We start from the raw sequence: 100,344 nt of genomic DNA, 5'->3' as shown, positions 1-100,344 counted from the left end.
GTGGGAAGTGGTCCGGGCCACAGGGGTGGGGCTGTGAGGCCGCGCACATGGTCGACGGTGGGTGACGGTGTCTCTGCCGGGGGTGGTGGAAAGGGTGGCGGGTCACCTGCCTCCGGGTGGCCCGCACCACAGCCCTCACCCGCCGTGCCCCGTGCAGGCACCGGGAGTGCTCGGCATAGCCTCGGGCCATGAGCAACGAGAGCGATGAGCGGTGGGACGCGGAGGCCTTCGACGAGGTGGGGCGGGGGGCCGGGGAGCCGGGGGCGGCGGTCGCGCCCACCGGGTTCGAGCTGGGGACGGACGGCCCCAGGATGGTCCTGGCCGGGCTGGACGGATCGGACTCCGCCTGGCGGGCCACCGCCTACGCGGCCGGTCTGGCCCGGCGGCAGCACGCCACCCTGGCGGTCGCGTACATCCAGCCGGTGCTCGGTGCGGCCACCGCGCTCGCGGGCGCGGCGGTGGAGGAGACCACCCGGGAGATCGCCGACGAGCTGCTCGACGCCCTGCGCGAGGCCGAGCACCGGCTGCGCGACGTCTGGAGGCTGGACTGGCGCTTCCTGACCGTCCGGGGCGACCCGTTCACGGGTCTGGCGCGGTTGGCGGACGAGCTGCGGGCGGACGCGGTGGTGGTCGGGGCCTCCGAGCAGGCCGGTCACCGGGTGATCGGCTCGGTCGCGGTGCGGCTGGTGAAGGCGGGGCGCTGGCCGGTCACGGTGGTGCCGTAGGGGAAGGGCGCGCGGACGAGGGGGCGACGAGGGCCGCGGTCCCGGGCGGATGCCGGGGCCGCGGCCCTGTGCGGTGCGAGGGGGGTCAGAGCACGGAGACGCCGTTGCCGCAGATGTTGATCGGGATGCTGATCGGGATCTGGATCTGGTTTCCGGAGAGCACGCCGGGGGAGCCCGCCACGACGCCGCTGGCGTAGGCGCCGCCGGTGTTGATACAGGTGGTTCCCCCGCCCCCGCCGCCCCCGCCGAGGAAGGCCGAGGAGGGCGGCGCGGCTTGGGCGGGGGCGCTGTGCGCGGAGTCGTCGCAGCCGCCGGCGAGGGCGGGGCCGGCGGAGATGACGGCCAGCGCGGCGCTCAGGCCCGCGGCGAGCAGGTACTTCCTGGTGTTGGTCATGGGGAAGGAATAGCCAGCCGACACGCCGATGACCACATGATCCGACCGTGCGATCACCCGAGCGCAGTCGGAACCCCACCCCGATGCAGCAGCCGCCGAGCCCGGCCGGCCCACCTGCCTTGCCCGCTCTCGCGCCACCTGCCCGCTCTCGCGCCACCTGCTCGCTCTCGCGCCACCTGCTCGCTCTCGCGCCACCTGTCCGTCCGACACCGCGGTCCTGCTCCGGTCCCGGGCACCGGGACGGGGCACGACCGGGACACCCGCCCCGTGTTTCCGGGACATCGGCCGCCCGATGCTCGACGGACGGCCGCGGCAGGGGCCCGCGGCCACCCGGCCACGGCACGAACGGGAGACCCGCATGTACGCGCACTGGGGCACCTTCACCAAGAACGACAACCTCGGCAGCTGTCTCGGTCTGGCCCAGACCGCCCTCGAACGCCAGGGCTTCCAGGTCTGGGACCTCGCCGGGGACGGCGACTACCAGGTGATCGGCGGCAACGGCAACGTGATCGCCACCGTCGTCTGCGTCCCGCAGGGCCGGAACGTCTGGCTGACCGTCAGCGCCTACTCCACCGACTCGACGCTCGCCGAGCGCACCCGCAACGACGTGCGCTCGTACATCGTCAACTCCGTCCGCATCGACTAGGCGTCGGCGGGGTCGTACGGACCTCCCGGGCGCGGCCGTCCCGCGCCCGGGAGGTCCGCCGTGCCCGGGAGGCCGGCGGGGAGGAGCCCGCTGCCGCCCCTCACGGCCCGTCCCGTCCCGTTCCCTCCGCCAGCGCGTCCCGCAGCGCCGCTCGGGAGGTGATGCCGAGCTTGGGGAACAGCCGGTACAGGTGGGAACCGACGGTGCGCGGGGACAGCCGGACCACGGCGCCGATCTCCTTGTTCGTCAGTCCGCCCGCCGCCAGCTCCCCGATCCGGCGCTCCTGCCAGGTCAGCGTGGCCAGGCGCGCGGCGCCCGGGCCCGGGCCGGGTTCGGGCGCGGGCACGCCCGAGGCGCGGAGTTCGGCCCGGGCCCGTCCGGCCCAGCCGGCGGCGCCGAGCCGCTCGAAGGACTCGGCGGCGAGCGTCAGCGGGTGCCGCGCCGCCCGGGGGCCACCGGTGCGGCGCAGCCGGACACCGTGGGCGAGGCGGATGCGCGCGAGTTCGAACGGGAAGTGCGCGCCGGCCGGGTGGGCGTCGGCGAGGGCGAACTCCCGCTCGGCCTCGGCGTCGTCGGGGGCCGTCATCGACAGCACCCCGTGGGTGACGAGGGCCAGCCGGGGGGAGACCGCCGGCAGCCCGGTGTCCCGCGCGGCGAGCGCGTGCCGCCGAGCCTGCTCGGCGCGGCCGGTGTGCAGTGCGGCCTCGACCAGGTCCAGCAGGGTGCGGGAGGCCTGGTGGGCGCAGGGAGCGAAGGTGCCGGGAGCGGTGATGCCCGCGGCGTACCGGTAGGCGCTCTCGTAGTCCCCGTCGCTCAGCGCCGCCGCCGCTCCCACCGCGTCGGCGATCTGGAGGAGGAAGCCCACGCCCCGGGGCCGGGCCCAGTGCCCGACGGCCGCCTGCAGTTCCGCGGCCCGTCGGGACTGTCCGCGCAGGGCCGCCAGGAGCGCGAGGTAGGCCCGGCCGTGGTGGGCGAACAGCGCGAATCCGTGGGCCGTGGTCAGCTCCAGTACGCGGTGCCCGGTCCGCTCGGCCTCGTCCCACGCCCCGGCGGCCAGCTGGTCCAGCATGACGAGGTGCAGCATGGTCATGCCGTTGGCGACGGCGCCGGTCTCCACCTCCCGGTCCACGGTGCGGCGCAGCAGCGGGCCGTAGTGGTGCAGCGTGTCGACGTGGTACGCGGCGACGGCCAGCCGCGTGACGTCCCACGGTTCCAGCCGGGGGAGGTCGGCGAAGGCGCGCTCGACCCGCTCGTGCACGCCGGCCCCGTGGCGGACCACGTCGCTCCAGGCGTCCCGGTAGATCAGCGAGACGGGTGCCACCAGTGGGCCCATGGAGGCCAGGAGCCGGTGCGCGGCCTCCCAGGCCGCGGGATCGGCGGCGTACTGGTTGACGGCGAGCAGGAGGTTCACCAGCCGGGTGAGCACCTCGGCCGGCTGCCCCGGCTCCGGAGGGTGCCCGGCCGGCCGCCCGCCCGGGGTCTCCGTGGCGGACGCGGGTTCCGCCCACCCCCGGCCGGCCGCCCGGATCCGCCCGATCGCCGCGACGACCTGCAGTCGCGCCGAGCGCACGTCCCCGTCCTCGTAGAGGGCCGTGTACGCGGACGTCACCGTGGCCGAGGCCGAAGCCGCTCCGCCGGACGAGGCCGCCCCGTCGGTGAGCCTGCGCGCCTGGTCGAGGAGCGCGGAGTGCCCGGCGACGAACGCCGCGTCGCCCAGGCGTCGCGCCCGCCCGTCCCGGTCCTCGCTGAGCTCGGCGGCGCGGGTCAGCCAGGCGACCGCCGCGAGCGCGCCCCCGCGCCGGGTGGCCGACTCGGCGGCCGTCTCCAGCGCGGCGGCCACCTGCTCGTCGGGCCCCTGGGCCGCCGCCGCCAGGTGGGTGGCCCGCCGCTCGACGTCGTCGCCGTGGACCCGGGCCAGCTCCCTGTGGGCCGCGCGCCGCCGGCCGGGCGTGGCCAGCTGGACCACGGTCGAGCGCACCAGGGGATGCCGGAACACGAAGTCGCCACTGACCGGATCGACGTCGAGCAGTCCGCAGGCCGCCGCCTCGTCGACGTCCCGCATCCGGTACCGCGCGGCGCGGCCGCCGCTCCTCGTCCCCGCACCGTCGAGTGCCGCGCGCAGGAGTTCCTCCCGCACCGCGTCGTCCAGCCGCTCGATCCGGGTGCCGAACACGTGCTGGAGGCGGCGCGGAAGTCCGGCCGGGTGCGGGCCGGTCGCCGGTCCGCCGGCGGCGGAACCCCCGCCGCCCGGACCGCCCCCGCTCCGGTGGGCCGCTCCCACGTACGGCGGGAGTTCCAGCAGCGCGAGCGGATTGCCGCAGGCCTGGTCCAGGACCAGCCGCCGCACCCCCGGGTCGAGACCCGGGTGGCGCCGGTCGAGGAGCCGTTCCGCGTCGCCGTCCGGCAGCGCGGCCACCGGGAGCTCCGCCAGCGCCGCCGCGTCGAACCCGGAGGCGACCTCGGACCGCACGCCGACCAGCAGGCGTACCGGACCTGCGGTGAGCCGGCGCGCCACGAAGCCGAGCACGTCGGTGCTGGCGGCGTCGACCCACTGGCCGTCGTCCAGGACCAGCAGTACCGGCCGCTCGGAACCGGTCAGGGACAGCAGGTCGAGGACGGCGATCCCCAGCGACATCACCGACGGCGGCGCCCCGTCGCCGCGCCCGAGGACGACGTCGAACACCGCCCGGTGGGCGGCGTCCAGGCCGGCGGCCCGTGGAAGCAGGGGGTGCAGGAACTGGTGCAGTCCCGCGAAGGGCAGCTCGCTCTCCGCCTCGGCCCCGGCGGCCCGGAGCACCAGGTGCCCGGCGTCCGCCGCGTGCGCGGCGGCGTGGTCGAGCAGCGCGCTCTTCCCCACTCCCGTCTCGCCCCGCAGGAGCAGGGCCCCGGGCCCCGGCTCCGTCACGAACGCGGCCAGCAGCGCTTGTTCGCGGCCCCGCCCGACCATCGTCCCCGCGGTCGACCCGACCGCTCCCACCCCAGTGCCCACGACCGTCCCCGCCCCTTTCCTCGCAGGTGGCCACACCTGCGGCCCCGGCTATCCTCCCCTTTCCCGCCGGGTGCCCCGTGAACTCCGGCCCCTGCCCCCGGCAGCCCCGCCGCGCTCCGGGGGCGGCGGCGGGGCGCCGGGCCCGGCCCCGGGGGCGGGCCCGGTACGGCGATAGGCTGCCTGACCATGACGGACATCTCGGTCGAGCCGCCCCGGACACCCCGCCGCCGTCCTGCCGGACGCACGCCCCGGGAGACCGCCGACCGACCGGACGAGGGGGCCGCCGGCGCGGCCCGCGCCGGCGACGGTCCGTCCGGTGCCGACCTGCATCTCGACCTCCCCGTCACCGGCAGCCGCCGCGCCGCCCTGATGGGCGCCCTGCGTGAGGCGATCCGCAGCGGCCGGCTCGCCCCCGGCACCCGTCTGCCGCCCTACCGCGCCCTCGCCGCGGACCTCGGCATAGCCCGCAACACCGCCGCCGACGCCTACGCCGAGCTCGTCGCCGAGGGTTGGCTCACCGCCCGGCAGGGTTCGGGCACCGCCGTCGCCGACCGGGCCGAGCCCGTCGCCCCGACCCGCGCCCGCCGGCCGTCCCGGCCGCCGCAGCCCGCCCACGACCTGCGGCAGGGCCGGCCCGACACCGCCTCCTTCCCCCGCACCGCGTGGCTCGCCGCCGGGCGGCGCGCGCTCACCGCCGCGCCCAACGAGGCGTTCGGACCGGGCGATCCGCAGGGCCGCCGCGAGCTGCGCGACGTCCTCGCCGACTACCTGGCCCGGGTGCGCGGCGTACGGACCGATCCGGAGCGGATCGTGGTCTGCTCCGGCTTCGCCCACGGGCTGCGACTGCTCTTCGACGGTCCGCGGGCCGTGCTGCCCGCCCGGACCACCGGACCGCTCGCGGTCGAGGCGTACGGGCTGGCCTTCCACCGAGGGCTGCTCGCCACCGCCGGGGCGACCACGGTGCCCCTCTCGCTGGACGAACGCGGCGCCCGTGTCGGCGAGTTGGCGCGCCACCCGGACGTCCGGACGGTCCTGCTCACCCCGGCCCACCAGTTCCCGACCGGCGGTCCGCTGCATGCCGGGCGGCGTTCGGCGGTGGTGGACTGGGCGCGCGGACGCGGCGGACTGATCCTGGAGGACGACTACGACGGCGAGTTCCGCTACGACCGCCAGCCGGTCGGTGCGGTGCAGGGCCTCGATCCCGAGCGGGTGGTCTACCTCGGCACCGTCAGCAAGAGCCTCAGCCCCGCGCTGCGCATCGGCTGGATGGTGCTGCCCGACCACCTGGTCGACCGGGTGCTCGCGGCCAAGGGGGAGCGCGAGGCCTGGGCGAGTGCGCTGGAACAGCTCACGCTCGCGGAGTTCATCGGCTCGGGCGGCTACGACCGGCACGTCCGGCGGATGCGCCGGCGCTACTGCGGCCGCCGGGACGCGCTGGTCGCCGCGCTGGCCTCGCGTGCCCCGCACATCGAGGTCTCCGGCATCGCGGCCGGCCTGCACGCGGTGCTCCGGCTCGCACCCGGAACGGAGCGGTCGGTCCTCAAGGCGGCCGCCTACCGGGGGCTGGCCCTGGACGGCCTCGCGGACTACCGGCACCCGCTGGTCAAGCCCGAGGCGATGCCGGCCTCCGACGGACTGGTCGTCGGCTACTCCACCCCGCCCGACCACGCCTACCCGGCCGCACTCGACGCGCTCTGCGACATCCTGCCGGAGCCGCTCTGAGCGGCCGTCCGGCGCGGGGCCGGGAGCAGAGGGTAGGGTGTCCGGCCTTCCGGCGGGGCCGGAACCGGAAGGTAGTGGTTCCGGGCGTCCGCTCCGCTGTCATATGCCGGTACGGACCGGTGCGGAGGAGAACACCGGGGCGGGGCAGCCCGCCTACGCTCCATGGTCATGCGCACATCATTCCTGAGCCGCCTCGGCCTGCCCGCGATCCTCGCCCTCCTGATCGGCCTGCTCCTCTCGGCCGCCCCCGCCCATGCCGACACCCCCCTGCTCTCCGTGTCCTCCGACAAGGCGACGGCGACCCCGGGCTCCTCGGTCACCCTCACCCTGACCCTGACCAACCCGCACGACACCCCCGTGCAGTTCCTCTACGAGTCCATCCAGCCGACCTACGGCACGACCCAGGCCACCGGCCTGAAGTACGCCTTCGCGTCCTGCGGCGGCAACGTGAGCAGCTGTGACACCGGCGCCACCAGCGGTCTGGTCCACCACTCCGTGCCGGTCGCGGCGGGTGCCACCACCACCGTCACGCTGACCTACGACATCGCCGCCGACTCGGCCTGCGGCAACGGTGCGCGCATCGACTTCTACACGTACCTCTACTACGAGTACGCCTCGGGCACCGCCTCCGACTCCGGCATCTTCAACGTCCCCGGCAACGAGGTCACCTGCTCCTGATCCCGACCCCGCCCCGCCCCCGCTCCGGGCCGCAGCGCCCGGCCGGGGCCGCCCGGAACCCCCGTCAGGTGCCGATCGCCCCCGTACCGGCACCTGGCGGGACTCCGGCGTTTCCCCCGGGGCGCCGGTGGCCCACCGGGTCGGCGGTCCGCCGCGTGTGCGGCCCGTGCGCCCCGCGGATTGTCGGACCCGGATGGCAGGCTCGGCGCATGGCCGAACCGGTGACCACTGACATGTCGACGACCGCCCCGGGCGGGGGCGCGCCGCCGATCCCCGAGGCCGTCGCGGCGGCGATCCGCGCACGGGCCGGTGACCGGCTCGCACCGCTGGTGCACCGGCTGTTCCGTTCCTCGCTGGTCCTCGGGCCGGTCACCGGCGACGGCGAGCCGGGTGGTGGTGAGAGGGGCGAGGGCCGGCTCGGAGGGCTGCCCGCGCTGCCGGCCGGGACGGCCTGGCCCGCGTTCTCCGGCCGTCCGATGCGCTTCCTGGCCCAGCTGGACTGCGCCCGACTGGCCGCAGCGTTCCGGGCGACCGGGCCCGGCGACCGCTGGCCGCTTCCCGCCGACGGTCTGCTGCTCTTCTTCCACGACGAGTGGCTCGCGGACTTCAGCGGCCGCGGCTGCCGGGTCCTGCACGTGCCCGCCGGGGCGCCGCCCCGAGCGGCACCGCCGAGCGAGCACGGCACACCCGCCGTCCCGGCCGTCCCGGTCCGGGCGTCGTGGGCGCTCTCCGCGCCGTCCTACCAGGACCGCGAGCTGGAGAACCTGTTCCCCGACGACTTCCTGGTCGCGCTCGACCTCGCCCTCGACCTCGCGGACCAGCTGCCCCGGCCGGCCGTGCGGGTGCTCGGTTGGTGCGACACCGACACCGGACGCCCCGAGGGCCACCGGCCGCTGCTCCAGATCGGGAGCGGCGCGCTGGACACGGCACGGGGCGCGTGCGCCGACGTCTCGTTCTGGATCACCGACGAGGACCTCGCGGCGGGCCGCTTCGACCTGGTCCGGCACGGGTTCGAGACCGTCTGACGGGGTCGGGCGCGGAGCCCCCGACCTGATCGGTACCGGCCCCGCACGGCCTTCCGCCCGGGACGGCCGGGCGACCGCCGGGCGGACGAACGGCGGGAACCGGCGGACTCGTCCTAGGCTGGGGTGAGGCCCGGAACGAGGGACCGGGCGCCCTGCCGGGGGTCGGTCGGGCGGTACGGCGGGGCGGTGAGACGAACGTGGTCCCAGAGCGAGAGCGGACCCCGGAGGACGCGGAGCCGGGAACGGAGTCCGCGCCGCACCGCGCGGCCGCTCCTGCCGACAGCACCGATGCCGACAGCACCGACGCCGTCGGCACCGCACGCAGCGCCGACGTCGCGGCCGGCACCGACACCGCCGCCCCCGCCGTCGAGCTGCTGCGCGCGGTGCGCGCGCACCCGGGCCGTCTGCCGGAGCTGCTCGCGGTCTTCGCCGTCCGTCACCGCGGTCCCCGGGCCGCCCGGCGGACCGCCGCGCTCCGCGCGTCCCGTCCCGACGAGACCACGGGCGAGCTGGCCGTGCGGGCCGTCACGCACGCCCGGCGGGTCAGCCAGTCCGAGGGAGCGTTCGTCGGCGGGCCGTTCCTCTGGCTGGTGCCGTTCGCCTTCTGCAGCGCGCTGCTGGCCCAGGGGCAACTCCTCCTGGAGCTCGCCGCCCTCGCCGGGAAGGACCCGGTGGCACCGGCCCGGGCCGCCGAGATCCTCGTCCTCCAGGGGGCGTACCCCGACCTCGCCGCCGCCGAGCGCGCGCTGGCGTCCGGCCCCGATCCGGTGCCCGGCGGTACGCCCGCCGGTCGGGACCGCCGGACCCGGCGCATCCGCGGATTCGCCTCCCTGATCAGGCGGATGGCCCGCCTGCTCGGGCTGACGAGCGAGGGCGAGGACCCGCCGCCGTCCCGTTGGCGTTCCGCCGGCGGGTGGGCGCTGCTGGCCGTGGTCTTCCTCCTCGGTACGGTCGCCCCGCTGGTCTGGCTGCCGTACATGGGGGCCTCCTACAACCGGGCCACCGACCGGATCGCCACGCGTGCGGTGGGTTTCCACTTCGGCGGCGCTCCGGCGGGCTGGTCCGGGCCCCGCCGGACCCGCACCGACCCCGGGATGGTGGTGGCGGCCGCCCGGGCCGTGGCCTCGCTGGCCGTCCCGCTGGGAGCGGTCGTCGTGCTGCTGCTCGCCGACGTCCGGCTGTTCGAGAGCCGGTGGCCCGCGCTCGCCTTCGTGGTGATCGGGCTCTCCGCCCTGGTGGGCACCTTCTGGTACGTGGCACGACGGCGCGAGCGGGACCACCGGGACCGCGGCGAGCCGTAGCGGGGGGCGGGCCGTCGAGGGCCGGGTGCCCCGCCCGCTGCCCGGACCGGGTGTCCGCCCGCCCCGCGGACCGGGGAAGCGCCCGGCCGCCGCCCGCCCCGGACCCGTACGGCCGCTGCTCCCAGGCCCTCTGACGGATGGTCACCGCACGAAGGTTAGGCTGCCCGCAGGGCCGCGTGGAGCGGCCGGGAGAAGGGTGACACGGGTGCGAACCGTACGAGACCAGCGTGTGAACGGCGGGCCTGCCGACGCCGCCGGCACCACCACCGGCGCCGACATCACCATCACCGACGCCGGCGACGGCGCGCGCACCACCGCAGGTGCCGGCAGCACGGGGACGGCGGCCGGGGCCGGCCGGCGCCCCAAACTGCGCGCGGTACCCGGCCACCGGCTCGCCGGGCTGCCGCAGCTCGCCGGGGCGGACGAGCGGTTGCGGCACGAGATCGCGGTGGTCGCGGCGGTGCTGCCGTTCAAGGTGAACAACCACGTCCTGGAGGAGCTGATCGACTGGCGGCGCGTCCCCGACGACCCGATGTACCGCCTGACCTTCCCGCACCGGGACATGCTCCCGGCGGAGCTCTTCGACCGGATCTCCGCGCTGATCTCCGCCGGCGCCCCGCGCGAGCGGCTCGCCGAGGCGGTGGCGGCCGCCCGGCGCGCGCTCAACCCGCACCCGGGCGGTCAGCTGGAGGAGAACATCCCCGAGCTGGACGGCCGCCCCGTGCCCGGCCTCCAGCACAAGTACCGGGAGACGGTGCTGCTGTTCCCCGCCCAGGGCCAGAGTTGCCACGCCTACTGCGGCTACTGCTTCCGCTGGGCCCAGTTCGTCGGTGAGCCGGACCTGCGGCAGAGCCTGCCCGGTCCGGCGACCGCGCTGGACTACCTGCGGGCCCACCAGGAGGTCGCCGACGTGCTGATCACCGGCGGTGATCCGCTGATCATGTCCACCGCGCGGCTGGCCGGCTACGTCGAGCCGCTGCTCGGTCCCGGGACCGAGCACCTGCGGACGATCCGGCTGGGCACCAAGGCGCTGGCCTGGTGGCCGCACCGGTTCACCACCGACCCGGACGCCGACGACCTGCTCCGCCTGTTCGAACGTGCGGTCGCCGCCGGGCGGCAGGTGGCGGTGATGGCCCACGTCAGCCACCCGCGCGAGCTGGCCGGCGAGGCGGTCCGGGCGGCCGTGGCGCGGATCAGGTCCACGGGGGCGGTGATCCGGGCCCAGGCGCCGCTGATCCGGCACGTCAACGACTCCCCGGACGTCTGGGCCGCGATGTGGCGGGACATGGTGCGGCTCGGCATCGCGCCGTACTACCTGTTCGTGGAGCGGGACACCGGGGCGAGCTCCTACTTCGAGGTGCCGCTGGCGCGGGCGGTGGAGATCTACCGGGACGCGGTCCGCCAGGTGTCGGGGCTGGAGCGGACGGCGCGCGGGCCGGTGATGTCGGCCGGGCCGGGGAAGGTCTGCCTGGACGGCGTCGCGGAGGTCGCGGGTGAGCGGGTCTTCGTCTGCCGGTTCCTGCAGGCCCGCGAGCCGGAGCGGGTGGGCCTGCCGTTCTTCGCCCGGTACGACGAACGGGCCACCTGGTTCGATCAGTTGAGGCCGGCGTCGTTCGAGCGGAGGCCCTGGTTCGCTGGGGATTCGCAGCTCGCGGGGGAGCCCGCGCTGGTCTGATCGGCCTTGGCGGCCGACTCTGTTCGACAGGCGAACACCTGTTCCAGTCGCCCGCACCCCGCCGGCCGGGGTGCGGGCGTTCACGTTGGTCCGTTCGGGTGAGGTGAATCGTTCCTACGTCTGGACGATTCGCATGCGCAGAAACGTGTCGGCGTTGTGGGGCCCGGCTGACGGATTCAAACCCTCCGCTCGGAGAGATTCACCCTATCGGGGGGCACTCCACCGCCATACGGGGTCGGTCGGGCCTTGGTGATCTAGGGTTCCCGGTGGATCGACCGAGTGGCGCTCCACCTCGTGAACGCCACCAACACCCTTGCCGATACGTGTATCTGATGAACCGTCGAGACCGTTCACCCGGCCACCGCCGACCGGGCGGCCCCGTCGGCGGGACCTGCGCAGACGACGTGACCTGACCAGATGAAGGAGAGCCCTGCCGATGCCCGTGGAGACCAGCCCGGAGACACAGCAGGTGGTGCAGTCGAGCCTCACTACGGCCGCTGCCCGCAATCTCGCCACCACCACCAAGTCCGCGCCGCAGATGCAGGAGATCACCTCCCGCTGGCTGCTCAAGGTGCTGCCCTGGGTGCAGGCCGCCGGTGGCGCCTACCGAGTGAACCGCCGCCTCACCTACACCGTCGGCGACGGCCGGGTCGAGTTCATCAAGACCGGTTCCGAGGTCCGGGTCATCCCGCAGGAGCTGGGCGAACTCGCCCTGCTGCGCGGCTTCGAGGACGACGGGGTGCTCACCGCGCTGGCCGACCGCTGCGAGCAGCGCGACTTCGGCCCGGGTGAGGTGCTCGCCGAGCGCGGAGCGCCCGCCGACCGGATCTACCTGATCGCGCACGGCAAGATCAACCAGATCGGCACCGGCAAGTACGGTGACGAGACGGTGGTCAGCGTGCTCGCCGACGGTGACCGCTTCGGCGAGCACGCCGTCCTCGACGCCGACGCCGTCTGGGAGTTCACCGCCAGGACGGTGACCTCCGGTACCGTCCTCTCGCTGCCCCGCCGGGACTTCGAGGCGATCCGGGACGGCTCGCCCGCGCTGCAGGAGCACCTCGGGGCCTTCCTCGCCCTCCCGCTCCAGCGCCAGAACGAGCGCGGCGAGGCCGAGATCGCCATGTCGGCCGGCCACCACGGCGAGTACGAGCTGCCCGGCGCCTTCGTGGACTACGAGCTCAAGCCGCGCGAGTACGAGCTGAGCGTCGCCCAGACGATCCTCAAGGTGCACACCCGGGTCGCCGACCTCTACAACCAGCCGATGAACCAGATCGAGCACCAGCTCCGGCTGACCATCGAGGCGCTGCGCGAGCGCCAGGAGCACGAGCTGGTCAACAACCCGGAGTTCGGTCTGCTCAACAACGCGGACTTCGCCCAGCGGATCCAGACCCACTCCGGCCCGCCCACCCCGGACGACCTGGACGAGCTGCTCAGCCGCCGCCGCGACCCGGACTACCTGCTCGCCCACCCGCGGGCCATCGCGGCGATCGGCCGTGAGTTGAACTCGCGCGGGATCTACCCGCACCACGTCGACCTCGGCGGGCAGCAGGTGCCGGCGTGGCGCGGGGTGCCGATCCTGCCGTGCAACAAGATCCCGATCACCAAGGAGAACACCAGCTCCATCCTGGTGATCCGGACCGGCGAGGACAACCAGGGCGTCATCGGCCTGCACCAGACCGGCCTCCCGGACGAGTACCAGCCCGGCCTCTCGGTCCGGTTCATGGGCATCGACGAGAAGGCGATCATCTCGTACCTGGTCAGCGCCTACTACTCGGCCGCGATCCTGGTGCCGGACGCGGTCGGCGTGCTGGAGAACGTCGAGGTCGCGCACGGCCGCCGCTGATCCGTGGCGCCGCGCGCCCGGCCCGCCTCGACGCGGCGGCCCCGTCGTGACGACCGTGCCGTGACGAACCCGTCGTGACGACCGGTCCGGCCCGTGACCCGGGCCCCGGGCTCGCGACCGGACCCGGTCCGGCCGTGACGGGCCGCCCGCATGATCGTTTCACCTGGTACCGGACGGCCCGCCCCCGAGGCGGGCCGTCCGGTGTCGGCCCCCTTCCGGCGCCGTCCGACCTTCCTGACGACACGAGAGGTGCATGGAGCCCATGCCCCAGTCCCAGCCGCCCCGACGGATACCGGTGGACGGGCAGTCGTGACCGCGGACCCCACCGCCGCGAGCGACGGCACTCCGAGAGACGACGCTGCGAGAGACGGCGCTGCGAGCGGCGGTACCCGGCGCGACGGCGTCACCCGCAGCCGTGACCCGATCGGCGCCGGCACCACCCGCGCGCGGCGGATCCGGCTGGCCGGAGCGGCGGCCGGGGTGGCCGCGCTCTGCGCGCTGTTGAGCGGTTCGGCCGCCGCCAGGACCTCGGGACAGCACGGCGGAGGGCGCCCGCACGGACCGGTCGTCACCAGCTGCGTCTCCACCGGGACGGACGTCTCGGTGGGGGTCGGCCCCGGGGGAGTGGACGTCCAGGTCGGCGTCGACGTGGAGGTGGACGTCACCGTCGACCTCTCCGGGACGTCGCACCACCCGGGCTCGCCGACCCCGAGGCCGTGGCCGCCGAGACCCTGGCCCACCAAGCCGTGGCCACCGAAGCCGACGCACAGCCATCCGTGCCCGACGCCCACGCCCAAGCCGACACCCACCCCGACCCCGACCCCGACCCCCACACCCACCCCGACCCCGACCCCGACCCCGACCCCGAAGCCCACTCCGACCCCGACCCCGACACCCACCCCGGTGCCGACACCGCCGCCGACCCCCGCGCCGGTGCCGCCCCCGGCTCCGCCCTCCCCGACGCCGAGGCCCACCACGCCGCCCGCGTCCCCGCGGCCGGTGCCCACCCCGGTACCGACGCCGACGACCCCGCGGCCCACCGCACAGCCGGTGGTGCCGCCCCCGCCGGCGCCCCGCCCGCCCGCGCCGACGCCACCACCGCCCCCGGCACCGCAGACCCAGGCGCCGCAGAGCCCGGCCCCCGAGCCGGTGCGACCTGCCCCGACGGTGAAGCCCGTCCGGATCCCGCAGGCCCCACCGGTGCAGGCCCCGGAGCGGCACCACGGCGCCGCGCCGACCCGGACCATGCTGGTGATCACCGTGCCCGCCGTGCTCGCGGCGGTCGCCCTGCGTCCGCGCGGAGGCTCCGGCCGAGGCGGCTCGGGGGGTCGCGGAGGCGCCGGCGGTTCCACCGGGTCCGCCGGTTCGAACGGCTCCGGCGGCTCAGGCGGTACCGGCAGCTCCTGACACCGCGTCGGTCCGACGTGAGCACCACCGGGCCGCCCGCAGCGGCTCGCAGTTCCGCCCCCGGTGCACCCGGCCCGTGCCTCCCACCCCGGCACGGGCCGGGTCCGATCCGATTCAGCCCGATCCGATCCGACGAATGACCCGACCCAGAGAGGAGTTCCCATGTCCGAGTGGTTGGCGCTGGCCATCGCCATGCTGGCGGCCTGTGCCGTCGTGGTGGCGGTGGTGCTGCTGAGGCACCGCCGCGCCGGTGAGGACGAGGACACCGACGAGACACCGGACGTCATCGAGTACATGACGATGATGATCGGCGTGGTCTACGCCATCGTGCTCGGCCTGGCACTCGCCGGTGTCTGGGAGGCACGCGGCGTGGCGCAGGACGACGTGTTCCGCGAGGCGCAGGCGCTGCACGAGGTGAGCGAGCGGGCGCAGGTCTACCCGGTCGAGTTCCGTGACAAGGTCCGTGCCGACGTCGACGCCTACGTCTCCTACGTGGTCGACGTCGAGTGGACGTACATGCGCGAGAACGGCGAGATCTCCGACCGGGGCACCGAGCTGCTCGCGAAGCTGCGCAGTGATGTCGCGACCCGTCCGCCGGCCACCGACCTGGAGGCCCAGGCGTACCAGCCGATCATGGACCGGATCGGCATCGCCGACGACGCCCGCAACGCGCGGGGCCAGAACGCCGGACCGACCATGCCGGGCGTGGTCTGGTTCGGCCTGATCGTGGGCGCCGTGGTGACGGTCGGGATGGTGTTCGCCCTCCAGATCAGGCGCTCGGCACGGGAGTTGCTGCTCGCCGGGGTGTTCAGTGCGCTGATCGCCTTCCTGCTCTTCCTGATCTGGGACTTCGACGACCCGTTCGGCCGGAGCGTCTCGGTCACCACCGAGACGTTCACCGACCTGTTCCCGGCACTGGGCGGCGGGAAGGAGTGACCGGCCGGTCGCGCCCGTCACCCGGGCCCGTCTCCCGGCGGCCCCGGCCTTCGATACTCTGATCGGGCCGTCGGGGGCCGGCCCCGGCGTGCATGCCGAGAGGATCCGTGCGCGTGGCCTACCGACAGCCCCACCAGGGCGACCCGTACCCGACGACCCAGCGCCCCGGGCGCGCCTGGTGGTGGCTGCCCGCCGAGGAGCGCCGGAGGCGGCGCCGCCAGCGCAAGGAGTGGAAGGCCTACCTCCGCAAGCACGGGGAGAAGAAGAAGGACAACGACTGCCTGGACAACCTCGACTGCAGCGGCGGTTGTGACGGTCCCTGCCTGCTCCTGTTCTTCCCGGTGATGACGGTCGCGGGTATCCGGTTCGCGCTCGCCGGAGGCCGCGGCCGACGGCCCGGCGGCGCGGCGGGCCGGGTCGACCCGGCCGCGCCGGTGCCCGGCGGTTTCGCGGCCGGGGTGCTGTACGGGGCCGTGCGCTACTACCGCACCGAGATCAGCCCCGGGCGGCCGGCCTGCTGCCCGTACACGCCGACCTGCTCGACGTACGCCGTCCAGGCGCTGCACCGGCACGGCGCGGTGCGCGGTGCGCGGCTGACCGTCGGCCGGCTGTTGAGCTGCCACCCGGGTGTCGCCCGCCGGGGTGGCGGCGTCGACCCGGTGCCGGAGCGCTGACCGGGCCGGGCGGCCCGGCAGACGGAGGGGCCGCGCGGATCACGGTCGAGAGGTGATCCGCGCGGCCTCCGGCATCAGCCGGCGAAGCGTCAGTGCAGGCTGCTGTTCATGGCGTTGAGCAGCGAGCCCGAGGCGTCGTCGTTCTCCAGGGCGAAGGCGAACAGGCCCGCCAGCCCCTTGCTCCTGGCGTACGCGCCACGGGCCTGGATGGCCTGCGGGGTGTCACCGGTCCAGAAGTTGGTGCCGTCGTACACCCAGGACGACTCGGTCACCGGGTCCCAGTGGGTGTTGGCGGCGGTGGCGTTGAGCTCCTTCCAGGAGGCCAGACCGGCCTCCGCGCTGAGCGGCTTGGCCGGCGTCGGGCCGGTCGCGCTCTGGTACAGGCCGAAGTTCGAGCCGGCCGGCACGCCGGTCCAGCCGCGCCAGTAGAACGGGAGGCCCAGCACCAGCTTGTTCGCCGGGAAGCCGCCCGCGATGCCGTACTCCGGCAGGCCGGTGGTGTAGGCGGCCAGCGTGGTGTCGATGTTGTACTTGCGGGTGCCCGGCGTGATCGGCGTGGTCGGGTCGGCCGGGCTGTCGTGCAGCGGGTCCTGGTGGTTGGTCGGGCCCTTGGCGTCCCAGGCACCGTGCATGTCGTAGGTCATGACGTCGGCGTAGTCCAGGTACGCGCCGATCTTGTCGGTCTCCAGCTGTGCGATCTTGTCCTGGCCGCTGGGCAGGGCGGCCGTCAGCAGGAACCGCTTGCCCTGCGCGCTGCCGAGGGCGTCCAGCTGGGTGCGGAACTCCTTCAGCAGCAGGGTGAAGTTCTGCTTGTCGGCGGGGGAGGTGTGGTTGCCGGTGTGCCCGCCGGCCGAGCCCGGGTACTCCCAGTCGAGGTCGATGCCGTCGAACAGGCCGGCCGCCGAGGCCGCGCCGCCCGCCGGGTCACCGGCGATGTTGGTCGGCAGGTTCCCCTTGAGGAACATGTCGAGGCAGGAGGAGACGAACTTCTTGCGCGAGGCGTCGCTCGCGGCGGCGTCGGAGAAGTACTTGGAGTACGTCCAGCCGCCGATCGAGATGCTGAGCCGCAGGTTCGGGTACTTGGCCTTCAGCTGGCGCAGCTGGTTGAAGTTGCCCTTGAGCGGCTGCTCCCAGACGTCGGCGCTGCCGTCCACGCTGGTGGCGCCGTTGTAGTCGGCCTGGTAGTCGGCGTAGGCGTCACCCGCGCCGTCGCCGGCGTTCGGGTTGTTCTCGTTGGCCGAGTCCGAGGCCTTCACCGCCTGGAAGCAGGTGAGGTTGGTCGGGTGGATGTTGGCGAACGCGTAGTTGATGACGTCCAGCTTGCCGGCCGCACCGCTGGTGTCCACGTTCTTCGCGTGGTACGCGTTCTCGTACACGCCCCACTGGTCGAAGTAGGCCGAGCGGAAGGGGCTGTTGGCGGGGGCGGCGGCGGTGGTGGTGTTCACCGGGGCGGACTGGGCGGACGCGTGACTGCCGGAGTAGCCCTGCACGGTGAAGGTGTACCCGCGGGTCGGCAGCAGCGAGCTGACGGCGACCGAGGTGCCCATGGAGGTGGCCACCAGCTGGTTGCCCGCGTACACCTTGTAGGAGACGGGGCCGTCGCCGCTGGTGAGGGTGGACGGCTGCCAGCTGAGCACGACGGCGTTGTGGGTGACCTTGGTGACCGTGACGCCGTTCGGGGTGGTGACCTTGCCGTCCCCGGCCGGGCCGGTGCCGGTCGAGGTGGCCGTCGGGGTGGGGCTGGTGGTGGCCGTCGGGCTGTTCGACGCGGTGGGGCTGTTGGAGGCGGTGGGGCTGTTCGACGCCGTCGGGCTGTTGGAGGCCGTGGGGCTGGTCGTGACGGTCGGGCTGCTGGTGGCCGTCGGGCTGGAGCTGCTGGTCGGTCCGGCCGGGCCGGTCAGGCTGAGGTCGTCGGCCCGGTAGGCGCCGGTGCCGTACCAGCCGTGCGTGAAGACCGTCACCGAGGTGGTGGCCGCGCCCGTGGTGAAGGTGGTGCTCAGCTGCGTCCAGCCGGTCGCGTTGGGCGCCCAGCTCTGGGAGTTGACGCCGGTCCCGGTCGCGCCGAGATAGACGTAGCTGCCCTGCACCCAGCCGGAGAACGTGTAGGTGGTGCTGGGCCGGACGGCGACCGTCTGCTGGCACTGGGCGGTGTCGGCGGCCGAGGCGGCGCCGCTGAGCGCGTAACTGCCGCCGTGCACCGGGGTGGTGACGACGGAGCCGTTGGCGCAGGTCCAGCCGGCCAGGCCGCCGGTCTCGAAGTCGGCGTTGGTCAGCAGGTTGACGGCCGCGGCCGAGGCGGTGTCGAGCGTGAGGGCGAGGGCGGCGCTGCCGGTGGTGAGCGTGGCCGCCAGGGCGAGCGCGGTGGCCCGTCGGCGTGGTGCGGCGGCCCGGCGTCGGGCAGGGCGCGCGGGCATGACCCGGTCGTGCATGGGTGATCCTCCGGAGGAGTGGGGTTCCGGCGGTGCGGTCGGCCCGGGATGGGCCGGGGAGCCGAACCGGGCGCTGTGGGGGCGCGCGGGCGGGTGTGGAGCGCGTTTTCGGGTATGCGTGTGGTGCTCGTGACGCGGACCGGACAGGATCCCGTATCACGACATCACAGATTGGACTGGACCAATATTCGCCGTCAAGGGTGCCCCGCGGAACGGTCGTCGACGACGGCCGGACCGGTACGGTGGCCTCCCGAGGAGCCCCGCGTCGAACGGAGAACGGGTCATGGACAGCCGCGCCTGGGACGACCGCTATGCCGCGAGCGAGCTGGTCTGGGGCACCGAACCCAATCGCTGGGTGGTCCGCGAACTCGCCGGGCTCGCCCCCGGGCGCGCCCTGGACCTCGCCGCGGGGGAGGGCCGCAACAGCATCTGGCTCGCCGGCCGGGGCTGGGAGGTCACCGGTCTGGACTTCTCGACGGTGGCCCTCGGCCGTGCCGAACGGCTCACCGCCGCCCTGCCGGACGAGGTGGCCGACCGCCTGACCTGGCGGCACGGGGACGCCCGCACCTTCGAGGCGCCGACCGGCGGCTACGACCTCGTCGTGGTCGCCTACCTCCAACTGCCCGCGGAGGAGCGCCGGACGGCGCTGCGTCGCGCCGCCGCCGCGGTGGCGCCCGGCGGCACCCTGCTGGTGGTCGGCCACGACTCGACCAACCTGACCGAGGGCGTCGGCGGCCCCCGGGATCCGGAGGTGCTCTTCACCCCGGGTGACGTGCTGACCGACCTGGTCGGTGCCGGTCTGCACACCGTTCGGGCCGAACGGGTGCGCCGTGCGGTGGCCGCCGAGGGTGGCCACCGGCTCGCGACCGACGACGGCGCCGGCGGTGGTGCGGGCGGCCGTCCGGTGGAGGCGATCGACGCCCTCGTCCGCGCGGAGCGGGTCGGCTGACCCCGGGCCGGTCCTCAGGCCGGTCGCCGGTCGCCGGCCGCTCGTGCCGGTGGATCCGGAGCGAAGTGACCAGGTGGCGTCAGTGGCGAACGGTTTGCTGTTTCGTGTACGGGGCGGACGGGTGCATTCGTCATTTCGCAAAACCGTTGAAGGTGAATTCCCCGGCGGTTAGGGTTCGGTCCGGCAGGCGTGTGCTTCGTCTGCCGTCGATGGGAATTCCGACTGATCGAGGGGGATGGCACATGCAGGGTTTCATCCACAGGTCGGCCCGTTTCGTCGGGGCCTCCGTCGCGGTGGCCGCGCTGGCGGTCTCGGTTCTCGCCGGTTCCGGCGGCGTCGCGGCGGCCGGCTCGGCGCCGGTGGGGCCCGCCGCGGCCGGGGCCGCCGGAACGGTGGTGCCGGTCGCCGACCTCGCACTCGCCGATCCGGGGCAGGGCTCGAAGCTGCGGAACACGAACAGCGGGATGTGTCTGGTGGTCCAGGGCTATGCGAACAACACCCAGGCGTTCCAGTACGGCTGCCTCGGTTTCGACGACCAGTTCTGGATCTTCGACCCGGTCTACAACAAGGCCAATGCGTTCCGGATCCGGAATTTCCACAGCGGAAAGTGCCTGGTGGCCCGGGGGACCGCCAATAACGGTCCGGTGGTCCAGACGGACTGCGCGGACTTCGACGACCAGCTGTGGTGGGCGGTCTCGCTCCAGGCGGGCGGCTACTGGTTGAAGAACTACAACAGCAAGCTGTGCGTGATCGTCCGGGGCGGGGACTCCGGCAGCGGGGCGGTCGTGGGCGGCTGCGACAACCGTTGGGCCGACCAGATCTGGACCTGGTAGGCGGCCGGGGCCCTGGGTGCCCGTACTGCGTCCCGGCGCGGTGCGGGCGCGGGCGGCTTCCCGGGCGCGCCCGTGGGGTATGGAGGTGTCCCGGGGTGAATCCGGGGCGCCGGGAAGATCTACACTGTTGTAGATTCATGGGGCGCAGGTGAGGAACGAGGAGGGCGCGATGAGCGTTTCGCTGGCGAAGGGTCAGAAGCTGAGCCTGGAGAAGCCCGGTGGCGGGCGGCTGGGCGTGGTGCGGATGGGTCTCGGCTGGCGGGCCGCGCAGCGCAAGGGCTTCCTCGCCAAACTGTTCGCCGGGCAGGAGATCGACCTGGATGCCTCGGCGGTGCTCTTCGCGGCCGGCAAGCCGGTGGACGTGGTCTTCTTCCAGCACCTCACCAGCGACGACGGCTCGGTGCGGCACAGCGGGGACAACCTGACGGGCGGGGCCGGGGACGCGACCGACGACGAGACCATCACTGTCGACCTCACCGCCGTGCCGGCCGAGGTGGACCAGATCCTGTTCACCGTCAACTCGTTCACCGGCCAGACGTTCCAGGAGGTCGAGAACGCCTTCTGTCGGCTGGTCGACACCCAGACCGGCACCGAGCTGGCCCGTTACACGCTGACCGGCGGTGGCCCGTACACCGCGCAGATCATGGCGAAGATGCAGCGGACCGGGACGGGTTGGCAGCTCGTGGCGATCGGCCAACCCGCCGCCGGGCGGACGTTCCAGGACCTGATGCCCGAGCTCGTGAAGCACCTCTGAGCCTCGGCGACGACGAAGCGGAGGGCGACCGGCAGCCGGTCGCACGCGGACACCTCGGCCCGCCACCCGGATCAACGGGTGGCGGGCCGAGGTCGTGCGTGCGGACGCCGCAGGCGCCGCCCGGTCAGCGCGCCGACGGGGCGCCGGAGGGCGTGAGCGGCGTGCTCGGAGCGGCGGCGCTCGGGGCGGCCGAGCCGGTCGGGGCGCCGCTCTGGGTGGCGGTCGCGGTCGGGGTGGGCGTCGGGCAGCCCGGGGCGGTGGCCGTCGGCGTCGCGGTGGCCGAGGGCGTCGCCGACGCCGGGGCGCTCGGGGCGGTGCCGGCCGTCGGCGTGCCCGAGGGGGCGTCCGTCGGCGTGGCGCAGGCGGTGGGCGTGCCGGTCGGGGTCGTCGTCGGCGTGGCCGTCGGCGTCGCGGTGGGCGTGCCGGTCGGCTCGGCGGTCGCCGTCGGGCTCGCGCTGCCGGACGGGCTCGCGGTCGCGGAGGGCGTCCCCGACGGCGTGGTGGTCGGCCCGGTCGAGGGGGACGCGGAGGGCGACGCCGAATCCGACGGGGTCGCACCGGTCGACGGCGACGTGGACGGCGTCCCCGAGGGCGAGGTCGACGGTGAGGTCGACGGTGCGCCGGAGGGCGTCGTCGAGGTTGACGGAACGGCGGGAGTGCCGGGCGTGGTGGACGGCTGCGGCACGCCCGACGGCTGCGTACCGGTCGGGATGCCGGGGATGACGGGAGCCGGCGGGGTCGGCAGGGTGAGCGGAGCGAACGGGCCGTTCGGGGCGGTGCGGCCCGGGGTGGTGACCGGGCTCCCGGTGCTGAAGTGGGCCATCCAGTTCCGGACCGTGCGCAGGTACTCGGCCGAGTGGTTGTAGCCGAGGACGGCCCGGTCCAGCTGGGCCGGGTCGGACAGGTCGCGGCCGCCCGCGCACAGGTAGCGGCCGGCGGCCTCGGCGGCGTCGAAGACGTTGTTCGGATCGGCCTTGCCGTCGGCGTTGGCGTCGACCCCCCAGGAAGCCCAGATGGAGGGGATGAACTGCATCGGACCGACGGCGCGGTCCCACACGCCGTCACCGTCGAAGCGGCCACCGTCGGTGTCGGATATCGCCGCGAAGCCGGCACCGTTCAGCGCCGGGCCGAGGATCGGCCGGTACGTCGTCCCGGCGGCGTCCACCGCACCCCGGCCGGCCTGGCCGGACTCGACCTCGCCGATCGCGGCCAGCAGCTGCCACGGCAGGTGGCAGGCGGGCGAGCGCAGCGCCAGGGCGGCCTCCGCCTTGCGGTAGGCGGCGAAGACCGTCTCCGGCAGGGCGGGCCCGTTGCGCAGCGGGTCGGCGAAGGGCGAGCCGACCGGAGCGGTGGGCGGCTGGGTCAGCGGGACGGTACCGCCGCCGTCGACCGGGGCGGCCCCGGCGAGAGCGGGCCCGTCGGACACGCCGGGGCCGAACGGCGAGGTGGTGCCGGGGTCCACGGCCGCGGAGCCGGTCCCGGTGGCCGTCGGGCCGAGGGTCCGGTCGGCGGGGGCCGGAAGCGCGTCGGCGGATGCCACGGGGGCGAGGCCGAGGCCGGTGAACTGGGCGCCGGTCAGGGCGGCGAGGGCCGTGAAGACCGCTGCCGTTCCGGCCATCCGGCTGCCGAGCCGCAGCCGGCGGACGCCCCGGGGGCCCGCGGCCCGGCGGCTCGCGGTCTCCCTGACCACGATCTCCCTGACCACGGCCTGCCGTGGCCCCTCGGATGTCCCGTCGCCGTTCCTGGTCGCCATGCTGTGCCCCTCCCGTCACCGTCCGGCCCCTGGGGAACGGACGGGGTGTCACCATCGTGCCTGCCGGTGCCTGACCGAGCTCGTTTCCCGAACGATTAGTATCACGACGATCCGACAGGCCCCGGATGGCCGGGAGCGGTCCCGGGCGCCACCGTTCGATGAACGGGCCGTGGACGGACTCGACCGGACACGGTCAGGACGGCCGGCGCGGCGCCGACCCCCGGGCGGGCCCCGGGCCACGGGCAGGACGTCAGAGCTCGACGAGCGTCCCGTCCTCGGCGACGCCCGCACCCGCCGCGGCCAGCACGGGGGCCAGTGCGACCGCCTCGGGCGAGCCCCGGTGGGCGAGCGGGTTGGTGTTGTTGAGGTGGGTGTAGAGGTAGCGCGGCCCCGGGTGACGGGCCAGGTGGGGGAGCGAGTCCTCGACGGCGAGGTGGCCCATCCCGCGCGAGGTGCGCGCGCCGCCGGTCCGTTCGGCGAGCTCGTCGTCGGTGGCGAAGGTCCCGTCCAGGATCACCAGGTCGGCGCCGGACACCGCCCGGTCCAGGGCGGGCGTCCAGGCGGCGACCCCGGGTGCGTAGACCGCGCGGGCACGGCCGGCGGTGTCGCTGAAGCGGTAGCCGATCACCCAGTCCGTCCGGTCCGCTCCCGCCACCGTGCCCGCCCCGCCCGGGGCCGTCCCGCTCCCGCGGGCGGTACGTCGCTCGCCGGGCGGGCCGGCGGCGGCGTACCGGGGGCGTTTGCCGCCGAGGGCCAGCGGCTCGGCGACCAGGCCCCCGGCCAGTTCGACGGCGGTGCCCGGTGTGACGGTGTGCCAGTGCGTCTTGGCGTAGGGGGCGATCAGCGGGCCGACCGGGAACGCCTCGTGCAGGGCGGCGCGGACCGGCTCCGTGGCGTGCACCGACAGCTCTGCGGCCTCGCGCAGGGTCACCAGGCCGAGGGTGTGGTCGAGCTCGCCGCTGGTGAGCAGCACACCGCGCAGCGGGGTGGCGCGGGTGCCGGGCGCGGGTGCCAGTTCGGGCGTGGCGAGCAGCTGGGAGCGGAGGTCGGGGGAGGCGTTGACCAGGTACCAGGCGGCGCCGTCGGCGCTGACGGCCAGGCAGTCCTGGCTGCGGACCGCGCCGGTGCGGCGGGCGGTGGCGCAGCCGTCGCAGCCGCAGTTCCACTGGGGCAGGCCGCCGCCGGCGGCGGTGCCGAGGATCCGGATCTTCAGCGGGTGCTCCCTCAGGACGGGCCCGGCACGGCGGGCGCGGCCGGCCCGGCGGTGACGCTCGTGGCAGTGCTGGGCGTGCCGAGTGTGACGGGCGCGGCGGGCGTGGCGGTGAACCGGCGCGGCACCGGCGTCGGGCCGTCGGCCGGCGCGGGCGAGTGGACCAGCTGGTGGTGCGGGGAGAGCCGGCACGCCGGATCGGTGGCGGCCGCGTCGCCGGTGAACTGGAAGGCCTGGCAGCGGCAGCCGCCGTGGTCGACCTCGCGCAGCGCGCAGCTCCGGCAGGGCTCGGGCATCCAGGCGGTGCCCCGGAAGCGGTTGAAGGCGGGGGAGTCGTGCCAGATCGCCGCCAGGTCGTCGCCGGCGGCGTTGGGGATCCGGAGACCGGGCAGCTGGGCGGCGGCCAGGCAGGGCAGCACGTCGCCGCCGGGCGCGACCACCAGCTGTTCGTTCCCCCAGCCGTTCATGCACGGCTTGGCGGTGCCGCTGTGGTGGTCGGCGACGACGTGGGTGATCTCGATCCGGTCGCCGTGCCGGGCGCGGGCCGCGGCCACGTCCAGCTCGGCCTGTCGGACCTGTTCGTCACCGGGCGCCAGATGGGCCCGGTTGACCCAGGCCCAGCCGTAGAACTGGGTGTGCGCCAGCTCCACCCGGTCGGCGCCCAACTCGACGGCCAGGTCGGCGATCGCGCCGAGCCGGGCCAGATTCCCGCGGTGCAGCACGGCGTTGACCGTCAGCGGCAGTCCGGCGGCGGTGAAGAGCGCGGCGGCGGCCAGCTTCCGTTCGTGCCCGGTCCGGCCGTTGAGCCGGGTCAGCCCGGCGACGGTGTCGGCGCGGTCCGGATCGGCGTCCTGCACGGAGAGCTGGACGTGGTCCAGGCCCGCTTCGGCGAGTTCGGCGGCGCGCGGGCCGTCCAGGGGCAGGCCGCTGGTGATCAGGTTGGTGTAGAGGCCCAGCCGGTGGGCGTGTGCGACGACGGCGGCCAGGTCGCGGCGGAGCAGCGGTTCGCCGCCGGTGAGGTGGACCTGGAGGATGCCGAGGCCGCGTGCCTGGTCGAGGATGCGCAGCCACTGCTCGGTGTCCAACTCGTCGCGCTGTCTGGTGAGCTCGACCGGATTGGCGCAGTAGGTGCACTGGAGGGGGCAGCGGTGGGTGAGCTCGGCGATCAGGCCGAGCGGCGCGGGCGCCCGCCGTCCGGCGCGGGTCTCCGCCGAGTGGGTCCCCGTCGGGTGGGTCCCCGCGGTCCCGGGCGGGTCCGCGGCCCGGGTGGGGACGGCCGGTGCGCCGGTGCCGTCGAGGGTGAGCAGCCGGCGCTCGGCGAGGTCGAGCAGCAGGCCGAGGACCTGCCCGGGCTCCACCCCGTCGTACTCGGCGGCGAGCCGGGCGGTGATCCGCCCGGCGTCGCGCCGACCGTCGCAGTGCCGGAGCACGGCGGCGGCGGTCTCGTTGAGCAGCAGGACGCCCTCCGGGTAGAGCAGGGCGTCCTGCCGGCGGACCGGGTCGTGCACCAGCCGCACACCGCGCCGCAGCCCGGGGGTCGCGGCGTCGGGTGCGGGGCTCACCGGCCGGTCCCGGTCCGGCCCGCAGGGGTACCGGCCGGACCGTAGTCGACGGCGTCCAGCATGGCCCGCAGGACCTCGCACTTGAAGGCGAGCGCGTCCACGGCCGCCTGCTGCTGGGCCTCCGTGCCGCAGTGGTCCAGTACCAGTTCGAGCGTCCGGGCGCTGTCCCGGCGGGCGTCGGGGATGCGGTGCTCGAAGTAGGCGTAGCCGGACGGGTCGATCCATTCGTAGTGCTTCTGCCAGGCGACGACCCGTTCGGCCATGTGGTCGGGCGAGAACATCTCGGTCAGCGCGGCGGCCACGCCCTCGGTCCACGGACGGGTCTGGCAGAAGTGCAGGTAGCCGTCGACGGCGAAGCGCACCCCGCGCGCGACGTGCCGCTCGTCCAGGATCTCGGCCCGGTCCAGGCCGACCGCCTCGGCGAGCACCAGCCAGTCGGCCAGGCCGCCCTGGTCGGCGTTCGGGCCGTCCTGGTGGCCGAGCCGCTGCGACCACTCCCGACGGACGTCCGCGAGCGGGCAGTTGGCGATGATCGCCGCGTTCTTCCGGGTGAGGCAGAGCTGGTAGTACCAGCGGTTGGCGACCCAGCGCCGAAGTTCCTCCGGGGTGCAGTCGCCGGAGTGCAGGCGCAGGTGGAACGGGTGGGTGTCCCAGTACCGGTCCCGCAGGCCGTGCAGCCGGGCCGCGAAGGACTCGCGGCCCGGCTGCAGGTCGGCCGGCACCCGGGCCGGCGCGAGAGGGGGAGCCTGGGTCACCGAGTGGTCCGCGCGGCGTACGCGGTGACCTCGGCGCCGGTGCGGTGGCACTCCACCGCCGGGGCGGACCAGGCGGGCTTGGCCGCGGCCGGCGGGGCCGGTACGGCGGCGGTGGTGACGGGCTGGGGAGCGAGCGTGGACTTCATGGGAGTTGCCCTCCTCGGTGAAGTGGGTGAGAGGCCGGGGCCCGAGGGCCCCTGGATCAGGACGCTACGAGCCGCCGGGCCCGCCCGCCGGTCGAAACCACGCGATCCGCGGACAATCGCGCTCGAACGGGTGACACGACGGGCTCCGCACCGGGCCGGGCCCGGGCGGGAAACCGGTGTCGAGTGTGCCGGTTCGGCCATGCCGTGTCGAGTGGGCCGGACCGGGCGGGCCGTACCGGGTGGGCCGGGTGGGCCGGCCCACCCGGTACGACCGGTCCGGTCCTCAGGCCGAACGGCCGAAGGCGACCAGATGGCCGTCCTTGGTGCCGACGAACACCCGCCCGCCGTCCGTCGCCGGGACGGAGAACCTGGTCACGGTGCCGAGCGCGAAGCTGCGCCGCAGCTTGAGCGCGCCGTTGACCGGAACCGCGTCGTAGACCCGGAGTTCGCCGTTCTGCCCGCCCGGGCCGGAGCCCGAGTAGACCGTCCAGACCAGCGCCGAACCGGCGACCGTCCCGTTCGAGGTGACGACCGGTGAGCCGGACGCGTAGCCGAATCCCTCGGGGCTCGTCCCGGCGCTGGTCAACTGGGGGTTCCCCGCGCCGTTCACGGAGTACTTGAGCGCCCGCAGCGAGCCGTAGTTCTCGACCAGGTAGACGTAGCCGCCCTCGCCGCCCCAGACGCCGGGGTGGCCCCAGACGCCCTTGAACGGGCCGGTGGTGCCCACCACGTTGTCGGTGCCGCCGGAGCCCTGGCCCATGCCGCCGAGACGGTCGCGGTCCAGCAGGAAGATCCGGCCGTCCTTGCCGACCTGCACCATCAGGTGCGGGTGGGCGGAGGTGCCGAAGCCGGACGGCAGGGCCGCCGGGCCGCCGGAGCCGAAGTCCACGTCACCGTGGTCCATCTCCCGGTTGTTGGTGGGGCTGAAGAAGTCCCGCGGGGCGAGGCTGCCGTCCGCGTTCACCCCCAGCCGGACCACCGACTCGGCGAAGTGGCCGCCCGGTCTGTCGCCCGGCCCCTTGAGCGGGGACGAGCCCTCGCCGGCGCCGTTGCCGGTGGCGATGAAGATCCGGCCGGCGCCGTCGGAGACCAGACCGCCGCCGCTCATCCAGACGCCGGCGTTCTGCGAGGCGGATCCGGACTCGGTGGACCAGAGGGTGAGCTTGCGGGTGGAGGTGTTGACGCCCGCGACCGTGCCGACGTACGTCCCGATGCCGCAGTCCGAGGCGAAGCCGAAGTAGACGGCGCCGTCGATCAGCAGCAGTCCCGCACGCTGGGCGGAGGTCGACGGGTTGAACGGGACGCCGGGGCTGTTGACCGGCGAGCCCTGGACGGTGACCGGCCAGCCGCTCCGCTCCGCGCCCGAGGCGACGTCCAGCGCGTGCACCGAGAAGTGCGCGCCGCCGTCGCCGGACTTGGTCACGAGGTAGACGGTGCCGCTCGCCCGGTCGTAGACCGGTGTCGAGACGATGCCGGTGCCGGGCGCGAGACAGGCGCTGGACGAGGACACCGGGGTGCCCAGCGCGCGCTGCCAGACGATCCGTCCGTCGGCCGCGTTGACGCCGTAGACGTGGTTGGTCGCGGTGGCGACCACCACGGTGGATCCGGCGACCAGCGGCTGTGCGTACACCGCGCCGTCCACGGCGGTCGACCAGCGCCGGCCGAAGCCGGAGGCGGACACCTGGGCGGGGCTCAGGTTCGGTTCGGCGGCGTCCCAGCCGGTGCGCAGGTTGTTGACCGAGACGGTCGGGTTGTCGGCCCGGGCCGGTGCCGCGCCGGTGAGCGCACCGGCCGCGAGGGCCGGGACGAGCAGCGCCAGTCCGGAGAGCAGGGCCGCTCCGGAACGGCCGGCCCGGACCCGGGGCGGGGGACCGGACCGGGGCGGACCGGCCGGGGGTGCTCCGTCCGCGGGCGGTCCGCCGGGGGACGGGGGTGGGAGGGGTCGGCTCATACGATCCGCCTTGGCTGTCGGGGAGTACGGGGTACGGCGCCGTGGCGTCATTCTGTGAGCGCCCGCACCGTGCCCGCATCCGGCCGCAGCCCCCGGCCCGGGACCGTTCACGCCCCTGGGGGAACGGGCTGCGCCGGGCGGCGGTCCCGGCGTTCGGCCGAGCGGCCGCCCCGAGGGCCCGGGTGCCGGGGCGGATCAGCCCGCGACCGACGGTGCGAGCGCCAGGGCCGGCGCGCTCGCGGCCGCCGCCTCGGCCGGGCCGATCACCTCGTCGTCCGGGCCGCGGTCCGTGACCACGGCGACGGAGTAGGTGCGGCCGTCGGGGACGAAGAACACCTCGGGCCGGGTGCCGTCCTTCCGCCGGACCAGCACCGCCTCCTGACCGACGCCGGGCAGTGGGGCGGTCTGGAGGCCCGGGTCGGTCCTCGCCGCGGTGATGCTGCCCGCGTCCACCTCGCGGATGTGGGCGGAGGACTGGCGGGAGCCCCAGGTGCAGCCCCACACCGGCTTGCCGTCCTTCGGGTCGGGCCGGGTGCCCGTGAACGGCCCCGCCGTGCCGACGACGGCGACGACCTGGGGCGAGGAGAGCAGGGCGCACGCGTCGACCCGCGCTCCGTGGGGTCCCCCTCCGACGGTGTCCGCCGACCGTGGCGGACTGTGACGGTTCAGGATCCTACGGGCCCTTCGGTGGCGGTATTTCCCTTTCCTGCTACGGGAGTTGGACAGCTCGGAGCCGGGCCGGTTGCCGGGCGGGTTCGCGCCAGGCTCCGGCCGGGTCGCGACCGGGCCGCGGATCCCGGCCGGGACCGGGCGCGTCCGGGGGGTGAACAGGCGGTCCGGGGCACGGGGGTGGTACGCGCACGTGCGGCCGGGCTCCCGGCGGCGCCCGCCACCGGCCGAGCTGACCTGGCCGGATGCACCGTCACCCCTTTACCAGGGCGGCCGGGCCGGTGTCGAGTGCGGAACGCCGACTTCCCCGGACGGGTGACGTTCTGGTGAAAGTGGTCATGCCAGGAATGGCGGCCCGTCATTCTGACCCCATGATCAGGCGGATCCCGTGACGGGGCGGGTCGCGCAACCAGACGGACACCAGAGGGATGGAGGCCCTGACAGTGAGTTCGAACCTGCCGGAGACCGTGGCCGAGGCCCCGGCCGTCCTGCCCGCGCCGCCCCGCGTGGTCGACGACCTCGCTCGTGACCTGACCCACGCCGCCGCCGCGGTCCGGGCCGTCTCCCGGGACGGTCGGTGCGGCGGCGACGTCGCGGTGGCGGCGTACACCGCCGTGGTCTGCACCGGACGGTCGGCGGCCCGCGCACTGGAGGAGGCCGCCGGGTGGTGCCGGCAGGCGCCGGAGGCGGAGGTCCATTCGCTGGCCTGGGCCCGCGTGCCCGGCCACCGTGACGACGTCTTCGAGTACCGGGTCACCCTGGCCGTCAGCTTCCCCGACCACGAGACCGGTGAGCACGCGGGGGACACCCACCACGCCCGGCGCTGACCTGGCCGGGCGGGGGGCGTACCCGGAGGGCGCCGAGGGCCGTCACCGGGCGTCGAAACCGAACTGACCCGCGATGAGACTCGGACCATGGACGTCGGGGGATCGGACGGCGCGGCCACCGAGGACCGCAAGCTCTCCGCCGGGGCGGTCGCGGCGGCCGTCGGGCCGGCGGCGGCCTGCGGGGCCGTGGTGCTGTCGGTGCTGTTGGTGATGTTCCACTGGCCGGGCCGGACGGTGCCGGGGGTCGGGTGGCCGGCCGCCAAGGGCGCGGTGAAGCTCGGCACGGGCGGTGTGGTGGGCCTGGTGGCCGCCCTCGCCCGGCTGCGCACCCGCAGGGGCGCCCGGAACGCCGGGGCCGGCGGGTCCACCGGTGGGCCCGTCGTGTGGCCCGACGAGGGAGCCGACCGGGCCTCCGTCGGTGGCCGGAGCTAGGGCAGCAGGACGAGCCGTCCGCGCAGGCCGCCCCCGGCCAGCCTGCGGTGGGCGTCCGCGGCCCGCCCCAGCGGGTGGGTCCCGGCGACCCGGAGCGTGAGGGCCTTCCGCTCGGCCAGCGCGGAGAGTTCGGCGAGCGCCGCCCCGTCGGCGGCCACCCAGACCTGTTCCACCCGGACACCGCGCAGGCCGAGCGGTGCGGCGCCCGCCGACACCGCGACGAACGCGCCCCGGTTGCGGACCGCGCCGAGCGCCGTCACGCCGAGCAGCGCCGCGTCCAGCACGCCGTCGACCCCGCCGGGCACCAGCGCGCGGACGGCGGCGGCCGGATCGGCGGCGTCGCGCGGCACGAACCACTCGGCACCCAGCGCGCGGACCGCCGCCGCGTCGCCCGCACCGGCCAGGGCCACCACCCGCAGGTCGCGCAGGACCGCCAGTTCCACGGCGAAGCCGCCCACCGCACCCGCGGCGCCGGTGACCAGCAGGGTCGCCCCGGCGGGCAGGCCGAGCAGGTCCAGCGCCTGGACGGCGGTCAGCCCGTTGAGCGGCAGGGTGGCCGCCTCGGCGGCCGGCACGCCCGCCGGGGCCGGGGCCACGGCGGCGGCGTCCAGCACCAGGTGGTCGGCGTAGGCGCCGAGCGGGACGTCCAGCCGGTCGCGCAGGCCGATGACCCGGTCGCCCGCGGCGAAGCCGGCCACCCCGGGGCCGACCAGGTCGACCGTGCCGGCCGCGTCCCAGCCCACGCCGACCGTGTCGCGCGGCGCCATCAGGCCCGCCCCCGCGAGCACCCCGGACCGGGTCACCGCGTCCACCGGGTTCACGGTGGCGGCCTCCACCCGGATCCTGACCTGGCCGGGGCCGGGCTCCGGGACGGGCACCTCGACCAGCTCCAGGACCTCCGGGCCACCGAACCGACGGACCACCACGGCGCGCATCGCGCACTCCTCTCACCCGGGGCCCGGCTCCACCGGGGAGCCGTCCCCACCCAGGGACTTGCGAACACGGCCCACGCTAGGAAAACCTGCTCTCCGGCAGGAAGTACGTACCCGGAAGTGCGTACCGCACCGGGAGGAGAGCACCATGGCGACCATGACCGCCGCCCAGCGCCGCTCGGCCGAGCGGGCCGGGTTCGACGCGTACGTCGCCGAGTGCCCGGCCCGGCAACTGCTGGACAGGATCGGCGACAAGTGGGTCAGCCTGGTCGTCAACGCGCTGGCCGACGGGCCGCAGCGGTACAGCGACCTGCGCCGGCGTCTCGCCGGGGTCAGCGAGAAGATGCTCACCCAGACCCTGCGAGCCCTGGAGCGGGACGGCCTCCTCACCCGGACGATCACCCCGTCCGTCCCGGCCCGGGTCGACTACGCGCTCACCCCGCTGGGCACGGGGCTGCTGCCGCTGCTGAAGGCGATCAAGAGCTGGGCCGAGGAGAACATGCCGGAGGTGCTCGCCCACCGCGAGTCGTACGACGGCGTCCGGCACGACTGACGAGTTGCCGGATCCGCTGCCGAGGAGCGGCGGTGAGGGCGCCGGAGGACCGAGGCCCGGCGCCCGGCGGGTCGGGGGTGCCCGGGGATCGTCCGTTTCCCGTCCTGCTGCCGGTTCCGCCGGACCTCCGGAGCGGACAGTGGGCTGCGGCCCGGCCGTCCGGCCGCCCGTCAACCGAACCCCACTGGAGGGGAATCATGCGCATCCGTACCGCGGCGGCGACGATCGCCGCCCCCGCAGCCCTGGCCGTCCCGGTCCTCGCGACCGTCCCGGCCTCCGCGGCGCCCGCCCGCGTGGCCGCCTGCTCGACCTACAGCAACTACGTCAGCTACGGCGTCTCGTGCGACGGCACCCGCAGCTACTACGCGTGGGCCGTCTGTGCCAACAACAAGGTGGTCTACGGGCCGACCAGGTCGCCCGGCGTCTGGTCCTACGCGTACTGCAGCAACGTCGGCTCGACGTTCCGCAGCGGCGGCTACACGCTGGTCTGAGCCGGGGCGAGCACGTGGTCGAGGCGGTCGGCGAGCGTGGACCACGGCCGGCCGTCGACCACCGGGAGGGCGTGCAGGCGGGCCTGGGAACCGAGCCAGCGCGAGTAGCGCGCGCTGACCTCGGCGCGGCGCGCCTGGACGCCGCCCCCCGGTTCCCGGGCCGCGCTCTTGCCGACGCCGGACGCGCCACCGAGCAGGACGAGGTCCCAGGTCCGTTTCGTCATGGTGCGACGCTATCGCGGAGGACGCGCGGGGATCCTCCGGGTCAGGTGGCCGCCGGGCTGTCGCCGCCCGGCCCGTCGCCGTCGGGTGCGGCGCCGTCCGGCTCGCGGGTTTCGGGATCCCGGGTGTCCGGGCCCGGGTGGTCGAGGCGGCGCTGCCAGGCCGTCAGCAGCACCTCCAGCGCGGACGCCTCCTCGGGGGAGAGGTGGCCCAGCAGCCGGTGCTCGTTGCGCATGTGGGCGGTGAACGCCTCGTCGATCAGCCGCCGGCCGGCCTCGGTGAGGGCGACGACCCGGCCCCGCCCGTCGGCCTCGCTGCGGCGGCGGGTGACGAGCCCGGCCCGCTCCAGCCGGTCGACCCGCTTGGTCATCGCGCCGGTGGTGACCATGGTGTGGGCGGCCAGTTCGCCGGGGGCCCGCTCGAACGGTGCCCCGGCCCGGCGCAGCGTGGCCAGGACGTCGAACTCGCCCTCGCCCAGCCCGTACCGTCCGTAGACCAGGCAGAGCTCCTCGGTGAGCCGGACGGCCAGCCGGTGCAACCGGCCGATGACCGCCTGGGGGGCGACGTCGAGGTCGGGCCGCTCCCGGTGCCACGCGGCCTGGATCAGGGAGACGTGGTCCTGTGCCGGGTCCTGCGCCGGGTCCGGCTCGTGGCCGTGCTCGTTCGCCATGGGGACATCCTAGCCGAATAGCTTCCATGGAAGATATGTTGTCTTCCATGGAAGCCAGTTTCCGGTGGGTGCTGCTGACCGCCGTCGCGCCGGTGGCGTGGGGGGCGAACTACTTCGTCACCCGGGAGTACCTCCCGGCCGACCGCCCGCTCTGGGGCGCGGCCCTGCGCGCCTTGCCCGCCGGGCTGCTCCTGCTGGCGCTCCGCCCCCGGCGCCCGCGCGGAGCGTGGTGGTGGCGCTCGGCGCTGCTGGGGCTGCTCAACACGGCGAGCTTCTTCGTCCTGCTCTACGTCGCCTCCCAGTTGCTCGCCACCAGCGTCGCCTCCACCGTGATGGCGGCCTCCCCGCTGACGATGCTGCTGCTCGCCTGGGCGCTGACCGCCGCGCGCCCGGCCCGCGCCCACCTGGTCGGGGCGGTCGTCGGTCTGGGCGGGGTCTGCCTGATGCTGCTCACCCGGGCCGGGGCGGTGAGCCTGCCCGGCCTGGCCGCCTCGGCGGCGGCGATGCTGGTCTCCTCGCTCGGCTACGTGCTCGCCGGGCGGTGGCGGGACGGCGCCGACGTGCTCGCCACGACCGCGTGGCAGCTGGTGGCCGGCGGCCTGGTGCTCCTTCCGGTGGCGGCGGTGGCGGAGGGCGCGCCCGTCGTGCCGTCCGGCCGGGAACTGCTCGCCTTCGGCTACGTCGCGGTGGTGGCGACCGCGCTGGCGTTCGCGGTCTGGTTCGCCGGGCTGCGTCACCTGCCGGCCGGCACGGTCGGCCTGCTGGGCCTGCTCAACCCGCTGACCGGCGTGCTGCTCGGTACGGCGGTGGCGGGCGAGACGCTGGGGCCGCTGCAACTGGCGGGACTGGTACTGGTCCTGGCCGGTGTCGTGCTCGGACGGCCGCGCCGGGCGCCGACCGGAGCGGTGCCGACCGGCGCGGTGCCTGCCGGAGCGGGGCCTGCCGTGGAGGAGGGCGGCGAGCCGGCAGGCGGTCGGCCGGGGGGTGTCGGCCGGTCGGCGCCGGGGCGGGAGGTCTGCCGGCAGGAACCCTGACGGGGCGGGGACGACGAGGCCCCGGCCCGGGCCGCGTCCTCCGGGGGTGGGAGGAGCGGCGCCGGGCCGGGGCCGTCGGTGCCGGTGTCTGACCGGGTGGGATCAGGCGCCGGGCGGCGTCACGTAGCCGGAGATCTTCCAGTTCTTCGTGCCGCCCGTGGCGGTGCGCGGGTTGATGTGGCGGTGGGTCACCTTGTTGCTCACGTTGCCCTCGACGGTGTCGAGGGTGCCGTCGCGGTTCACCGAGACCACCACGCCGACGTGGCCGCCGCGCGCGTAGGCCGGCGGGCCGTAGACGACGAGGTCGCCGGGCTTGGGCGAGCCGGTGTGGAAGAGGTGGTGCTCCTGCCCCCACTTGCCGACCCCGCGCCCGAGCAGGGTGGTCGGGCCGTTCTTCACCCCGGCCTGCCGCCAGGTCCACTCGGCGAACGCCGCGCACCAGGAGGTGTTGCGGCAGGTCTGGCCCTTTCCGGTGAGGTACTTCTGGCAGGCCGAGCTGCTCTCGGTGACCCCGATCTGGCCGCGCGCGGCGGCCACGATCCGGTCCCGGAGGGTAGCCGCCGCCGGCGCGGCCGCACCCTCCCGCAGCTCGGCGGAGCCGGCCCCGGTGGCGAGGTCCGCGACGTCGGTGGTGACGGCGGCGGCCGGCGCGGTCGGGAGGGTGAGCGCGTCCGCCGCGCCGGTCCCGGTGAGCGCCGCCGCCGCCAGGGCGGCGACGGCGACGGTGCGGCCCGCACGCTGCTTGAAGGCGGCGAGCGTGAGGTGACGGTTGGTGTGCATCCGTGACTCCTTCGAGTGCATTCCCGCTCCCCGGACGGCATGCGGCGGCCCGGGTACGGGAGGGGGTGGGTGTTCGCCGGGGTTCCTCACCGGCTGGTCATCAGCGTTGCACGGCCGGGGCGCGGACTTCTACGCTGCGCGATCAGCTGGTTACTCATTCGTATGCGGTCCGGATATGCATCGCGCTGATCTGCGGATATGCACAGGGCCGAGGCAGAGGGGAGCGGACGGATGCCGGACACGGGAGTCATCGGGGCGGGTGCGGAGGGCGACGGAGCGGTCCCGTCGGCCCGGGTGGAGCTGGCGCGGACCCTGCGCGGCTGGCGCACCCGGGCCGGCGAGCTGCCGCAGAAGACGGTGGCCCGGCGGCTCGGCGTCGCCCAGACGACGGTGTCGCGCTACGAGAGTTCCGACGGGCGGTACCCGGCGCCGGAGCCGGCGATCCGCGCGCTCTGGTCGTGTTACCGGCTCGCCGCGGAGGACCTCGACGCGGCGCTCGCCCTGCGCGCCCGGGTGGACGAGGAGCTCCGCTCCGGGACACCGGGCGGTGTCCCGGAGGAACGTGTCGGGCCCGTCCGGGGGCCGAAGGTGCCGCTGCCGGGCGGTTCGGCCGGTTCCGGCGGTCCCGACGGCGCGGTCGGTGTTCCCGCGCCGGTCGGCGCCGCACCGGCCCGCGACGCCCGGGCCGGTGCCGTTACCGGTGGCACCGCACCGTCCGACGCCCCGCCGGCGGACCGGCCCCGGCACTGGGTGGCCTGGTCGGCGGGGGCGGCAGCCGCACTGGCGGGCGTGGTCGCGGGGGGCCTGCTCGTCCACCATCTGCTCGGTCCGGCGCCGTCCGGTCCGGAGGACGGGGCCCGCGCGCTCCCGCCGGCCGCCGCCTCGGCGTCCCCCGGACAGGCCGCCCCCGGACAGGCCGCCCCCGGGCGGGCCGCCTCCGGACCGGTGACCCCGCCCGCGCAGGCCGGGGCGGTCGTGGGTGCCACCGCGACCGCCACCTGCCGTGCCGACAGCTGCGTGCACACCGAGCCGAACAGCACCGTCTGCATGAACGACGCCGTCACCACCGCGCAGGGCCGGGACTTCGGCGTCCACGTGGAGCTCCGCTACAGCCCCGGATGCCGGGCTGCCTGGGCCAGGATCTCGGGCAGCTCGCCGGGCGACCGCGTCCAGGTGTTCGGCCGGGAGGGGACGCCGCCCGACCAGGAGGAGTACCGGCAGCAGACCGGCCGCACCGCGCACACCCAGATGGTGCGGTCGGCCGGCCCCACCGACGCCCGGGCCTGCGCGATCATCGACGCGCGCGGCACGGTCTGCGCCGGCGAGCCCCCCACCCCGGCGCCGTCGTGACGGCGGGCCGGTGCTCCGCCGGGCGGCCCGGGAGGTGGGGCCGGTTCACCGCGTCCCCGCCTCCGCTCCCCCGCGCGGCCCCGGTGGCGGCCGGTCGGTCGGGGCCGCGGGCAGCGAGCGCAGGCGGACCACCGGGGAGAGGACCAGCCCGACCACCACCACCGCCGAGCCGGCCGCCGCCATGCGCAGCGCGCTCTCGGCGCCCACCCGCCCGGCCAGCAGCCCGGCGGAGAGCCCGCCGAGCGCGCCGCCGCCGAAGAGCAGGGTGCGGAACGCCGCGGTCATCCGGCCCATCATCGACTGCGGGGTCAGCGACTGACGCAGGCTGACGATGACCACCCCGGCGACCCCCAGACCCAGGTAGCTGGTGAAGAAGGAGAGCGCGCAGAGCGCGATCACCGACGGCCGCGGCCCGGCGGCGACGGCGGCCAGGACCGGGCCGAGCAGCAGCGCCGACTGGGCCACCGGATAGACCCGGCCGAGCGGGAACCGCGCGATGACCCGCCGCGAGAGCAGCGCGCCGGTCAGCCCGCCCACCGAGGCGGTGGTGAGGACCCCGCCGAGGGCGGCCGGGCCGAGCCGCAGGTCGTGGGTGCCGTGGAGCAGGAACAGCGTCCAGACCGAGACCATGGAGAAGTTGCAGCAGAACCCGATCAGTGCGAGCGACCGCAGCACGCCGTTGCGGAACACCTGGCCCAGGCCGTCCCGCAGCTCGGTGAGCAGGTGCCGTTCGGCGGCCGGGGCCGGTCGCGGCTCCCGGGTGCGGATCAGCAGCAGCGAGACGAGCGACACCGCGTACGAGCAGGCGTCGACCACCAGCGCGACCGGCGCGGTGAGCGCCGAGACCAGGGCGCCGGCCAGCCCCGGGCCGGCGACCTCGGCCGCCGAGCTGCTGACACCCAACCGGGCGCTCGCCTCCACGTAGCGCTCGGGGCTCCGGACCAGCACCGGCACGTACGACATCCAGCTCACGTCGAACGCCACCGAGGCGACGCCGACCGCGCAGGCGATCACCAGGAGCACCGGCAGGTTCAGGACGTGCCACCACGAGAGCAGCGGGACGAGGGCGAGCAGGACCAGCCGGACCAGGTTGGCACCCAGCATGACCGGCCGCCGCCGTACGCGGTCGGTCCAGACCCCGATCAGCAGCGCCAGCCCGAGGTAGGGGGCGAGCTGGAGGAAGCGGAGCAGCCCGACCTGTTCGTCGCTTGCGCCGAAGGCGTGGATGGCGGTCAGCGGCAGGGCCAGGTTGGTGACCTGGGTGCCGAGCAGCGAGACCGTTTCGCCGACCCGGAAGCGGTGGAAGTCGCGGTCGAGCCGGAGTTTCTCGGCCGGAACGCCCGCGGACGGCGCCGTGGATGTCGTTGATGTCGCGGCGGTCGCGGCGGTCGTGGCCGTTGCCGAGCTCGTCGGAACGCCCGTCATCATCCGGTCACCGCGCCCGTTCCGGACGCCGCTGCCGCGGCGGGCCCGCCGCGGAGCAGCCTGCCGACGCTCTCGGCCACCTCGTCGACCTCCTCCTCGGTGTTGTAGTAGTGCGGCGACAGGCGCAGGCACCACTCCACGTCCTTGTCGGCGAAGTCGAACTGCGCGAACTCGCGGAAACTGAGGGCGGAGTTGACGGCCCGGGCGTCCAGCGCCGCCTTGAACGCCCCGGCCTCCCAGCCCGGCACGGCGAAGGTCACCAGCGCGGCGGGCGCCGGCCCGCCGTCGAGCAGGCGGACACCGGGGAGTTCCGCGAGCCGTTCGCGGAGCGCGGCGGCGAGCGCCGGGGTCCGCCGGGCGACCGCCGCCGGGCCGACCCGCAGCGCGTAGCGGACGGCGGCGGCGCTGCCGAGCACGGTCGCGTAGGGGAACTCCCACTCCTCGAACCGGGCCGCCGTGTCCACCGGCCGGTACTCGCCGGGCGCCGTCCAGCGGGCGCCGTGCATGTCGATGAACAGCGGCTCGTACCCGGCCCGGAGGACTCGCTCGGAGGCGTACAGGAAGCCCGAACCGCGGGGCCCGCGCAGGAACTTGCGACAGGTCGCGGTGAGCAGGTCGCAGCCGATCTCCTCGACGTCGATCTCGTACTGGCCGACGGACTGGCAGGCGTCGACCAGGTAGAGCAGGTCGAGTTCCCGGCAGTGCCGGCCGATCTCGGCGACCGGCTGGACGAGTCCGGAGTTGGTGGGGACGTGGGTGGCGGCGACCAGCCGGGGCCGCCGGCCGCGCATCAGGGCGGCCATCGCCGCGACGTCGACCCCGCTGCCGTCCGGGTGGTCCGGGGCGTGCACGATCTCGACGCCGAAGCGGCGGCGCAGCGCGAGGAAGGCGATCTGGTTCGAGACGAAGTCGTTGCGGGTGGTGAGGACGATGTCGCCGGGCCGGAAGTCGACGGCGGAGAGGGCCTTGGCGTAGGCGTGGGTGGCGCTGCCGGCGAAGGCGATCGTGTCGGGGCCGGCGTTGATCAGCTCGGCGACCGAGGCGTGGAAGTCGGCGACCTCGGCGGCACGGGCGGCGGAGGCCTCGTACCCGCCGACGGTGGCCTCCAGCCGGAGGTGGTCGACCATCGCCCGGAGCACCGGACGGGGCATCAGGCCGCAGCCGGCGTTGTTGAAGTGGATCACGGACTCGCAGCCGGGCGTGTCGGCCCGCAGTGCGGCGAGGTCGAACGGCGCGGCGAGGTCGAGCGGCTGCCCGGCGGGTCCGGACGGCCCGGTCGGGGGCTTCCCACCGGAGAGCGGTTCCGGGGAGGAGGGGAAAGCGCTATTGTTGTTCTTCATGTCCGACGGTAGCAGTACTGGCGCACTCGTGGGGATCCTTCGCCGGGAGGTCGCCGGTCTCCCGCCGGGCGCCCGGCTGCCCAGCAGCCGCGACCTGATCGCCCGCCACGGCGTCGGGCCGGTCACCGTCTCCCGCGCGATCGCCCAACTGGCCGCCGAGGGACTGGTGGTGACCCGTCCCGGGAGCGGGACCTTCGTCGCCGTCCGTCGCTCCCGCCCCGGCAGCCAGGCGCCCGACACCTCCTGGCAGGCCGTCGCCCTGGCCGGCCGTCCGCAGGCGCCGGGCGGCGACCCCGGAGCCGAGCCCGGAGGGACCGACGACACGTCGGCCACGGCGCCGGCCGGAACGATCAGCCTCGCCGGCGGATACCTGCACGAGAACCTCCAGCCCGTCCGGGCACTCGGCGCCGCCCTGGCGCGCGCCGCCCGCCGACCCGACGCGTGGCGCCGCGCGCCCGCCGTCGGCCTCGCGCCGCTGCGCGCGATCCTCGCCCGCCAGGCCGGACCGGGGGTCCGCCCCGAGGACGTGCTGGTCACCGGCGGCGGCCAGGGCGCGCTCTCCATGCTCTTCCGGGCGATCGCCGCGCCCGACAGCCCCGTCCTCGTCGAGTCGCCCACCTACCCCGGCGCGCTCGCCGCCGCCCGCGCCGCCGGGCTGCGCCCCGTCCCCGTCCCGATCGACGAGGACGGCCTGCGCCCCGACCTGCTGGCCGACGCCTTCGCCATGACCGGCGCCCGGCTCCTCTACTGCCAGCCGACCTTCCACAACCCCACCGGCACCGTGCTGCCCCCGGACCGCCGCCGCCAGATCGTCGACGTCGCCCGCGCCGCCGGAGCCTTCCTGATCGAGGACGACTTCGCCCGCCACCTCGGCCACGGCCGCCCCGTGCCTCCGCCGCTGGTCGCCGACGACCGCGACGGCACGGTCGTCCACCTCACCTCGCTCACCAAGCCCGCCTCGCCCAGCCTGCGGATCGGTGCGCTTGTCGCCCGGGGCCCGGTCATGGGCCGGCTGCGCGGCATGCGGCTGGTCGACGACTTCTTCGTCGCCCGCCCGCTCCAGGAGGCCGCCGTCGAGCTGCTCTCCACCCCCGCCTGGGACCGCCACCTGCGCACGCTCGGCACGGCGCTGGGCGAACGCTGCGCCGTCCTGTCCGGCGCGCTCGCCCAGGACCTCCCCGACTGGGTACCCGTCCGGATCCCGGCCGGTGGGCTCCACCTCTGGCTGAGGCTGCCGGAGCCGCTCGCGGACGGTGCGGTCGCCGACGCCGCCCGGGTGGCCGGCGTCGCGGTCAACGCGGGCCGGCGCTACTTCCCGGCCGAGCCGCCCGCCGCCCATCTGCGGCTCGGCTTCGCGGCGGCCGCGGACCAGGCCGATCTCGTCGAGGCCGTGCGCCGGCTGGCCGCCGCCGTCGTGCGGTGATCGGGGCGCGGTGATCGGAGCACGCTGCCCGGCGCCGGTGCGGCGACGCCGACCGGTGAACAGCGGTGCGCGGAACGTCAGTTCCCCCGGGGGCGGCCCGGGCGTGCCCGGGCGGGCGGTCCGGCCGGAGAGCGGCCGACCCTCACCGCCGGTCAGGCGCGGCAGCGCAGCATCTCGAGCGGCGGGTACGCGAGGAGGTCCGCCCAGAACTCCTCGCCGAACGCGCGGACACCGGCCTCGGACACCCGCAGCGGAACCCGCCCGAGCTCACGGAACCCGGCCGCCCGCAGGCACTCCTCGTAGACCTCCCGGCGCGGCGCCGTGCTCACGACGCTGATCGGCTGCGGGTCCAGGAGGGCCGTGATCCGCACCCGTGGGTCCGTCCCGCTCTCCTCGCCGGTCGCTTCGCAGCGGAACCCGTACGTGTCCAGGGACGGACAGTCGAACCGGTAGTCGGGCTTCTGGGCGAGCACGAAGAACTCCCCGCCCGGCACCACGCTCCGGTGGACGGCGCGGCACATCCGCTCCATCGCCGCGACGTCCTCGGCCTGCACGCTCACGTGCCGCCCCCTCCTGTGCGTCCTGTTGCGCGGCCACGGCTGCCCTCCGGGTTCCGGAGGGCCGCCGGGTCGCGGTCGTGGCGCAGAGTCTTCTCCACCACGGCCGGCCGTCGTACTGGCAGATGACACGAAGATGCCCGCCGGGTGACGCGGGGTCAGCCGCGGATCGACCGACACCGCCGCGCCCGACCCGGAGGAGGGCCGCCGCCGGAAAACCCGGTGACCGGCGGGTGGTCGACTCCCTACACTCGGGCACGCAACAGCGCGCCGCCCCGCTCCGGGTGGTGGTGCGCACCGTGACGAGTCGAGGGAGGCCGGTCGTGCGTTACCGCACCGCTGTCGTCGTCCCCTCGTCCCGGTACGAGGTGATCCTGGTGTCCTCGCGCGCCCGGTGCCCGCTGCGCGGCCGGCACCGGACTCCCGCGACGCACGCCTGACACCGGGCCGTCCACCGGACGCCCGGGCCCCGCTCCCGGGGCCGCCGCCCCGAGCCGTCTCCCGGCCGGGCCGCCGTCCGTGCCGTCGCCGCAATCGCGCCGCCCCTTTCCAGGAACACCCCGAAAGGCACCGGGCCATGCGCACCGACGTCCGCCACCTCACCGGCACCACCGGCACCACCCACGCCACCGGCCTTCCCGCCGTCCGCACCCTCCGCAACCTGGGCATCCTCGCCCACGTGGACGCCGGCAAGACCACCGTCACCGAGCGGATCCTCTTCCTGACCGGCACCATCCACAAGCGCGGCGAGGTCCACGAGGGCACCGCCTTCACCGACTGCCACCCGCAGGAACGCGAACGGGGCATCACCATCTCGGCCGCGGCGGTCAGTTGCACCTGGGACGGCCACCGGATCAACCTGATCGACACCCCCGGGCACGTCGACTTCGCCGACGAGGTCGAGCGTTCGCTCCGGGTCCTGGACGGGGCGGTCGCGGTCTTCGACGCCGTCGCGGGGGTGGAGCCGCAGAGCGAGTCCGTCTGGCGCCAGGCCGACCGGCACGGCGTGCCGCGCATCGCCTTCGTCAACAAGCTCGACCGCGCGGGCGCCGACCTCGACGCGGCGGTCGCCTCCATCCGGGAGCGGCTGCACCCCGCGCCGCTCGCCGTCCAGCTGCCGATCGGGTGCGAGGACGGTTTCGTCGGCGTGGTCGACCTGCTGACGATGCGTGCCCTGACCTGGGACGACGGCCCCGAGGGAGACGGCTACCGGGAGGGTCCGGTACCGGAGGGACTGCTGGCCGAGGCCGGGCGCCGCCGCCGGCAGCTGGACGAGACGGTGGCCGGGCTCCATCCGGGCGCGTTGGAGGAGTACTGCGAGCACGCGGCGCTCTCCGCCGCGACGCTGGCCGGTGCGCTGCGCGACCTCACCCGCAGTGGTGAGGCCGTGGTGGTGCTGTGCGGTTCGGCCTACCGCAACCGGGGGATCGAGCCGCTGCTGTCGGCCGTCGTCGCCTACCTGCCGTCGCCGCTGGACGTACCGGCGGTGCGCGGCAACCCGGTGGGGACGTCCACTGGCACCCGGGACGCCGCCACCGCGGGCTCCGGCGAGGAGGAGCGGCCTGCGGACCCGGACGGTCCGCTCACCGCGCTGGTGTTCAAGGTGACCGTCAGCTCCACCGGCCGGCTCACCTACCTGCGCGTCTACGCGGGCACGTTGCGCCAGGGGGACACCGTGCTGGACGCGGGCAGTGGCCGCACCGAGCGGATCGCCCGGATCCTGCGGGTCCAGGCCGACCGCCGGACCGAGGTCGGCACGGCCGTCGCGGGCGACATCGTCGCGGTGGTCGGCGTCAAGGCGGCGCGCGCCGGAGCGACCCTCTGCGCACCCACGGCGCCCCTGGTCCTGGAACCGACGGTCGCGGCGGAACCGGTGGTCACGGTGGCCGTCGAGGCCAGGCGGTCCGTCGACTCCGACCGGCTTGCCACCGCCCTCGCCCGGCTGGCCGAGGAGGACCCGTCCCTGGTCGTCCGTACCGACCCGGAGACCGGGCAGCGCGTGCTGTCCGGCCTGGGCGAACTGCACCTGGAGGTGGCGGTGGAGAGGATCCGCCGGGAGCAGGGGCTGGAGGTGAGCGTCGGGCGCCCGCAGGTCTCCCACCGGGAGACCGTCGGGCGCGGCGTCTCCGGCCTGGTCTACCGGCACGTCAAACAGGACGGCGGCGCAGGCCAGTTCGCGCACGTCGTGCTCGACGTGGCGCCGCTCGACGTGGATCCGGCCGGGCCGGACGGCGGGGCGGTGGAGGGCTTCGTGTTCGCGTCCGCCGTCACGGGCGGCCGGGTACCGAGGGAGTACGTCCAGGCGGTCGAGGCAGGCTGCCGCGACGCGCTCGCCGACGGACCGCTCGGCGGCCATCCGGTCACGGGGCTGCGGGTCACCCTGACCGACGGGGCCACCCACCCGAAGGACTCCTCGGACCTGGCGTTCCGCACCGCCGGCCGGCTCGCCCTGCGCGAGGCCCTGCGCGCCTCCCGCATGGTGCTGCTGGAACCGGTCGCCGAGGTGACGGTGACGGTGCCGCAGGAGGCCGTCGGCGCCGTGCTCGGTGACCTCGCCGCCCGTCGCGGCCGGGTCCAGGGCTCCGCTCCGCGTGGCGGCACGGCGGTCGTGACGGCGGTCGTGCCGCTGGCCGAGCTCTTCGGCTACGCGACCGGTCTGCGCAGCCGGACCCAGGGCCGGGGCACGTTCACCACCCGGCCCGCCGGGTACGCCCCGGCGCCGGCGGCCCGGTAGGCCGGTTCGGTCGGGCCCGCCCCGCAGGGCGGGCCCGGCCGGGGGCCACGGAGGGCGCCGGCGGTTCAGGGCAGGCGGCGGGCCAGCCCGGGGTGGTCGAGGACCAGGCCGTGCCCGTCCAACAGCAGGTCACCGGTGTGGTCCCCGCACCGGTACCGGACGGTCACGGCCTCCCCGGCGCCGGCCCCCGTGCCCTCCCCGGCCGGGAGCAGGTGGGTGTAGGTCTGGGGGGAGGGGTGCACCGTCAGTCCGGGCACCCGGACCCGGGCCATCAGGAAGTCCTGCTCACCCGGTCTCCGGTGCAGCCGGTGACGGAGCACCGGCATGGTGGCGGTGAGCGGGGAGAGGCCGAGGTCGCAGTCGAGCGCCCCGTTCAGCTCCGGACGGTGCACGCCGTTCACCGTCCACCGTCCGCCCTCCTGCCGCAGGTCCAACTCCCGCTCACCGTCTGCCGATTCGGCACGCACCCGGAGCCGCCGGGTGATCCAGGCGGGGCCGGTCTCCAGCTCGTAGCTCAGCCAGTACGGCGCCGGTACCGTGCCGACGACACGGCCGCGGGCGTGCAGCTCGCCGTCGCCGAGCCCGACCCACGCGGTCTCCACGCCGCGACTCCCGGCCACCCGCCAGGTGGGGACGAGGTGAGTGATCATGCCCGCCACCGTACTCCCCGGACGACCTCCGGCCCGTGGACGGCGGTCCGTCGCGTGCGGCGGAACCGCAGGGCCGAGCGTGATCGTCCAGGAGGCGGGTGCTGCGGACGGGGCCGTTCGCGGGAGGGCACGTGCGGGCATCGGGAGACCGACCGCCCGGGGAGCGGGGATCGCGGGGACCGGGCGGCGCACGGCTCGCCGGAGGCGCTCGACGGCACGCGGTGGCCCGACCCGCCGGCCGGCGCGACCCGGCTGACGGAGGAGCCCGGCGAGGCCCGGGCCCGGGGGGCCGCCCCGTAGGCCCGGAAACCGGCCCTGACCTGCGCGTCCTTCCGTGGTGGGGCCGGGGTGAACGGCTAGCGTGGCCGGGCGGCCGGGCCCGGCCGCCCGGCGCCGAAGGCGCCGCACCCACCACGAGGGACGGGCAGGCATGCAGTTCGACGACCAGGGGGACCTCGACACTTCGCAGGTGAGCGACCGGCGCGGCATCCCCGGCGGGAAGGTCGCCGTCGGGGGCGGCGCGGCCGGTCTGATCGCCGTCCTGATCGCCGTGCTGTTCGGTGTCGACCCGAGCGTCCTCGGTCTCTCGGACGGCACGGAGGGGAGCGGCGGGGCCGCGCGGGCCACGACGGCCGGCGAGGTGCAGCAGGTCTGCCGGACCGGTGCCGACGCCAACCGCCGGCAGGACTGCCGGATCGTCGCCGTGACCAACAGCCTCCAGGAGTACTGGGGCGGCGAACTGCCCCGCCTCGGGTCCGCCTACCGTCCGGCCGAGACGGTCCTGTTCACCGACCGGGTCTCCACCGCCTGCGGCGCGGCGAGTTCCGCCGTCGGCCCGTTCTACTGCCCCGCGGACCTCCGCGCCTACTTCGACCTCGGGTTCTTCTCCGACCTCTCCACCCGTTTCGGCGCCCGCGGCGGCCCGTTCGCCGAGGCGTACGTGGTGGCCCACGAGTACGGCCACCACATCCAGAACCTCACCGGGACGATGCAGAAGGTCGGCCGGGACCGGCAGGGGCAGAACAGCGGCTCCGTCAAGCTCGAACTCCAGGCCGACTGCTACGCCGGCGTCTGGGCCCACCACGCCACCACCACACCGCAGGCGTCCACCGGACGGCCGCTGATCAGCACGCTGACCGACCAGGACATCGCGCAGGGGCTGGACGCGGCGGCGGCCGTCGGTGACGACCGGATCCAGCAGCAGGCGACCGGCCGGATCGACCCGGACACCTGGACCCACGGCTCCGCCGACCAGCGCAGGGCCTGGTTCACCACCGGCTACCGCACCGGCGACCCGGCCCGCTGCGACACCTTCGCCGCGCAGCGCTGACCCGTGCCGCCTGCGGGGCCTCCGCCGGGGCCACCCTGTCATCCGTCAGGGACCGCTGCCGCCGGGCCCTTCCTACGCTGCTGAGCACTGGCCGGGCACCGGCCGGACAGGCCGTACCGGCCGCACCAGAGGGAGATCCACCATGCGCAAGATCCTGCACGCCGTCGCCGCGCTCGCTCTCGCGGCCGCCGCCGCCACGGCCATGGGCAGCTCCGGCGCCCAGGCCGCCGACGGTTCGTGGGACGGCTGTCCGTACGGGGCCGTCTGCATCTACGGGGAGGGTGCCAGCACGAGCACCCCGCCGACCGACGTCTTCTACAGCTACGGCGCCCACAACCTCCGCAACCAGACCGGATGGCACTGGGTGCTCAACAACCAGTCCGGCGGCGCGCACTCCCACCTGTGCACGGGCTACAACGGTGCCGGGTGCGGCTACGACATCGCCGCGCAGGCCGGCGTCTACGCCGACCTCACCCCGATCAACTCCATCACCCTCGACCGTCCCTGACCCCCTGCCCGGCCGCGGGTCCCCGCCCGACCCGCCCGACCCGTCCCAGCCCGCCCGACCGCGGTGGCCGCCGGAATTCCTCCGGCGGCCACCGCCGCGCGTACCGGGGTGACAGCATGGACGGATGTCGGCCGGACGGGTCACGAGGGCCGGTGGGCCCGGGGGAGGGGTCGGGTGCGCGAGTTCGTCTACCTGTCGGAGACCAAGCTGTCGCAGTTCCGGTCGGACCGATCCCCGGTTCCGGTGCCCGGCGCGGTCGGCCTGACCACGCCGTTCGGCGGCGTCGAGGTCACCTCGCGGGGGCCGGACGCCGAGCGGCTCCGGCGGCGGAAGCTCAGGCAGGTGGAGAAGTACCTGGCCGCGCAGGCCGACTGGTTCACCGCTCAGGGGCTGCGGCCGGGCCGGTGGGTCCGCTACGAGGCGCCGCTGCGGGTGGTCACCCTCCGGGGTTCGCACCAGGACCTGGTCCTGTTCGTCGATCCGGCGCCCGGCGAGGACCCGGAGTACGACCGCGAGTCGGACGGCCGGCTGCTGCTGCACGGCTCCGCGCACCACCTGGTCGGCGGCCCGCCGCCGGCCGTCGACGGACCTTCGCTCGGCTACCACCCCGGGGCCGAGACCTCGGGCGGCTCCTTCGTCCGGACCGTGGTCGGCGAGGTGGTCCGGGCCCTGGAGCTGGAACTGGCCCTGGAGAACGGTGCGTCCGCCGGGGCCGGCGGGTCGGCCGCGCTGCCGGGTCCCGGTGTGCGGGACCTGCTGCGCTCGCTGGACCTGACCGGGCCCGAGGTCTCCACCGCCGCCCGGGTGGCCGGCTACGCCCGCGTCACCGCGGTGCTCCCCGCGACCGATGCCGTGCCGCGGTGCCTCGTCGCCAGCCCGCTCGGGGTGGAGTACCACTCCGGCCCGCGCTGAGCCCTCCCCGTCCCGGGCCGCGTCCTTCCCGGCCGCGTGCCCCGGCCCGCGCCGAGCGGACGGCTCGGGAGGGTCGGGGCGGGGCCGCCGGCGCGGCGGTGACGGAGGCCGGGGCGGCGTTCAGTACGCCACGGTGAACCTGCTGCGGAGGTGGGCGGGGTGCTCGGCCTCGTCGAGCAGGGCGACGGCGAGGTCCTCCATCGAGATGGCCGAGGTACCGGCGGCGTCGACCACGAGCTCGTCCCGGCCCAGTCGGTAGCGGCCGGTGCGCTCGCCGGGTTCGAGGAGGGCGGCGGGGCTGAGGTACGTCCAGTCGACCCCGGCGTCGGCGCGGTACAGGTCGAGCTGTTCGCGGCAGGCGTCGGCGATGGGACGCCAGGCGGCGGGGAAGCCGGGGTCGTCGACGACGGTCCTGCCGTCGCCGCCGGGCAGGGCGAGGCTGCCGGCGCCGCCGACGACCAGCAGCCGCACGCCGGTTCCGGTCAGACCGGCGAGCAGGCCCTCGGTGGCGACGGCCAGTTCGTCCTCGTGGCCGGGCGCCGGACGGGTGGCCGTGATCAGCACGTCCTGGTCGGCGGCGAGCCGGCGGACGTCCTCGGGGTCGCGGGCGTCGCCACCGGCGATGACGGCCGACGGTGGGAGCCGGTGCGGGCGGGCGGGGTCGCGCAGGACGGCGGTGACCCGGTGCCCGCGGGCGAGGGCCTCGGTCACGACCCGGCTGCCGACGTTGCCGTTCGCGCCGAACACGGTGATGCGCATGGGACTTCTCCTGGAAGGTCCGGGAAGGGGAAGGAAGGGTACGAGGCGGTGACGGAACCGGGGCGGTCCGGCGTTCAGGCGGTCCGGTGCCGGGTCCGGGCGGGCGCGCGGTCCACGGCCTCGGGCGGCGACCCGGCGGCCCCGGCGGGCGGTGCCTCCGCCGCGGCCTTCGGCGCGGTGCCCGACCGCTGGGTCTGGGCGGCGACCAGCGAGCCGAGCACGATCAGCGCGCCGAGGGCCTGGACGGGCGAGAGGTCCTGGCCGAGGACGAGCCAGCCGAGCGCGGTGGCGACGACCGGGCTGAGCAGGCCGAGGAAGGTGACGGAGGTCGGCGGCAGGGCGCGGATGCCGCGGAACCAGAGCGCGTACGCGACGGCCGCGCCGATCAGGCTCAGGTAGCCGTAGCCGAGCAGGTTGGCGCCGGTGAGGTGGGGCGGCGGCGGGCCCTCGACGAACAGGGTGACCGGGAGCAGCAGGAGTCCGCCTGCGGTGAGCTGCCAGCCGGTGACGGCGAGCAGCGGGGCCGGTGAGGTCCAGCGCTTGGAGAGGACGACGCCGGTGGCCATGACCACCGCGCCGCCGAGCGCGGCGGCGATGCCCAGGGCGTCCAGTCGGGCGTTGGCCCGCAGCACGAGCAGGCTGACGCCCGCCACGCCGGCGATGCCGGAGAGCAGGGTGCGCAGCGAGATGCGGTCGCCGAGCAGGACGGCCGACAGGCCGGCGGCGATCAGCGGTTGGACGGCGCCGACGGTGGCCGCGACTCCGCCGGGCAGCCGGTAGGCGGCGACGAAGAGCAGGGCGAAGAAGGCGCCGATGTTGAGTGCGCCCAGGACGAGGGAGCGCCACCACCAGCTGCCTTTCGGGAGCTTCCGGGTGAGGGCCAGGAGGAGCAGTCCGGCGGGCAGGGCCCGGAGCACTCCGGCGAGGAGCGGGCGGTCGGGCGGCAGGAGTTCGGTCGTGACGAGGTAGGTGGAGCCCCAGATGGCAGGGGCCAGGGCGGTGATCAGCACGATGGCGAGGCGATTCCTTAGCACTAAGCAAATATATCTCAGCGCTAAGGCATCTGGAGCGGGGTGGAGGCGCTCGATGGCTGTGAGCTATCTCACCACTAAGGAATCGCCTAGGCTGGGGATCGTGGCAGAGCACGCAGAACACCCAGAACACGCGCAGCGCACCGCTCACGCGGACCGTGCGGCGCAGTCCGACCACGTGGACCGGGTCGTGGGGCAGTGGGGCGCGGAGCGGCCCGACCTCGACGTCTCGCCGATGGCGGTGATCGGCCGCCTCAACCGCCTCTCCCGGCTGATCGACGCCGAGCTGAAGCGCACCTTCGCCCTGCACGGCCTGGACTTCGCCTCCTTCGACGTCCTCGCGACGCTCCGGCGCAGCGGCCCGCCCTACCGCCTCACCCCGACCGGCCTGATGCAGTGCGCGATGGTCACGTCGGGCGCGATCAGCCAGCGCCTCGACCGCCTGGAGGCCCGGGGGCTCGTGACCCGGACCCCGAGCGGTTCGGACGGGCGCAGCCGCGAGGTGGCGCTCACCGAGGAGGGGCACGCCCTGATCGACCGCGCCCTCCCCGACCACCTCGCCACCGAGCGCCGGATCCTCGCCGGGCTGGACGCGACGCAGACCGCCGCGCTGATCGACGCCCTGCGCACCCTGCTCGCCGCCCTCGGTGACCACCCGGAGTGAGACCGGTCGGGGTGGGACCGCCGGAGTGAGACCGCCCCGGGTGAGACCACCCGGAGCGGGGCCGTCCGGCGGGGCCGGCCTGTGGGCGGCCCACCCCGGGCCGGCCGCGCAGGCTAAGGGTTGACCGCCACCGCCTTGAAGAACGTGTAGTGGAACGTCCCGCCCGGCTCGGCCGTGCGGCGGAGGTCGGCGGCGCCCCGGTCGAACGCCTCGCCCGTGGTCAGACCGGCCGCGACCGCCTCGTCGCGCACCGACTCGACCATGGCGACGAAGGTGCGCCGGGTGAACCCCTCCATCAGCTCCGGGCGGCCGCCGTCCGCGTAGACGGTGCGCGGGGCGACCATGACGTCCCGGAAACCGGCGCCGGTCAGCAGGGGATGGAGCTGCCGGCCGAGCAGGCCGTCGCCGCCCGCGTCCGCCTGGAGCCTGACCAGGTGGCCGACGACCGCGTCGGCCGCCGCGCTGCGCGGGTGGAAGAAGGCGGAGCCGTGGTCCCCCTCGATCACCGTGACCGTGCCGCCGGGACGCAGGACGCGGCGCAGCGCCGCCAGGGCCGCCGCCGGGTCCGCGAGGTGCTCCAGCACGAAGCAGACGAAGAGGTGGTCGAAGCTGCCGTCCGCGAACGGCAGGTGGTGCAGGTCCCCGTGGTGCCACGTGACGTGCGCGCCGGGCGCCGCCGCCGCCACGCGGGCGCGTGCCTCGGCGAGCGAGTCCGCCGACAGGTCGGTGGCCGTCAGCAGCGCGTCCGGGCTGGTGGCCAGCAGGTGCACCGTCTGCGCCCCGACGCCGCACCCGGCCTCCAGCACCCGGCTGCCCGGCGGGTAGGCGGTGCCGGTGTGGAGCAGTTCGGCGAGGGAGTCGGCCTGGTCGCCGAGCCGCCGGGCCTCGGCGGGGGAGTAGCCGTGCACGTAGGCCGGGTCGACGGCGCCGGTGCCGTCGGCGTGCCGGCCGATCGAGTCCGGCCGGGCGGTGGTCGGGCCGATCGGCTCGGTCCGGTCGGTCGGGGTGGTCGCGGTCGCCGGTGTGCTGCTCGTCGTCGTCATGCCCCCACCCTCACGGCACAATGGACCCGTGAACAGGTCCAATGATCAGCCCATGGACAGGTCCAAAGAAGCCGGTGCGGACTTCCTCCAGCTCGACCCGCGGGAGGCCCCGGCCGGTGGACTCGCCGACTGGCTGGCCCACCGGCTCCGCCGGGCCGTCACCGACGGCCGGCTCCCGGTCGGCAGCCGGCTGCCCGCCACCCGCGTGCTCGCGGCCGACCTGCGGGTCTCGCGGGGCGTCGTGACGGACGCCTACCGGCGCCTCGCGGAGGAGGGCCGGGTCGCGGGGCGGGGGAGGGGCGGCACGGTCGTGGTCGATCCGCTGGCCCCGCCCGCGCGTGCGGGCGCGGGGGCGTCGACCCGCCCACGGACCGGCACCGCCGCCCCGCTCGCCTCCGCCGCCCCGGCCGGGCCGGTACCGGTACCGCCGTCGGCGCCGGAGCGCGAACCCGAGCGCCCGACCCTGTTCGACGGCGCGCCCGTCCCCGCCAGCTTCGACGGCCTGCGCGCCGCACCCTCCCGGATCGACCTCACACCGGGCGTCCCCGACCTCGCCGCGTTCCCCCGCACCGCCTGGCTCCGGGCCGAGCGGGCGGTCCTCGCCGGCCTCGCCGCCGACGAGTTCGGCTACGGCGACCCGCGCGGCACCCCCGCGCTCCGCCACGCCGTCGCCCGCTGGCTGGGCCGCAACCGGGGCATCCACGCCGACCCCGACGACGTCATCGTCGTCGCCGGCGCGGCCCAGGCGCTCGCGCTGGTGGGCGAGGTGCTCCGTGCGGACGGTCTCGACGTCGTCGCCGTGGAGGACCCGGGCTCGCTCGGCACCCGCCAGCACCTCCGCCACCGGATCACCGCCACCCCGCCCGTCCCGGTCGACGCCGACGGCATCCGGGTCGACGCGCTGCGGGCCGCCGGGGCGCCCGCCGTGCTGCTCACACCCGCCCACCAGTTCCCGACGGGTGTGGTGCTCGGCGGTGCCCGGCGGCGGGAGCTGCTCCAGTGGGCCGCGGACGGCGGGCTCGTGATCGAGGACGACTACGACGCCGAGCACCGCTACGACCGCCCGCCGGTGCCGGCGCTCCACGGCGTCCTCCCCGACCGGGTCCTCTACCTGGGCAGTGTCTCCAAGCTCCTCGCCCCCGCCCTGCGGACCGGCTGGATGCTCGCGCCCGCCCGCTACCGGGACCGGCTGATCGACGCCAAACGCCTCGCCGACCTCGGGAACGCCGCGCTGCCGCAGCTCGTCCTCGCCCGGCTGATGGAATCGGGTGAGCTGGAGCGCCACCTGCGGCTGCTGCGCCCCCGCCACCGGCGCCGCCGCGACGCGATGGTCGCCGCCATCGGCACCCACCTCCCCGGCGCGGTCGTGCACGGCGCCGCCGCCGGACTGCACCTGCTGCTCACCTTCCCGGGCGGCCTCGCCTGCACCGACACCGAACTGGCCACGGCGGCGCTCGCCCACGGCGTCAAGCTGCAGCCGCTCTCCTGGCACGCCCGGCTGCCGCACCCACCGGGGCTCGTCCTCGGCTACGCGGCCGGCACGCCCGGCGAGATCGAGGAGGGGGTGGCCGTCCTCGGACGGCTGCTCCGGGAGGCGGAGTGACCGCTCCCGGGGGGAGGCTGCTGGTGTCGCACCGGGTCGGCCGCGCAGCCGAGGACGAGCGTCCGGGCGCGGCCGGCCCGGCCCGGCGACCTGCCGTGTGCGGCCGTCACGATCCGCCGTACGCGGTGGTCACGCCGTGCCCGGCAACCGCACAGACCCCGCCGAGCGCATCGAGATCGCCGAACCCCTGACCTAGGGAGGCCGGATGCCGACGCCCCGCAGCACGGTCCGCGTCACGGTCCTGGCTCTGCTGCTGACCGCCCTGTCCACGGTCGTGCCGGCCGTCAGGCCCGGTCCGGTCCGCAGCGTCCCGCCGCCGAGCCCCGCCGTCGAGCGGGCGGCACCCATGGCGGACGCCGCCGTGGAGCCGGTTTCCACGGAGAGGACCGCACCAGTGCGCACCACCGATTCCCGCACACTCGCCGGACGGCGGGTCGTCTACTCCTATCCCGGGCCGATCCCGCCGCCCGCCCTGCTCCAGACCGTCCGGGAGGGCCGGGCGGCCGGCGTCATCCTGTTCAAGGAGAACGCCGCCTCCCCGGCCCAGCTCCAGGCCGCCGTCCGGCAGTTGAGCCAGGCGGCGGCCGAGGCCCCGGGCGGGTCCCCGCTCCTGCTGATGACCGACCAGGAGGGCGGCAAGATCCGCCGGCTCCCCGGTGCGCCCGAGCTCTCGGCCCGCCGGACCGGACTGGCCGCCGATCCGCCGGCCGAAGCCGCCCGGTCGGGCACCGGAGCGGCGCAGACCCTCGCGGCCGCCGGCTTGAACGTCAACCTCGCACCCGTCCTCGACGTCTACGACGCCCCCGACAACTTCATTGACCACCACGAGCGCTCCTACAGCCAGGACCCCGCCGTGGTCGGCGAGTTGGGGGCGGCCTACCTCGCCGCGCAGCAGGCCCTCGGGGTGGCGGCCACCGCCAAGCACTTCCCCGGTCTGGGCGCCGCGGCCCGTGAGGAGAACACCGACGAGCGCCCCGTCACCCTGCCCGTCTCGCTCGTCGACCTGCGGGAGCGCGGCCTGGCGCCGTACCGGGCGGCGATCGCCGCCGGCGTCCGTCTGGTGATGACCTCCTGGGCCGTCTACCCCGCCCTCGACCCCGGACGCCCGGCCGGTCTCTCGTCCGTCGTCGTCCAGGGGGAACTGCGCGCCCGGCTCGGCTTCGAGGGCGTCACCGTCACCGATGCCCTGGAGGCCGGGGCGCTCGCCGCCTTCGGCGACACCGCCGCCCGGACCCTCGCCGCCGCGGAGGCGGGGATGGACCTCCTGCTCTGCTCGGCGCGCGACGTGCACCAGGGCGACGCGGCGGCCCAGGCCCTCGCCGCCGCCCTCGACGACGGCCGCCTCGACCGCGCCGCCTTCACGGAGGCCGTCGGCCGGGTGGACGCCCTGCGGACCTCGCTCGCTGCTCCCTGACCACCGGTCACCGCACCGCCGCACCGCCGCGCCCGGACGGCCCGGTGGCGGGCTCACCCGTCGCCGAGCAGCTCGCGCAGGTCCAGGATGCGGTACCCGTGGCTGCGGACCGCGTCGATGATCAGGGGGAGGGCCTCGGCGTCCAGGCAGCGGCGGTCGGCGGCGGGCGCGTCCTCCGCACTGCCGACGTGGAGCTGGAGGAGAGCGCCCGGCGTGAGAGCCGCCATGGCGCGCTCGACCACCCGGCTGATCGTCATGCCACCCGACACGCCGAGGTAGCCGTTGGTGTCGGTGGTGAATTCGAGGTCGGCGAAGCCGAGGGCGTTGACCCTGGCGATCGCCTCCGGGGTGGTCTCGCTGTAGGGGAATCGGAAGAACGGCAGCGGTTCGGCCCCCGCCGCGGCGCGGATCGCGGCGTCGGCGCGCAGCACCTCCGCGCGGGCCCGGTCGGGCCGGAGGCCGGTGAAGTGCGGGTGGCTGTAGGAGTGGTTGCCGAGGCCGTGGCCCGCCGCGGCGACGGCGCGCACGGCGCCCGGGTGCTGCTCGGCGTACTGGCCGGTGGGGAAGAAGGTCGCGGGTGCGGACCGGTCGCGCAGGGTGGCCAGGACGGCGGCGAGGCCGGTCTCGTCCCAGGCCGCGTTGAAGGTGAGCGCCACGACCCGCTCCTCGACGGGGAGCCGGCGGACCTCCTGGCCGAGGAGGGTCGGCGGTGCCGGAGCCGCCACCGCCGCCCCCAGGGTGGCGAGGGTGGCGAGGGTGGCGAGAAGGCTGGCGCGAAAGGTGGTGAGGGTGGCGCGAAGACGGTGCACGTCCGATCAACACGCGCCGACCCAAAGCGGAAACGAACGGACACGGAGGGTCATCCGGATGGCAGGCTTGCGGCCGTGACTGTGCACCCACTCGTACACGAGATCGCTGACGCCTATCTGTCCCTGGTCGACGCAGCCGCACCCGGGCTGGTCGAGGGCCTCTATCTGACCGGCTCGACCGCTCTGGACGACTTCCACCCCGAGCGGAGCGACATCGACTTCGTGGCGGTGTCCGCAGATCCGGTCGGCGTGGACCAGCTCGCCGGGTTGGAGCGGGCCCACGCCCTGCTCGCGGCCAAGTACCCGCGACCGTTCTTCGACGGGCCCTACCTGACCTGGGACGAGCTGGCGGGTGCGCCCTCGCAGGCCGCGCCGGGTCCGCACGCGTTCGAGGGGAAGGTCCGTCACCGGGTGCGGTCCGACCGCAATCCGGTGCTCTGGCACACGCTCGCGCACCACGGCGTGACGCTCTGCGGACCGCGCGCCCAGGAGCTGATGATCGACACCGACCCGGGGGAGCTGGCCCTCTGGACGGCGGGGAACCTGGGCGAGTACTGGCGCCCGTGGTGGCGGCGGGCCTCCCGGCTGACCACGAGACCGGGGCTGGCCTGCCTCGGCGGGCAGGGGCCGGCCTGGGGCGTGCTGGGGGTGAGTCGGCTGCACTACACGCTGGCGACCGGGCGGATCACGTCGAAGCGTGGAGCGGGTGAGTACGCCCGGGAGGCCTTCGACGGCCGGTGGCACCGGATCGTGGACGAGTGCCTGCGGGTCCGCGAGGGCCGTCGGCACCGCTCGCTCTACCCGAACCCGTTCGTCCGGCGGGCGCACGCCCTCGCGTACATGGACATGGCGATCGAGAGCGCGCAGGGGCTGGGCGCCGGGCGGCTGCCCCTGGGGTAGCGGCCGCGGCTGGGGCCGGCCGGCAGGGCCCGGTGCCGAAGCGGCGGCACCGCGCCCTGCTGGCCGGCCCGGGTGTGACGCCCGAGGTTGCGGGGTGGGGTGTGACGTGCGAGATCGAGCCGTGATCGCGCCATCGAAGGCCGGTTTCCGGTCTGAAAGGTGATCTTCGGGTCTGAAGGGCTACGGCGCATTCGAATCCTGTGTCAGGGTTGCCGCATGCCACATGTGAAATGTCACATGTGGCACATGAAGTGCTCTGCGGTGCAGAGACTGACGAATTGAGGAGGAGCGGAACTATGCGGATGAACCGACTCACCCGGGTAGCGGCCGGTGCCGCCGGCGCTGCGGCCCTGCTGGCGGTCCCGACCCAGGCGGGCGCGGCGCAGAGCAGCGCCACGACCACCACCACCACGGTCACCACCTGCGGCTACGGTGGCCTGCAGGCCGGTGTGTGGACCGCCGTCTGCGCCGACGTGACCGGCACCGACGTGCAGCTGTACGGCCGGATCTCCCTGGCCGGCCCGCCGAGCCCGGGCGGCCCGCCGCTGGAGACCCGTGACCTGATCACCGGCCTCTCCGGCCAGATCGTGGGCGGCGCCTCGCTCGGCTCGGTCAGCGGCTACACCCGCTTCACCGCCAGCACGGTGAAGGTCACCGGGGTCGGCGGCACCGTGCCGTGCGGGTCCACGGTGCACGGCAGCTTCAGTGTGGCCGGTTACCCGTGGGGCCCGTCCCCGGTGACCCTCGACGTCGTGGTGCCCTGTTGATCGGGCGGTAGCGACAGGTGCGGGCCCGGGGTCGGCGGACCCCGGGCCCGTCCCGTTCCCTCCCGTTCCGGCGGCTCCGGTCGCTCTGCCGGTCGCCCGGTCGCCCGTTCCCGGTGGGACGTCATGACGGCTTGAAGAATTCTTCATCTGCGAGGATGATGCTTCGGGCCGCCCCGGCCCGCGCCCGCCCCGGCCCCGGGCCGCCGGTGGGCGAACCACCCACCGACCCGCGGGGAGAGCGGACGATGCCGGTCCCGCTGTACCAGGCCAAGGCCGAGTTCTTCCGGACCCTCGGGCACCCGGTACGGATCCGCGTCCTGGAGCTGCTCCAGGACGGCCCGCGCCCGGTGCGCGAGCTGCTGACCGAGATCGAGGTCGAGCCGTCGAACCTCTCCCAGCAGCTCGCGGTGCTGCGCCGGACCCAGCTGGTCACGGCCACCCGCGAGGGCAACACCGTGGTCTACGCGCTGAGCACCCCGGACGTCGCCGAGCTGCTGCGGGCCGCCCGGCGCATCCTCACCGAACTGATCACCGACCAGGGTGCGCTGCTCACCGAGCTGCGGGCGCCCGAGTCCCGTGCCACACCGGGGAGGAACGGATGAGCGGCGGGTCCGCGCGGCCCGACCGGCCCGCCCGACCGAAGGAGAACCCGGCCATGAGCGAGCGCACCGGAGACGGCACCGCCGAGGAGAAGGCGCGGCGCAGGGCCATGCTGATCCGCGCGGGCATCTACATCTTCGCCACCCACCTCTTCGCGGGCTTCGTGCTCCTGCTGTTCGCGCTCGGCGACCGGAAGTGACCCCGGGACCCTCGCACACGGCGGCCGCGACAGCGGGCCGGCGGGTGGGAGCACCGGTCGGCGGCGGCCGGTGCCGGCCCCGCGGCGGGTGCTCCCACCCGCGGGGCCGCCGGCCGGCCGCCGCCGGGTGTCACCGGCTGCCGCCCTCCCCGCCGTAGCGGCGGCTGGTGCTGGTCCAGGCGTAGACGCCCTCGACCAGCTCCCGGGTGCCGTCCAGGTACCAGTGACCGGCCGGATGGCGGCGCAGCAGCCTGCGGCGCAGGGCCTCGCTCTCGGTGGTCAGCCGGTCGATCCGGGCGCGGACCGCGGCGGCGGCCCGGCTGCGGGTGCAGCCGCGGACCCGTTGCAGGGTGAGCACGGTGTTGAACGCGGCGGAGTTCTGGCGCTCCTCGCGGTCCGCCGAGTACAGGTCGTTGATCAGCGTCGCGATGTCGGCGGTGTTCGCGCGCAGGCGGTGGAGTTCGGGCTCGGCGAGCAGCCCGGCGGGCGCCTCGGCGCCGTGGACACGCTCCAGTATGCCCATGAACGGGTAGAGGCAGCTGGCATGGCGGCGCAGGCGCACGGTCTCGGCGAGATCGGGGACGGTGCGGGCGGCCCGGTGGGCGGTCTCGGCGAGGAAGGTCTCCAGGCAGGCCCGCCACTCGGCGGCGGCGCGGTCGCGCCAGGCCTGCGACATGGGGGCGGCCTGACGCCGCCACAGTTCCCGCCAGGCGCCGAGCAGCGGGGGCTGCGGGAGGCCGGCGGGCGCGGGGCCGCCCTCCAGGACGCCGAGCAGCGGGCCGACGATGGCACGGGCCTCGGCGGGACGGCGCCCCGGCGGGCCGTCGAAGCGGTCGTCCAGGATGGTGAACCAGCCGAGGACGTCGACCAGCAGGTCCAGTTCGGCACCCCTGGCCCGGGGGTAGGAGTGGCCGATCAGCTCCGGGAGCGCGTAGGTCTGGTAGCGGCGGAGGTCGGGCGGGGTCAGCAGGCCGTGGGCGAGGGCCCAGCCGGTGTGGCGGGCGGCGGCGGCGCGCAGTTCGCCGGGGGTGCGGGGGGCGGGGGGCGTCGCCGCGGCGACGGGCGACGGTCCGGGGCGCACCGGCGGGGCGGGCCGGGGGACGGCGGTGGCCGGGGTGGCGACGGTCAGGACGGACGCGGTAGCGGTGGGCGTGGAGCGGGCGGGCGTGGAGCGGACGGGTGCGGTACGGGCGGGCGTGGAGCGAGCGGGTGCGGTGCGGGCGGGTGCGGTGCGGCGGGTGCCCGCGACCGGGTCGGCGGCGGGAGCGGGCCGGTCCGCGCCGGATCCTCCCGGCCGCCGTCCCGTCCCTGTGCCCGCTCCTGCCCCGGCACCTGCCCGCGGGCCCTTGCCCTTGCCGGGGAGGTGACACCGGCCGGGCGTCTTCTCGCGGGCCGGGGGCGTGCGGTGGGTGCCCGGGGTGTGCGGGGCGGCGCCGCCGCGCGGGGCGAGCCGGACGCGGAGCCCCTGGGCCTGGACGGTGGTCCAGACCACTTCGCGGGCTCGGGACCCCGTGACGGCCGTGGGCCGCCAGCGGCGGAGGATCGCGGCGGCGGCCACGGTCAGCTCCGCCCAGGCGAAGGCCTCGCCGATGCACTTGTGCTTGCCCGCGCCGAACGGCACGAACGCCTGGCGTGCGGCTGGCCCGCCCGGGCCGGTGCCGCCGTCCTCGTGCCGTCCGGGCCGGAAGGCCAGGGGTTCCGGGTAGAGCGCCGGGTCGCGGTGGAGTGCGGTGAGGCTGTACAGGAGCTCGGTGCCGGCCGGGATCCGGTAGGGGCCCAGCTCGACGGGCACCCGCGCGGTGCGCATCAGGAACGCGTTGGGCGCGTGCAGCCGCACCACCTCCTGGGTGACCGCGCGGGTGTAGCGGAGCCGGGCGAGCGCCTCCGGGGTGGGGGCGGTGCCGGCCGGCAGGTGCTCGTCCAGCTCGGCGAGGACGCGGGCCTCGACCCGGGGGTGCCGCACCAGCTCGTCGATCAGCCAGGTGAGCGTGGTGGAGACGGTCTCCGTGCCGGCGCCGAACATGGTGATCGCCTCGGACCGCACGTCCGCCTCGGTGAGCGGTCGCCCGGTGGCCGGGTCGGCGGCGGCGCGCAGCAGCGCGGGCAGGGTCTGGCGCCCTCCGGCGGTAAGGCCGACCGGACAGCCCGCGCGGCCGGCCGCCGTGTCGGGAGCCTGGCCGATCGCCTGGTCGACCACCTGGTTGAGGACCCGGACGGCGGCCTCGAAACGCCGGTTGACCGGCAGCGGCAGCCGCGCCAGCGCCGGGTGCGGGTAGAGCGACTGGACGATCTGACCCTTCACCATGTCGGGCAGGGCCCGGTGGAAGGCCAGCGTGGCGTCCTCGCTGAGCCGGGCGTCGAACAGCGCGCGGGTGACGATCTCCAGCGCGAGGTGGTTCATCTCCTTGGCCACGTCGAGGACCTGCCCGGGCCGCCAGCGCCCCGCCCGCTCCTCGGTGACCTGGTGCATCACCGCGAGGTACTCGCCCATCCGGTCCGGGCCGAAGGCGGGCTGGATCATCCGGCGGCGGTCGCGGTGGGCGCGCCCCTCGGACATCAGCAGGCCGTCGCCGAACGCCGTCTTGAGGGTGTCCTGGACGGCGCCGCGCGGGCAGTCGTGGGCGAGCGCCACCAGGAGGGTGTGGACCAGCCCGGCGTCGGTGACGACGCAGACGGTGCGCGGGCCGAGGCGGATCCGGACGACGTCGCCGTACCGGGCGAGCGAGCCGAGGAAGCCGAGCGGGTCGCGCAGCAGCGCGGGTGCGTGGCCCAGGCCGGGCAGCGCGCCGGGTGCGAGCGGCGGAACGACGGGCCGGGTTCCCGGTGGGGACGTTCTGGGCGGGGCGGGCGGTCTGTGGGTTTCGTTCATCAGGATCATGACATCACCTCTCACCAGTTGGACCGGCGGGACGGACCGGCGCGACCGACCGAGGTGCCGGCCCGGAGTGCCGGCCCGGCGCTGCGGTACCACCGGAGCCGCCACCGCGACAGCCGTGATCCGGGGGCCATCGGCGCGGGCCCCCGCGCGCGCCGCTGCGAGAGGGCGCACGCCATAGGAAACGCGCCGGTCCCGCGAGCGTTGCGCCGTATTCGCCCGGATCACTCCATCGGTGGAGTGCCGGCGTGGCGGCGGAAGGTCGGCGGGCGCCCGCCCAGACCGGTCCGGAGCCCGCTTCCGGCCCGGTCCGACGGGCCTGCCGGGCCCGGGCCGCCCTGCCCCGCTGGCAGGGCCTTTCGGCCCTCGGCGGGAGGGGGTGCGCAGGTCCAGCATGGTGCGGAGCCAAGGAGGATCCCTGATGAACCGTCTGCGCCACCGGCCGGCCCTCGACGTCCGCGTGGAGATCCGCGGCGAACTGCCGCGCGAGGACGCCGAGTACGCGCGGGCGCGGTCGCTGGCGCTGCTCGCGGACCTCGGACCGGACGCGCACCGCACGCGTCTCCGGCTCGCCCGGCCGGGCGGCCGTTCGGTGACCAGGCCCGCCGTCGCCCAGGCCTCGGTGGAGCTGGCCGACGTGGGCCGGGTCCGGGTGGAGCTCGCCGCCGTGACGGTGCGGGAGGCGGTCGACCTGGCGCTCGGCACGCTCGCCGGCCGGGCCGTGCGGCTGCGCGAACAGGGGCGGATCGGGCTCGCCGCGGAGCACGAGAGCAGTTACCGCCCCCAGTACGCGTCGCGCCCGCCGGCCGAACGGCGGATCGTCCGGCGGAAGTCGGTTCCGCTCGCCGGCCGCACGCCCGAGCAGGCGGTCCGCGAGATGCTCGCCCTGGACTATCGCTTCCACCTCTTCTCCGACGTGCTCACGGGGCAGGACAGCATGGTCCACCGCCGCCCCGTCGACGGCGGATTCCGGCTCGTCCGGGCCCACTCGACCGTGCGGCTCGGCGGCTCCGGGCTGCCGCTGACGGAGAGCCCGCACCCGGCGCCACGGCTCGACCTGCCCGAGGCCGCCCGTCAACTCTGGCTCACGTGCTGGCCTTTCGTCTTCCACACTGATCCCGGGGACGGTCGCGGCCGGGTACTGTACCGCCGCTACGACGGCCACTATGGCTTGATCACGCCGGTAGCGGAGGCTCGTTGACGGGCAGGTAGTGATCGACAACGGCTGACCGGGACGCGACCGAAGAGCACCCACGAGCTCAAGACGGGAACTGGGACCATGGACTGCGAAGAAGTCATGCTGACCGTCCGGATCACGGCGGCCGAGCGGGCCCTGCTGCGTGCCCTGGCGCGAGGTCACGGCACCGACGTGTCGGACGTCGTGGTGGACGGACTGCTCGACGTCATCCCGAGCCTGCACGCCCGTTCCGTCCCGTGCTCCCTGCCGGGCCTCCCGGTGGCTCCCGTGCGGCCCGGCCTCCCCGTTCCGCCTGTTTCGCCCGGTCTGCCCGGTCTGCCCGGGGCGAACGCGCGGGCGGGCGCGACGGCTTCCAGATCCTCGACCGCTCTGCCCGTCCCTCCCGGCCTGCCCGGGGAGGCGGCGGTTCCGGGCCTGCTGCGGCTGCTCTCCCGGCCCGCTCCCTGTGCGGTCACGCTCTGGCTGCCGGGCCCCGTCGCCGATCTGCTCCCGCTGGTCGGCGAGCGGGTCACCCTGGTCAGCGGGCTGCGGGTGGGCCCGGCCAGTGGGGCGCTGGGCGCCGCGCTCCGGCTCTGGCTGGCCGGCGATCCGGTGCGGCTCGCCGCGAGTCTCGCCACCCTGCACCGCCAGGGCGTCCCCGGGTACGCGGCGCAGCGGCTCGGCGTGGCCGCCTGAGTCCACGTCGGTCCGGGGCGGTCCACGTCGGTCCACGGCGGCGCGGGCCGGTGCCCGGTGGCCCGCGGTGCGCTCCGCCGGGTGCGGCCGGACGGGTGACCGGGTGCGCCGGGGAGCCGCGTGCGGAGCCGGACGTGTGGTCGGGCGGGCGGGCGGCCGGGTGGGCGGCCGGGTGTGGCGTCGGCGCCGGACATCCGACCGGCCGACCGGTCGGATCCGGCCGATTGTGGCCGACCGGGGAACCGCCGGTGACGGTCGCGCCCCGTTCGCGCGGGGTTCGCCCGGCGGCGGGCCGGCAAGGCGGCGTGCCGGGGTGGTGCGAGCTGATCAAGTGGCATGTCCTGGGCGGGAAATTTGCTGGTCAGGGCTCTGGCCACGGACCCCGGGCGGGTCTAGCATTCCGGTCACGGCAGCCGGAGTCCGAGGCCCGCGGACGACCGGCAGGGGTGGCCGCCACCTCCCCGCGCCGGGGAGCGCATACCCCCCGAGTGCGCTCCCCGGCATCGCCGTGCGCCGTGTTCACCTCCCGCGCCCCACGAGAGCCCCCCTCGATCGGCGGCCGCTCGGCCTTCCGCCCTGTCCTTCGCCCTGTCCTTGGGCTCTGCCTTCCGCCCCGCCGGCGAGGCTGCCCCGGCGGACGCACCGTCGGACGGTCGGCGGTGCGGGGCGACTCCGGCAGGGCTGCGACACCGCACCGTCGACCGGTCGCACCGCCGGGCGGAGGATCGGACGGCCCGTCGATCCGGCAGGCCGCCCGCGCCGACCGCGGCGCCGGACCCGCTCCCCACCCGCTCCCCACCCGCGTCCTCCTCCGGTTCCTCACGGGTCGCGCACGGGAGGGCCGGTGTCGACCGCCCGCGCGACTTTCGAAAGGAGGTTTCTGTTATCGCCTCCGCCCGTTCCGGTCTCCGGAGTGTCGGAAGGCCCGGGCCGCCGCCCCACGCGGTCGGCCGGGTCGACGCACGAGGAGAGGAGACACGCGATGGGGCACCGGAGTACGGAGCTCCGCCGTCGACGGCGGACGCGGGCGGGGAAGCGGACGGTACTGGTGGCCGTGGCGGTCACGGCCGGCCTGGTCGCGGGTGTGCTGGGCATCCGGACGGCGATGGAGCCGGAGGTCGTCCGTGACACCGCCGTGGCGGTGGCCGGTTCGGCCGACCGGGCGGAGGCGGCCGCGGTCGGAGCCGTCGCCGGGGACGGGGATCCGGGCGAGACCGGCACCGCCGAGGGGGCCACCCGGGCGCCCGGCCCGAAGCGCGAGCAGAAGGCCGCGCCGTTGAAGGAGATACCCAAGGACCAGCCGGAGCGAGGCCTGGTCTACGCGGGTCTGGCCCTGCCCGGCGGCGACCGCTGCGCCGGCTCGCTGGAGGTGTCCGGCGGCGACCTCTGCAGCCACGGCCCGGACGCCCCGCCGAAGGACGTGGACATCCGCAAGGACGTTCCGCCGGTGGTCGCCGCCGTTGCCCAGGCGCCGGTGCTGACTCCCGCCCCCGATGCGCAACCGCCCGCGGCGGCCGACCTCCTGAAGGGCGCGACGCCGGTCCTCGACGCCGCGCAGAAGGTGCTGCTGGGTGATCCGGCCGCGGCCGGCGGCTCGGGTGCGGCCGGCACGCCCGCGGCCGGCGCCGCCTCCGCCGTGGTGTGCGAGGGCGACGGCAGCGCCGGGAACCGCGTGCAGGTGGTGTACGTCCACACGCCGGGCAGCGACCGCTTCGCGCAGTACCTGGCCTCCTTCAAGAAGTGGGCCGCCGACGTCGACGTCATCTACAACGCGAGCGCCCAGGAGACCGGCGGTGTCCGGCACGTCCGGTTCGTCACCGAACCCGACTGCTCCGCCTCGGTGTTGAACGTGCAGATCTCCGACGCCGAGATGGCGGACTTCAACACCAGCAACCGCGCGCTCACCGCCCAGGGGCTCAACCGCAAGGACCGCAAGTACATGATCTTCGCCGACGCGAAGGTCTACTGCGGGATCGGCACCTTCGCGGGCGACGAGCGGCCGGGCCAGGACAACCTGAGCAACTTCGGCCCCTCGTACGGCCGGACCGACGCCGGCTGCTGGGGCGGTCACACCGCGGCGCACGAACTCGGCCACAACCTGGGCGCGGTGAGCAACAGCGCACCCAACTCCAGCAAGGGCGGCCACTGCGTCGACGAGTGGGACCTGATGTGCTACTCGGACACCCCGTACTACCCGGCGATGCGCACGGTCTGCCCGGACAACGCCAGTGACATGCGGCTGGACTGCCGGCACGACGACTACTACCACACCAGCCCGGCGGCAGGCAGCTACCTCGCCACGCACTGGAACGTCGCCAGCAACCGCTTCCTGATCGCCGGCGGTTCCACCGGTCCGAACCCGGACCCCGGACCGACGCCGACCCGCACGCCTACCCCGACCGCCTCGCCCACCTCGACGGCCTCGCCCACCCGCAGCCCGTCCCCGACCGGCACGCCCACCGGCACGCCGACGGGCTCGCCGACCGGCACCCCGACGGGTTCGCCGAGCCCCACCGGCTCACCGACCGCGAGCCCGACCGGCGGCCCGACGCCGACCCCGACGGCCACCACCACCGGGAGCCCCTCGCCGACCGCGACCGGCAGCCCGTCCCCGACCGGTACGGCGACCCCGACCGCGACCGCGTCACCCACCGCCGGTACCACCGGCCCTGATGTGACGATCAGTCAGATCACCCAGTCCTCCGTCATGGTGAGCTGGTCCGCGGTGGCCTCCGCGAGCGGCTACGACGTGCTGCTCGACGGCCGGACGCTCGGCACCGTCCGCTCCACCGCGGTCGGCCTGGTCCGGCTCGCGCCCGGTACCTCGTACACCGTCGCGCTGGCCGTGCGGGACGCCGGCGGCACGGTCTCCAAGCCCGGCCGCCCGGCCACCTTCCGCACCCCGGCCGACGCCGGCCGGCCGCAGCCGGGCACCCGCTACACGATGGTGAACGGGCTCACCGGTCAGGCCGCCGACCTGTGGGGCAGCTCGCTCAACGACGGCACCGTGGCCATCGCCTACCAGCGCACGGGCTACGCCAACCAGAAGTGGACCTTCGAGGACGCGGGCTCCGGCGCGCTGCGGATCAAGTCCGCCCGCTCCGACAAGTGCCTGCAGCTCGGCGGGGACCCGGTGGCCGGGCAGTACCTCGCGCAGCGGGCCTGCTCGGACACGGCGGGCCAGAAGTGGCGGTTCACCCCGTCGGGCGGCGGGTTCACCCTGAGCGCCGAGGGCTCCACGCTGGTCCTCGGTGTCAGCAACCGCTGGTACTACGGCGGTTGGCTGCTGGAACTGCAGAAGCCGAACGGCCAGGCCTACCAGTCCTGGGCGCTGCAGAAGGCCTCCTGACGGAGCCGGCCTCTCCGACGGGGCGGGCCTCCCGACCGGCGGGCCTTCCGAGGCGCGCCGGCCCCCACCGGGACGGCCGCCCCGACGGAGGTGCCGCTCCCCGGGAGCCTCCCCCGGCGGCCGGTCCCGCCGGTTCCGCCCCGCCCCACCCGCCCCGGGTCCGGTCGCCACCAGTACGGCGGCGGCCGGACCCGGGCCGTCCCCCACGAGGAACCTGCCATGCGTACCCGTCCGTTCGCCGCCGCCGCCCTCGCCGCGGCGGCCGTGCTCGCTCCCGCCGCCGTCCCCGCCGCCGCCCACGGCGACACCGTTCACCTGGAGGTCGCCGGGCAGGAGGGCGGGCACGTCACCGCCGTGGCGACCTGGGAGAACGACCACGACCCGGTCACCGAGGAGTTCGCCGGAACGCTCTCCGCGACCTCCGCCGACGGGCGGACCGCCGGACCGTGGCGGCTGGTCGCCGTCCCCGGCCGCCCCGGTGCCTACACCACACGGGAGTTGCTGCCGGCCGGGCACTGGCGGATCACCGTGGACTGCGCCTTCCCCTCGCTGGGGCACGGCGAGCGCGAACTCGACGTCGAGGCGGCGGTGATCTCCGACCCGACCCTGCCGGTCCCCACCGGTTCACCCACGGCCGCGCCCACCACCGCACCCACGGCCGCCACCGCCCCCGCCCCGCCCGCGAGCGCGCCGCCCGCGCCGCCCGCGAGCGCCACGCCGGTCACGTCCGCCGTCCTGCCCGAGCGCCGCGACGCCGCGAACCCCGCGAGCCCCGCGGACGCCGCCGGAGCCTCCGACGCCGCGACCTGGGCCGCCGTCGGCACCGCCGCCGCGGCCGTCGTCCTGGTCGCGACCGGCTTCCGGCTCCGCCGCCGCGCCCGGCGTCCCTGAGCCGGCCGTCGCGTCCGGTGGCCGACGGGCCGGACCCGCACCGCGGCAGGGACCGCGCGGGCGAGGGAACCACCGGGCGCGAACGGGCCGTCCCCACTTCCATCGGGCGCCGACGGGGTGTCCGAACGGAAGTCAGGGAGCGTTCGACCATGCGGAAGGTCCTGATCACCGGCGGTGCGGGCTACATCGGCAGCACCGTCGCGTCCGCCCTGCTCGACCGGGGAATCACGCCGGTCGTACTCGACGACCTCTCCAAGGGGAGGGCGGAGTTCGTCGAGGGCCGGGTGTTCTACCGGGGCGACATCGCCGATCCGGAGCTGGTCGACCGGATCTTCGCCGACCACCCCGAGATCGACGCCGTCGTGCACTGCGCCGCCCGCATCGTCGTCCCCGAGTCGGTCGCCAGGCCGCTCTTCTACTACCGCGAGAACGTGGGCAAGACCGTGGAGCTGCTGGAGTCGCTCCAGCGCAACGGCTGTACCCGGGTGGTGTTCAGCAGCTCCGCCTCGATCTACGCGCCGACCCCGGACGGCCGGGTCGACGAGGGCTGTCCGGTCAACGCGAGCAGCCCCTACGCGCGGACCAAGCAGATGATGGAGCAGGTCCTCCAGGACTGGACGCGCGGCGCGGGCGCCGAGGAGCTGCGGGTCATCGCGCTGCGCTACTTCAACCCGGTCGGCGCGGACCCGCAACTGCGCACCGGCCTCCAGGACCTCCACCCGAGCCACGCGCTCGGCAAGCTGATCGAGGCCCACACCGCCGGCATCCCGTTCACCATCACCGGTGTGGAGTGGGACACCCGGGACGGTTCCGGCATCCGCGACTACATCCACGTCCAGGACGTCGCCGAGGCCCACGTCGCGGCGCTCACCCGCTTCGACGAGGTGATCAAGCCCGCCGCCACCGACCGGTACCGCGTCATCAACGTCGGGACCGGCGACGGCACCACCGTCCGGGAGCTGGTCACCGCCTTCGAGCAGGCCGTGGGCGCCGAACTGGACGTCCGCGAGGCCGATCCGCGCCCCGGTGACGTGCTCGGCTGCTACAGCGACGTGACGGCGGCGCGCGAACTCCTCGGCTGGGAGCCGCGCCGGACCATCGCCGAGGGCGTCGCGGACGCGCTCGCCTGGCGTGCCGTGTGGATCGCCAGGACGGCCTCCGCCTCCGCCTGACGCGGTCCGGGCCGGGACCTCGCGGCAGAGGTCCCGGCCCGGCGGCCGTCACGCACGGCCCGTGCGCGACGGCCCTACTCCGCGGGCTTCCTGGACTCGTCGAGACCGCGGATGAAGTCCTTGGCCTTGCCGGTGGCGGTGTCGATCTTGTCGCTGTACTTCCCGTCGGTCTTCCCGTCGATGACGTCGGCGACCTTGTCCAGGCCCTGGCCGATGGCACCGCTGTGCTCGCGGGCGAGGTCGGTGGCCTTGTCGGCGATGTTCTTCAGGTTCTCGAACATGATGGCGTTTCTGCTCCTTCAGCGCGGTTCGTGGTCATCCTAGCCGCCGCTGACCTGGCGGTTCGTCGGTTTCGGGAACCGGGTAGGAGGTGTGCGGATGACTTTGCGGGGGTGGGTTTGTATGCTCCAGGTCAGTTCTACAGGATTGTAGAAGTTGGCTCGCGGACGCGGCGGAAGGGGTGTGGGTCATGGCCGGACAGGTGGCGGGGACCTCGTACCGGGAGGCGGGGACGCGCTCCGGCGGCACCGCCGGGACGGCCCGACGCCCCGATGCGGCGGGCGTGGAGGACACCGCGGGCGCGCGGGACGGCCGGGCCGATCGGGCCGGCGGTGGTCACCGGGCGGTCATGCGGCGGGCGGCGCGGCGGGCGGCGTCGCGCCGGCCGCGCGGTCGGGCCGGCGCAGCCGTCTCGGCGGCGGTCGGGCTGCCGCTGCTCGGCGCGACGGCGGCCGAGGCCGCCGGCGGGGGCGGCGGTCCGCTGTTCGCGGCCGGAGCCGTGCTGGGTGCCGCTGCGGCGGCCGCACTCTGCGGCCGGGCCGGGGGCTGGTGGGTGGTCACGGCCGCGCCGCCGGTGGCGCTGGCGTCGCGGGCGGCCACCGCCTACCTGGCCGACCGGGACGCGTACCAGGGGAAGGCGCTCGCCTCGGCGGCCGTGCGCTGGGTGGTCGGCGCGTTCCCCGTGATGGGGGCGGCCGCCGTGGCCGCGCTCCTGGTCCTCGCCGTGCGGGCGGTCCGCGCGCGGCGCACCGGCCCGGCCCCGGACGGCCGGGTCGCCCGCGACCGGCGCCGCAGACGCGGATCCCGCCCCGGCGGCGCCCGGCCCTCCGGCGCGGGTGCCCGCGAAGCCGGGGCCCGGGGCACCCGAACTCCCGACCGGAGGAACCGTCGTGGCTGATCCCCGCACCGGGCCGCTGACCGTCGTCGGCCGCGCGCTCGCCGCCACCGTCTCGGCGGCCGTGCTCGGCGCGAGCGGCCTCGTCTGGTACGAGTACCGTCAACTGGACGGCGGCATGGTCAAGTCGGGGGCGCTGGCGGAGGCGCGGAGGAACGCGCCGCCGCGCCTCGACAGGTCCGTCAACCTGCTGCTCATCGGCCTCGACAGCCGCAAGGACATGGACGGCAACGACCTTCCCAAGGAGTTCGTCGAGGAGGAACTGCACGCCGGGTCCAGCGAGATCGGCGGGTACAACACCAATGCCCTGATCGTCCTGCACATACCGGCCGACGGCGGCAAGGTGACGGCGCTCTCCGTCCCGCGCGACGACTACGTGCAGACCGTCGGTGCGGACGGCCGGATGCACAAGATCAAGGAGGCGTACGGCATCGCCAAGGGGGCCGCCGAGCAGCGGCTCGGGGGCAGGGGGCTCTCCAGGTCCGAGCTGGAGCGGCAGAGCCGGGAGGCGGGCCGGTCGGCCACCGTCCAGACCGTGCAGGCGTTCCTCGGCGTCCCGATCGACCACTTCGCCGAGGTCAACCTGATCGGCTTCTACGACATCGCCAAGGCGGTCGAGCCGATCCAGGTCTGCCTCAACAACCCGGTCGACGACCCGATCGTGGCCCGGACCGCCAACCACGAGGGCGGCGGTACCGGGCTCAGGCTGCCCGCCGGCATCAGCTCGCTCGACGCCCGGCAGGCGCTCTCCTTCGTCCGGCAGCGCCACCACCTGACCAACGGCGACCTCGACCGGACCCACCGCCAGCAGGCCTTCCTCTCCTCGGTCGTGTACAAGCTCAAGCAGCAGGGCGTCATCGGTGACCTCGGGCAGCTCCAGCGGCTGTTCGACGTGGTGAAGAAGGACGTGGTCATCGACGACCGGTGGAACCTGCTGGACTTCGCGCAGCAGGCGCCCGACCTGACCGGTGGCAACGTCGAGTTCAACACCCTGCCGATCACCGGGTTCAAGAACATCGGCGGCCAGGAGGTCAACACCGTCGACCCGGAGCAGATCAGGCGGATCGTCAGGCAGCTGTTCGGCCACGAGCCGCCGCCCCCGGCCCCGGCCCCGGCGCCCGCCGCGGGGCCGGCCGGCACGTCGATCGCGCCGGAGACCCCTGCGCCGCCGGCGAAGGAACGGGCCACCGTCGACGTCTACGGGGTGAGTGCCGCCGCCGCGTCGGCGGAGTCCGAGGCCCTCGCCGAACTCGGCCACCCGGCGGGGAGGACGGCCGGGAGTCCGGCGGCCGGGCGGGCGAAGGCCACCACGGTCGGCTACGGCGCCGGCGCGAAGGCCGAGGCCGAGCGGGTCGCGGCCCGCTACGGCGTCACCCCCACGGCCTCCGCCGCCGCTCCGGCCGGTCACGTGGTCGTCACGCTCGCCCGGACCTCCGGCGCGACGCCCGGCCCCACCTCCGCCGCCGCGCCCGGTGGTTCGTCCGCCGGACCGGCACCCGCGGGCACCCCGGCCGCCGGACCCGCCTCCGAACCGCCCATGCAGGGCCCCGCCGTGCGGGCCGGTGGCATCCCCTGCGTCGACTGAGGACCCCGGCGCCGGGGCGCTCCGCGTCCGGGCGCCCCGGGAACCGCCGGGAATCCGGGGGCGTCTTCCGGCGGAGTCGAGGGGCGGGAGTGACGCATGGGGCGGACGGTGCCGGGCCCGGGCCGGTGGGGCCGCGTACGACGGGTGCTGAGGGGACTCTGCGCCGCCGCACTCGCGGTGCCGGCGGGCCTGGTCGTGGTCCGGCTGGCCGGGTGGGACGACGGAACGGCGCTGTCGCTCGTGGTGGTCGGCCTGCCGCACGCGGCGCTCGGCACGCTCGTGGTGCTGGGGGCGCTGCTGGCGCTGCGCTCGTGGTGGGCGGTGGCGGTCGCCGGGCTGCTCGTCGCCGTGCAACTCTGCTGGCTGGTCCCGAGGTTCGTACCGGACGGCGGTTCGGTCCCGGCCGACGCGCCGCGGTTGCGAGTGGCGACCAGCAACGCCTACATGGGGCAGGTGGACACCGCCGAGCTGGTCCGGCTGGTCCGTGAGCAGCGGGTTGACGTCCTCGCGGTCGAGGAGCTGGGCCCGCGTGCCGCCGCCGGGCTGGACCGGGCGGGCATCGCCGAGGTACTGCCGTACCGGGAGGTGCGGCCCGGCCGGGACACCGCCGTCTACTCGCGGCTCCCGCTGACCCCGCTGGACGGTGCGGCCTCGGCGGCGGCCCGTGACCAGGTGGCCGTCGACGTGGCGGTCGGCGGCCGGACGGTCCGGCTGACGGCGGTGCACACGTACTACCCGCTGGGTGACGCGGGCCGCTGGGCGGAGGACTTCGACGAGCTGCGGGCGGCGGCCGACGGTGCCACCCGCAACGCCGTCCTGCTGGGCGACTTCAACGCGAGCCTCGACCACGCGCCGATGCGTGACCTGCTCGGCACGGGTCTCACCGACACCCATGCCGAGCTGGGTCGCGGCGGCTCGCCCACCTGGCCGGAGTCCAACGCGGACTTCCCCTACCTGTGGCCGGTGATCCAGATCGACCACGTCCTGCACGGGGACGGGTTGCGTGCGGTGTCCGTGGCGGAGCACACCGTCCGCGGCGCCGACCACCGGGCGGTGGTGGCGGAGCTGGCCGTCACGGGCTGACGCGGCCACCGGTGTCCGCCGGCTGCCGCCGGGTGGTGACCCGCCAGTGGACGAGTGCGAGCAGGCTGATCAGGCTGCCCAGACCGCACACCGCCGTCCAGCCGCCGTGCTCGTACACCAGGGTGGAGGCGATCGCGCCGAGGCCGCAGCCGGCCGAGTAGAACAGCATGTAGCCGGCGGTCAGCCGGCTCTGCGCCTCGGGCCGGACCCGGTAGAGCAGGTGCTGGTTGACCACGTGCACGGACTGCAGGCCGTAGTCGACGACCACCAGGGCGAGCACCAGCCACCACACCGAGTGCGGCAGCAGCACGGCCGGCAGCCAGGAGACCAGCATCGCGGTGAGCCCGATGGCCAGGGTCCGTTCGGCGTGGCCCCGGTCGGCCCGGCGCCCGGCGCGGCCCGCCCCGAGTGCGCCGGCCGCGCCGGCCAGGCCGAGGAGCCCGATCTCGGTGTGGCTGAGGTCGAACGGCGGGGCGGCGAGGGGCAGCACCATCGGCGTGAGCAGGACGGTGACGGCGGTGAAGGTCAGCAGCGCGAGCCCGGCGCGGGCCCGGAGCACGGGCTCCTGGGCGAACAGGGTGAAGACCGAGCCGACCAGCTGCAGGTAGCCGATCCGTTCGGGGCGGCGCCGCCCGGCCGGGACGACGGCCGCCAGGACGGCGGCCATGACGCCGGTGGCGACGGCGGACACCACGTACACGGCGCGCCAGCCGGCCAGGTCGCCGATGGCGCCGGCGACGGTCCGGGCGAGCAGGATGCCGATCACGATGCCGCTGGTCACCGTCCCGACGATGCGGCCCCGGTCGGCGGGGTCGGCGAGCGAGGCGGCGAGGGCGACCACCACCTGGGCGACCACGGCGAGCACGCCGACCGCCATGGACGCGAGGAGCATCAGCGGCGCGGAGGGGGCGAGGGCGACGGCACCGAGCGCCACGACCGAGAGCCCGAGCTGGCCGACGATCAGGGGCCGGGGCGCGAGGCGGTCCCCGAGGGGGACGAGCAGCAGCAGCCCGACCGCGTAGCCGACCTGGGTGAGGGTGCCGACCAGGCCGATCGTGGAGCGGCCGATGCCGAGGTCGTCGGCGATCAGGTCGAGCAGCGGTTGGGAGTAGTAGACGTTGGCGACGGCGAGGCCGCCGGCGACGGAGAACAGCAGGGCGATGGCGGGGGAGAGCCGACGGGCGGGTGCGGAGGGGGCCGCGGCAGCGGCCGGAGCGGAGGTCCCGCGGGCGGTGCGGGCGGTGCAGGTGGTGCGGGTGGTGTCGGGAGGGACCACGTGGACGGCTCCTGGGGGCGGGCGGGGGCCCGGACGTGGCCGGGCCCATGCGGTTTCAATCTGCTACCACGCCACCCTGACACAGTCTGGTTTCAATAAGCAACCGCATGGGGATCCGCTGGTCGCGCGTTAGGGTTGCACGGTGAAACCCCGCCCCCGGGCGGAGGGAACCGCAGGTGAGAGGAGGCGCGCGTGCCCAGGCGCACCACGCACGAGGAGTCGTCCTGCCCGGTCGCCCGGCCGCTGGACGTCGTCGGCGACGGCTGGACGCTGCTGATCGTCCGCGACGCCTTCGACGGGCTGAGCCGGTTCGGTCAGTTCCAGAAGAACCTCGGACTGGCGAAGAACATCCTGTCCGCCCGCCTCGCCGGCCTGGTCGCCGGCGGGGTCTTCGAGACGGCCCCGGCCTCCGACGGCAGCCCCTACCAGGAGTACGTGCTCACCGAGAAGGGGCGCGCGCTGTTCCCCGTCGTCACGGCGCTGCGCCAGTGGGGCGAGCAGTACTTCTTCGAGAGCGACGAGCCCCGCGCCCGGCTGGTGGACCGCGTCGACGGCGCGCCGATCGCCCCGATCGAGGTCCGGGCGGCCGACGGCCGGATGCTCGGTCCGGACGACGCCGAGGTGCTGTTGCCGTAGCCCGGAACGAGGCCCGCCGTCGCCCGCCCGGTCGAGGGGCGGGTGACGGCGGGCCTCCGGCGGCCGGTCGGCTCAGCCGGCTTCCGGCGTCGGACAGGGCGGAAGCGTGGACGGCTGCGTGGTGGAACAGGTCGGCGTGACCGCCGCGGTCTGCTGCGCGGTGGCGGTGGCGGCCGTCGTGGTCGTGCCGGTGGCCGACCGGACGGCGGTGCTCGCCGTCGTGGTCGCCGTGGTCGCCGTCGCGGCGGACGTCACCGTCGACGGTGTCCCGCCGGCGGTCGTCGGCGCCGCGCTGGTCGGCGGCGCGGACGTGGTCGCCCCGGTGGAGGCGCTCGTCGGAGTGGCCCCGGACGAGGTCGCCCCGGCGGTCGAGGCCGTCGCCGTACCCGAGGACGGCGTCGCGGTGGAGGCGGTCGCCGACCCGCTGGACGGCCCGGTGGACCCGGAGGTCGAACCCGACGGCGTCCCCGACGTCGCACCCGAGCCGGTCGCGGAACCGGAACCCGAGGTCGACCCCGAGGAGGACGGCGAGGTCGACGTGGAGCCGGAGCCCGACGGTCCGGTCGGCGTCATCGGGGCCGGCGGCGGGACACCCGGCGCCAGCGGACCGCGCGGCGGCTGGGCGGGCCGGTCGACGATCTCGATCTGCCCGGTCACCCGGACGAACCAGCCGCCGGTCACGACGTTCACCAGCAGGATCTCGGTCACCGGCTTGGGCGCCGGCACCACGACGACGGTGGCGGACGGCTGGAAGCCCGCCCAGGCCTTGCCGGTGTACTTCGCGTCGGACACCAGCGTCGGCGGCTTCAGCGGGTTGCCGCAGCCGCAGCGCACCCGGGGCACGCCCTGCGCGTCCACCAGGACCGACGTACCGGCCTGGAGCACGGACTGGTAGCCGACCGCCGCGCCGCCCTTGTACGCGTGGTTGGTCACCCGGGTGTCCACCCGCAGGAACGCCGGGGTCAGCGACCGCAGGTAGGCCGGGTTCTCGGACTGGTCGATGCCCTGCGCGGACGCCCAGGCCCGGCCGCTGTCGCCGGTCGACGTCATCGAGACCAGCTTCTCCACGTCACAGTTCGGCTTGGACATCGTGCCCGCGTACAGGCCGGACGACGTCCCCTCGACGCTGCGGATGCCGGCCGGCGTCGTCGCGGCGGCGGTGCTTCCGGTGGTCGCCGCTCCACCCGTTCGGGTGGTGGCCGGCTGCGCGGGGGTCGAGGCCGGCGCCGGGGCCTGGACGCCCTCGGTCTCCACCGACGGGGTGAACGGAGCCGGTCCCGGGTCCTGCGGGGACTGCAGCGCGACCTCGTTGGCGGTCGGCACGGCGTCGTCCTGCTTGCCGCCGCCGTTGTTGTTGACGATCAGCACCGTCGCCACCACGGCCACCACGGCCGTGCCGGCGACCAGCGCGGCCTTGCGGCCCGAGCGCCACCACGGCGTCGGACGTCCCCCGGAGGGCCCGCCGGAGGCACCGGAGGGCGGTCCGGACGGGGGTCCGGGCGGTCCGGAGCGGCCGCCCGACGGCGGCCCGGAGAGCGGCCCGGACGGGGGTCCGGAGGGAGGTCCCGAGGGCGGGCCGGACGGAGGTGGTTGGGAACTCATCGAGGGCTCCGTTTCGCAGGCGGCCGGCGAGTCCGGTCGGCGCAGGAGGCTCCTGCCACTGGGATCCATTTCTCCCCCCGCTCCCGATCCGTCGCAACAGCAAGCCGTGGTCGCCCGCGGTCACGGCCGCCGCGTCACCCGCCGTCTCACCCGCCGCGCCAACCGCCGCGTCACCCGCGACCCGGCCGTCCGCGACCCGGTCACCCGCCGCCGCGGCGTCCGGAGCAACGGCCCGCGGCGCGGCCGGGCGGGCCGGCCGGTCCTGGGTCACCCTGGAGCGAGGCGCGCGGGGGTCCGGAGTCGTGGCGCGGGGGATCGGAGCCGTCAGGAGGCCCGCATGCAGCAGCAGGCCCGTCCGCACCCGGGGCGGCCCACCGGGGCCGCCGGGCCGCCCGGCGCCCTGCGCGGGTGGCTGGACGCGCTCGCGGTGGTCGCCGCGGGGTTCGCCGCGATGGCGGCGGTCGCCGCGCTCGGTCTCTGGGCGGCCGGTGCCGACGCCCTGCCCGGCGGCGGCTTCCCGTACGTGGTGGCCGCCGCGCTCGTGCTGGCGGTCGGCGGATCGGTCGAACTGGAGGGCGGCGCCGGGTTCTTCGCCTCGGTGGACGCCGGGATCACCGCCATGCCGCTCTCGGTCGGCCTGGTCGGCGCACTGGCCGTGGCCGAGGTGTTCCTGCGCCAGCTCCGTTTCCGGGCCGTGGCGGGCGGCGGCGAACTGGTCGGCCGGGCCGCCCGGACGGCGGTGGTCTGGCTGGTGGCGCTGGTCCTGCTCACCCTGGGGGCCCGGCACACCTTCACCGTCCCGCTCGGCAACGACCTCGTCGAGGAGCTCGGCGGCGCCCTCGGACTGTCGCCCGAGGTCGGCTTCCACGCCGACCCCGGTTCCACGCTCGGCCTCGGGCTGCTCTGGCTCCTCGTCGTGCTCGCGATCACCTTCGCGGTGTCCCGCCGCGCCCCGCTGCCGCGCGCCCTCGTCCCGTTCCAACAGGCCGTCCGGCCGGCCGCGTTCGCGATGCTGGCGGTGCTGTTCGGCTACGTGGCGCTCGGCCTGGTGGCCGCGGTCGGGACGGCGGTCGTGAACGGCAGCCCCCGGGAGATCGCCGCCGTCGTGCTGCTCGCCCTGCCCAACCTGGTCTGGATCGCCTTCGGCGTCGGCCTCGGAGCCGAGTGGAACGGCCACCTGAGCGGAGCGCTCGGCCTGCCGGTGCCCAAGCCGCTGGCCGCCGTGCTGCGCACCCCCGAGGGGCAGGACGGCACGGTGAGCCTCGGCACGCTCGCCGAGCAGGACGCGAGGGCGTGGTGGCTGCTCCCGCTCGCGGGGGTCCTGATGTTCGCGGCCGGTCTGCTGGCCGCCTACCGCTCGCCGCGCGGGGTCCGGCTCTGGCAGCACGCCGTCCGGCTGGCCGCGGCGGCGGCCGTCACCGTGCTGCTGGTCGGCGTCTGGACGCGCGTCTCGGCCGACTACGGGCTCTCCGTGCTGGGCGTCGGCCTCGGTGAGGGCGGCCTCGGCGACCTGCTGAGTTCCGTCCTGGGCCCGGAGGTCGGTGATCCGGTCGGCCCGGCGGCCGCCCTGACCGGGGGGACGGTCGTGCTCAGCCCCGTCCTGTGGACGGCGGTGCCGCTGGCCGCCGGGTGGGGGCTGGTCGCCGGCTGGCTCGGCGGCCTCGTGGCGGCCCGGCTGAAGCGCCGGGGGCAGGCGCCCGGCGAGCAGCGGTAACGGCTGAAGCGCAGCGCCGGGGCGGGAACCGTCGGGAGCGCCGGGGCGGGACGGGTCACCCCGGCGTGCGGATCAGCGCGGCGGACGGACCACCGGGTCGGCCCAGGCGGGCGGCTCCGGGACGCCGGGAGCGGCACCCGCGTGCGGGCCGCCGTACGCGGTGCCCCCGTACGCGTCCGTCCGGTGGGTCGGGACCACCTGGGTCGGCGGTCCGGCCGCCGCCCACTGGCTCGCGGGCGGCCCCGCCCCCGGCAGGACGGTGGCTGCGGCGCGCAGCTCGGCCACGAACTGCAGGCAGCCGGCGTACCGCTCCCCGGGGGACTTGGCGAGCGACCGGGACACCACCTCGTCCACCGCGGCCGGCAGGTCGGGACGGTGGTCGCGCAGGGTCGGCGGCGGGTCGTTGAGGTGGGCCCAGAGGAGGGCGAGGTCGCTCTCGCGCCGGAACGGCGGCACCCCGGCGAGCATCTCGAAGACCACGCAGCCGAGGCCGTACTGGTCGCAGCGGCCGTCGAGCGGCCGGCCGGAGATCTGTTCGGGCGCGGCGTAGTCGAGGGTGCCGACGATCTGGCCGACGCCGGTCAGCCCGCTCAGCGAGAGCGACTTCTTGGTGAGGCCGAAGTCGGCCAGGTAGAGGTGCTCGGGGTGCTCGCTGTCCGTGCCGGCGGCGACCAGCACGTTGCCCGGCTTGACGTCGCGGTGGACCAGTTCGTGGTCGTGCGCGGCGTCCAGCGCGGAGGCGATCTGCAGGGCCAGCCCGGCCGCCCGGTCGACGGGGAACGGCCCGCCCCGCTTGATCAGACCGCGCAGGTCGCCGCCCTCGACGTAGCGCATCGCGATGAACAGGATGCCGTCGGCCTCGCCCGCCTCGAACACCGGGATGATGTGCGGGTGGTCGATCGCGGCGGCGACCCGGGACTCGTGGATGAACCGCTGCCGGAACACCTCGTTGCGGGCCAGCTCGGGGGCGAGCAGCTTGACCGCGACGGTGCGGCCGAGCCGCAGGTCCTTCGCGCGGTACACGACGGCCATGCCGCCGTGGCCGATCTCCGACTCCAGCCGGTAGCCGGCGACCCGGCGCCCGACCATGCCGGCCGGCAGGCTGGGCGGGCCGAAGTCGTCCCCGAAGTCGTCGTCGAGGTCGTCGAGGAGGTCGGGCCGCTCGGCGCGGACGCGTCGGGGGGCAGGGCCGCCGGTGCTGCCGGGGCCGTCACCGGGGCCGCCGCCGCGACCGGGGTCGCCACCGACGGCGGTCGGGGGCGGGGGCGGGGCCGGTGCGGGAGGTGCGTCCGGTGCGGCGGGCTGGACCGTCGGTGCGGGCCTGGCCGTGGGTGTCGCGGACGGCACGGGTGCGGGGGGAGGCGCGGGGGGCGGGTCGTCGGGCGGTGGCACGTTCGGCGTGGTGAGGGGCCCGCGGTCGGGTTCGCGCTCGGGCGCGGGCCGGGCCTCGGGCCCGGGCTCGTCCGGTGCCGGCTCGTCCGGCGTGGGCCCGGGCCGGCCGGTCGGCGGGATCACAGCTCCACCGCCCGGGTGGGTTCGTACGTCCCGTCGTCCGGGGAGGCCGGGGAGACCGGAGCGACCGGCGGGATCGGCGGGACCGGGGTCGAGGGCGTCGCCGGGGCCGCCGGATGCGGACGGTCGGTGGCGGTGTACGTCTGGAGCTGGAGGCCGTCGCAGTAGCACCAGCGGTCGTGCGCCGGGTCGTACACCCAGAGCGCCTCGCCGTCGATGACCAGGCCGATCCGCAGGCCGCGGGCCCGGTCCTGGAAGGTCCCCAGGTCGGCGCTGCCCGCCGCGAGGTCCTCCAGCATCGAGCGGTAGCGGGCCAGCCGGCCCTCCACCTCGGCGAGCGCGGGGCGCGGGTCGGCGGTGCGGGCGGGCGGGCCGGTCGCACCGGGGGGCACACCGGGGAGGGAGACCAGCAGCCGGCCGTCCACCCAGGTGGTCCAGCCGTTGGAGCAGAGGACCTGTGCCCAGTCGCCCTCGCGGGCGATCAGCCGGACCGGCAGCAGCGGATCGAGCCGGGCGGTCGGCTGCGCCGGGTCGGGGGTGACCCAGCTGGCCAGGCCGTCCGGCGGGGCGACATGGGTGGGGCGGAACGCGAACTCGTCCATGGGCTCTCGTCCGTCTCTCGTCCGTCTCCCGGCTGTTTCCGCCGCTTTCCCTTGCTTCCCGGTTCCTCCGCCCGTCGCCTCCGTCCGCTCCTTCCGCTACTTCCGCATGATCGTCGGCTCCTGCCTGCGCAGCAGGGCGAGCACGGCGACGGACAGCGCCGCCGCCAGCGCCACCAGCATGACCAGCGCGAACAGCCATCCGGTCCGGTCGTGCCGGAACAGCGGGTCGGCCGTGATCGTGGTCGGGAAGACGGCGTGCAGGTCGACGGTCCGGGCCATCGCGGACAGACCCCAGCGGGAGGGCACCAGCCAGGCGAACTGCTCCAGACCGGGTACCGCGTACAGCTTCAGCATGGCGCCGCTGAAGACGATCTGCACCACGGAGAGCAGCACCAGCAACGGCATGGTGGCCTCCTCCTTGCGGACCGTCGCCGAGACCAGCAGGCCGAGCATCATGGCGGAGAAGGAGAGCAGGGCGACCGCGATGATCAGCTCGACCAGCGGTGGCAGCAGGACCCCGGTCTCGACCTGGACGCCGTTGGGCAGGGTCGGGGTGAGGTCGACCCCGGCCAGGCCGACCACGGTGAGGACGGCGGCCTGCCCCACCGTGATCGTGCCCAGCACCACCACCTTGGAGACCAGGTAGGCGGAGCGGGACAGCCCGACCACCCGCTCCCGCTGGTAGATGGGCCGTTCCTTGACGATCTCGCGCACCGCGTTGGCGGAGCCCGTGAGCAGACCGCCGATGCAGAGCGTGAGCAGGCAGTTGAGCGCGTTGTCCGGGGAGAGCCGGGTGCCGGCCATCGCCCGGCACATCACGCCGATCAGGAACGGCAGGGCGATCATGACGGTCAGGAACAGCCGGTCGGCGGCGAGCACCGACGTGTAGCGGCGGATCAGCGTCCCCAGCTGGGAGAACCAGCCCTGCGGGGGCTCCGGTCCGGGCTGTCCGCCCGACGGCTCCTGCGGTACGGGCCGGGCGGGGGGCAGCGCCTCCGCGGAGACGTAGCGCCGGTAGAGCGGGGACTCGCGGAACCGGCGCTGCCAGGCCGCGTGGTCCTCGTTCTCGAACGCCTCGAAGGCCTCCGGCCACTCGGTGAACCCGAAGAAGTCGAGCGCCTCGTCGGGCGGGCCGTAGTAGGCGGTCCGCCCCCCGGGGGCGAGCACCAGCAGCCGGTCGCAGACGGCCAGGCTGAGCACGCTGTGGGTGACCACGACGACCGTGCGTCCGTCGTCGGCGAGGCCGCGCAGCATCTGCATCACGGAGCGTTCCATGCCCGGGTCCAGGCCGGAGGTGGGCTCGTCGAGGAAGAGCAGCGAGGGTTTGGTGAGCAGTTCGAGGGCGACGCTGACGCGCTTGCGCTGGCCGCCGGAGAGACTGGAGATGACCAGGTCGGCCCGGCTGTCCAGGCCGAGCTCGTGGATCACCTCGGAGACCCGGGCCTCCCGTTCCTCCTTCGCGGTGTCGCCGGGGAAGCGCAGTTCGGCGGCGTAGGAGAGGGCGCGGCGGACGGTCAGCTGGGTGTGCAGGATGTCGTCCTGCGGCACCAGGCCGATCCGGCGGCGCAGTTCCGCGTAGTCGCGGTAGAGGTCGCGGCCGTCGTACAGGACGGTGCCCTCGTCGGCGGGGCGCAGCCCGGTGAGGGCGTTGAGCAGGGTGGACTTGCCGGCGCCGCTGGGGCCGGCCACCGCGAGCAGGGCCTTCTCGGCGAGCGGGAAGGAGACGTCGTCCAGCAGGACCCGCCGGTCGGCGCCGACCCGGACCACGAGGTTCTGCACGTTGAGCGAGATCTCGCCGGTGTCGGTGTACTCGACCAGCTCGTCGCCGGCGAGGCAGAGCGCGGAGTGGCCGATGCCGACGATGTCGGTCGGGCCGACCGGTGCCCGCTGGACGGGCTGCCCGTTGAGGTAGGTGCCGTTGTGGCTGCCGAGGTCGACGATCTCGTGGCCGCCGCCGGGCAGGGTGCGCAGCTCGGCGTGGTGCCGGGAGACCACGAGGTCGTCGAGCACGAGGTCGTTGTCGGTGGCCCGGCCGATCCGCACGCTGCGGTCGGGCAGCCGCAGGACGGCGCTCGGCCGGCGGAAGGTGCCGGAGGCCTGCGGGGCGACGAGCGAGGGGCGCTCGCCGGCCGCGGGTTCGGGCAGGCCCGCGAAGGTGGCGGACGGGCCGTCGGCGGCGTTGCCGAACCGCAGGCGGGTGCCGGGGCCGACGTCCTCGGACCGGATCCGGTGGTGGTCGGTGTAGGTGCCGTTGGTGCTGCCGACGTCCTCCAGCCGCCAGTGGCCGGCGGCGACGCTCAGCACGGCGTGGTGCCACGAGACCCGGGGGTCGTCGAGGACGATCTCGCTCGTCGGGTCGCGGCCGACGTGATACGCCCGGCGCGGGTCGAGCAGTCGCGAGTCCGTGCCGGTGACGAGTACCAGGGGCGGCGCCGAGGGCGCGCCTGGGCGCTCTCCCATGGTTCGGAGTCTAGTCCCGGGCGCCGTCCTCGGCCTGGTCACGGTCCGGCCGAGGACCTGCCGCGGGCTGCCGCGAGCTGCCCGCAGGACCGGCCGCAGCCCCCGGGCCTGCGGCCGGCAGGGCGGGCCTCTCACGAATTGGACTGGACCACTGGATCAACACCGGTGCGCTGCCCTATCGTTCGGGGAGTGATCTGCACGGTCGTCCGGGTGGTCCGCACGGCTGTCCCCGCGAGCCCAGGGATGGACCCATGAGTGTCTGGCCACAGTTGAGCGAAACCCGGCTGGTCAGGGCCGGTTCGGCCCCGGGGACGGTGCTGCGCTGCGGGCTGGTCGACACCATGCTCGCCGACCTCTCGGTCTCCGTGGTGTTCTTCTTCGAACGCGCGCTGGACGAGGACCGGCTCGCCGCCGGACTGGCCCGCGCGCTGGCCCGGATCCCCGTGTTCGCGGGCCGACTCCACACCGTCGACGGGGTGTTGACGGCGGTCTGCGACGACTCGGGTGTCCCCCTGGAGAGTTACCGCGTCGACGGCACGCTCGCCGAGGCGATGGGGCGGGTGACCCTGCCCGGCGCCGATCTGGCCGACCCGGTCGACGCCCCGGCGGCCCGCACCGGCAAGGGGCCGCTGCTGACCGTCCGGGTCACCCGGACCGCCGACGGCGGCACCGTGCTCGGCTGCTCCTGGCATCACGCGATCGGCGACCTGCAGAGCTTCGCGCTGCTGCTGCGTGCCTGGTCGGCGGCGGTCGAGGGCGAGGAGCTGCCCGTCGCCGAACTGGTCGAGGACCAGGACGCGTTGCTCGACAAGGTCCTGCCCGCCGAGGACAGCGGAAGCCCCGGGTTCCGGCTGCCCGGCCCGGAGGAGAGTGCACTGCTGGCCCGCGAGGTGGCGGCCGGGCCGCGCGCCAACCGCACCGTCCAGCTGTACTTCGGCGACGCCGAGATCGCCCGGATGCGCGAGGAGTTCAGCGCCGCGGCCGGCCTGCGGGTCTCGGGCGGCGACGCCGTCTGCGCCCAGGTGGTGCACACCGTGCGGCAGTTGGACGGCGACACCGAGACGCGCACGCTGACCGTCCCGGTGAACGTGCGCCGGCCGCTCGGCCTGCCGGACTCCCTGCTCGGCAACCTGCTCGGCGACATCCACCTGCCGTACGCCCCCGCGGACGGCCCGGCGGTGCTCGCCGGGGCGCTGCGCTCGGCCGTGCTGGGCTACGCCGACCAGCACCTCAACCTGCGGTCCAACCTGCGCTTCCTGGAGGAGCTGGGGCGCCCCCGGCTGCAGGAGTGCGTCCCGCTCGGCTTCGACCCGGAGCACCGCCGGTTCAGCTTCTCCAACTGGAGCCGCTTCGGGCTGTACGAGGTGAGCTTCCAGGGGCAGCGGCCGGTGTTCTTCAGTCCGACCGCCAACTATCCGCTGCCGTGGGTCTCCTGGAGCGTCGAAGGGTTCCACGGGACCGGCCTGCTGACCACCGTGGTGCTTCCGGCCCGGCTGGCCGCGAAGCTGCGCGGAGACGCCGGCCGGGCCGCGCTGCACCGCTTCCGCGACCCGGCGGACGAGCTGCCGGCGCTGCTCGGGGCGGTACCCAAGGTGGTGTGACGAAGCGGGGGCGGCCACCGTGGCCGCCCCCGCTCCGCATCCTGCCCGACCGTGTCCGGGTCGCCCGGACGCCTACTTCATGACGGCCCGCAGCGCGTGCCGCAGCTGCTCCCGGCCGGGCTGGAGGGCCCGGTCGAGGGCGGGTGCGAACGGCATCACGGTGCCGTCCGGACGGGTGACCCGTCGCGGTGGCGCGATGAGCCGGAACTCCTCGGCGGCGGTGGCCAGGACCTCCGCGCCGATGCCGCAGCTGCGGTTGGAGTCGTCGATCACGACCAGCCGCCCGGTGCGCTCCAGCGACTCGCCGAGTGCGGGCCAGTCGAAGGGGTACAGCGTGCGCGGGTCGAGGACCTCGACCGAGATCTCGTCGGCCAGCTCCTCGGCGACCGCCAGCGCGTCGTGCACCAGGTGGCCGACGGCGACCAGGGTGACGTCCGTGCCGGGCCGGTGCACCCGGGCGGTGCCGAGCGGGATCGGTGCCAGCTCCCAGGTGACCGTCTCCCGGACCGGCAGGGCGGCGGCGGGGGCGAAGACCACGACCGGGTCCGGGTCGCGGACCGCCGAACGCAGCAGCCCGTAGGCGTCGGTCGGGGTGGCCGGCACGACCGTCTTGACCCCGGCGTGCGCGAACAGGCTGTACGGGTGGTCGGAGTGCTGCCCCGCCCAGCCGTCCCGGGAGCCGGAGCCGGGGACCAGGCAGGTCAGCGGGACGCTCGCCTGGCCGCCGGTCATCAGCGAGAACTTGTGCGCCTGGTTGACGAGTTGCTCGAAGACCAGGAACAGCAGCGAGGGGATCTGGAACTCCAGCACCGGCCGCCGCCCGGCCAGTGCCGCCCCGACGGCCATCGCGGTGAAGGCCTGCTCGGAGAGCGGGGTGTCGACGATCCGCTCCGGCCCGAACCGGTCCAGCAGCCCGAGGGTCGGCCCGGCCATGCCGGCGCCGATGTCCTCGCCGAACACGCAGACCGCCGGGTCCTCGGCCAGCTCGTCGGCCAGCGCCCGGTTGAGTGCCTTGGTGTAGGAGAGCCGGGTCATGTCACCGCCCCCGCCCGGGGACGCAGCCCGGAGGCGTACAGGTGGTCGGCCGCGCCGGCCGGGTCCGGGTGCGGCGAGTCGAGCGCGAACCGCTCGGCCGCCGCCAGCTCGGCGGTCACCTCGGCGTCGAGTTCGGCCGCCCGGTCGGCGCCGATCGCGGCGGCGGCCCGGGGGAGCGGGTCCTGCTCGCGCCAGGCGTCCACCTCCTCGGCGGACCGGTAGTTCAGTTTCATCCGGCGCTCCATGGTGTGGTGACCCTCGAACCGGTAGGTGCGGCACTCCAGGAACGCCGGTCCGCCGCCCTCCCGGGCCCGGGCGACCGCCTGTTCGGCGGCGGTCCGGACCGCCTCGGTGTCCATGCCGTCGACCGCGGCGGCCTGGATGCCGAAGGCGGTGGCGCGGCCGAGCGCGCTGCCGGCCACGGCCGTCTCGGCGGGCAGGGTGGTGGCGTAGCCGTTGTTCTCGCAGACGAAGAGCACCGGCAGGCGCCACATCGCGGCCAGGTTGAACGACTCCAGCAGCACGCCCTGGTTGAGCGCGCCGTCGCCGAAGAAGGCGACCGCCACCGTGGGCTCGCCGGCCTGCCGTGCGGCCCAGGCCGCGCCGACCGCGATCGGGGCGCCGGCGCCGACGATGCCGTTGGCGCCGAGGATGCCGAGCCGCAGGTCGGCGGCGTGCATCGAGCCGCCCCGGCCCCGGTTCAACCCGTCCACCCGGCCGGCCAGTTCGGCCAGCAGCCGGGCCGGGTCGACGCCCCGGGCCAGCACGTGACCGTGGCCGCGGTGGGTGGAGGTGAGCCGGTCGCCGGGCGCCAGTGCGGCGCAGACGCCGACCGCGACGGCCTCCTGTCCGATGTACGGGTGGATGCCGCCGGTGATGACGCCGGACTTGACCAGGCCGAGCGCCTGCTCCTCGAAGGAGCGGATCAGCCGCAGCATCCGGTACCGCTGCTCGGGTGTGTCGAGGGCGGCGGTCCCCGTCACAGGTCTCCCCGCCAGACCGTCGGGCAGATGTCCGGGTCGGCGTAGTCGGGCCGGCCGTCGGGGGTGCGGCGGACCACCACGTCGTGGTTGTAGACCACGGTGCCGCCGTCCGGCCGGGTGGCGCCGCGGTACTCGTTGGCGCCGTCCTGGAGGTGCAGCGAGACGGCCCGGCGCGGGAACGACGCCAGGTTGGGGCCGCTGCCGTGGTAGGTGCGGCAGTGGTGGAAGCTGACGTGCCCGCGCGGGATGTGCATCGGGACCTTCCGCACCTGCTGCCCGTTGTGCGCGGCGTTGGCGTCGAGGATGGCGTCCAGCTCGGAGCGGTCGCGGTCGGCGAAGTGCCGGGTGGAGTCCTCGCCGGAGGGCAGCTCCTGCCAGCGGTGGCTGCCGTCGACCATGGTGATGGTGCCGTTCTCCTCGCCGCACTCGTGGAACGGCAGGAAGGCGGTGAGCATCCGGTCGGAGCTCGACGTCTGCCAGTAGTGCTTGTCGAAGTGCCACGGCACCTGGTTGCTCGGCTCGCCCGGCACCGGGGGCTTGTAGATCAGGGTGGCCTGGAACACCCGGATCTCCTCGGCCTCGGCGAGCAGCGCGGCGACGGCACCGAGCAGCGGCTTGCGCAGGATCGCGCCGATCGCCTCGCTCTCGAAGTGCACGTAGTCGTTGTGCCGCTGGATCGGCCCGTGCGAGGGCTCCCAGGACGCGAGCTTCGGCGGGCGGACGGGCAGCTCGCGGTCGCGGTGGCCCTCGTAGTACTTCTCGGTGGCGGCCTGCAGGGTGTCCAGCTCCTCGTCGCTGAACAGCCGGCGGGACAGGTACCAGCCGTGCTCCAGGTAGCCGGCCACCTCCTCGGGGGTGGGCAGCAGAGCGCGTTCGGCCTCGGTGAGGTGGAACTCGGGTGCGGTGGTCACGGGTGGGGCCTCCTCTTTCTCTCGTGGCGGCTGCTCGTACGAACTCAGACGGAGGCGGCGGCGCGCTGCCGTTCGACGGCCTCGTACAGGGCCTTGATGTTGGCGGTGCCGAAGGTGCCGGCGCCCTGGCGCTCGATCAGTTCGAGGAAGAACGTGCGGCGCGGGTGGGTGGAGCGGGCGAAGAGCTGGAACAGCTGGCCGCCGTGGTCCTGGTCGACCAGGATGTCGAGCTCGCGCAGGATGTCGACCGGGATGGCGGTGCCGCCGAGCCGCTCGGCGAGCGCGTCGTAGTAGGTGCCGGGGGTGGTGAGGAACTCGACGCCGCGGTCCCGGACGGTGCGCACGGCGGTGGCGATGTCGCCGGTGCGGAAGGCCAGGTGCTGGACGCCGGCGCCCTGGTGGTCGGCCAGGAAGGTGTCGATCTGGCCGGGGCGGCGGCTGGTGTCGGGCTCGATCAGGGTGAAGGTCACCTCGCCGGAGACGCTCTGCACCACGCTGGAGTCCATGGCCTGCTCGCCGACCTCGATGTACTCGCCGAAGATCCGGTGCATGCCGAGGGCCGCCTCGCAGAACCGCACCGCGGGGGCCAGCTCGCCGGCCGGAACGCAGATCGCGGCGTGGTCGAGGGCGTCCAGCAGCCGGCCGGCGGGCTCGTCGTGGTCCGCCGCGGGCTGCTCGGTCACGAACCGCAGGGAGGTGTCGCCGAAGCCGGCCACCAGGCCGCCGGCCCGGTCCAGCACGCGGGCGCCGTGGCGCTCGGCGCGCTCCAGGGCGGCCTGCGGGTCGGTGCAGCCGAGCGCGAGGGCCGCGACGCCCTCGCCGTGGCGGTCCACGTACCGGGCCACCGGGTGGGCCGGGTCGGTGGCGGAGCGCAGCAGGAAGCGGATGCCGCCCTGGCGCAGCAGGAGGGTGCGGGCGCCCTGGGACTCGGCCGTCGCGAGGTGGCCGGGCTCGGGCGGGATGCTGGTGAAGCCGTAGTCGGCGCAGAAGCCGGCCGCCATGGCGTCGGCGTCGGCGCAGTGATACTCGACGTGGGTGATGGACTGGATGGACATCGGGATCTCCCCCCGGGGGGTGGCGAGTTGGCGAGTGGTCCGGCGCGGGTCGGGCGGCGCGGCGACGCTGCCGCGCCAGGGCCGGTCCGGCGGTTCCCGCCGCGCGCAGGACGCCGGGCGTCGGTGCGACGGGAACCGCCGGAGCGGCCCTACCTGGCGGACCGGGTGGAGGCGGGCTCGAAGACCAGGCTGAGGTTGTGCCCGCCGAAGGCGAAGGCGTTGCTCAGCGCGGCGCCGAGCGGGACGGTACGGGCCGAGCCCCGGACGTGGTCCAGTGCGCAGGCCGGGTCCGGCTCGGTGAGGTTGACGGTCGGTGGCAGCGTCCCCCGGGCCACCGCGAGTGCGGTGACCGCTGCCTCCAACGCGCCTGCGGCGCCCAGCAGATGGCCGGTGGAGCCCTTGGTCGAGCTGACCGCCGGGCCCTGGTCGCCGAAGACGGCGCGCAGCGCGGCGGTCTCGGCGACGTCGCCCAGCTTGGTGCCGGTGCCGTGGGCGTTGACGTAGCCGATGTCGGACGGCGCCAGGCCCGCGTTGGCGATCGCGGCACGCATCGCGTCGGCGGCGCCGGAGCCGTCCGGGCGCGGCATGGTCGGGTGGTGGGCGTCGGTGGAGGCTCCCCACCCGGTGAGGTCGGCGTAGCCGGCCGCGCCGCGGGCGTTCGCGTGCTCGGCGCTCTCCAGCACCAGGACCGCACTGCCCTCGCCGAGCACGAAGCCGTTGCGGCGGACGTCGAACGGCCGGCTGGCCTGCCCGGGATCGTCCCAACCGGAGGCCAGCGCACGGGCGTTGGTGAACGCGGCGGCGATCGTCGGGTGCAGCGAGGACTCGCTGCCGCCGCACACCACCACGTCCGCGTCGCCGGCCCGGATCAGCCGCAGCCCCTCGGCGACGGCCTGGGCGCCGGCCGCGCACGCCGTGACGATGGCCGAACTGAAGCCCCGGATCCCGTGCTTGATGGCGATCCGGGCGGTGGCCATGTTGGAGAGCATGCCGGGCAGCAGGTACGGGCTGACGCCGGGCCGGCCGCGGTCGAGGCGCCGGTGCGACTGCTGCTCGAAGGTCTCCAGCCCGCCGCCGCCGGTGGCCAGCACCACGGCGGTGCGGTGCGGGTCGGAGTCCTGGCCGACCACCAGGCCGGCGTCGGCGAGCGCGTCGTCGGCGGCGGCGAGGGCGAGCAGCACGAACCGGTCCACGCAGCGGGTCTCGGTGGGCGGCAGCACCTCGCGGCCGTCGACGGCCGGGGCGACGCCGGCGGCGCTGAGCCAGCCGTGCGCGGAGTGGCCCTCGGGCAGCGCGCGGATTCCGGAGCGGCCGGCGATGAGCGCGTCGAAGACCTCGGCGGGCTTACGGCCGACCGGGGTGACCAGGCCGATGCCGGTGACCACGGCGCCCGGGCGGCCGCCGGTGCGGGCGGCGCCGGCGCTCATCGGGCGTCCGCCGCGGCGGGGGCGGCCACCGAGTCGAGGTAGCGCTGCCGCAGCAGCACCTTGCGGACCTTGCCGGTCGGCCCGAGCGGGATGGCGTCGCCGGCCACCACCACGACCTGGCGGACGGTGGCCGCGGCGGCCTCGTCCAGGGCGGCGGTGACGGCCTTGGTCCGGTCGGCGGTCGGGTCGGCGTCGGCGGCCAGGATCAGCAGGACGTCGGTGACGACCTGCCCGCCGTCGCGGACCGCGACCACGGTGCAGTCCAGCACGTCGGGGCAGGCGGCCAGCACCCGCTCCTCCGACATCGCGGTGAACAGCCGCTTGCCGTCGCCGAGTTCGACCGAGTCGACGGCCCGGTCGACGTGGTAGTAGTAGCCCTCCTCGTCCCGGTACATCAGGTCGCCGGTGAGGAACCGGCCGCGCAGCCGGGTGCGGAAGGTGGTGGCGGAGTCGTTCCAGTAGCCGAGTGCCAGGGTCGGTGAGGTGGTGGCGAGTTCGCCGACCTCGCCCGGGCCGAGCGGCTCGCCGTCCGGGCCGACCAGCTCGCAGTCGACGAAGGCGTGCGGCCGGCCGACGCAGCGGCCGTACCGCTCGGTGCCGGGGCCGTGGGTGATGAAGAAGTGCGAGTGGCCCATCTCGGTGGAGCCGAGGCCGTCCACGAACAGCGAGCCGGGCAGCCGGACCCGGCCCTCGCGGGTGACGGACTCGCGGCTGCCGGCGGCGACCAGGCGGCGGATGTGCACCTCGTGGGCGCAGTCGCCGGTGTTCCACCAGAGCGCGACCGAGTCCAGCTCCCGTGCGGCCAGGTCGTGGTGGGCGAGGTCGGCCCAGGTCGCGGCGAAGCCGACGACACCGCTGGGCCGCCAGCTCTCGATCGCGTCCAGCACCCCGGCGCCGGACTGGCTGGAGAGCACGGCGAGCTGGGTGTGCGAGGCGAGCGCGAGGTTGACGGCGATCAGCGTGGCGGCGTGCGGGGCGGGCAGTGCGCTGAGCATCCGCTCCTGGCCCTGCGGGCGGGGCAGCCGGGCACGGTGGCGGATCGCCGCGTACAGGCTCGCGTGCGAGTGGACCACGGCCTTGGGCATGCCGGTGGTGCCGGAGGAGTGGGTGATCGCGACCGGGTCACCGGCCCAGTGCCGGTACGGCGCCGGGGCTGCCTCCGGGTCGCCGCTCCCGAGGGTGGAGATCTCCGGGAACGCGGGCGCGCCCGGGTCGTGACCGGCCAGGGCGTCGAGGTGCGGGGAGTCGGCGAGGATGCCGACCGGGCCCAGCTTGGCGATGTAGCGGGCGGCCCGCTCGCCGGGCAGGTTGGGGTTGAGCAGCGCGGGGATGGCGCCGAGGCGCGCCAGCGCGAGGAAGGAGAGCACGTGGTCGGCGGCGTCGCTCGCGTACACCACCACCGGGTCGCGCCGGCCGACGCCGAGCGCGTGCAGGGTCGCGGCCCTGGCGCGGACCGCGCGGTCCAGCTCGGCCACGGTGAAGGGCTGCCAGGCGGCGTGGTCGTCCACGGCGGTGTCGAAGGTCAGCAGCGGCTCGTCGAGGCCGAGGCCGAGGGCGAGCCGGCTGGTGAGGACATTGCCGGCGCCGACGGCCGGATCGTCCGCCAGAAGGGTGCGAATACTGCGGATGCTCACGGGGTGGATCCCTCCCGAGGTGCTGGGCGTGCTGAAGGTGCTGGGCGTGCTGCGGCGGGACGCGGCGGGTGGGGGACCGTTCGCGCCGGTGGAGCGCAGACGTGCGGGGGGTCGGGGGACGTGGTCGGGGGACGTGGTCGGGGTCGGTGGTGCGGGGGTCCGGCTCAGACGCCGGTGACCAGCAGTGCCACCGCCCGGTCGCTCTCGCCGGGGCCGTCGGCCTGTTCGGCGGCGATGACGAGCACCTGCTCGGCGTCGCCGTCCGCGAGGAGCAGTTCGGCCAGGTCGAGCGCGTCCTGCGGCACCCGGCCGGGTGGGCTCTCCTCCGGGCTGATCGCCACCACCGGGCCGGTCAGGCCCCAACGGGCGGCGATGTGGCCGAGGACGGCGTTCGGGTTGGACTGGAAGAAGAGCAACGGGGGCATCCGCCGCTCGGAGGCGGCGGCCTCGTCGATCGCGCGGGCGGTGGCCCGGTCGCCGCCGGTGCTGGCCAGCAGCAGCGCGGTCCGGCCGGGGGCCGGGGCCGGGGCCGCGCCGTGGCGGGCGCGCAGGCAGCGGTCGGCCGTCTCGGCGACCAGCGGGTTGAACGAGGAGGCGGAGAAGCCGGGCAACGGCGGGAGCTGCTCGGGCGTCCCGGCCTCCGGGTCGGGCCAGACGGCCTCGGCGAGGATGCGCAGCGCGGTCATCGGGCGGCCACCAGGAGTGCGGTGTTGGCGCCGCCGAAGGCGGAGTTGAGGGTGAGCGCGTAGCGCGCCCGGGCGGTGCGCGGTCCGTCCAGCACGAGATCCAGTCCGATGTCCGGGTCGGGGCCCAGCCAGCCGGCGTTGACCGGCAGCAGACCCTCGTTCAACGCGCTGATGGTGACGACGAGTTCGAGCAGGGCCGAGGCTTCCAGCGCGTGTCCGTGGACGGCCTTGCTGGAACTGACCGGCAGCCGGGCGGCGTGCTCGCCGAACACCCGGCGCAGCGCGCTCGCCTCGGCCCGGTCGGCCAGCGGTGAGCCGGTGCCGTTGGCGTTGACGTAGCCGATCTCGGCCGGGGCGACCCCGGCCCGGGCGAGCGCCGCCTCGATGGCCCGGGCCGCGCCCTCGCCCTCGGGTTCGGGGCGGCAGACGTGGTGGGCGTCGCCGGTCCGGCCCCAGCCGGCCAGCCGGGCCAGCACGGGTGCGCCGCGCCGTTCGGCCTCCGGTTCGGCCTCGATGACGACGGCTGCCGCCGCGTCGCCGAGCAGGGTGCCGGTCCGGCCGGCGCTGAACGGGCGCAGCTCGCCGTCCCGGGCCAGGGCGCGGCCGGCGTCGAAGGCCGCGAACACGCCGGGCTCGACCAGGTGTCCGGCCACGACCAGGACCCGGGGGTGCCGGCCGCCGGCGACCAGCGCGGCGGCGTCCGCCACGGCGGTGCCGGCCGCGACGCAGGCGCCGGTGTAGGTGCGGGTGACTCCGCGGGCGCCCCAGGCGGCGGCCGTCCCGGCGGCGACGTCCGCGACGGCGGCCCGGGTGCGCAGGTCGCTGTGGAGGGCGAGCAGCACGGGCAGGCCGCCGTCGCCGGGCGCCGGTGGCAGGCCCGCCTGGTGGCAGGCCTGGTCGGCGGCGGCGAGCACCGCGTCGGCGAGCGGGCGCGGCTCGGGCAGCAGCGCGGCTCGGGTGGTGCGGCGTGCGGAGACGTCGAACCGGGTGACGGCGGCGAAGGCGGCCTTGCCGTGGGCGGTGGCCTCGGCGAGTGCGGCCGGCCCGGTGCCGGCCGCACTGAGCACGCCGAGGCCGGTCACCACGGGCCGGACGGCGGGCTGGGCGTGGCGGATCATGTCCGTAGGGCTCCGACGGTCGTGGTGGCTCCGGCGTCCGCGGCACCGCCCGCGGCCGCGAGGACGGCCGCGCGGAACACCTCGACGGCGTCGTCCACCGTCCGGACGGCTTCGAACCGCTCGTCGTCGAGATCCGGCTCAATGCCGTAGCGCTGCTCGAACTCGGCTATCAGCCAGGTGAGTTCGAGGGAACCCAGTTCTTCGGGGACGCTCTCGACGGCGCGCTGCCCGAACGCCGCCAGCATCTCCAGGACCTCGGCGCGGTCGGGTCCGGCGAGGTCGGTCACGCCGGGCTGCCCGCGGTGGCGGTGGCGGCGTTGTCGGCGGCGGCGATCCGGGCGGCGACGTCGCCGGTGAACTGGTCGAGCGTCATCAGCGCGGTGGTCTCCATCTCGTCGAGGTCGAACTTGACCCCGTACTCGTCCTCGACCTGGACCGAGAGGTCGGCGAGGGCGAGCGACTCGAGGTCCAGCCCGGCCGGGCCGAGGTCGGTGTCACCGGTGACCTCGGAGACGTCGTACTGCATCTCGGCCAGGGCGGCGAGGACGAACTCGCGGATGCGGTCCTGCATGGTGTGCTCCTTGTGCCCGGGCGCGTGCGGCGCGCGCGGGGTCGTCGGGGATGTGAACACGGCCGGTCCGGGTGGTCGGACCGGGTCCGACGGGTGGCGGCGTCCGCCTGTCGGGGCGTCTGCCTGTCGGGGAGCCGGCCGGGTCCCGCAGGGGCGGTTCGGCGGTGCGGTGGTGCGGTGGTGCGGTGGTGCGGCGGTGCGGTGGTGCGTGGTTCCGAAGTGGTGCGGTGCAGCGGGGTGGTGCGCGGTGGTGCGGTGGGCGGTGTCGGGAGGGTCCTTGGCCGGGGTTCAGCCGGCGGCGGCGCGCAGGGCGGTCGGGTCGCGCAGCAGCTTTCCGGTGGCGGTCCGGGGGAGTTGCGGGAGAAAGGCCAGCCGGCGCGGCCGCTTGTAGGCGGCGAGCTGACGGGCGAGTCCGTCCTGGACGAGCGCCTGGTCGGCGCCGTCCTCCGTGGCGAGGTAGGCCTCGATGGCGCCCCCGTCGAAGACCACGACGGCCTCCCGGACCTGCGGCAGTGCGGCGAGGGTCTGCTCGACCTCGGTGAGGTCGACCTTGAGTCCGCCGATCGAGACCTGCGAGTCCCGGCGGCCGAGCACGGTGACCAGACCGGTGGTCCCGTCGACCACGGCGGCGTCGCGGGTGTGCAGCCAGCCGTCGGCCCAGCGGGTCGGATCGTCCAGTCCGGGGTACGGCGAGGCGGCCGTGCGGAGCTGCAACTCGCCGTTGACGAGACGCAGTTCCATGCCCTCGACGGGCTGCTTGGCCGGGTTCAGGGTGCCGTCCAGATCGGTGGCGATCACCCCGAGTTCGGTCATGCCGTACATCGTGCCGAGCGGGACGCCGTACCGCGCGGTGAACGCGGCGGGCAGGCCAGGGCGGACCAGTTCGCCGGCCACGACCATCCGCCGGAGCTGGGGCAGCGCCGGCGGTCCGGCGGCGCCGGCCAGCAGCTCGGCGTGGAACGGGACGCCGATCACCGTGGTGGGGCGGTCGTCGTCGGCGACGGTGGCGAGGATACCCGCCGCCGTCATCCGGTCCGGGACGGTCAGCGGGGCGTGCGCGTGCAGGCTGTTGAGCAGTCCGCCGACCAGCCCGAGCACGTGCACCACCGAGGACAGCAGGACGACCCGCTCACCCTCGCCGGGGAAGTCGGCCAGCCGCCGGTAGCAGTCGAGCTCGCGGATCAGGTCGCCCGCGGTCCGGGCGATGATCTTGGCCGGGCCGGTGGAGCCGGAGCTGAGCTGGATCAGGGCGTGCCCGGTCCGGGCCGGCCGGCCGGCGGGCAGCCGGACGGCCACCGGGTCGACCACGGAGTAGCCGCGCAGCGCTGCGGCCGAGGGTCGCTGGGCGGAGCCCACCAGGACCTGCGGGGCCAGCCGTTCGACCGCACCCTCGATCTCGTGGTCGGTCAGCCGGTGGTCCAGCAGGGCCACCTGGGCCCGCAGGCGCCAGCAGGCGAGGAGCGCGACGACGAAGCCCAGTGAGGGCGGCAGGCGCAGCGCGGCGGTGCCGCCCGGGCCGAGGCCGGCGGCGGTGAGCCGTTCGGCCTGCTCGGCGACCAGCGCGCGCAGGGCGTCGCGGTCGACGGGTGTGCCGAAGCGGAGGCACTCCTCACCCCCGGGACCGGCCAACAGCACCCGTTCGACCCAGTCGTCGGGGGCATCGGCGTGCGGGGGTGAAGAAGGCGGCGGTGAAGAAGGGGAAATGCGGGTCAACGCCACTCCACACAGTGAGGAGATTTGTCATGAACGCCGTGTGTAGGTAATCACGAGCAATACGGTCAATTCCGTTGCCAGACCATTGCACAGACGTTTGGTCAAATCAAGGTCTATACCAATCAGGTCCAGACCTCCTACGCTGCCGACCCGTGGACTGGTCCGAGCGCGGCCGTCCGGGAACGAGGATGGCCGTGGCACCACTCACGCTGGCCGGGATCGAACGCGCAGCGCGCGAGCAACTCTCCCCAGAGATCTGGGACTTCATCGAGGGCGGCAGCGGTGCGGAGCGCACCCTGGCGGCCAACCGCGAAATGTTCGGACGCTACGCGTTCCGCCCGCGCACACTGGTCGACGTCTCCGACTGCTCGACCGCCGTCAAGTTGCTCGGCTCACCGCTCGGACTGCCGCTCGGAATTGCCCCGATGGCCTACCACCGCCTGGTCCATCCGGACGGCGAGACCGCGACCGCCAGGGCGGCCGGCCGGGCGGGGGCCCTGCTGGTCGCGGGCATCTTCGCCAGCAGTACCCTGGAGGAGATCGCCGCCGCCGCGACCGGTCCACTCTGGCTCCAGCTGTACTGGCTGCGCCGCCGGGACGCGCTGGCCTCCCTGGTCGAACGCGCCGAGGCGGCCGGTTTCACCGCCCTGATGCTCACCGTCGACGCCCCCCGGATCGGCCTCCGGCTGCGCGACCTGCGCAACGGCTTCGCCGTCCCGCCGGAGATCCGCGCGGTCAATCTCGACCCCGCCCTGATGGCCTCCACCCACCGCGCGACCGAAGGCAGTTCGGGCATCGCCGACCACGCCCGCGAGCAGTTCGACCCCACACTGACCTGGTCCGACCTGGCCTGGCTGCGCGAACGCACCCGGCTGCCGCTGGTCCTCAAGGGCGTCCTCACCGCCGAGGACGCCCGGCTCGCCGCCGAGCACGGCGTCGACGCCGTCGTGGTCTCCAACCACGGCGGCCGTCAACTGGACGGCGCACTGCCCGCGCTCGCCGCCCTCCCCGAGGTGGTCGACGCCCTCCCGCCGCACATCCCCGCCGTGCTCGACGGCGGCGTGCGCGGCGGCGCCGACATCGCCGTCGCCCTCGCCCTCGGCGCCCGCGCCGTCCTGGTCGGGCGTCCGGCGTTCTGGGGCCTGGCCACCGGCGGCGAGGACGGCGTCACCCGGGTCCTCGACCTGCTCCGCGACGAACTGGAGCACACCATGGCCCTGCTGGGCCGCCCCGGGCTCGCCGACCTGGACCGCACCGCCCTCGCCCCCTGGCCCACCGGCTGATCCCGTCGGCACCTGATCCCGCCGCGACGCCGCGACGCCGCGCCGCGGCGCACCCGGCGGCCCCCGGAGGCGTCGCGACGACGGCACCATCGGGCAGCCGGAAGGACCGGACGGCAGGGCCGTCCGGTACCCGGCGGAGGCACCATCGGGCAGCCGCCGGGCCCTTTTTGACACACCGCCCAGCACCAGACGAAAACGACGGAAAGACCGACACCATGAGCAGACAGAATGCCTTTCCCGGCTGGGACTGGGACGACCCGGACGGCCTGGAGGACCAGCTCGACCGGTTCAGCGCCGACGTCGCCACCTGCCGCACGCTCGAACCGGCCGCAGGCGGGCTCCCGTTCGACCACCGGGACTTCACCGACCTCGGCCTGACCGGCATCGAGTTCGCGGCCTTCCGCACCGCCCACCCGGGCGGACTCGGCACCGACCTCACCGCGCTGCGCAGCCCCGGGACCGGCACCGAACCCGGTACCCTCTACCGGGTCGACGGCGACCGCTGGTTCACCCAGCTCGACATCTCCAAGCCGCTGCCCTTCGCCGACGCCAGCGTCGACTGGGTCTACGCCGAGCACCTGATCGAGCACGTCACCATGCCGGTCGCGGTCGGCTGGCTGCGCGAGGCCCGGCGCGTCCTGCGCCCCGGCGGCGTCCTGCGGATCACCACCCCCGACCTGGCCCGCTACCTGGTCGGCTACGCCACCGACGACGGCTTCCTGGCCAAGCACCGCCGCCGCCTCACCACCCTCGGCTTCGGCCCGCCGATGCCGGCGCGCCCCGCCTTCCTGGTCAACCAGATCTTCCGCCACTACGGTCACCAGTGGATCTACGACCTCGACGAGCTGCGGCACGTCCTCACCCGGGCCGGGTTCGAGCCCGGGCAGATCCGCCCCTGCGCCTACCGCGAGGGCGCGCGGGCCGACGTCGCCGACCTCGACACCGCCTTCCGCACCGACGAGACCGTCTACGTCGAGGCCGACCGCTGAGACCCGACGCCAGACCCCCGGGACACCCGATGCCACTGCACCCCCAGGCCCAGGCGCTGCGCGACCGCCGCGCGAGCTCCGGCACGCCGCCGCTCTACACCCTCACCCTGGCCGAGGCCCGCGCCGCCGACCTCGCCGACATCCGCGCCGCCGCCGGCACCCCCGAACCGGTCTCCGCCGTCGAGGAGCACCGCATCCCCGGCCCCGGCGGCGAGCTCGCGCTCCGGCTCTACCGGCCCGCCCGCCCGGCGCCCGGCCGCCGCCTCCCCGTCCTGCTCTACCTGTTCGGCGGCGGCTGGACGCTCGGCTCGCCCGACACCAGCGACGCCATCTGCCGCGCCCTGACCAACGCGGTCGGCTGCGTCACGGCCTCGGTCGGCTACCGCCTCGCCCCCGAGCACCCGTTCCCCGCCGCCGTCCACGACAGCCGCGCCGCCGCCCGGTGGCTGGCGGAGCAGGCCGACACCCTCGGCATCGACCCGGACCGGCTCGCCGTCGGCGGCGACAGCGCCGGCGGCAACCTGGCCGCCGCGCTCACCCTGATCGCCCGTGACGAGGACGGCCCGGCGATCCGCCACCAGCTGCTCGTCTACCCCAACACCGACCAGCGCGCCGACACCGCCTCGCTGCGCGAGTACGACGACCCGGCGCTGTTCAACCGCCGGTCGGTCGCCTGGTACCGGGGCCACTACCTGGCCGGCCCGACCGACGGCGACCACCCGCACGCGTCCCCGCTGCGCGCCCCGAGCCTGGCGGGCCTGCCCCCCGCCACCGTCATCACCGCCGAGTACGACCCGCTGCGCGACGAGGGCGAGCAGTACGCCGAGGCCCTGCGGGCGGCCGGGGTCCCGGCCGAGACCCGCCGCTTCGACGGCGTCCCGCACGGCTTCTTCGCGATGACGGGCACCCTGGACGCCGCCGCCGAGGCGCAGGCGTACGCCGCCGCGCGGCTGCGCGAGGCCCTCCGGTGACCGCGCCGACGGCCCCGCAGACCGTGTCCCTGGACCTCGGCGACCTGCACGGTTCGCTCTCCGACCCGCTGCTGGACGCGATGACCTTCCTGAACGAGGTCACCACCCGCTACCCCGGCGCCGTCTCCTTCGCCCCCGGCCGCCCCTACGAGGGCTTCTTCGAGCCGGAGGACGTCACCGCCTACCTGGAGGCGTTCCTCGACCACCTGGCCGCGCGCGGACTGGGTCGGGACGCGATCCGCACCGTGCTCTTCCAGTACGGCCCGACCAAGGGCGTCATCGCCGACCTGGTGGCCCGCACCCTCGCCAACGACGAGGGCCTCGCCGTCCCGCCCGAGGCGCTGGTGCTGACCGTCGGCGCCCAGGAGGGCATGCTGCTGACGCTGCGTGCGCTCTGCGCGGGCCCGGACGACGTCGTGCTGGTCAGCTCGCCCTGCTACGTCGGGGTCACCGGCGCGGCGAGGCTGCTCGACCTGACCACCGTCCCGGTCCCGGAGGGTGCGGACGGCGGCCCCGACCCGGAGGCCGTCCGTGCCGCCGCCCGGGCCGTCCGGGCCGACGGCCGGCGCCCGCGCGCCCTGTACGTCGTCCCCGACTTCGCCAACCCCTCCGGCACCTCGATGCCCGTCGCGGCCCGGACCCGGCTGCTGGAGACGGCGGCGGACGAGGGGCTGCTGATCATCGAGGACAACCCGTACGGCTTCTTCGCCCGCGAGCCGGGCGAGCGGCCCACGCTCAAGGCCCTCGACCGCCACCGGCAGGTCGTCTACCTGGGCTCCTTCGCCAAGACCTGCTTCCCCGGCGCCCGGCTCGGCTACGTGGTCGCCGACCAGGAGGTGACCGGCCCGGACGGGCGGCGCACCCTGCTCGCCGACCAGCTGGCCAAGCTGAAGAGCATGACGACGGTCAACACGCCGGCGCTCAGCCAGGCCGTGATCGGCGGCATGCTGCTGACCCACGACTGCCGGCTCCGGGCCGCCAACGCCCCCGCCACGGCCCACTACGCGGCCGGCATGGCCACCCTGCTGGCCGAGCTGGACCGGCACTTCCCGGCGGCCGAGCGGGCCCGCCTGGGCCTGTCCTGGAACGTTCCGGAGGGCGGCTTCTTCGCCGTCCTGGAGGTGCCCTTCGCGGCGGACGACGCGGCGATGGAACGCTGTGCCCGGGACCACGGCGTGCTCTGGACGCCGATGGCGCCGTTCTACCCGGCAGGCGGGGGAGAGCGCCGCCTGCGGCTCTCGATCTCCTCGGTGACGGCCGGCCAGATCGAGGACGGCGTGGCCAAGCTGGCCGGGTTCGTCCGGGCTGAGGCCGGGCGGAGCGGAGCGCACGCGGACGGGCGGTAGCCCCGGACCGCAGAACGGCGGCGACGCCCCTGGGAGGGGGCGTCGCCGCCGTTCCGTGCTGCGGGGACGGGCCGGACCGTCAGGGGGTGCCGTGCGCCCGCGGATCGGCCGCCACGGCCTTCATCGGCGGCTTCGCGGCCACGGCCTTGACCGGCGGCTTCGCGGCCACGGCCTTCATCGGCGGCTTGGCCGCGACGGCCTTGACCGGCGGCTTGGCGGCCGTGACCTTGGCCGGGGGCTTCTTGCCCACGGCCTCGACGGAGGCGACGGGCTCGGCCGAGGCCGTGCCCGCGCCGAGCAGGCCGACCACGGGCAGCGCCGCGATCGCCCCGCCCGCGAGGGCCAGGCGCGTACGCCGCCGCCGCACGGGGGCGGCGTCCCGGCCGGCGACCGGGGTGTTCTCGGAGCGAGGGCTCATGGGGGGTTCCTCTCGTCGTGCGGGGGGCGGTCGGCTGCCCACGACGATAGGGCCGCCGTGGTCCCCGGACAACCGATCGCCGCTTCGTGCCCTGGAGGTGACGGAGCGGCAGGAGGAGTGACGGACGAAGGCCGGGGAGGCCGCGCGGGCGCACCCGCACGACCTCCCCGGCCCGCCTCCGCCCGACCGGGCGGAGGCTCAGCGCACCCGGGTCGAGAACAGCCGCGCCGACCAGTACACGGCGGCGGACGTCATCACCACGACGATCAGCAGGCCCTGCCAGACCACGCTGTCCCCGACGTGGCCCGAGAACAGCGCGCGCATGCCCTCCACGGCCCAGTAGAAGGGGTTCCACTTGGCCACGGACTGGAGCCAGATCGGTGCCAGCGCCAGCGGCAGCAGCACCCCGGAGAGCAGTGCGATCGGCTGTGCGAGGGTGTTCACCACCGGAGCCATCGCCTCGTCGGCCGGCAGCAGCAGGGCGATGCCGTACGAGAGCGCCGACGTCATCAGCGCCAGCAGGCCGAGCAGCAGGTAGGCGAGCAGCAGGTTCACCGGGCCCACCCGCAGCCCGAACGGCAGCGCGATCAGCGTGATGATCACCGCCTGGACGAGCAGCGCCACCGTCTCGCGCAGGGCCCGTCCGAGCAGCAGGGCCAGTCGGCTGACCGGCGTCACGCGGGCCCGCTCGATGATGCCGGCCCTCAGCTCGCCGAGCAGGCTGAAGCCCGTGTACAGGCCGCCGAAGATGCAGAGCACCGCCAGCAGGCCCGGCACGTAGATCTGGTAGGTCTGGGCGTAGGTGGTCGCGCCCATCGGTTCGAGGACCGTCTTGAGCAGCGGCGCGAACAGCAGCAGGTAGAAGATCGGCTGGATCACTCCGACGGCGATCCAGATCGGTGTCCGCCACATCAGCAGCAGCTGGCGCTGGAACACCAGCCAGGTGTCGCGGGCGAGCTTCATGGGAGCCCCTCCTCGGGGATCTGAGGTCAGGACTGCTCGATGGAGCGGCCGGTGCGGGCCAGGAACACGTCGTCCAGGCTGGGTCGTTGCAGCTGGACGGTGCCCGAGGCCACGCCGGCCGCGTCGAGTGCGCGCAGCAGCCGGGGGATGGCGGCCGCGCCGTCGTCCAGGTAGAGCCGCAGGCCGTCGTCGCCGCGCAGCTCCAGTCGGTGCAGGACCGGCAGGTCGGGCTCCTCCCGCAGGGCCTTGGCGGCCGACTCGGCCTCCCCGGCGCCCAGGCCGAGCAGGACGACATCGCCGGAGATCTCGCGCTTGAGGGTCTCGGGCGTGCCCTCGGCGACGACCTCGCCGTGGTCGACGATGGACACGCGGTCGCAGAGCGCGTCCGCCTCGTCGAGGTAGTGGGTGGTGACCACCACGGTCATGCCCTCGTCGCTCAGACGGCGGATCTCCGCCCACACGTGGCCGCGGCTGGCCGGGTCGAGGCCGACCGTGGGCTCGTCCAGGAAGAGCACCTTCGGGGAGTGGATGACGCCCAGTGCGATGTCGACCCGGCGCCGCTGGCCGCCCGAGTAGGTCCGGCACGGGCGGTCGGCGAACTCGGTGAGTTCGAAGGCATTGAGCGCCTCCTCGGCGCGGGACAGCGCCTCGGACTTGCCGCAGCCGTGCATGCGGGCCTGGAGCACCAGCTCCTCGCGTGCGGTGACGGAGTCGGTGGTGCCACCGCCCTGGGCGACGTAGCCGATCCGGCGGCGGACCTCGGCCGGGTCGGCGAACAGGTCGGCGCCGGCGATCCGGGCCTCGCCGCCGTCCGGCCGGATGAGCGTGGCGAGCATGCGGAGCGTGGTCGT

90 protein-coding genes (1 of these 90 running past the window's edge) are annotated in these 100,344 nt (G+C 75.5%); 47 read left to right on the top strand and 43 right to left on the bottom strand.

Annotated features, from left to right (window positions below; translation table 11 throughout):
* The first annotated feature begins 311 nt into the window (after positions 1–311).
* Complete coding sequence (locus tag PUR56_RS34960) at positions 312–725, top strand: universal stress protein (RefSeq protein WP_329951913.1); 414 nt, start codon at positions 312–314, stop codon at positions 723–725.
* Positions 726–810: 85 nt separating this feature from the next.
* Here PUR56_RS34960 and PUR56_RS34955 read toward each other — a convergent pair whose 3' ends face one another.
* A complete protein-coding gene (locus tag PUR56_RS34955; RefSeq protein WP_329951909.1) occupies positions 811–1,119 on the bottom strand; it encodes a chaplin family protein in 309 nt (102 codons plus the stop codon).
* A gap of 358 nt (positions 1,120–1,477) precedes the next feature.
* Here PUR56_RS34955 and PUR56_RS34950 point away from each other — a divergent pair, with 358 nt between their 5' ends.
* The gene (locus tag PUR56_RS34950) at positions 1,478–1,765 is read left to right on the top strand and encodes a hypothetical protein (protein WP_329881319.1); all 288 of its coding nucleotides are present in this window, start codon (positions 1,478–1,480) and stop codon (positions 1,763–1,765) included.
* Between the two features lie 100 nt (positions 1,766–1,865).
* Here the strand turns inward: PUR56_RS34950 and PUR56_RS34945 are convergent, their stop codons facing one another.
* On the bottom strand, positions 1,866–4,712 hold the full coding sequence (locus PUR56_RS34945; protein ID WP_329951912.1) for a helix-turn-helix transcriptional regulator: 2,847 nt from the start codon (positions 4,710–4,712) through the stop codon (positions 1,866–1,868).
* 228 nt (positions 4,713–4,940) lie between these two features.
* Here PUR56_RS34945 and pdxR (PUR56_RS34940) point away from each other — a divergent pair, with 228 nt between their 5' ends.
* The 9 genes from pdxR (PUR56_RS34940) (at position 4,941) to yidD (ending at position 16,015) form a co-directional block, all read left to right on the top strand.
* The gene (gene pdxR, locus PUR56_RS34940; RefSeq protein ID WP_329951908.1) at positions 4,941–6,476 is read left to right on the top strand and encodes a MocR-like pyridoxine biosynthesis transcription factor PdxR; all 1,536 of its coding nucleotides are present in this window, start codon (positions 4,941–4,943) and stop codon (positions 6,474–6,476) included.
* A gap of 168 nt (positions 6,477–6,644) precedes the next feature.
* Complete coding sequence (locus PUR56_RS34935; RefSeq protein WP_329881316.1) at positions 6,645–7,154, top strand: hypothetical protein; 510 nt, start codon at positions 6,645–6,647, stop codon at positions 7,152–7,154.
* 209 nt (positions 7,155–7,363) lie between these two features.
* Complete coding sequence (locus PUR56_RS34930) at positions 7,364–8,179, top strand: DUF1963 domain-containing protein (RefSeq protein ID WP_329951907.1); 816 nt, start codon at positions 7,364–7,366, stop codon at positions 8,177–8,179.
* 197 nt (positions 8,180–8,376) lie between these two features.
* Positions 8,377–9,480 carry a hypothetical protein gene (locus tag PUR56_RS34925; RefSeq protein ID WP_329951906.1) on the top strand — a complete coding sequence of 368 codons (1,104 nt, stop codon included), beginning with the start codon at positions 8,377–8,379 and terminating at the stop codon, positions 9,478–9,480.
* 205 nt (positions 9,481–9,685) lie between these two features.
* Positions 9,686–11,155: a KamA family radical SAM protein gene (locus tag PUR56_RS34920; protein WP_329881313.1), complete on the top strand. Its 1,470-nt coding sequence runs from the start codon at positions 9,686–9,688 to the stop codon at positions 11,153–11,155.
* Between the two features lie 436 nt (positions 11,156–11,591).
* A complete protein-coding gene (locus tag PUR56_RS34915; protein ID WP_329881312.1) occupies positions 11,592–12,998 on the top strand; it encodes a family 2B encapsulin nanocompartment shell protein in 1,407 nt (468 codons plus the stop codon).
* A 309-nt stretch (positions 12,999–13,307) separates the two neighbouring features.
* Entirely contained in the window at positions 13,308–14,405 is a 1,098-nt protein-coding gene (locus tag PUR56_RS34910) for a hypothetical protein (RefSeq protein WP_329951905.1), read from the top strand.
* Between the two features lie 162 nt (positions 14,406–14,567).
* The gene (locus tag PUR56_RS34905) at positions 14,568–15,341 is read left to right on the top strand and encodes a bestrophin-like domain (RefSeq protein WP_329951904.1); all 774 of its coding nucleotides are present in this window, start codon (positions 14,568–14,570) and stop codon (positions 15,339–15,341) included.
* Between the two features lie 113 nt (positions 15,342–15,454).
* Entirely contained in the window at positions 15,455–16,015 is a 561-nt protein-coding gene (gene yidD, locus PUR56_RS34900) for a membrane protein insertion efficiency factor YidD (protein WP_329951903.1), read from the top strand.
* An 89-nt stretch (positions 16,016–16,104) separates the two neighbouring features.
* On the opposite strand, the gene PUR56_RS34895 is transcribed toward yidD, so the two are convergent.
* On the bottom strand, positions 16,105–18,444 hold the full coding sequence (locus PUR56_RS34895; protein WP_329951902.1) for a glycosyl hydrolase family 18 protein: 2,340 nt from the start codon (positions 18,442–18,444) through the stop codon (positions 16,105–16,107).
* Between the two features lie 283 nt (positions 18,445–18,727).
* On the opposite strand from PUR56_RS34895, the gene PUR56_RS34890 reads away from it, so the two are divergent.
* From PUR56_RS34890 to PUR56_RS34880, 3 genes are all read left to right on the top strand, one after another.
* Positions 18,728–19,393: a class I SAM-dependent methyltransferase gene (locus PUR56_RS34890; RefSeq protein ID WP_329951901.1), complete on the top strand. Its 666-nt coding sequence runs from the start codon at positions 18,728–18,730 to the stop codon at positions 19,391–19,393.
* Between the two features lie 242 nt (positions 19,394–19,635).
* Positions 19,636–20,226 (top strand): RICIN domain-containing protein, encoded by a 591-nt coding sequence (locus PUR56_RS34885; RefSeq protein ID WP_329951900.1) that lies wholly within the window; start codon positions 19,636–19,638, stop codon positions 20,224–20,226.
* A 169-nt stretch (positions 20,227–20,395) separates the two neighbouring features.
* Positions 20,396–20,980 (top strand): TerD family protein, encoded by a 585-nt coding sequence (locus tag PUR56_RS34880; RefSeq protein ID WP_329881306.1) that lies wholly within the window; start codon positions 20,396–20,398, stop codon positions 20,978–20,980.
* A 124-nt stretch (positions 20,981–21,104) separates the two neighbouring features.
* Here the strand turns inward: PUR56_RS34880 and PUR56_RS34875 are convergent, their stop codons facing one another.
* The 7 genes from PUR56_RS34875 to PUR56_RS34845 all read right to left on the bottom strand — a co-directional run bounded on the left by PUR56_RS34875 (position 21,105) and on the right by PUR56_RS34845 (position 28,861).
* Positions 21,105–22,733, bottom strand: a complete 1,629-nt coding sequence (locus tag PUR56_RS34875; protein WP_329951899.1) for a lytic transglycosylase domain-containing protein — start codon at positions 22,731–22,733, stop codon at positions 21,105–21,107.
* A 250-nt stretch (positions 22,734–22,983) separates the two neighbouring features.
* Positions 22,984–23,934, bottom strand: a complete 951-nt coding sequence (gene pqqB, locus PUR56_RS34870) for a pyrroloquinoline quinone biosynthesis protein PqqB (protein ID WP_329951911.1) — start codon at positions 23,932–23,934, stop codon at positions 22,984–22,986.
* Positions 23,935–23,957: 23 nt separating this feature from the next.
* Positions 23,958–25,505: a pyrroloquinoline quinone biosynthesis protein PqqE gene (gene pqqE, locus PUR56_RS34865; RefSeq protein ID WP_329951898.1), complete on the bottom strand. Its 1,548-nt coding sequence runs from the start codon at positions 25,503–25,505 to the stop codon at positions 23,958–23,960.
* Positions 25,502–26,260, bottom strand: a complete 759-nt coding sequence (gene pqqC / locus PUR56_RS34860; RefSeq protein WP_329951897.1) for a pyrroloquinoline-quinone synthase PqqC — start codon at positions 26,258–26,260, stop codon at positions 25,502–25,504. The genes pqqE and pqqC overlap by 4 nt, the downstream gene beginning before the upstream one ends.
* A complete protein-coding gene (gene pqqA / locus PUR56_RS34855; protein ID WP_329881302.1) occupies positions 26,257–26,406 on the bottom strand; it encodes a pyrroloquinoline quinone precursor peptide PqqA in 150 nt (49 codons plus the stop codon). Before pqqA ends, pqqC begins: the two co-directional genes overlap by 4 nt.
* 283 nt (positions 26,407–26,689) lie before the next feature.
* Complete coding sequence (locus PUR56_RS34850) at positions 26,690–28,357, bottom strand: outer membrane protein assembly factor BamB family protein (RefSeq protein ID WP_329951896.1); 1,668 nt, start codon at positions 28,355–28,357, stop codon at positions 26,690–26,692.
* A gap of 195 nt (positions 28,358–28,552) precedes the next feature.
* Positions 28,553–28,861 (bottom strand): hypothetical protein, encoded by a 309-nt coding sequence (locus tag PUR56_RS34845; RefSeq protein WP_329951895.1) that lies wholly within the window; start codon positions 28,859–28,861, stop codon positions 28,553–28,555.
* Positions 28,862–29,469: 608 nt separating this feature from the next.
* Between PUR56_RS34845 and PUR56_RS34840 the strand changes: the two genes are divergently transcribed.
* Together PUR56_RS34840 and PUR56_RS34835 are read left to right on the top strand one after the other, a co-directional pair.
* Positions 29,470–29,853, top strand: a complete 384-nt coding sequence (locus tag PUR56_RS34840) for a hypothetical protein (protein WP_329881299.1) — start codon at positions 29,470–29,472, stop codon at positions 29,851–29,853.
* 87 nt (positions 29,854–29,940) lie between these two features.
* The gene (locus PUR56_RS34835; RefSeq protein ID WP_329951894.1) at positions 29,941–30,285 is read left to right on the top strand and encodes a hypothetical protein; all 345 of its coding nucleotides are present in this window, start codon (positions 29,941–29,943) and stop codon (positions 30,283–30,285) included.
* On the opposite strand, the gene PUR56_RS34830 is transcribed toward PUR56_RS34835, so the two are convergent.
* Positions 30,282–31,220 carry an alcohol dehydrogenase catalytic domain-containing protein gene (locus PUR56_RS34830; RefSeq protein ID WP_329951893.1) on the bottom strand — a complete coding sequence of 313 codons (939 nt, stop codon included), beginning with the start codon at positions 31,218–31,220 and terminating at the stop codon, positions 30,282–30,284. The two genes, PUR56_RS34835 and PUR56_RS34830, sit on opposite strands and share 4 nt — an antisense overlap.
* Positions 31,221–31,365: 145 nt before the next feature.
* Between PUR56_RS34830 and PUR56_RS34825 the strand changes: the two genes are divergently transcribed.
* Positions 31,366–31,770, top strand: a complete 405-nt coding sequence (locus PUR56_RS34825) for a winged helix-turn-helix transcriptional regulator (RefSeq protein ID WP_329951892.1) — start codon at positions 31,366–31,368, stop codon at positions 31,768–31,770.
* 197 nt (positions 31,771–31,967) lie between these two features.
* Complete coding sequence (locus tag PUR56_RS34820; protein ID WP_329951891.1) at positions 31,968–32,261, top strand: hypothetical protein; 294 nt, start codon at positions 31,968–31,970, stop codon at positions 32,259–32,261.
* On the opposite strand, the gene PUR56_RS34815 is transcribed toward PUR56_RS34820, so the two are convergent.
* Positions 32,246–32,485 (bottom strand): hypothetical protein, encoded by a 240-nt coding sequence (locus PUR56_RS34815; protein ID WP_329951890.1) that lies wholly within the window; start codon positions 32,483–32,485, stop codon positions 32,246–32,248. The two genes, PUR56_RS34820 and PUR56_RS34815, sit on opposite strands and share 16 nt — an antisense overlap.
* A gap of 41 nt (positions 32,486–32,526) precedes the next feature.
* The gene (locus PUR56_RS34810; protein ID WP_329951889.1) at positions 32,527–33,153 is read right to left on the bottom strand and encodes a MarR family winged helix-turn-helix transcriptional regulator; all 627 of its coding nucleotides are present in this window, start codon (positions 33,151–33,153) and stop codon (positions 32,527–32,529) included.
* A 47-nt stretch (positions 33,154–33,200) separates the two neighbouring features.
* On the opposite strand from PUR56_RS34810, the gene PUR56_RS34805 reads away from it, so the two are divergent.
* A complete protein-coding gene (locus PUR56_RS34805) occupies positions 33,201–34,187 on the top strand; it encodes an EamA family transporter (RefSeq protein ID WP_329951888.1) in 987 nt (328 codons plus the stop codon).
* A 102-nt stretch (positions 34,188–34,289) separates the two neighbouring features.
* Here PUR56_RS34805 and PUR56_RS34800 read toward each other — a convergent pair whose 3' ends face one another.
* A complete protein-coding gene (locus PUR56_RS34800; RefSeq protein WP_329881292.1) occupies positions 34,290–34,967 on the bottom strand; it encodes a CHAP domain-containing protein in 678 nt (225 codons plus the stop codon).
* Positions 34,968–35,198: 231 nt separating this feature from the next.
* On the opposite strand from PUR56_RS34800, the gene PUR56_RS34795 reads away from it, so the two are divergent.
* On the top strand, positions 35,199–36,317 hold the full coding sequence (locus PUR56_RS34795; protein ID WP_329951887.1) for a DUF2690 domain-containing protein: 1,119 nt from the start codon (positions 35,199–35,201) through the stop codon (positions 36,315–36,317).
* 45 nt (positions 36,318–36,362) lie between these two features.
* Here the strand turns inward: PUR56_RS34795 and PUR56_RS34790 are convergent, their stop codons facing one another.
* On the bottom strand, positions 36,363–37,745 hold the full coding sequence (locus PUR56_RS34790; RefSeq protein WP_329951886.1) for an MFS transporter: 1,383 nt from the start codon (positions 37,743–37,745) through the stop codon (positions 36,363–36,365).
* Positions 37,742–39,082, bottom strand: coding sequence for an aminotransferase class V-fold PLP-dependent enzyme (locus tag PUR56_RS34785; RefSeq protein WP_329951885.1), 1,341 nt, complete (start codon positions 39,080–39,082; stop codon positions 37,742–37,744). The genes PUR56_RS34790 and PUR56_RS34785 overlap by 4 nt, the downstream gene beginning before the upstream one ends.
* Here PUR56_RS34785 and PUR56_RS34780 point away from each other — a divergent pair.
* Positions 39,081–40,505, top strand: coding sequence for an aminotransferase-like domain-containing protein (locus tag PUR56_RS34780; RefSeq protein ID WP_329951884.1), 1,425 nt, complete (start codon positions 39,081–39,083; stop codon positions 40,503–40,505). The genes PUR56_RS34785 and PUR56_RS34780 overlap by 2 nt on opposite strands.
* A 152-nt stretch (positions 40,506–40,657) precedes the next feature.
* On the opposite strand, the gene PUR56_RS34775 is transcribed toward PUR56_RS34780, so the two are convergent.
* The gene (locus PUR56_RS34775) at positions 40,658–41,065 is read right to left on the bottom strand and encodes a hypothetical protein (protein ID WP_329951883.1); all 408 of its coding nucleotides are present in this window, start codon (positions 41,063–41,065) and stop codon (positions 40,658–40,660) included.
* A gap of 574 nt (positions 41,066–41,639) precedes the next feature.
* Here PUR56_RS34775 and fusA point away from each other — a divergent pair.
* Positions 41,640–43,796 carry an elongation factor G gene (fusA, locus tag PUR56_RS34770; protein ID WP_329951882.1) on the top strand — a complete coding sequence of 719 codons (2,157 nt, stop codon included), beginning with the start codon at positions 41,640–41,642 and terminating at the stop codon, positions 43,794–43,796.
* A gap of 65 nt (positions 43,797–43,861) precedes the next feature.
* Here the strand turns inward: fusA and PUR56_RS34765 are convergent, their stop codons facing one another.
* Positions 43,862–44,446 carry a putative glycolipid-binding domain-containing protein gene (locus PUR56_RS34765; protein WP_329951881.1) on the bottom strand — a complete coding sequence of 195 codons (585 nt, stop codon included), beginning with the start codon at positions 44,444–44,446 and terminating at the stop codon, positions 43,862–43,864.
* A 430-nt stretch (positions 44,447–44,876) separates the two neighbouring features.
* Between PUR56_RS34765 and ypfJ the strand changes: the two genes are divergently transcribed.
* From ypfJ to PUR56_RS34750, 3 genes are all read left to right on the top strand, one after another.
* On the top strand, positions 44,877–45,776 hold the full coding sequence (gene ypfJ / locus PUR56_RS34760; RefSeq protein WP_329881284.1) for a KPN_02809 family neutral zinc metallopeptidase: 900 nt from the start codon (positions 44,877–44,879) through the stop codon (positions 45,774–45,776).
* A 142-nt stretch (positions 45,777–45,918) separates the two neighbouring features.
* Positions 45,919–46,284, top strand: coding sequence for a hypothetical protein (locus PUR56_RS34755; protein WP_329881283.1), 366 nt, complete (start codon positions 45,919–45,921; stop codon positions 46,282–46,284).
* Between the two features lie 174 nt (positions 46,285–46,458).
* The gene (locus PUR56_RS34750; protein WP_329951880.1) at positions 46,459–47,196 is read left to right on the top strand and encodes an SAVMC3_10250 family protein; all 738 of its coding nucleotides are present in this window, start codon (positions 46,459–46,461) and stop codon (positions 47,194–47,196) included.
* A 120-nt stretch (positions 47,197–47,316) separates the two neighbouring features.
* On the opposite strand, the gene PUR56_RS34745 is transcribed toward PUR56_RS34750, so the two are convergent.
* Positions 47,317–47,955, bottom strand: coding sequence for an NAD(P)-dependent oxidoreductase (locus tag PUR56_RS34745; RefSeq protein ID WP_329951879.1), 639 nt, complete (start codon positions 47,953–47,955; stop codon positions 47,317–47,319).
* A 74-nt stretch (positions 47,956–48,029) separates the two neighbouring features.
* Positions 48,030–48,989: an EamA family transporter gene (locus PUR56_RS34740; RefSeq protein ID WP_329951878.1), complete on the bottom strand. Its 960-nt coding sequence runs from the start codon at positions 48,987–48,989 to the stop codon at positions 48,030–48,032.
* Between the two features lie 100 nt (positions 48,990–49,089).
* On the opposite strand from PUR56_RS34740, the gene PUR56_RS34735 reads away from it, so the two are divergent.
* A complete protein-coding gene (locus PUR56_RS34735) occupies positions 49,090–49,650 on the top strand; it encodes a MarR family winged helix-turn-helix transcriptional regulator (protein ID WP_329951877.1) in 561 nt (186 codons plus the stop codon).
* 113 nt (positions 49,651–49,763) lie between these two features.
* Here PUR56_RS34735 and PUR56_RS34730 read toward each other — a convergent pair whose 3' ends face one another.
* Entirely contained in the window at positions 49,764–50,693 is a 930-nt protein-coding gene (locus PUR56_RS34730) for a methyltransferase domain-containing protein (RefSeq protein ID WP_329951876.1), read from the bottom strand.
* A 52-nt stretch (positions 50,694–50,745) separates the two neighbouring features.
* On the opposite strand from PUR56_RS34730, the gene pdxR (PUR56_RS34725) reads away from it, so the two are divergent.
* On the top strand, positions 50,746–52,296 hold the full coding sequence (gene pdxR / locus PUR56_RS34725; RefSeq protein WP_329951875.1) for a MocR-like pyridoxine biosynthesis transcription factor PdxR: 1,551 nt from the start codon (positions 50,746–50,748) through the stop codon (positions 52,294–52,296).
* A gap of 205 nt (positions 52,297–52,501) precedes the next feature.
* Entirely contained in the window at positions 52,502–53,710 is a 1,209-nt protein-coding gene (locus PUR56_RS34720) for a glycoside hydrolase family 3 N-terminal domain-containing protein (RefSeq protein ID WP_329951874.1), read from the top strand.
* Positions 53,711–53,763: 53 nt separating this feature from the next.
* Here the strand turns inward: PUR56_RS34720 and PUR56_RS34715 are convergent, their stop codons facing one another.
* Positions 53,764–54,519 carry a polysaccharide deacetylase family protein gene (locus PUR56_RS34715; RefSeq protein WP_329951873.1) on the bottom strand — a complete coding sequence of 252 codons (756 nt, stop codon included), beginning with the start codon at positions 54,517–54,519 and terminating at the stop codon, positions 53,764–53,766.
* A gap of 75 nt (positions 54,520–54,594) precedes the next feature.
* On the opposite strand from PUR56_RS34715, the gene PUR56_RS34710 reads away from it, so the two are divergent.
* The 4 genes from PUR56_RS34710 to PUR56_RS34695 all read left to right on the top strand — a co-directional run bounded on the left by PUR56_RS34710 (position 54,595) and on the right by PUR56_RS34695 (position 56,985).
* Positions 54,595–55,419 (top strand): aminoglycoside adenylyltransferase domain-containing protein, encoded by an 825-nt coding sequence (locus PUR56_RS34710; RefSeq protein WP_329951872.1) that lies wholly within the window; start codon positions 54,595–54,597, stop codon positions 55,417–55,419.
* 296 nt (positions 55,420–55,715) lie between these two features.
* Positions 55,716–56,186 carry a hypothetical protein gene (locus PUR56_RS34705; protein ID WP_329951871.1) on the top strand — a complete coding sequence of 157 codons (471 nt, stop codon included), beginning with the start codon at positions 55,716–55,718 and terminating at the stop codon, positions 56,184–56,186.
* Positions 56,187–56,431: 245 nt separating this feature from the next.
* On the top strand, positions 56,432–56,788 hold the full coding sequence (locus PUR56_RS34700) for an ArsR/SmtB family transcription factor (protein WP_329881272.1): 357 nt from the start codon (positions 56,432–56,434) through the stop codon (positions 56,786–56,788).
* Between the two features lie 53 nt (positions 56,789–56,841).
* Positions 56,842–56,985, top strand: coding sequence for a DUF6126 family protein (locus tag PUR56_RS34695; protein WP_329951870.1), 144 nt, complete (start codon positions 56,842–56,844; stop codon positions 56,983–56,985).
* A gap of 130 nt (positions 56,986–57,115) precedes the next feature.
* Here PUR56_RS34695 and PUR56_RS34690 read toward each other — a convergent pair whose 3' ends face one another.
* The gene (locus tag PUR56_RS34690) at positions 57,116–59,863 is read right to left on the bottom strand and encodes a cytochrome P450 (protein ID WP_329951869.1); all 2,748 of its coding nucleotides are present in this window, start codon (positions 59,861–59,863) and stop codon (positions 57,116–57,118) included.
* 418 nt (positions 59,864–60,281) lie between these two features.
* Between PUR56_RS34690 and PUR56_RS34685 the strand changes: the two genes are divergently transcribed.
* From PUR56_RS34685 to galE, 5 genes are all read left to right on the top strand, one after another.
* On the top strand, positions 60,282–61,061 hold the full coding sequence (locus PUR56_RS34685; RefSeq protein WP_329951868.1) for a sigma 54 modulation/S30EA ribosomal C-terminal domain-containing protein: 780 nt from the start codon (positions 60,282–60,284) through the stop codon (positions 61,059–61,061).
* Between the two features lie 78 nt (positions 61,062–61,139).
* Positions 61,140–61,733 carry a hypothetical protein gene (locus PUR56_RS34680; RefSeq protein WP_329951867.1) on the top strand — a complete coding sequence of 198 codons (594 nt, stop codon included), beginning with the start codon at positions 61,140–61,142 and terminating at the stop codon, positions 61,731–61,733.
* A 982-nt stretch (positions 61,734–62,715) separates the two neighbouring features.
* The gene (locus PUR56_RS34675; RefSeq protein WP_329951866.1) at positions 62,716–65,082 is read left to right on the top strand and encodes an RICIN domain-containing protein; all 2,367 of its coding nucleotides are present in this window, start codon (positions 62,716–62,718) and stop codon (positions 65,080–65,082) included.
* A gap of 219 nt (positions 65,083–65,301) precedes the next feature.
* Positions 65,302–65,973 carry a hypothetical protein gene (locus tag PUR56_RS34670; protein WP_329951865.1) on the top strand — a complete coding sequence of 224 codons (672 nt, stop codon included), beginning with the start codon at positions 65,302–65,304 and terminating at the stop codon, positions 65,971–65,973.
* Positions 65,974–66,122: 149 nt separating this feature from the next.
* A complete protein-coding gene (gene galE / locus PUR56_RS34665; protein WP_329951864.1) occupies positions 66,123–67,145 on the top strand; it encodes a UDP-glucose 4-epimerase GalE in 1,023 nt (340 codons plus the stop codon).
* A gap of 74 nt (positions 67,146–67,219) precedes the next feature.
* Here the strand turns inward: galE and PUR56_RS34660 are convergent, their stop codons facing one another.
* Positions 67,220–67,426 carry an antitoxin gene (locus PUR56_RS34660; RefSeq protein WP_329951863.1) on the bottom strand — a complete coding sequence of 69 codons (207 nt, stop codon included), beginning with the start codon at positions 67,424–67,426 and terminating at the stop codon, positions 67,220–67,222.
* 188 nt (positions 67,427–67,614) lie between these two features.
* Here PUR56_RS34660 and PUR56_RS34655 point away from each other — a divergent pair, with 188 nt between their 5' ends.
* The 3 genes from PUR56_RS34655 (at position 67,615) to PUR56_RS34645 (ending at position 70,987) form a co-directional block, all read left to right on the top strand.
* Complete coding sequence (locus tag PUR56_RS34655; RefSeq protein ID WP_329951862.1) at positions 67,615–68,322, top strand: DUF6542 domain-containing protein; 708 nt, start codon at positions 67,615–67,617, stop codon at positions 68,320–68,322.
* Complete coding sequence (locus PUR56_RS34650; RefSeq protein WP_329951861.1) at positions 68,315–69,904, top strand: LCP family protein; 1,590 nt, start codon at positions 68,315–68,317, stop codon at positions 69,902–69,904. Before PUR56_RS34655 ends, PUR56_RS34650 begins: the two co-directional genes overlap by 8 nt.
* 144 nt (positions 69,905–70,048) lie before the next feature.
* Entirely contained in the window at positions 70,049–70,987 is a 939-nt protein-coding gene (locus PUR56_RS34645) for an endonuclease/exonuclease/phosphatase family protein (RefSeq protein ID WP_329881260.1), read from the top strand.
* Here PUR56_RS34645 and PUR56_RS34640 read toward each other — a convergent pair.
* A complete protein-coding gene (locus PUR56_RS34640) occupies positions 70,977–72,263 on the bottom strand; it encodes an MFS transporter (protein WP_329951860.1) in 1,287 nt (428 codons plus the stop codon). The genes PUR56_RS34645 and PUR56_RS34640 overlap by 11 nt on opposite strands.
* 192 nt (positions 72,264–72,455) lie before the next feature.
* On the opposite strand from PUR56_RS34640, the gene PUR56_RS34635 reads away from it, so the two are divergent.
* Positions 72,456–72,899, top strand: coding sequence for a winged helix-turn-helix transcriptional regulator (locus PUR56_RS34635; RefSeq protein WP_329881258.1), 444 nt, complete (start codon positions 72,456–72,458; stop codon positions 72,897–72,899).
* Between the two features lie 72 nt (positions 72,900–72,971).
* On the opposite strand, the gene PUR56_RS34630 is transcribed toward PUR56_RS34635, so the two are convergent.
* Positions 72,972–74,276: a DUF6777 domain-containing protein gene (locus tag PUR56_RS34630; RefSeq protein WP_329951859.1), complete on the bottom strand. Its 1,305-nt coding sequence runs from the start codon at positions 74,274–74,276 to the stop codon at positions 72,972–72,974.
* A 562-nt stretch (positions 74,277–74,838) separates the two neighbouring features.
* On the opposite strand from PUR56_RS34630, the gene PUR56_RS34625 reads away from it, so the two are divergent.
* A complete protein-coding gene (locus tag PUR56_RS34625) occupies positions 74,839–76,215 on the top strand; it encodes a streptophobe family protein (RefSeq protein ID WP_329951858.1) in 1,377 nt (458 codons plus the stop codon).
* A 72-nt stretch (positions 76,216–76,287) separates the two neighbouring features.
* Here the strand turns inward: PUR56_RS34625 and PUR56_RS34620 are convergent, their stop codons facing one another.
* The 3 genes from PUR56_RS34620 to PUR56_RS34610 all read right to left on the bottom strand — a co-directional run bounded on the left by PUR56_RS34620 (position 76,288) and on the right by PUR56_RS34610 (position 80,789).
* Entirely contained in the window at positions 76,288–77,304 is a 1,017-nt protein-coding gene (locus PUR56_RS34620) for a serine/threonine-protein kinase (protein WP_329951910.1), read from the bottom strand.
* 422 nt (positions 77,305–77,726) lie between these two features.
* Positions 77,727–78,329 carry a hypothetical protein gene (locus PUR56_RS34615; protein ID WP_329951857.1) on the bottom strand — a complete coding sequence of 201 codons (603 nt, stop codon included), beginning with the start codon at positions 78,327–78,329 and terminating at the stop codon, positions 77,727–77,729.
* A 96-nt stretch (positions 78,330–78,425) separates the two neighbouring features.
* Complete coding sequence (locus tag PUR56_RS34610; protein WP_329881253.1) at positions 78,426–80,789, bottom strand: FHA domain-containing protein; 2,364 nt, start codon at positions 80,787–80,789, stop codon at positions 78,426–78,428.
* 251 nt (positions 80,790–81,040) lie between these two features.
* Between PUR56_RS34610 and PUR56_RS34605 the strand changes: the two genes are divergently transcribed.
* Positions 81,041–82,390: an acyltransferase gene (locus PUR56_RS34605; protein WP_329951856.1), complete on the top strand. Its 1,350-nt coding sequence runs from the start codon at positions 81,041–81,043 to the stop codon at positions 82,388–82,390.
* Between the two features lie 72 nt (positions 82,391–82,462).
* On the opposite strand, the gene PUR56_RS34600 is transcribed toward PUR56_RS34605, so the two are convergent.
* From PUR56_RS34600 to PUR56_RS34550, 11 genes are all read right to left on the bottom strand, one after another.
* Positions 82,463–83,425, bottom strand: a complete 963-nt coding sequence (locus PUR56_RS34600) for an alpha-ketoacid dehydrogenase subunit beta (RefSeq protein ID WP_329881251.1) — start codon at positions 83,423–83,425, stop codon at positions 82,463–82,465.
* Positions 83,422–84,408, bottom strand: a complete 987-nt coding sequence (locus PUR56_RS34595; RefSeq protein ID WP_329951855.1) for a thiamine pyrophosphate-dependent dehydrogenase E1 component subunit alpha — start codon at positions 84,406–84,408, stop codon at positions 83,422–83,424. The genes PUR56_RS34600 and PUR56_RS34595 overlap by 4 nt, the downstream gene beginning before the upstream one ends.
* Positions 84,405–85,319 carry a phytanoyl-CoA dioxygenase family protein gene (locus tag PUR56_RS34590; protein WP_329881247.1) on the bottom strand — a complete coding sequence of 305 codons (915 nt, stop codon included), beginning with the start codon at positions 85,317–85,319 and terminating at the stop codon, positions 84,405–84,407. The genes PUR56_RS34595 and PUR56_RS34590 overlap by 4 nt, the downstream gene beginning before the upstream one ends.
* 44 nt (positions 85,320–85,363) lie before the next feature.
* On the bottom strand, positions 85,364–86,374 hold the full coding sequence (hppD, locus tag PUR56_RS34585; RefSeq protein ID WP_329951854.1) for a 4-hydroxyphenylpyruvate dioxygenase: 1,011 nt from the start codon (positions 86,372–86,374) through the stop codon (positions 85,364–85,366).
* 149 nt (positions 86,375–86,523) lie between these two features.
* A complete protein-coding gene (locus PUR56_RS34580; RefSeq protein ID WP_329881243.1) occupies positions 86,524–87,801 on the bottom strand; it encodes a beta-ketoacyl-[acyl-carrier-protein] synthase family protein in 1,278 nt (425 codons plus the stop codon).
* Complete coding sequence (locus PUR56_RS34575; RefSeq protein ID WP_329951853.1) at positions 87,798–89,435, bottom strand: class I adenylate-forming enzyme family protein; 1,638 nt, start codon at positions 89,433–89,435, stop codon at positions 87,798–87,800. Before PUR56_RS34575 ends, PUR56_RS34580 begins: the two co-directional genes overlap by 4 nt.
* Positions 89,436–89,599: 164 nt before the next feature.
* Positions 89,600–90,121, bottom strand: coding sequence for a hypothetical protein (locus PUR56_RS34570; RefSeq protein WP_329951852.1), 522 nt, complete (start codon positions 90,119–90,121; stop codon positions 89,600–89,602).
* On the bottom strand, positions 90,118–91,239 hold the full coding sequence (locus tag PUR56_RS34565) for a beta-ketoacyl synthase N-terminal-like domain-containing protein (protein ID WP_329881237.1): 1,122 nt from the start codon (positions 91,237–91,239) through the stop codon (positions 90,118–90,120). The genes PUR56_RS34570 and PUR56_RS34565 overlap by 4 nt, the downstream gene beginning before the upstream one ends.
* Entirely contained in the window at positions 91,236–91,526 is a 291-nt protein-coding gene (locus PUR56_RS34560; RefSeq protein WP_329881235.1) for an acyl carrier protein, read from the bottom strand. The genes PUR56_RS34565 and PUR56_RS34560 overlap by 4 nt, the downstream gene beginning before the upstream one ends.
* The gene (locus tag PUR56_RS34555; RefSeq protein ID WP_329881233.1) at positions 91,523–91,810 is read right to left on the bottom strand and encodes an acyl carrier protein; all 288 of its coding nucleotides are present in this window, start codon (positions 91,808–91,810) and stop codon (positions 91,523–91,525) included. The genes PUR56_RS34560 and PUR56_RS34555 overlap by 4 nt, the downstream gene beginning before the upstream one ends.
* 288 nt (positions 91,811–92,098) lie before the next feature.
* Positions 92,099–93,523 (bottom strand): class I adenylate-forming enzyme family protein, encoded by a 1,425-nt coding sequence (locus PUR56_RS34550; RefSeq protein WP_329951851.1) that lies wholly within the window; start codon positions 93,521–93,523, stop codon positions 92,099–92,101.
* 188 nt (positions 93,524–93,711) lie between these two features.
* Here PUR56_RS34550 and PUR56_RS34545 point away from each other — a divergent pair, with 188 nt between their 5' ends.
* From PUR56_RS34545 to PUR56_RS34530, 4 genes are all read left to right on the top strand, one after another.
* Positions 93,712–94,806, top strand: coding sequence for an alpha-hydroxy acid oxidase (locus PUR56_RS34545; RefSeq protein WP_443034609.1), 1,095 nt, complete (start codon positions 93,712–93,714; stop codon positions 94,804–94,806).
* Between the two features lie 215 nt (positions 94,807–95,021).
* Positions 95,022–95,795, top strand: coding sequence for a methyltransferase domain-containing protein (locus tag PUR56_RS34540; protein WP_329881230.1), 774 nt, complete (start codon positions 95,022–95,024; stop codon positions 95,793–95,795).
* Positions 95,796–95,824: 29 nt separating this feature from the next.
* Positions 95,825–96,766 carry an alpha/beta hydrolase gene (locus PUR56_RS34535; RefSeq protein WP_329951849.1) on the top strand — a complete coding sequence of 314 codons (942 nt, stop codon included), beginning with the start codon at positions 95,825–95,827 and terminating at the stop codon, positions 96,764–96,766.
* Entirely contained in the window at positions 96,763–98,112 is a 1,350-nt protein-coding gene (locus PUR56_RS34530) for an aminotransferase-like domain-containing protein (protein WP_329951848.1), read from the top strand. The genes PUR56_RS34535 and PUR56_RS34530 overlap by 4 nt, the downstream gene beginning before the upstream one ends.
* A gap of 79 nt (positions 98,113–98,191) precedes the next feature.
* On the opposite strand, the gene PUR56_RS34525 is transcribed toward PUR56_RS34530, so the two are convergent.
* The 3 genes from PUR56_RS34525 to PUR56_RS34515 form a co-directional block, all read right to left on the bottom strand.
* Complete coding sequence (locus PUR56_RS34525) at positions 98,192–98,530, bottom strand: hypothetical protein (protein WP_329951847.1); 339 nt, start codon at positions 98,528–98,530, stop codon at positions 98,192–98,194.
* A gap of 198 nt (positions 98,531–98,728) precedes the next feature.
* Positions 98,729–99,493, bottom strand: a complete 765-nt coding sequence (locus PUR56_RS34520) for an ABC transporter permease (RefSeq protein WP_329951846.1) — start codon at positions 99,491–99,493, stop codon at positions 98,729–98,731.
* Between the two features lie 26 nt (positions 99,494–99,519).
* On the bottom strand, positions 99,520–100,344 hold the 3' portion of the coding sequence (locus PUR56_RS34515; RefSeq protein WP_329951845.1) for an ATP-binding cassette domain-containing protein. The gene runs 141 nt beyond the window's last position; only the last 825 of its 966 coding nucleotides appear in the window; the start codon falls outside the window, past its right edge — the gene reads right to left on this strand; the stop codon is at positions 99,520–99,522.

This window comes from Streptomyces sp. BE303 (assembly GCF_036290945.1).
In the GTDB taxonomy this organism is placed as follows: domain Bacteria; phylum Actinomycetota; class Actinomycetes; order Streptomycetales; family Streptomycetaceae; genus Kitasatospora.
The sequence above is the reverse complement of the archived record's forward strand: the minus strand, read 5'-3'. Positions and strand labels throughout refer to the sequence as shown.

Coding starts and splice junctions, on each gene's coding strand:
- PUR56_RS34765 (WP_329951881.1), bottom strand. CDS start 44,446: ATGATCACTCACCTCGTCCCCACCTGGCGGGTGGCCGGGAGTCGCGGC.
- pdxR (WP_329951875.1), top strand. CDS start 50,746: ATGGACAGGTCCAAAGAAGCCGGTGCGGACTTCCTCCAGCTCGACCCG.
- PUR56_RS34915 (WP_329881312.1), top strand. CDS start 11,592: ATGCCCGTGGAGACCAGCCCGGAGACACAGCAGGTGGTGCAGTCGAGC.
- PUR56_RS34570 (WP_329951852.1), bottom strand. CDS start 90,121: ATGACCGCGCTGCGCATCCTCGCCGAGGCCGTCTGGCCCGACCCGGAG.
- PUR56_RS34905 (WP_329951904.1), top strand. CDS start 14,568: ATGTCCGAGTGGTTGGCGCTGGCCATCGCCATGCTGGCGGCCTGTGCC.
- PUR56_RS34705 (WP_329951871.1), top strand. CDS start 55,716: ATGCGGATGAACCGACTCACCCGGGTAGCGGCCGGTGCCGCCGGCGCT.
- PUR56_RS34600 (WP_329881251.1), bottom strand. CDS start 83,425: ATGACCCGGCTCTCCTACACCAAGGCACTCAACCGGGCGCTGGCCGAC.
- PUR56_RS34565 (WP_329881237.1), bottom strand. CDS start 91,239: ATGATCCGCCACGCCCAGCCCGCCGTCCGGCCCGTGGTGACCGGCCTC.
- PUR56_RS34755 (WP_329881283.1), top strand. CDS start 45,919: ATGCGCAAGATCCTGCACGCCGTCGCCGCGCTCGCTCTCGCGGCCGCC.
- PUR56_RS34620 (WP_329951910.1), bottom strand. CDS start 77,304: ATGGTCGGGCGCCGGGTCGCCGGCTACCGGCTGGAGTCGGAGATCGGC.
- PUR56_RS34885 (WP_329951900.1), top strand. CDS start 19,636: ATGCAGGGTTTCATCCACAGGTCGGCCCGTTTCGTCGGGGCCTCCGTC.
- PUR56_RS34545 (WP_443034609.1), top strand. CDS start 93,712: ATGGCCGTGGCACCACTCACGCTGGCCGGGATCGAACGCGCAGCGCGC.
- PUR56_RS34730 (WP_329951876.1), bottom strand. CDS start 50,693: ATGACGACGACGAGCAGCACACCGGCGACCGCGACCACCCCGACCGAC.
- PUR56_RS34790 (WP_329951886.1), bottom strand. CDS start 37,745: ATGATGACGGGCGTTCCGACGAGCTCGGCAACGGCCACGACCGCCGCG.
- PUR56_RS34615 (WP_329951857.1), bottom strand. CDS start 78,329: ATGGACGAGTTCGCGTTCCGCCCCACCCATGTCGCCCCGCCGGACGGC.
- hppD (WP_329951854.1), bottom strand. CDS start 86,374: ATGTCCATCCAGTCCATCACCCACGTCGAGTATCACTGCGCCGACGCC.
- pqqA (WP_329881302.1), bottom strand. CDS start 26,406: ATGAAGTCCACGCTCGCTCCCCAGCCCGTCACCACCGCCGCCGTACCG.
- PUR56_RS34690 (WP_329951869.1), bottom strand. CDS start 59,863: ATGATCCTGATGAACGAAACCCACAGACCGCCCGCCCCGCCCAGAACG.
- PUR56_RS34850 (WP_329951896.1), bottom strand. CDS start 28,357: ATGAGCCGACCCCTCCCACCCCCGTCCCCCGGCGGACCGCCCGCGGAC.
- PUR56_RS34960 (WP_329951913.1), top strand. CDS start 312: ATGGTCCTGGCCGGGCTGGACGGATCGGACTCCGCCTGGCGGGCCACC.
- PUR56_RS34820 (WP_329951891.1), top strand. CDS start 31,968: ATGCGCATCCGTACCGCGGCGGCGACGATCGCCGCCCCCGCAGCCCTG.
- PUR56_RS34800 (WP_329881292.1), bottom strand. CDS start 34,967: ATGCACACCAACCGTCACCTCACGCTCGCCGCCTTCAAGCAGCGTGCG.
- PUR56_RS34670 (WP_329951865.1), top strand. CDS start 65,302: ATGCGTACCCGTCCGTTCGCCGCCGCCGCCCTCGCCGCGGCGGCCGTG.
- PUR56_RS34720 (WP_329951874.1), top strand. CDS start 52,502: ATGCCGACGCCCCGCAGCACGGTCCGCGTCACGGTCCTGGCTCTGCTG.
- PUR56_RS34890 (WP_329951901.1), top strand. CDS start 18,728: ATGGACAGCCGCGCCTGGGACGACCGCTATGCCGCGAGCGAGCTGGTC.
- PUR56_RS34745 (WP_329951879.1), bottom strand. CDS start 47,955: ATGCGCATCACCGTGTTCGGCGCGAACGGCAACGTCGGCAGCCGGGTC.
- PUR56_RS34695 (WP_329951870.1), top strand. CDS start 56,842: ATGAGCGAGCGCACCGGAGACGGCACCGCCGAGGAGAAGGCGCGGCGC.
- galE (WP_329951864.1), top strand. CDS start 66,123: ATGCGGAAGGTCCTGATCACCGGCGGTGCGGGCTACATCGGCAGCACC.
- ypfJ (WP_329881284.1), top strand. CDS start 44,877: ATGCAGTTCGACGACCAGGGGGACCTCGACACTTCGCAGGTGAGCGAC.
- PUR56_RS34520 (WP_329951846.1), bottom strand. CDS start 99,493: ATGAAGCTCGCCCGCGACACCTGGCTGGTGTTCCAGCGCCAGCTGCTG.
- pdxR (WP_329951908.1), top strand. CDS start 4,941: ATGACGGACATCTCGGTCGAGCCGCCCCGGACACCCCGCCGCCGTCCT.
- PUR56_RS34895 (WP_329951902.1), bottom strand. CDS start 18,444: ATGCACGACCGGGTCATGCCCGCGCGCCCTGCCCGACGCCGGGCCGCC.
- PUR56_RS34815 (WP_329951890.1), bottom strand. CDS start 32,485: ATGACGAAACGGACCTGGGACCTCGTCCTGCTCGGTGGCGCGTCCGGC.
- PUR56_RS34685 (WP_329951868.1), top strand. CDS start 60,282: ATGAACCGTCTGCGCCACCGGCCGGCCCTCGACGTCCGCGTGGAGATC.
- PUR56_RS34795 (WP_329951887.1), top strand. CDS start 35,199: ATGCCGGACACGGGAGTCATCGGGGCGGGTGCGGAGGGCGACGGAGCG.
- fusA (WP_329951882.1), top strand. CDS start 41,640: ATGCGCACCGACGTCCGCCACCTCACCGGCACCACCGGCACCACCCAC.
- PUR56_RS34625 (WP_329951858.1), top strand. CDS start 74,839: ATGCAGCAGCAGGCCCGTCCGCACCCGGGGCGGCCCACCGGGGCCGCC.
- PUR56_RS34950 (WP_329881319.1), top strand. CDS start 1,478: ATGTACGCGCACTGGGGCACCTTCACCAAGAACGACAACCTCGGCAGC.
- PUR56_RS34780 (WP_329951884.1), top strand. CDS start 39,081: ATGTCCGACGGTAGCAGTACTGGCGCACTCGTGGGGATCCTTCGCCGG.
- PUR56_RS34945 (WP_329951912.1), bottom strand. CDS start 4,712: ATGGTCGGGCGGGGCCGCGAACAAGCGCTGCTGGCCGCGTTCGTGACG.
- PUR56_RS34675 (WP_329951866.1), top strand. CDS start 62,716: ATGGGGCACCGGAGTACGGAGCTCCGCCGTCGACGGCGGACGCGGGCG.
- PUR56_RS34835 (WP_329951894.1), top strand. CDS start 29,941: ATGGACGTCGGGGGATCGGACGGCGCGGCCACCGAGGACCGCAAGCTC.
- PUR56_RS34785 (WP_329951885.1), bottom strand. CDS start 39,082: ATGAAGAACAACAATAGCGCTTTCCCCTCCTCCCCGGAACCGCTCTCC.
- PUR56_RS34830 (WP_329951893.1), bottom strand. CDS start 31,220: ATGCGCGCCGTGGTGGTCCGTCGGTTCGGTGGCCCGGAGGTCCTGGAG.
- PUR56_RS34930 (WP_329951907.1), top strand. CDS start 7,364: ATGGCCGAACCGGTGACCACTGACATGTCGACGACCGCCCCGGGCGGG.
- PUR56_RS34580 (WP_329881243.1), bottom strand. CDS start 87,801: ATGAGCGCCGGCGCCGCCCGCACCGGCGGCCGCCCGGGCGCCGTGGTC.
- PUR56_RS34955 (WP_329951909.1), bottom strand. CDS start 1,119: ATGACCAACACCAGGAAGTACCTGCTCGCCGCGGGCCTGAGCGCCGCG.
- PUR56_RS34655 (WP_329951862.1), top strand. CDS start 67,615: ATGGCCGGACAGGTGGCGGGGACCTCGTACCGGGAGGCGGGGACGCGC.
- PUR56_RS34680 (WP_329951867.1), top strand. CDS start 61,140: ATGGACTGCGAAGAAGTCATGCTGACCGTCCGGATCACGGCGGCCGAG.
- PUR56_RS34825 (WP_329951892.1), top strand. CDS start 31,366: ATGGCGACCATGACCGCCGCCCAGCGCCGCTCGGCCGAGCGGGCCGGG.
- PUR56_RS34880 (WP_329881306.1), top strand. CDS start 20,396: ATGAGCGTTTCGCTGGCGAAGGGTCAGAAGCTGAGCCTGGAGAAGCCC.
- PUR56_RS34525 (WP_329951847.1), bottom strand. CDS start 98,530: ATGAGCCCTCGCTCCGAGAACACCCCGGTCGCCGGCCGGGACGCCGCC.
- PUR56_RS34540 (WP_329881230.1), top strand. CDS start 95,022: ATGAGCAGACAGAATGCCTTTCCCGGCTGGGACTGGGACGACCCGGAC.
- PUR56_RS34875 (WP_329951899.1), bottom strand. CDS start 22,733: ATGGCGACCAGGAACGGCGACGGGACATCCGAGGGGCCACGGCAGGCC.
- PUR56_RS34805 (WP_329951888.1), top strand. CDS start 33,201: ATGGAAGCCAGTTTCCGGTGGGTGCTGCTGACCGCCGTCGCGCCGGTG.
- PUR56_RS34810 (WP_329951889.1), bottom strand. CDS start 33,153: ATGGCGAACGAGCACGGCCACGAGCCGGACCCGGCGCAGGACCCGGCA.
- PUR56_RS34700 (WP_329881272.1), top strand. CDS start 56,432: ATGCCGGTCCCGCTGTACCAGGCCAAGGCCGAGTTCTTCCGGACCCTC.
- PUR56_RS34660 (WP_329951863.1), bottom strand. CDS start 67,426: ATGTTCGAGAACCTGAAGAACATCGCCGACAAGGCCACCGACCTCGCC.
- PUR56_RS34605 (WP_329951856.1), top strand. CDS start 81,041: ATGAGTGTCTGGCCACAGTTGAGCGAAACCCGGCTGGTCAGGGCCGGT.
- PUR56_RS34935 (WP_329881316.1), top strand. CDS start 6,645: ATGCGCACATCATTCCTGAGCCGCCTCGGCCTGCCCGCGATCCTCGCC.
- PUR56_RS34535 (WP_329951849.1), top strand. CDS start 95,825: ATGCCACTGCACCCCCAGGCCCAGGCGCTGCGCGACCGCCGCGCGAGC.
- PUR56_RS34555 (WP_329881233.1), bottom strand. CDS start 91,810: ATGCAGGACCGCATCCGCGAGTTCGTCCTCGCCGCCCTGGCCGAGATG.
- PUR56_RS34610 (WP_329881253.1), bottom strand. CDS start 80,789: ATGGGAGAGCGCCCAGGCGCGCCCTCGGCGCCGCCCCTGGTACTCGTC.